Annotated in this window: 89 protein-coding genes and 1 pseudogene (2 of these 90 cut by a window edge); 22 read left to right on the top strand and 68 right to left on the bottom strand. The window is 45.6% G+C overall.

Translation table 11 applies throughout. From position 1 onward, the window contains the following. Positions 1-254, top strand: partial view of a LamG-like jellyroll fold domain-containing protein gene (locus DVG78_RS12275; protein WP_158550017.1) — the 3' portion only. Its footprint begins 2,110 nt before the window's first position; the window shows 254 of its 2,364 coding nt (coding positions 2,111-2,364); the start codon falls outside the window, past its left edge; the stop codon is at positions 252-254. 98 nt (positions 255-352) lie between these two features. Then, positions 353-757: a GxxExxY protein gene (locus DVG78_RS12270; protein WP_114461365.1), complete on the top strand. Its 405-nt coding sequence runs from the start codon at positions 353-355 to the stop codon at positions 755-757. A 307-nt stretch (positions 758-1,064) separates the two neighbouring features. On the opposite strand, the gene DVG78_RS12265 is transcribed toward DVG78_RS12270, so the two are convergent. Then, positions 1,065-1,286 (bottom strand): DUF433 domain-containing protein, encoded by a 222-nt coding sequence (locus tag DVG78_RS12265; protein ID WP_199563239.1) that lies wholly within the window; start codon positions 1,284-1,286, stop codon positions 1,065-1,067. Between the two features lie 379 nt (positions 1,287-1,665). Continuing rightward, the gene (locus DVG78_RS12260) at positions 1,666-5,070 is read right to left on the bottom strand and encodes a DUF7133 domain-containing protein (protein WP_114461363.1); all 3,405 of its coding nucleotides are present in this window, start codon (positions 5,068-5,070) and stop codon (positions 1,666-1,668) included. 303 nt (positions 5,071-5,373) lie between these two features. Here DVG78_RS12260 and DVG78_RS12255 point away from each other — a divergent pair, with 303 nt between their 5' ends. Together DVG78_RS12255 and DVG78_RS12250 are read left to right on the top strand one after the other, a co-directional pair. Beyond that, positions 5,374-7,308, top strand: coding sequence for a heparinase II/III domain-containing protein (locus tag DVG78_RS12255; RefSeq protein WP_114461362.1), 1,935 nt, complete (start codon positions 5,374-5,376; stop codon positions 7,306-7,308). A 220-nt stretch (positions 7,309-7,528) separates the two neighbouring features. Next, complete coding sequence (locus DVG78_RS12250; RefSeq protein ID WP_147277066.1) at positions 7,529-7,978, top strand: DMT family transporter; 450 nt, start codon at positions 7,529-7,531, stop codon at positions 7,976-7,978. Between the two features lie 52 nt (positions 7,979-8,030). Here the strand turns inward: DVG78_RS12250 and darG are convergent, their stop codons facing one another. The 5 genes and pseudogenes from darG to DVG78_RS12220 form a co-directional block, all read right to left on the bottom strand. Beyond that, the gene (darG, locus tag DVG78_RS12245; protein ID WP_114461360.1) at positions 8,031-9,077 is read right to left on the bottom strand and encodes a type II toxin-antitoxin system antitoxin DNA ADP-ribosyl glycohydrolase DarG; all 1,047 of its coding nucleotides are present in this window, start codon (positions 9,075-9,077) and stop codon (positions 8,031-8,033) included. A gap of 1 nt (position 9,078) precedes the next feature. After that, positions 9,079-9,684 (bottom strand): annotated as a pseudogene (darT, locus tag DVG78_RS12240) (type II toxin-antitoxin system toxin DNA ADP-ribosyl transferase DarT). Positions 9,685-9,740: 56 nt separating this feature from the next. Beyond that, positions 9,741-11,030 carry a glutamate-1-semialdehyde 2,1-aminomutase gene (hemL, locus tag DVG78_RS12230; protein ID WP_114461358.1) on the bottom strand — a complete coding sequence of 430 codons (1,290 nt, stop codon included), beginning with the start codon at positions 11,028-11,030 and terminating at the stop codon, positions 9,741-9,743. Positions 11,031-11,069: 39 nt separating this feature from the next. Beyond that, positions 11,070-12,755 (bottom strand): ABC transporter substrate-binding protein, encoded by a 1,686-nt coding sequence (locus tag DVG78_RS12225; protein WP_158550016.1) that lies wholly within the window; start codon positions 12,753-12,755, stop codon positions 11,070-11,072. Between the two features lie 261 nt (positions 12,756-13,016). Continuing rightward, positions 13,017-14,765 (bottom strand): phospho-sugar mutase, encoded by a 1,749-nt coding sequence (locus DVG78_RS12220; RefSeq protein ID WP_114461356.1) that lies wholly within the window; start codon positions 14,763-14,765, stop codon positions 13,017-13,019. 385 nt (positions 14,766-15,150) lie between these two features. Between DVG78_RS12220 and DVG78_RS12215 the strand changes: the two genes are divergently transcribed. Then, positions 15,151-15,990, top strand: coding sequence for a cupin-like domain-containing protein (locus tag DVG78_RS12215; protein ID WP_114461355.1), 840 nt, complete (start codon positions 15,151-15,153; stop codon positions 15,988-15,990). A 120-nt stretch (positions 15,991-16,110) separates the two neighbouring features. Here the strand turns inward: DVG78_RS12215 and DVG78_RS12210 are convergent, their stop codons facing one another. The 3 genes from DVG78_RS12210 to DVG78_RS12200 form a co-directional block, all read right to left on the bottom strand. Next, on the bottom strand, positions 16,111-16,563 hold the full coding sequence (locus tag DVG78_RS12210) for a GyrI-like domain-containing protein (RefSeq protein ID WP_114461354.1): 453 nt from the start codon (positions 16,561-16,563) through the stop codon (positions 16,111-16,113). Between the two features lie 18 nt (positions 16,564-16,581). Further along, the gene (locus DVG78_RS12205; protein ID WP_114461353.1) at positions 16,582-17,010 is read right to left on the bottom strand and encodes a VOC family protein; all 429 of its coding nucleotides are present in this window, start codon (positions 17,008-17,010) and stop codon (positions 16,582-16,584) included. A 93-nt stretch (positions 17,011-17,103) separates the two neighbouring features. After that, complete coding sequence (locus tag DVG78_RS12200; RefSeq protein WP_114461352.1) at positions 17,104-18,048, bottom strand: helix-turn-helix transcriptional regulator; 945 nt, start codon at positions 18,046-18,048, stop codon at positions 17,104-17,106. Positions 18,049-18,157: 109 nt separating this feature from the next. Here DVG78_RS12200 and DVG78_RS12195 point away from each other — a divergent pair, with 109 nt between their 5' ends. Then, a complete protein-coding gene (locus DVG78_RS12195; RefSeq protein ID WP_114461351.1) occupies positions 18,158-18,613 on the top strand; it encodes a hypothetical protein in 456 nt (151 codons plus the stop codon). A 76-nt stretch (positions 18,614-18,689) separates the two neighbouring features. Here DVG78_RS12195 and DVG78_RS12190 read toward each other — a convergent pair whose 3' ends face one another. From DVG78_RS12190 to DVG78_RS12170, 5 genes are all read right to left on the bottom strand, one after another. Continuing rightward, on the bottom strand, positions 18,690-20,441 hold the full coding sequence (locus DVG78_RS12190; protein ID WP_114461350.1) for an ATP-binding protein: 1,752 nt from the start codon (positions 20,439-20,441) through the stop codon (positions 18,690-18,692). A 4-nt stretch (positions 20,442-20,445) separates the two neighbouring features. Further along, the gene (locus DVG78_RS12185; RefSeq protein WP_114461349.1) at positions 20,446-21,735 is read right to left on the bottom strand and encodes an SIR2 family protein; all 1,290 of its coding nucleotides are present in this window, start codon (positions 21,733-21,735) and stop codon (positions 20,446-20,448) included. A 234-nt stretch (positions 21,736-21,969) separates the two neighbouring features. After that, complete coding sequence (locus DVG78_RS12180) at positions 21,970-23,922, bottom strand: adenylate/guanylate cyclase domain-containing protein (RefSeq protein WP_147277065.1); 1,953 nt, start codon at positions 23,920-23,922, stop codon at positions 21,970-21,972. Positions 23,923-24,085: 163 nt separating this feature from the next. Then, positions 24,086-27,166 carry a serine hydrolase domain-containing protein gene (locus DVG78_RS12175; RefSeq protein WP_114461347.1) on the bottom strand — a complete coding sequence of 1,027 codons (3,081 nt, stop codon included), beginning with the start codon at positions 27,164-27,166 and terminating at the stop codon, positions 24,086-24,088. 389 nt (positions 27,167-27,555) lie between these two features. After that, on the bottom strand, positions 27,556-30,597 hold the full coding sequence (locus DVG78_RS12170) for an ELWxxDGT repeat protein (RefSeq protein WP_114461346.1): 3,042 nt from the start codon (positions 30,595-30,597) through the stop codon (positions 27,556-27,558). A 450-nt stretch (positions 30,598-31,047) separates the two neighbouring features. On the opposite strand from DVG78_RS12170, the gene DVG78_RS30555 reads away from it, so the two are divergent. Next, positions 31,048-33,108 (top strand): serine hydrolase, encoded by a 2,061-nt coding sequence (locus DVG78_RS30555; protein ID WP_114461345.1) that lies wholly within the window; start codon positions 31,048-31,050, stop codon positions 33,106-33,108. A gap of 73 nt (positions 33,109-33,181) precedes the next feature. Here the strand turns inward: DVG78_RS30555 and DVG78_RS12160 are convergent, their stop codons facing one another. From DVG78_RS12160 to DVG78_RS12150, 3 genes are all read right to left on the bottom strand, one after another. Then, positions 33,182-33,874, bottom strand: a complete 693-nt coding sequence (locus tag DVG78_RS12160) for a hemerythrin (protein WP_114461426.1) — start codon at positions 33,872-33,874, stop codon at positions 33,182-33,184. A gap of 137 nt (positions 33,875-34,011) precedes the next feature. Continuing rightward, a complete protein-coding gene (locus tag DVG78_RS12155; RefSeq protein ID WP_114461344.1) occupies positions 34,012-35,079 on the bottom strand; it encodes an Ldh family oxidoreductase in 1,068 nt (355 codons plus the stop codon). 105 nt (positions 35,080-35,184) lie between these two features. Continuing rightward, positions 35,185-37,677, bottom strand: coding sequence for an alkaline phosphatase family protein (locus tag DVG78_RS12150; protein ID WP_114461343.1), 2,493 nt, complete (start codon positions 37,675-37,677; stop codon positions 35,185-35,187). Positions 37,678-37,949: 272 nt separating this feature from the next. Here DVG78_RS12150 and DVG78_RS12145 point away from each other — a divergent pair, with 272 nt between their 5' ends. Further along, positions 37,950-39,977 carry a TonB-dependent receptor plug domain-containing protein gene (locus tag DVG78_RS12145; protein WP_114461342.1) on the top strand — a complete coding sequence of 676 codons (2,028 nt, stop codon included), beginning with the start codon at positions 37,950-37,952 and terminating at the stop codon, positions 39,975-39,977. Positions 39,978-40,097: 120 nt separating this feature from the next. Further along, positions 40,098-42,851, top strand: coding sequence for a bifunctional YncE family protein/alkaline phosphatase family protein (locus tag DVG78_RS12140; RefSeq protein WP_114461341.1), 2,754 nt, complete (start codon positions 40,098-40,100; stop codon positions 42,849-42,851). Between the two features lie 99 nt (positions 42,852-42,950). On the opposite strand, the gene DVG78_RS12135 is transcribed toward DVG78_RS12140, so the two are convergent. Further along, positions 42,951-44,348 (bottom strand): pyridoxal phosphate-dependent decarboxylase family protein, encoded by a 1,398-nt coding sequence (locus tag DVG78_RS12135; RefSeq protein ID WP_114461340.1) that lies wholly within the window; start codon positions 44,346-44,348, stop codon positions 42,951-42,953. A 143-nt stretch (positions 44,349-44,491) separates the two neighbouring features. Here DVG78_RS12135 and DVG78_RS12130 point away from each other — a divergent pair, with 143 nt between their 5' ends. Further along, positions 44,492-45,478, top strand: a complete 987-nt coding sequence (locus tag DVG78_RS12130) for a phosphotransferase enzyme family protein (protein WP_114461339.1) — start codon at positions 44,492-44,494, stop codon at positions 45,476-45,478. Positions 45,479-45,558: 80 nt separating this feature from the next. On the opposite strand, the gene DVG78_RS12125 is transcribed toward DVG78_RS12130, so the two are convergent. From DVG78_RS12125 to DVG78_RS12040, 18 genes are all read right to left on the bottom strand, one after another. Continuing rightward, on the bottom strand, positions 45,559-46,179 hold the full coding sequence (locus DVG78_RS12125) for a hypothetical protein (protein ID WP_114461338.1): 621 nt from the start codon (positions 46,177-46,179) through the stop codon (positions 45,559-45,561). 109 nt (positions 46,180-46,288) lie between these two features. Further along, positions 46,289-46,678, bottom strand: coding sequence for a hypothetical protein (locus DVG78_RS12120; RefSeq protein ID WP_114461337.1), 390 nt, complete (start codon positions 46,676-46,678; stop codon positions 46,289-46,291). Between the two features lie 21 nt (positions 46,679-46,699). Then, positions 46,700-48,052 carry a vanadium-dependent haloperoxidase gene (locus tag DVG78_RS12115; protein WP_114461336.1) on the bottom strand — a complete coding sequence of 451 codons (1,353 nt, stop codon included), beginning with the start codon at positions 48,050-48,052 and terminating at the stop codon, positions 46,700-46,702. Positions 48,053-48,208: 156 nt separating this feature from the next. Next, entirely contained in the window at positions 48,209-50,392 is a 2,184-nt protein-coding gene (locus DVG78_RS12110; protein WP_229598208.1) for a TonB-dependent receptor family protein, read from the bottom strand. A gap of 66 nt (positions 50,393-50,458) precedes the next feature. Next, on the bottom strand, positions 50,459-51,616 hold the full coding sequence (locus tag DVG78_RS12105) for a DUF3179 domain-containing (seleno)protein (protein ID WP_114461334.1): 1,158 nt from the start codon (positions 51,614-51,616) through the stop codon (positions 50,459-50,461). 128 nt (positions 51,617-51,744) lie between these two features. Continuing rightward, complete coding sequence (locus tag DVG78_RS12100; protein WP_114461333.1) at positions 51,745-52,308, bottom strand: carboxymuconolactone decarboxylase family protein; 564 nt, start codon at positions 52,306-52,308, stop codon at positions 51,745-51,747. 33 nt (positions 52,309-52,341) lie between these two features. Beyond that, positions 52,342-52,887, bottom strand: coding sequence for a carboxymuconolactone decarboxylase family protein (locus DVG78_RS12095; protein ID WP_114461332.1), 546 nt, complete (start codon positions 52,885-52,887; stop codon positions 52,342-52,344). A 196-nt stretch (positions 52,888-53,083) separates the two neighbouring features. After that, on the bottom strand, positions 53,084-54,334 hold the full coding sequence (locus DVG78_RS12090) for an MFS transporter (RefSeq protein WP_229598207.1): 1,251 nt from the start codon (positions 54,332-54,334) through the stop codon (positions 53,084-53,086). After that, positions 54,331-57,063 (bottom strand): TonB-dependent receptor, encoded by a 2,733-nt coding sequence (locus DVG78_RS12085; protein ID WP_114461424.1) that lies wholly within the window; start codon positions 57,061-57,063, stop codon positions 54,331-54,333. Before DVG78_RS12085 ends, DVG78_RS12090 begins: the two co-directional genes overlap by 4 nt. 178 nt (positions 57,064-57,241) lie before the next feature. Next, positions 57,242-57,814: a carboxymuconolactone decarboxylase family protein gene (locus tag DVG78_RS12080; protein ID WP_114461423.1), complete on the bottom strand. Its 573-nt coding sequence runs from the start codon at positions 57,812-57,814 to the stop codon at positions 57,242-57,244. A 94-nt stretch (positions 57,815-57,908) separates the two neighbouring features. Continuing rightward, positions 57,909-58,454: a hypothetical protein gene (locus DVG78_RS12075; protein WP_147277064.1), complete on the bottom strand. Its 546-nt coding sequence runs from the start codon at positions 58,452-58,454 to the stop codon at positions 57,909-57,911. A gap of 60 nt (positions 58,455-58,514) precedes the next feature. Continuing rightward, positions 58,515-58,970 carry a DUF4440 domain-containing protein gene (locus DVG78_RS12070; RefSeq protein WP_114461330.1) on the bottom strand — a complete coding sequence of 152 codons (456 nt, stop codon included), beginning with the start codon at positions 58,968-58,970 and terminating at the stop codon, positions 58,515-58,517. 92 nt (positions 58,971-59,062) lie between these two features. Beyond that, entirely contained in the window at positions 59,063-60,610 is a 1,548-nt protein-coding gene (locus DVG78_RS12065) for a vanadium-dependent haloperoxidase (protein ID WP_114461329.1), read from the bottom strand. Between the two features lie 18 nt (positions 60,611-60,628). Then, positions 60,629-61,540 (bottom strand): hypothetical protein, encoded by a 912-nt coding sequence (locus tag DVG78_RS12060; RefSeq protein ID WP_374755718.1) that lies wholly within the window; start codon positions 61,538-61,540, stop codon positions 60,629-60,631. A 67-nt stretch (positions 61,541-61,607) separates the two neighbouring features. Further along, positions 61,608-62,711, bottom strand: a complete 1,104-nt coding sequence (locus DVG78_RS12055) for a hypothetical protein (RefSeq protein ID WP_114461328.1) — start codon at positions 62,709-62,711, stop codon at positions 61,608-61,610. A gap of 121 nt (positions 62,712-62,832) precedes the next feature. Next, positions 62,833-63,078: a hypothetical protein gene (locus DVG78_RS12050; protein WP_114461327.1), complete on the bottom strand. Its 246-nt coding sequence runs from the start codon at positions 63,076-63,078 to the stop codon at positions 62,833-62,835. 81 nt (positions 63,079-63,159) lie between these two features. Beyond that, the gene (locus DVG78_RS12045) at positions 63,160-63,708 is read right to left on the bottom strand and encodes a hypothetical protein (protein ID WP_114461326.1); all 549 of its coding nucleotides are present in this window, start codon (positions 63,706-63,708) and stop codon (positions 63,160-63,162) included. A 134-nt stretch (positions 63,709-63,842) separates the two neighbouring features. Next, a complete protein-coding gene (locus DVG78_RS12040) occupies positions 63,843-64,607 on the bottom strand; it encodes a DUF2490 domain-containing protein (RefSeq protein ID WP_114461325.1) in 765 nt (254 codons plus the stop codon). A gap of 86 nt (positions 64,608-64,693) precedes the next feature. Between DVG78_RS12040 and DVG78_RS12035 the strand changes: the two genes are divergently transcribed. Next, positions 64,694-65,842 (top strand): glycosyltransferase, encoded by a 1,149-nt coding sequence (locus DVG78_RS12035; protein WP_114461324.1) that lies wholly within the window; start codon positions 64,694-64,696, stop codon positions 65,840-65,842. Between the two features lie 30 nt (positions 65,843-65,872). Here DVG78_RS12035 and DVG78_RS12030 read toward each other — a convergent pair whose 3' ends face one another. The 3 genes from DVG78_RS12030 to DVG78_RS12020 all read right to left on the bottom strand — a co-directional run bounded on the left by DVG78_RS12030 (position 65,873) and on the right by DVG78_RS12020 (position 69,084). Continuing rightward, complete coding sequence (locus DVG78_RS12030; RefSeq protein ID WP_114461323.1) at positions 65,873-67,663, bottom strand: tail fiber domain-containing protein; 1,791 nt, start codon at positions 67,661-67,663, stop codon at positions 65,873-65,875. Positions 67,664-67,725: 62 nt separating this feature from the next. Further along, the gene (locus tag DVG78_RS12025) at positions 67,726-68,178 is read right to left on the bottom strand and encodes a hypothetical protein (protein ID WP_114461322.1); all 453 of its coding nucleotides are present in this window, start codon (positions 68,176-68,178) and stop codon (positions 67,726-67,728) included. A 27-nt stretch (positions 68,179-68,205) separates the two neighbouring features. Then, positions 68,206-69,084 (bottom strand): hypothetical protein, encoded by an 879-nt coding sequence (locus DVG78_RS12020; RefSeq protein ID WP_114461321.1) that lies wholly within the window; start codon positions 69,082-69,084, stop codon positions 68,206-68,208. A 294-nt stretch (positions 69,085-69,378) separates the two neighbouring features. Here DVG78_RS12020 and DVG78_RS12015 point away from each other — a divergent pair, with 294 nt between their 5' ends. Next, entirely contained in the window at positions 69,379-70,038 is a 660-nt protein-coding gene (locus DVG78_RS12015) for a response regulator (protein ID WP_114461320.1), read from the top strand. Next, the gene (locus tag DVG78_RS12010; protein ID WP_114461319.1) at positions 70,028-71,860 is read left to right on the top strand and encodes an ATP-binding protein; all 1,833 of its coding nucleotides are present in this window, start codon (positions 70,028-70,030) and stop codon (positions 71,858-71,860) included. Before DVG78_RS12015 ends, DVG78_RS12010 begins: the two co-directional genes overlap by 11 nt. A 50-nt stretch (positions 71,861-71,910) precedes the next feature. Here DVG78_RS12010 and DVG78_RS12005 read toward each other — a convergent pair whose 3' ends face one another. The 6 genes from DVG78_RS12005 to DVG78_RS11980 all read right to left on the bottom strand — a co-directional run bounded on the left by DVG78_RS12005 (position 71,911) and on the right by DVG78_RS11980 (position 76,081). Beyond that, positions 71,911-72,327, bottom strand: a complete 417-nt coding sequence (locus DVG78_RS12005) for a hypothetical protein (RefSeq protein ID WP_114461318.1) — start codon at positions 72,325-72,327, stop codon at positions 71,911-71,913. A gap of 134 nt (positions 72,328-72,461) precedes the next feature. Continuing rightward, complete coding sequence (locus DVG78_RS12000) at positions 72,462-72,941, bottom strand: hypothetical protein (RefSeq protein ID WP_114461317.1); 480 nt, start codon at positions 72,939-72,941, stop codon at positions 72,462-72,464. Positions 72,942-72,975: 34 nt separating this feature from the next. Next, a complete protein-coding gene (locus DVG78_RS11995; protein ID WP_147277063.1) occupies positions 72,976-73,650 on the bottom strand; it encodes a hypothetical protein in 675 nt (224 codons plus the stop codon). Between the two features lie 55 nt (positions 73,651-73,705). Further along, the gene (locus tag DVG78_RS11990) at positions 73,706-74,416 is read right to left on the bottom strand and encodes a hypothetical protein (RefSeq protein WP_147277062.1); all 711 of its coding nucleotides are present in this window, start codon (positions 74,414-74,416) and stop codon (positions 73,706-73,708) included. Positions 74,417-74,431: 15 nt separating this feature from the next. After that, complete coding sequence (locus DVG78_RS11985; RefSeq protein WP_114461314.1) at positions 74,432-74,695, bottom strand: hypothetical protein; 264 nt, start codon at positions 74,693-74,695, stop codon at positions 74,432-74,434. Positions 74,696-74,707: 12 nt separating this feature from the next. Next, positions 74,708-76,081 carry an OmpA family protein gene (locus tag DVG78_RS11980; RefSeq protein WP_114461421.1) on the bottom strand — a complete coding sequence of 458 codons (1,374 nt, stop codon included), beginning with the start codon at positions 76,079-76,081 and terminating at the stop codon, positions 74,708-74,710. Positions 76,082-76,326: 245 nt separating this feature from the next. Between DVG78_RS11980 and DVG78_RS11975 the strand changes: the two genes are divergently transcribed. Next, the gene (locus DVG78_RS11975; protein ID WP_158550015.1) at positions 76,327-78,348 is read left to right on the top strand and encodes a histidine kinase; all 2,022 of its coding nucleotides are present in this window, start codon (positions 76,327-76,329) and stop codon (positions 78,346-78,348) included. A gap of 3 nt (positions 78,349-78,351) precedes the next feature. Continuing rightward, entirely contained in the window at positions 78,352-79,113 is a 762-nt protein-coding gene (locus DVG78_RS11970) for a LytR/AlgR family response regulator transcription factor (protein WP_114461312.1), read from the top strand. Here DVG78_RS11970 and DVG78_RS11965 read toward each other — a convergent pair. Beyond that, positions 79,110-79,670 (bottom strand): Uma2 family endonuclease, encoded by a 561-nt coding sequence (locus DVG78_RS11965; RefSeq protein ID WP_158550014.1) that lies wholly within the window; start codon positions 79,668-79,670, stop codon positions 79,110-79,112. The two genes, DVG78_RS11970 and DVG78_RS11965, sit on opposite strands and share 4 nt — an antisense overlap. Before the next feature lie 93 nt (positions 79,671-79,763). On the opposite strand from DVG78_RS11965, the gene guaA reads away from it, so the two are divergent. Together guaA and DVG78_RS11955 are read left to right on the top strand one after the other, a co-directional pair. Next, a complete protein-coding gene (gene guaA, locus DVG78_RS11960) occupies positions 79,764-81,290 on the top strand; it encodes a glutamine-hydrolyzing GMP synthase (RefSeq protein ID WP_114461310.1) in 1,527 nt (508 codons plus the stop codon). Between the two features lie 105 nt (positions 81,291-81,395). Continuing rightward, entirely contained in the window at positions 81,396-82,814 is a 1,419-nt protein-coding gene (locus DVG78_RS11955) for a hypothetical protein (protein ID WP_114461309.1), read from the top strand. 116 nt (positions 82,815-82,930) lie between these two features. Here DVG78_RS11955 and DVG78_RS11950 read toward each other — a convergent pair whose 3' ends face one another. From DVG78_RS11950 to DVG78_RS11915, 8 genes are all read right to left on the bottom strand, one after another. Beyond that, complete coding sequence (locus DVG78_RS11950) at positions 82,931-84,313, bottom strand: L-serine ammonia-lyase (protein WP_114461308.1); 1,383 nt, start codon at positions 84,311-84,313, stop codon at positions 82,931-82,933. 121 nt (positions 84,314-84,434) lie between these two features. Beyond that, on the bottom strand, positions 84,435-84,872 hold the full coding sequence (locus tag DVG78_RS11945; RefSeq protein ID WP_158550013.1) for a helix-turn-helix domain-containing protein: 438 nt from the start codon (positions 84,870-84,872) through the stop codon (positions 84,435-84,437). A gap of 44 nt (positions 84,873-84,916) precedes the next feature. Continuing rightward, positions 84,917-85,879 (bottom strand): helix-turn-helix domain-containing protein, encoded by a 963-nt coding sequence (locus DVG78_RS11940; RefSeq protein ID WP_229598206.1) that lies wholly within the window; start codon positions 85,877-85,879, stop codon positions 84,917-84,919. A gap of 154 nt (positions 85,880-86,033) precedes the next feature. Then, entirely contained in the window at positions 86,034-87,140 is a 1,107-nt protein-coding gene (locus DVG78_RS11935; protein ID WP_158550012.1) for a helix-turn-helix domain-containing protein, read from the bottom strand. A 241-nt stretch (positions 87,141-87,381) separates the two neighbouring features. Next, on the bottom strand, positions 87,382-89,736 hold the full coding sequence (locus tag DVG78_RS11930) for a DUF11 domain-containing protein (RefSeq protein WP_114461304.1): 2,355 nt from the start codon (positions 89,734-89,736) through the stop codon (positions 87,382-87,384). A 412-nt stretch (positions 89,737-90,148) separates the two neighbouring features. Continuing rightward, positions 90,149-91,471: an ammonium transporter gene (locus DVG78_RS11925; protein WP_114461303.1), complete on the bottom strand. Its 1,323-nt coding sequence runs from the start codon at positions 91,469-91,471 to the stop codon at positions 90,149-90,151. Positions 91,472-91,585: 114 nt separating this feature from the next. After that, complete coding sequence (locus tag DVG78_RS11920) at positions 91,586-92,827, bottom strand: porin (protein WP_229598205.1); 1,242 nt, start codon at positions 92,825-92,827, stop codon at positions 91,586-91,588. A gap of 411 nt (positions 92,828-93,238) precedes the next feature. Then, positions 93,239-93,586, bottom strand: coding sequence for a 4Fe-4S binding protein (locus DVG78_RS11915; RefSeq protein ID WP_114461420.1), 348 nt, complete (start codon positions 93,584-93,586; stop codon positions 93,239-93,241). 133 nt (positions 93,587-93,719) lie between these two features. Here DVG78_RS11915 and DVG78_RS11910 point away from each other — a divergent pair, with 133 nt between their 5' ends. Next, complete coding sequence (locus tag DVG78_RS11910; RefSeq protein WP_114461301.1) at positions 93,720-94,742, top strand: acyl-CoA reductase; 1,023 nt, start codon at positions 93,720-93,722, stop codon at positions 94,740-94,742. 88 nt (positions 94,743-94,830) lie between these two features. On the opposite strand, the gene DVG78_RS11905 is transcribed toward DVG78_RS11910, so the two are convergent. The 4 genes from DVG78_RS11905 to DVG78_RS11890 all read right to left on the bottom strand — a co-directional run bounded on the left by DVG78_RS11905 (position 94,831) and on the right by DVG78_RS11890 (position 98,801). After that, complete coding sequence (locus DVG78_RS11905; RefSeq protein WP_114461300.1) at positions 94,831-95,928, bottom strand: carboxylate-amine ligase; 1,098 nt, start codon at positions 95,926-95,928, stop codon at positions 94,831-94,833. A 96-nt stretch (positions 95,929-96,024) separates the two neighbouring features. Then, positions 96,025-97,095 (bottom strand): ATP-grasp domain-containing protein, encoded by a 1,071-nt coding sequence (locus tag DVG78_RS11900; protein ID WP_114461299.1) that lies wholly within the window; start codon positions 97,093-97,095, stop codon positions 96,025-96,027. Between the two features lie 140 nt (positions 97,096-97,235). Next, entirely contained in the window at positions 97,236-97,964 is a 729-nt protein-coding gene (locus DVG78_RS11895) for a hypothetical protein (RefSeq protein ID WP_147277061.1), read from the bottom strand. 126 nt (positions 97,965-98,090) lie between these two features. Then, the gene (locus tag DVG78_RS11890) at positions 98,091-98,801 is read right to left on the bottom strand and encodes an esterase family protein (protein WP_114461297.1); all 711 of its coding nucleotides are present in this window, start codon (positions 98,799-98,801) and stop codon (positions 98,091-98,093) included. Positions 98,802-99,021: 220 nt separating this feature from the next. Between DVG78_RS11890 and DVG78_RS11885 the strand changes: the two genes are divergently transcribed. Together DVG78_RS11885 and DVG78_RS11880 are read left to right on the top strand one after the other, a co-directional pair. Further along, positions 99,022-99,741, top strand: a complete 720-nt coding sequence (locus DVG78_RS11885) for a pyridoxine 5'-phosphate synthase (protein WP_114461296.1) — start codon at positions 99,022-99,024, stop codon at positions 99,739-99,741. Between the two features lie 33 nt (positions 99,742-99,774). Further along, on the top strand, positions 99,775-100,158 hold the full coding sequence (locus tag DVG78_RS11880; RefSeq protein WP_114461419.1) for a RidA family protein: 384 nt from the start codon (positions 99,775-99,777) through the stop codon (positions 100,156-100,158). A 78-nt stretch (positions 100,159-100,236) separates the two neighbouring features. On the opposite strand, the gene DVG78_RS11875 is transcribed toward DVG78_RS11880, so the two are convergent. Then, entirely contained in the window at positions 100,237-101,415 is a 1,179-nt protein-coding gene (locus DVG78_RS11875) for an acetyl-CoA C-acyltransferase (protein ID WP_114461295.1), read from the bottom strand. A 262-nt stretch (positions 101,416-101,677) separates the two neighbouring features. On the opposite strand from DVG78_RS11875, the gene porU2 reads away from it, so the two are divergent. Beyond that, positions 101,678-106,615: a putative type IX secretion system sortase PorU2 gene (gene porU2 / locus DVG78_RS11870; RefSeq protein ID WP_114461294.1), complete on the top strand. Its 4,938-nt coding sequence runs from the start codon at positions 101,678-101,680 to the stop codon at positions 106,613-106,615. Positions 106,616-106,643: 28 nt separating this feature from the next. Here the strand turns inward: porU2 and DVG78_RS11865 are convergent, their stop codons facing one another. From DVG78_RS11865 to DVG78_RS11855, 3 genes are all read right to left on the bottom strand, one after another. Then, a complete protein-coding gene (locus DVG78_RS11865; protein WP_114461293.1) occupies positions 106,644-107,681 on the bottom strand; it encodes an acyltransferase family protein in 1,038 nt (345 codons plus the stop codon). After that, positions 107,678-109,420, bottom strand: coding sequence for a T9SS type B sorting domain-containing protein (locus tag DVG78_RS11860; protein ID WP_114461292.1), 1,743 nt, complete (start codon positions 109,418-109,420; stop codon positions 107,678-107,680). The genes DVG78_RS11865 and DVG78_RS11860 overlap by 4 nt, the downstream gene beginning before the upstream one ends. Before the next feature lie 111 nt (positions 109,421-109,531). After that, positions 109,532-110,263 carry an esterase family protein gene (locus DVG78_RS11855; protein ID WP_114461291.1) on the bottom strand — a complete coding sequence of 244 codons (732 nt, stop codon included), beginning with the start codon at positions 110,261-110,263 and terminating at the stop codon, positions 109,532-109,534. Positions 110,264-110,391: 128 nt separating this feature from the next. Between DVG78_RS11855 and DVG78_RS11850 the strand changes: the two genes are divergently transcribed. Further along, positions 110,392-111,771, top strand: coding sequence for a high affinity choline transporter 1 (locus tag DVG78_RS11850; protein ID WP_114461290.1), 1,380 nt, complete (start codon positions 110,392-110,394; stop codon positions 111,769-111,771). Here the strand turns inward: DVG78_RS11850 and DVG78_RS11845 are convergent. From DVG78_RS11845 to DVG78_RS11825, 5 genes are all read right to left on the bottom strand, one after another. After that, positions 111,753-112,178 (bottom strand): NUDIX domain-containing protein, encoded by a 426-nt coding sequence (locus DVG78_RS11845; protein ID WP_114461289.1) that lies wholly within the window; start codon positions 112,176-112,178, stop codon positions 111,753-111,755. The two genes, DVG78_RS11850 and DVG78_RS11845, sit on opposite strands and share 19 nt — an antisense overlap. Positions 112,179-112,318: 140 nt before the next feature. Continuing rightward, positions 112,319-113,077: a TPM domain-containing protein gene (locus tag DVG78_RS11840; RefSeq protein ID WP_114461418.1), complete on the bottom strand. Its 759-nt coding sequence runs from the start codon at positions 113,075-113,077 to the stop codon at positions 112,319-112,321. Between the two features lie 72 nt (positions 113,078-113,149). After that, a complete protein-coding gene (locus DVG78_RS11835; protein ID WP_114461288.1) occupies positions 113,150-113,584 on the bottom strand; it encodes a TPM domain-containing protein in 435 nt (144 codons plus the stop codon). A 73-nt stretch (positions 113,585-113,657) separates the two neighbouring features. Continuing rightward, positions 113,658-114,239, bottom strand: a complete 582-nt coding sequence (locus DVG78_RS11830) for a LemA family protein (protein ID WP_114069078.1) — start codon at positions 114,237-114,239, stop codon at positions 113,658-113,660. A gap of 211 nt (positions 114,240-114,450) precedes the next feature. Continuing rightward, positions 114,451-115,343, bottom strand: the 3' portion of a protein-coding gene (locus DVG78_RS11825; RefSeq protein ID WP_199563238.1) for a GH3 auxin-responsive promoter family protein. Its footprint extends 637 nt past the window's final position; only the last 893 of its 1,530 coding nucleotides appear in the window; its start codon lies beyond the right edge, outside the window; its stop codon occupies positions 114,451-114,453.

The following is a 115,343-nucleotide window of genomic DNA, read 5'->3' as shown; positions in this document are numbered from 1 at the left end:
TGGGGGCTTATGAGTTTTTGGGCAATACGCCCTCACAGGTCAATAACAGCAGCATCACGGGTACCATAGACTCACCCACCTACGCAGGCGGTGCCATTCAGACTATCACTTCCACTGCCAAAATCTTAGCTCCTGCCGGTGCCATAGATTTCAAAGCGCCCAATTCGATAACACTAAACCCGGGCTTTGAGGCAAGGGGCATGGATAAGTATTTTGAGGCAAAGATTGGGGCCAATGTGGCGTGCAGTAATTAAATCCGTCTAAATCCGTGTCATCCGTGTTCCATTATTGTCGTTAAATGGAACACGGATGGCACGGATGCAAGCAACACGGATTTTTAAAGTTTTATTTTATGCTGAAGGAAACAAAACATAACGAACTGACGGAGCAAATTATCAAAGTATTTTATGACGTTTACAACGAATTGGGCTTTGGATTTTTGGAGAAAGTATATCAAAACGCCCTGTATTTAGAACTCAAAAGTAGAGGCTTTAAAGTGGAAGCCCAGAAACAAATAAAAGTACATTTCAAAGGCTATGAAGTAGGCGAATATTACTCCGATTTGACCGTAAACGATGCCATTATTTTAGAGCTAAAAGCCGCCGAAGGTATTGTAGTTGCCTTTGAAAATCAATTAGTAAACTACCTACGAGCCACTAATATTGAAGTAGGACTCCTCCTAAACTTCGGCAAAAAGCCAGAACTCCGCCGCAAACTATTCGACAATGACAAAAAAAAACTGAAAAAATCCGTATAAATCCGTGCTTGAAAATGGCAGCGGCCAACCGTCCGTCTCATCCGTGTTCCATTATTGTCGTTAAATGGGACACGGATGACACGGATTCTGACGAAACACGGATAAGGCATTGCAATCATGAAGTCATAGCATCCAAACAAAAAACCGCCGCAAAGCCTTATCTCTGTGGCGGTTAGTTCAAAAAAGTCAATACTGATTAGTACCAGATTTTTATATAATTTCGACTTACCTCAATAACATTATGGGTACCCTTTCTCTGCTAACCAATCGGAAAGTAGGATAGGCAATTGCTCATCAATCAGAAACTTCATGCCGCGATTGGGTAGGTACGAAAATGCGCCAACAAGGCTGCATACTCCAAACAAGCCTGAATATCTTCAATCTCTAAATTTGGGTAATCTTCCAATATTTCACTTTGTGTCATCCCACTTGCCAACAGTTCCAAAACGGTGGCAACTAAAAGCCGTGAACGACGAATCGTTGGCTTTCCATGACATATTGAAGGGTCGATAGTGATGCGCTCAAGCATAATAATTGTCTATTTGTACACAAATATATTGAAATTTATCTGGTCAACTCCACTGAAACCTTATCCCAATTTCACCCCGCTTTAAAACCCTCTTCATAGCTTGCCATCAGGCGGCCCGCTGCGTTTACCCGATAAATCAACTCTACCTGCACCAATACACCGCAGCCTTCCTGTTCTTTAAGGATAGAGACAATTTGTGTCTTGGTGAATTTTACGGTCGGCCGCTGCCGTCTTTTTCATATCAGTCTAAAACTAATTAAATTTTTCTAATTTTGAACTGTCCTATTTTTAGAGATACTTACACTTACAAAACACAAAAAAACCGCCGCAAAGCCCAGGCCTGCGGCGGTTACAATTTTGAACGAATAACGTCTCCGTCCTACTTTTTCAAATTCGCTAAGTACTCGATTACATCCCGAATCTCTCTTTTGGAAAGCAATGAGCCCATCGGCGGCATACCTGAGGGCATGTTTTCACGTTTGGTGATGCGCGCCACGGGAATCACCAACGGCTCGGCGTCGGAGGTATTGATGGTTAGCTCCTCGGCGGTTTCTTTGGCCAACGTACCGTTGACCACCTGCCCGTCTTTGAGCGTGATCGAAACTGAACCGAAGCCCGGCGCAATGCGCGCACTTGGCTCCACGAGCGCCTGCAACAGCTGCTCACGGGTAAGCACATCGCCAATGTGCGTCAGCGAGGGGCCTACCGCACCGCCCGTACCACCCACCGCATGGCAGCGCACGCATTGAGCGGTGGAGTTGGTGTTGAAGATGTTGCGGCCCTGAAAACGGTTGCCACCGTACATCGTTTCAGCGTATTCATCCAAGGCCGAAGCATTGGGTTTGAGCGACGCCATTTTGGTTTTTAAGGTCGCTACACCCGAGGCATCTACGGCTTCTTTCAATTCCAGTGAGAGGTTGGGTGAGAGTTTTTTGGCGGCCAATTGGTCAATCAAATCGCCCAAAATCACCTGCGTTTTGTCGGCTTCCATTTTACCCAACACTTCCAGCATCTTTTGCTGCTCACGCACCGTGCCTTTGGTAAAGATAGAACTCACGATAGCGGGTAGGCTTTCTTTGGTTACGTTTTTATTGTCCAACAATCCCAACGCCACGGTACGCACGCTTTCGTCTTTGTCGTCCATGCCTTTCTTGATGAGGGCGTCCATTTGGGCGTAGCTTAGTTGATTCAGCGCGGGCAAAATCGCGGCTTTTACTTTGGGGTCAGTTGTGGCGTCGTAAAGTTCAGCCAATTGCGCGTTGGCGCTCGTAATTTTCAAATCAGCCAGCAAACCTGCGACGGCAATCAGCGATTCGGAATTTTTCTCTTTCAGAAAATTAGCGACATGCGGCGTAACTTTGGTCCGTACGCCATCGGGGTCGCGTTCGATTTTGCCACGGTAGCGACCATCCACGCGGTCGAGTACCGACGGATTCGCCCACGTACCCAAAGTGGCCAAGGCTTCCGCTTTTACATCATCTTTAATGTCGGTGCGGGTAGCAAAAGCCACCAACATATCCAATTCTTTGTCGGTACCCACGCGCAAGGCGGCGTTGATGGCACGGCGCAGAATCACGTCAGACGTAATGCTTTTATCCTGCAATTTCGCGGCCAACGCAGGCAGCGCTCCCGGAATCGAGAGGTCGTCGTTGATACCGCGCGCGGCTTCGGCCACAATGTATTCGTCTTTGTCGTTGAGAAACAACGCTATGTTATCATTTTTCATCCGTCTTAGCACCAATACCGCCGCCGTACGCAGGGCTTTGCTTGGGTTATTGGCCAAGGCGACCATCGGCTCTGCTTTCCCGATTCTCGACAACGCCAACACGCCCGCGTGACGGATGTACACGTCTTCGTCATTGTTGGCCGCAATCATCTCAATCAGCGGCGTTACGGCATCAGCGTAGGCAATGCGTCCCAAGGCCTCAGCGGCATAAAAACGAACGCGTGGGCTCGTGTTTTTGAGCAACGGAATCAGCTCACTACCCGCCGTAGCGATGCGAGCATCTCCGAGCATTTTGGCCGCCTGCGTAATGATTTCGGGGTCTTTGTCTTTCAACAAAGGTAACAATGTCAACGCATTGGCTTTGTTGACGCGGGCCAATTGCCCCACGCCCCAAATGCCATGTATCCGTGCCAACTGACTTTGGGTTTGGTCAATGGCTTTGGTCAACATCGGTGCCCCTTTTGCGCCCCGGCTCACCAATTCAAACTGCGCCTTTTGACGAATCCGCATATCCACATTCGACAATAGCGAATACAGCATATCCTCACTTTGCGAAGCGTAATCTAGCTGAATCAGGCGTTTGGTTTCCTGACGCACCGCCGCCAAATCATTCTTTTCTTTGGTTACGTCGAGTTTCCATACGCGACCGTAATTTTTGGTATCCCAGCCGTTAATCCAGTCGGCTACGTACAGCGCACCGTCGGGACCAAATTTAATACCCGTGGGCAAAATACCGCTGACAATGTCTTTTTCACCATCCAATTCAAACGACGCACCTTTGGGTTTGAGGCCAAATGACCAAATGTGCGAGCGCGTAGGTGTACCCACAAACTCCACCAAGAAAAACTTCTTTTTCCAATCTGAACCCAAAGCCGTACCGGGATTGTAAACCATGCCCGTGGGGCCGTTGTGGTAGTTCATTATGGGCGGAATGATGTAGGCCGCCTGCCCGTCCCAACGAGGCTTAAATAGCTTTTCGTCCATCCACACCTTGTATTTGTTGTTTTTGGGATCGGTGTATTTTCCGTACTGCCAGTTGGAACGCCAACCCGCATCGGAACCTTCCACGACGTGAACCAATCGCTCACTTTCGCCAGGGTGGTCGCCGTCGTTGTCGGAAGAAATCAGGTTTCCGTACTCGTCAAACACAAACTCGTGGGTGTTGCGCAGGCCGTGGGCAAAAATCTCAAAATCGCTGCCGTCGGGGTTGGAGCGCGCAATGATACCCGAGTTGGGATGCTCATGTTTCTTTCCATCGGGAGCGGTGATGTTGGCCCCAATGTCTCCGATATTCCAATAAATACGGCCGTCAGGTCCTTCAATAACGCCTGACATACCGTGTCCACCAAAACCGATGTGGACCCCGTAGCCGTGGCTAATCGAAGTTTTTTTGTCAATGATGCCGTCACCGTTGCGGTCTTCGAGTCGCCACAAATCGGGGGCTATCCCTACAAACATATCCTTGGCGCGCACCAACATTCCACCCGCTACGTCGGTAACTTCTTCGTAAAAGTCTTCCAATATACGGAGCGAAACATCCGCGATTCCGTCGTTGTTGGTATCTTCCAAGCGCCAGATTTCGTCTTTTTCCACGGCCAAATCACGCCAATCGTGCGAGCCATCTTCGTTGAGGTCGGCCAACCACGAATTTTCGGCGGAGCGCTCAGGAGCGAAGGTTTTTCGCAAAAACGCCCGACGGTCTTCCACGGTTTGCAGACCGATGGATTCAGTCATCCAGTCGCGGTGCCCACGAATATCGAACTCCGAGTTTTTTTGGCGATTGGTGCGGTTGAGGTACACGCGTCCCTTGTCGTCGATAGACATCGCTACGGGGTCGGGGGCGAGCGAATCAGACGCCCAAAGGCTCATTTGCAGCCCATCGGCCAGTTTTATGGCCGTTTTCTCGCGAATTTCCCGAGCGTTAGCCAACGCCTTTGCGGGGTCTTCCTTGATCATCACGGGTTGGCTGCTGCGCGGCATTTTCATACATGAAACCACCAGAAAGGCGACTCCAAGCGATGCCGAGAGTTGAATCTTAGCCTGTTTATTTAAATGCATGGGTTATTGAACGTTATATGTGTTAGAGAGAATCAAAAATAAACAGTTGTAGATTAAGTAAAACGGCTAATTACAGGTTTTTACTTATGGCGGACTCTTTTTTTAGATTAACCCCCAGAGGAACCCCACCACAAGGGCATTTTTGCAGACTTTTCAAATTTAAAAAACAAACGCCTAGTCGGGGACGCCCAGTCGGGGAAAGTCAATTCATTATTTCCCGCCAAATTCAAGTATCAGGGTCTCACCTTTGCCTTCTTTACATTGAATGAATGCATTAGATTATTCACAAACCTCTATCCCAACATGAAAAAACTTGTTATCCTCACGATTGTTTTATTTAGCCAATGGGGGCTGATGCAAGGCTACGCCCAAGTCACCCAGCGCAACATTTTAGGGAATAAATACGCCTTGGAAGTCGTCAAACAATCCTTGATTCCGCAAAATCAATTCAAGCCTTATCCCAAAACCGTTGGCGAGTGGAAAGCCGCCCTCCCCGACTCCGTCATTGTGCGCACCATCAAGACAGGAGAAGCCCTGTTGGATTATAAATTTGAACCCATATCGGCCACGCTTTCGCTCGACTTTGTACGCTCCGGCGACCGCGAGCGTCATAGTAAAATCTCTTTTAGCAAACGTAACGCTTTGATTGATTTGGTGTTGGCCGAAAGCATTGAAGACAAGGGTCGTTTTACAGAAGCCATTCTCAATGGTGTTTGGTCCATCTGTGAAGAAAGTTTTTGGGGTGTCCCCGCTCACATCAGCGGCACAGGTTTGCCCAATGTAGAAGATAACATCGTCGATCTTTTTGCCGCCGAAACCGCGTCCGTTTTGGCATTAACCGACTATTTTGTGGGTGATAAACTTGATAAAATCAACAAGCTCATCAGAAAGCGCATTTACCACGAAACCAACCAACGGCTCTTTATTCCGATGCTCAAAAATCCCGACCGTTATGGCTGGATGAGCAAAAAAAATGCCGTCAACAACTGGAATCCGTGGATTATGTCCAACTGGATGACGGCAGCGCTGCTGCTCGAAAAAGACGAAGCCCGTCGTGCGGAATCGCTGCATGGCGCCATGCTAGGATTGGATTTGTACCTAAACGGACTAGGCGAAGACGGTGGCTGCGACGAAGGGCCGAGTTATTGGTTTGCGGCGGGGGCTTGCGTGTTTGACTGCCTAGAATTGCTCGACGAAGCCACAAAAAACAAGGTGGCAATTTACAACGAACCATTGATTCAGAAAATGGCGTCGTACGTATACAAAACCCATATTTCCAATGATTACTTTGTCAACTTCGCCGACGCCGACCCAAAACTCAAACCCGACGGCATCATGTTGTATCGTTTTGGGCAAAAAATCAACGACCCGCAATTGAAACAATTCGGCAAGTGGGCCATTGAGAAATACCCAACGGCCATTTCCAACAACGGCTTTCATCGGATGCGTAAAATTCAAAACCTACTGACTTTCAAGAACATTGAACCCGCTAAAAACAGCTACGAGCCCGTAAGAAACGCATGGTTTAATGACATTCAAGTGCTGACCACTCGCGCTGACAACGGTTTTTATATGGCGACCCACGGCGGCCACAATGCCGAAAGCCACAACCACAACGACGTGGGTGATTTTCTGCTCTATGCCAACGGAGAGCCGGTCATCATCGACGCAGGGCGCGGAAATTACACAGCCCGCACCTTTTCGTCTAAGCGCTACGAGCTGTGGTTTACGCAATCGCAGTACCATAACTTGCCCATCATCAACGGCTTAGGACAAATCGCTGGCCGCAGCTACGAAGCCACCAATGTAAAAAGTACCGTCAACGACAAAGAATCATCGTTGAGCATGAACATTGCGCCGAGCTACGACAAAGCCGCTGGTATTGCGGCTTGGAACCGTACCGTCAAGCTGAACCGCGCCAAAAACACGGTAGAAATCAACGACGATTACGCGCTGAATCAAAAGCCCAATTCGTTGCAGCAGGTATTTATGACCGTTTGCGACATCGACACCGCTACGCCTGGAAAAGTCGTCTTCAAGACGTGGAAAAACCAAACCGTTACGCTGCAATATGATCCTAAACTTTGGAGCATTTCTACCGACTTACCGTCTACCGACGGCATGGAATACGTCAGTTTCAAAACCAAATGGGACAACCACCCCGTACAACGTATCATCTTGACCAACAAACCATTGGCCCAAAAAGGAAAGTACGGATTTACGATAGGAATGAATTAAGAAGCGATTTTTGAAGCGCGATACGTACACTTATTTTACAAGAACACCCCTGTTGGTTGGCAGCTAACAGGGGTGTTCTTGTAAATAGGCGTTTTAAATGGTTCTTATTAACCTAAAGACATACTTTTGATAAAATCTTTCAGGGACGCTATTGAGTTTTACCTTTGATTTATTACTACATTTAAGTTATCGCAAAAACGTTACTTTCAGACAAGTGAAAATGAACAACTCTATTCTCTACATTATGCTTGCCATTACGGCGGGCGTGTTGATTCCGTTCCAAAGTGCCATGAATTCGGCCTTGGGCAAAGGCCTCCAAAACCCCTATTTTTCAGCGCTTACCATCTTTATAGTAGCCGTCATTGGGCTATCTGCCTACATAATATTATCACGTCAAACCGTTCCCAACATGACGCATTTTGCCGCCCCTCCCAAGTGGAGCTATATCGGTGGTATTTTGGGCGGCACCTACGTTTTGCTCGTTGTTTGGCTGGCACCGAAGCTGGGCATCGGAAACGTAACCGTTTTGGTGTTGATGGGGCAGGTAATCGCCGCCATGGTGATTGACCAATTTGGGCTACTCGGCGCCCCGCTTCACCCCATCAGTTGGCAACGATTGATAGGGGTAGTGCTTTTGTGTACGGGAGTGTATGTGATTCGGAAATTTTAGAGACTGTTTTTTCTATTTTTTTCTATTTGGGCCAACCAGAAAAGTTATTTTACTAAAATATATCCATTTTGTACTGATTCAGGTAATCATAGGATGCCTTCACATACTCTCGCTTGAAAAGTTCTTTCTTACGCATATTCCATGAAGAAATGGCGGTCATTACCTCATCTAATGAATACTTAGGATTTTGAACAAGAATGTAATCAACCGTTGCCAAAATTTCCAGCGAAAGTTCCGAAGTATAGCCCGATAAAAAATGGATTAATTCTTTGACCCGCTGCGCTTCTTCAAACGTAAGTTGTTTATTCACATACTCGTTTACCTCCTGCCATTTTTCATAGTTTAGTTTCAGGGGTTCGAAGGGTTTGACCTGTCCCTGTTCCATTCCTTTCAGGTAAACTCCGTTGAGGTGGTACAGGACTTTTTCCACCCCAATGGCATAAGGGCCATAATGATAAGGCTTAAAGTCGAGATTTAATTTTTGTCCTTTTCGTTGTAGAAAATAAGCTAATTTATTGGCGGCAAACAAACTGCTGTACTCGCCCATACTCTCGAAAGCAAACAGTGTGTACAGGAGGGCCGCTCGTGCGGGAGTCAGATGAACTGATTTCTTGGCTTGCTGCTTTTGAAGAATTTCTTTAATGGCTTCGTTCGGCTCATAAATAATCACTTCAAGGTCCAGTTCGGCAAGTGAAGATATAATCATGGGCTTTACTTTGCTCCATTCCAAGCCACCATTACCACAACCCAACGGTGGAACAGCAATGCTCTTTATCTTTTCTTTTTGTAAAAGTTCTTTCAAAGCAGCTAGACCTCTCTCAATGTATTCATATTTTGACGGATACCGCCAATGCACTTTGGTAGGAAAATTAACAATAAGTTTCTTTCCCAAATGCAGGTTTTCCTCCCAAATTGCCAACAACCTACCCGGAACCAGTTCATTTTTTTTACAAGCCTCCATGTATTTCCTGTTGTTGTGGGGAAAGGCTTCCTTAAACTGCAACGCAATGCCTTTGCCCATTACCCCAACGGTATTGACAGTATTTACGAGGGCTTCCGCCCCTGATTGCATTAAATCACCAGTTTCGAATGTTATCATTTTAAAAGAAATAAATGGGCTGAATATGGACAAAGAGGTTGTCAAGATTATGTACTCTCAGGAGTGTGTTTACATACTCTGCGGCTTCTTCGTTATACACATGAAATGATTCTATACTACGGCACGGCACTTCATCGCGTACTAAAAATTCTGCCTGATACCTCCTAGGGCGGTCATAGTCGCCATCACTTTTACTAAAATTACTCTGTTGAATGCTCTCCCAATCTATTGAATTTAGGTTTATTAAATCATTATAGTGATTGGTAGCCATGTCATTTCCCTGTCCATCCGTAAAAAACCATTGTGGCAACTTTATCAACTCTTCAATTAAACACCTGATAACGAGAATTTCACTTTTACTTCGCTTAGGTACAAGTGGGGCTTGATAACCCGTAACAATATTAAATAACATCATGGATTTGGGGGTAAAATAAAAAGGCACATATTCGCCGATTTTACCGTATCCTTCGATTCGTACAGACGCTATACTTCGGACATCTATTATTTAAGGGTTGCCGATATTGATATACTCCCTATCGGCTTGAGCATGCTGCTTGTTTACCATGCCATTTTGCAGAATAAAAGGCAGGTTTTGAATATGTGTAATCCGGTAACAAAACTTTTATTTGCATTGACAATGCTCATACCTAATTTATTATCCAATTAAATCACCTCCCGTAAGGCCTCTTCGTTGGCCTCAATCAACTGCTGAATGTGCGCATCTTCCAAGGCATACGAGAAAAACAGACTTTCAAACTGCGACGGTGCCAAATAAATACCGCGCTTAAGCATGGCTTGAAAATAGCGACCGAACAGCGGCAAATCCGACGCTTTGGCAGAGGTAAAATCCGTGACGGGCTGGTCGGTCATAAACAGCGTAAACATCGACCCAATGTGATTGATGGTGAAGTTCAATCCCAGTTTTTGAAGGGATGCTTTAAACCCAGCGGCGATGGTGTTTCCCACTTCGTCGAGACGCGTATATACTTCGGGGTGCGCTTCCAAATAACGCAGCATCGCCAATCCCGCCGACATCGCAATCGGGTTTCCAGAAAGCGTACCCGCCTGATACACAGGCCCTGCTGGCGAAACGCAATCCATGATTTCGCGCTTACCACCGTAGGCCCCCACGGGCATACCGCCGCCGATGATTTTACCCATCGTGGTCATGTCGGGCACAATGCCGAAGCGCTCCTGTGCACCGCCTTTGGCCAACCGAAAACCCGTCATCACCTCGTCAAAAATCAACACGATTCCTTCTTTGGTACACAGCGTACGAATGGCTTCTAAGTAGCCCGTATTGGGCAATACACAACCCATATTTCCGACAACGGGCTCCAAAATCAAAGCGGCAATTTGGCCTTTGTTGGCATCCATAAGTTGTTGTAACGCGGGCAAATCATTGAACGGAGCCGTCAACGTATCGTTGGCTACGCCTTTGGTCACGCCCGGACTATCGGGCACGCCCATCGTCACCGCGCCACTGCCTGCCGAAATCAAAAAGCTATCGCCATGACCGTGGTAGCACCCTTCAAATTTGATGATTTTGTCGCGCCCAGTGTACCCGCGCGCCACCCGAATCGCCGACATCGTGGCTTCAGTACCCGAATTGACCATCCGGACTTTTTCCACCGACGGCACCATCCCGACAATCAGTTCGGCCATTTCAACTTCTTTGCGCGTAGGCGCACCAAAAGAAAATGAGTTCTGAATGGCGTCAGAAACCGCCTTTTCAATCAGTTCGTGGGCATGACCCAAAATCATGGGCCCCCATGAATTGATGAATTCTAAATATTGATTTCCGTCTTCGTCGTAAATATAGGGCCCTTTGGCCGATTTAATGAAAATCGGCGAGCCGCCCACGGCTCTAAAGGCTCTCACGGGGGAGTTTACACCTCCCGGAATGTATTGTTTTGCTTTTTCAAAAAGGTCCTGACTTTGTGTACGTTGCATTCGTTTTTGTTACTTAATAGATGTAGATGATATAATTTTCTATTGCCCGTTGGCCAACACCCACCGCATATCGTCCATTTTCACAATGGGCACAACTTGGTTGTCGTTTGAACTCTTATAATTAAATCCTGAAAGCAGGTAATCGTCCTCAAAAACCCGCGTATCCAGTCCGCTGCGCACTTGATTGCGGTACTTGTGCAACAAACGGCCAAAAAACAAAAGCGCATCGTACCCCTGCATGGCATATATCGACGGAATCGTATTTCGTTTGGTCAGATAGTTTGTCTGAAAATCTCTTACCTGCGCCTTAGAAGTATCAATAAACTCAGTATCAATAATATACACTTCACGTCCTGCTAAGTTCGAAGAAACAACGTTTTGCATGTTAAACGCCAATGAACTCGCCAAAAGCGGAACGTTGATTCGCCGTTTGTCAAGCATATTGAGCACCTTGTTTCCATCCGTTTCGGTACTGCTAAAAACCACCACGTGGCCTGGTTTGTTTACTTCCGTAATCGTAGCGCTTGAGTCGAGTCGCTCACGCGTTTTGCGAAAATCAATCGTTTGATAGCCTGCTTCCGTGGCCTTGGCCTTATAGGAGGCCGCCAAGGTAGAATCGCGCCGGGTAGCTCCGTAATAGATGGCCAATTTACGGTTGGTCGAAGGCTGCGAGCGCATAAAGTCAAAACTTTGTTGCGCCTGACGTTCAAAAGAGGGTTGCAACAATAAAGTATTGGCATGATTCACCAAAATATCAGTTGCAAGGCTGGTTGGATGTACATAAAATATGTTGTTACTTTCAGCATAGTCAGCGGCTAGCTTGGCAGGTTCATTGTAAACTGGGCCAATCAACAAGTCGGTTTGCGCAAAATTGGCGTTATTGACTACATTGACCATCTCTTCGGGGTCGTTGCTGACATCGTACGTAAATAGATTGACCAAAATGCCCTCCTGCTGTAATTTGGCCTTAGCCAACTTCATTCCTTCGTACATATCATACGCAAATTGATTACTGCGCACCCGCTGGTTGGGGCTGAATTCTTTAAGCCGAAACGGCAGCGCCACGGCCACATTATAATAGCCTTTCTGAAGGTTGTTATTACTTTGACGTACGGGAGTAACCGGCGAAGAGGGTTTGGAAGAAACAACGCCAAAGCGATTGGTCAATTGGTCAGACAGTTCCAAATCCGATTTTTCATTGGACGTTCGCTGAATCATATCAATCAGCGCCAACGCCACCGTCTTATCGGCAGGATGTTGGCGATTCAGGCTCTTGAGGTAGGCAATGTCCTGTAGTTTATTAACGTAAAAGCGCTTTAAATTTTCAGCCTCTTTTTTGACCGAAGGCGTTGAAATTTCCTCTAGGTAGTCCAATGCTTCTCCAAATTGTTTTTCCTGAAAAGACACATCAGCCAGCACGTAGCGTACATCATCCATTTTTTTCCAATCAGGAAAACGCTCCCGCAGTTGCATCAACATCTGACGGCTTTCCGACAACCGATTGGTTTTGAGGGCCGCCAAAGACCAATAATAATGCGCAAAAGGTGCCAGACCGTGGGTATATTTACGGGCCGTCAATGGGGTAAGTGCGCTCATGGCAGAGGCAAAATCACCCGATTTGTACAACACCACTCCGCGCTTGTATTCGCGCTCGTAGGTGGCATCAACACCCTGGGCATACATAAAAAAAGGAAAGAGGTAAATCAGAAAAAAGGATTTTCTCATTAGAAAAGCATTAGTGGGGTAAAACCGGAAGTCAAAGTTAAAAACAATTTTAACGTGTCTACTGCTGGGATGGCAAGTAGCTGTAAAAATAATGAAGAGGACGTAAAACAAAAAAGCCATCACGCTATATGCGAATGGCTTTTCTCACACTTAACCTATGATGAAAAGTTCTGAAGTATCTTCGGAACTTCAAACGTAACGTGAATATACGTCAATTTGTTTTATTTCTACAAACTTTTTTCAAAAAAATATCAAATTCCCCTATTTCAGGTGAAGTTCTTCGCCGATATTTTTCACTTTTTGTTTCAACGATTCGTACACCGCATCAAAGTCTTCGTTACGTTCTAGCTTGGCAACTACTCCCACGTAAAACTTGATTTTGGGCTCAGTACCCGAAGGACGGCACGTAAATTTGGTGCCATCGGCCGTAAAGAATTGCAGTACATTTGAAGACTCAATCCCCATACTTCCCGACGGAATGTCGACCGTGGTACCGTTTTCGGTACGTTTCAAAAACTTATAATCATCAATCCGAACAACGGGGGAGCCCGCAATCGACTGCGGCGGATTAGCCCGAAAATCGGCCATCATTTGCTGGATTTCTTCGGCGCCCGTTTTGCCTTTTTTCGTCAATGAAATCAGTCCTTCGTAGTAAAAACCAAACTGCTTATACACCTCCATCAACAAATCAAAAAGGCTCAGTCCTTTGTCTTTGGCGTAGGCCGTCAGCTCGGCAATCATGGCACAGCTTGCAATGGCATCTTTGTCGCGAACGGCATCACCGATGAGGTATCCGTAGCTTTCTTCACCGCCGCCGATAAACTGCTGCTGTCCTTCCAACTCCCTGATTACCTGCGCAATATACTTAAATCCAGTCAGGGTATTGTAGCAGTTAACATCGTATCCCGCCGCCATTTTGTCGATGAGGTCGGTCGTAACGATGGTTTTACAGACAAACTCTTTTCCTGTCAACTTACCCGCTTCTTTCCACGCCTGCAAGAGGTAATAGATGAGCAAAGTAGCCGTTTGGTTTCCGTTCAGCAATTGAATTTCTCCGTGGTGGTTCTTGACGGCAATTCCTACGCGGTCAGCATCGGGGTCGGTGCCCATTACGAGGTCAGCGTCGATTTCTTTGGCGCGATTTACGGCCATCGACATGGCTTCTGCTTCTTCAGGATTGGGGTACACCACCGTTGGGAAGTATCCATTTCCTTGCGGCTCGGCCTGCTCGGCAATCACCGTTACATTTTCAAAGCCCATTTTGGCGAGCAACTGCGGCACCAGCGTCACACCCGTTCCGTGAATCGGCGTAAAGACAATTTTAAGGTCTTTTTGACGCTTGATTGCTTCTTTTGAAATCGAAAGCGAAAGGATTTGATTGATGTATTTTTCATCCACTTCTTCACCGATAAGGTGAATTTTGGAAGCATCTCCCCCAAATTTAATATCATCAATGGACTGAATAGCGTTTACTTCATCAATGATATTTTTATCGTGCGGCGCCACCACCTGAGAGCCATCATCCCAATAAGCTTTGTAGCCGTTGTATTCTTTTGGATTGTGCGAAGCCGTAATCACCACTCCACTTTTACAGCCCAGCAGACGTGCCGCAAAACTCAATTCTGGCGTGGGGCGCAGTCCTTTGAAAAGATAAACATCGATGCCATTTGACGAAAAAACATTGGCCGTCACCTGCGCAAAAACATCCGATTTGATGCGGCAATCGTGAGCAATGGCTACGCTGATTTTTTGTCCCACAAAGGTTTTATTCAAATAATTGGCCAATCCCTGCGTCGCTGCTCCCACGGTGTATTGGTTCATGCGGTTTGAGCCAATGCCAATCAATCCGCGCAGACCGCCCGTGCCAAACTCCAAGTCTTTATAAAATGAGTCAGTAAGTTCAGTAAAATTTTGTTTATCAACCAGTTGCTGAATATCAGCCTTGGTATCGGCATCATAATTACCGCTAAGCCATAGGTCAACTTTGGTTTGTACAGCAGCTTCGAGCATAATGTTTTGAGTTTTGGAGTTACAGTTTTAGATAAAAAAGCAGAAACGTCCCCAAATTTAACGACTCATCCGAATCTTGCAACTTTATGTTTTATTTAACGCCAATTTTATATTGTTAGAATGACCTTTTACTACTTTTTACCCTACCAATAGCCTATAATTATTTTTTCTTTTTCGGATATAATTCTAACATTTCTCCCATTTTTTTTCTCAATTCTATCCCAATTAGCGGCACAAATTTGAAAAAAAAATCGTTTTCAGAAAGTGGATACACGGCCTAAACTGTTTATAAAAGCAGTAACGTTTAGTGATACCGTTGGTATGACTTGTTAGATACTCAATACGTTAGAAAATCGTTTTATTTACTTAATAGCCATCAATAACAATGCAGTTACAGCCGATTGACAAACGCTCGGGCCTTACGCCCGAGGAGTTCAGAAAACAATACCTTTTGCCCGCTCGTCCCGTCGTTTTTCGCGACCTTGCGGCCGATTGGCCCGCTACCCAAAAGTGGACATTTGAGTATTTGAAACAAAATTACGGGCACTTAAAAGTCCCACTTTTCGGCAATGACTTCCATGATGCTGGCAAAGGCTACATGAGTCCCAAAGTTCACATGCCTTTTGCCGAATACTTGGATTTGATTCAAGCGGGGCCGACCGAATTACGGATGTTTTTGTACAACATCTTTCAACACGTCCCCGAACTCGTCGACGATGTCAGAATGCCGACCATCATGCCCGGGTTCGTCAAAGAATACCCTTTTATGTTTTTTGGAGGACAGGGCGCAGTGGTAAAACTGCACTATGATATCGACTGCTCTTCGGTTTTTTTGACCCAGTTTCAGACCCGAAAACGGGTAACACTGTTTGCTCCCGACCAAAGTCGTTTTTTGTATCAACATCCTTTTACGGTGCAGAGCCACGTCGATGTTTTGCATCCTGATTATGAAAAATTCCCCGCCTTCAAAAAAGCGGTGGGCTGGGATACCGTGCTCGAACACGGCGAGACCATTTTTATCCCCTCTACTTTTTGGCATTTTATCCAGTACGTAGACGGTGGTTTTTCCATCGCTCTCCGCGCCAACGACAGCGTGTTTACCCGGCTACGCGGCGTGTCAAATATTGTCCGGCATTTTGTGGTCGACAAGGGGATGAATAAGTTGCTTGGCCCCCGCTGGAAACATTGGAAAGAACAAAAAGCCGCCGAACGAGCCATGGCGTAGTTTAAAAAACCACCTCCACTGCATTTTCGAAAAGTATGGGACGGGGTATCATTTACAAAAAAGTAAGCGTTAAGCAGATACTCTGCTTAACGCTTACCAAATAATGCTCCGCTTTCAATCTTACCTAATCCCCACCTGCACTTCGGTGATGTTGTTTTCAGGCGTTTCAAAATCCATATTGATGTACATCTCCCGGCACTCATCGGTCATGTGAAGCCCTTGGGCGTGGAGTTGACGAATGAGGTTTTCGTAGGTTTTGGGCAGTTGCTCCCACGGCCCTTCCAACACGGCAGAGACACACTTAAAACCCGCAATACGCCGCCACTCAAACTCCGACGAAACCACTTCTTTTTCTTGAATAGGAAGCGCTATTTCCAACAGAAATTTTGTATCTGGCTGTCCGTCAATACCATAATAATTCCAGTGAACGCCCCCCGTAACCATCAAATCGAGGCGCACCGCTTCGCGGTAGAGGCTTTTGGCCACGTGAGCCACGTGGTTTGATAATTCTGGAAGGGTGGTTTTGACGCGAAAAACCAGGGCATTGTAAGGTTTTGATTCTTTGATATTCATGGCTGTATGGGTAGTTGTTTAGTTTTGCGGATAGTCAAAGTTCACCATCCATTTGATGCCAAATTTATCGGCGGTCATTCCGAAGTAGGCTCCCCAGAAGGTATCTTGAAGCGGCATTTCAACTTCGCCACCTTCGGCCAATCCATGAAAGATTTTTTCGGCTTCCTCCTTGCTTTCAGCCCCGATGGCCAACGACAGATTGTTGCCCAGCGTAAGCGTATGCCCCATAGATTCGAGGGCGTCGGTTCCCATCAGAATCGTATTGCTGCCAATCGGCAAGGCCACATGCATGATTTTGTCCTGATCAGCGGCTGATAATTTATCCGCCTCTGGGGTATCTTTAAAACGCTGGAGTCCGACAAATTCTCCCCCAAAAACCGATTTGTAAAAGTTAAACGCCTCTTCTGTGTTTCCCAAAAAATTCAAATACGGATTGACTGTTGCCATGGTTGTGTTTTGTTTAAAGTTGTTTAAAATGACTGATTATTTAACTTCAACAAAGGTACAACCCGTTAGTGACAACCGTATGTCAGTAGGGTTTCAGGAAAGATAATGCTCCTGAATTTCGAGGGCCAAGGTGTGCATCATGTCTTTCATTTTTAGGGGGCTTTCTACGCTAACGTGCTTACCAAACGTCAGCAGCCAACGGCCCATTCCTTCAAAAAATTGCGTCATAAACGTCATCTTAACGTATTTGTCATGCACTTCTTCGGAAAGGAATCCCCATGTATAGCGTTGCTCCTGCATAAACATCGCCGCTCCTTTGTGCACCCAAATGGTCACTTCTTCGAGATGCTCCTCCACGCGCAGGCGGTCAAGGTAGGCTTGCAGGGTAAGTAAGTTTTGTTTCGGAAAAAACGCCTCTGTATTGGTCAGGTTCTGAATCCGGTCGACCCTAAAATCACGGTAATCGCCCCGCAGCCGACAATACGCAATCAAATGCCAGTGAGAACTATAATGCACCAAACCGATGGGTTCAATTTCGCGCTGCGTGCTGTGGCTGTGAAAATTGGTAAGGTAATCAATCCCCAGTACCTGCTGCCGCACAATGGCCTGTTGAATCACATTGAGGGAATTCACTGAAAAAGGCTCCGAGCGCTGCCGTGCCAGCACCTCCACCCGCGATTCTAGGTCTTCTAAGTGTTCTTTTTCGTTGCGTTTCAGCACAGATTTGATTTTGTAAAAGGCCGAATCAAACCCTTCACGCAGCGATTCGTCGGCCATTTTTCCAATCAATTTGGCCCCAAACAGCAGCGCACTGGCTTCTTCGTTGGTAAACATAACGGGCGGCAGGTGGTAGTCTTCCAAAAAATAACCCACGCCCGCCTCGGCCCCGATGGGTACGCCGGCTTCTTCCAAGGCTCGGATGTCGCGGTAGACGGTGCGTAAACTCATTCCGAAACGGTCGGCAATTTCTTGCGCTTTTACGACACGTTTGGATTGTAACTGAATCAAAATGGCGGTAAGTCGGTCGATACGGTTCATAAGAGGAAAGGCTGTTTGACGAAATGACGGGCAGAATTTGCGGTAACATTTTGCAAACTGCCGATTCCGTTATAGTATTGAGTATGATTTTCAAAATTCATAAAAAACCATGACTTCACGCCTTTTTTCGTTCCTTTTTCTGCTTTTATTCATGGCCTGCCATCGGCCCGCCGACAACGTACAGGAGGCCCAAACCCGCCTCACGAGCGTACCGAAATGGGAAATTCAGGAGATATTGATGGACGAAGCCCCCATCTTTAAGGACGGAAAAAGCGTACCCCACATCAGCGGGGTAGAATTTGATACCTACATGGATTGGGTACGGTTCTTGCCCGACGGCACTTTTGAGGGCCATTTTAAAGGAGCCACCGACACCAAAAAATTTCAGTGGGAAGCCTATACCAAGCAAAACGTCATTGCCCTACGAGATACGAGCACCAAAACAGGCGGCTGGAATATCTACCCGCGCAACGTATATGAAGATGGTTTTGAAATGGAAACCCGCAGCAGCGTGTATGACCCACCCCGGGTAACCAAGCTAACGCTGAAGTTTAAGCCCCTCTGAAAACAAGCCACAATTTAAGAACAACAGGTGCCATTGGTGGCGTAGGTTATGCCAATGGGAGTATACAACTTTCTTTTCATTGCACACTTTGGGGAGATTTGAATAATATAGGAGTGTCGGAGTTTGGCGTAATTTTAGGTGTTTTAATTTTTAACATAACGGGCATAGGAAAATCAACTCCAGCCAAAATAGCCTCCCCGGGAGCTAAAATAGGCAAGAAACTGAGGGCATTTTTAGTTGCCTCCGAACAAGCATATTCTATGGTTTCTCTATCACGTTGATTGATAAGGCGATGCACAATAAAAGTACCAAATTGGCTTAAAACACCAACTGGAATATCACGTGGCATTTGAGTTGCCAAGACCAAAAACAACCCCTGTTTACGACACTCTTTAGCTATTTTTTCAAATGCGTTTAGCTCAGTTTCGATTGAGTATTCATCTTTTACTTTTTTATTTAAAAACTGATGTGCTTCATCTACAAAAAGTAAAAGTGGTTTTTCTTTGAAGGGTTTATCCTTTGAGAGCGCTTTTTCGTAAAGAAGTCTTCCTATCGCATTGACTAAAATAGATTTTAGGTCATTATCAGTAGTGACATTTTCGACGGATAGAATGAGAATTTTAGAGCTACTTTTTATAAATTCTTCAATTTTTTTTGTAAAATCATTGCCACAAGGCTCATCTTTATCTATGCCAAATGCTTTAACAAACGATTGATTTTTGAGTGTAAAATTTATTCTGGAGATTAAGGAGGTACAGTAACCAAACTCAGTGTTATTTTTCCCTCCAAAAATGGTATCATTGTCTTTATCAGACGAAAAAATACATTCGTGAAGTATTTGATTCGCTAAGTTCCTTATATTGAAGTTGCAGTGTAATGATTCTGTATATTCTGAGTATTTACTTTCTATTTTTAAATACTCATTTATCTTGAAACCCTTCTTGATTATTACTTTCTTTTCGTGAACCAAGATAGATGGAAGTGGGTCTTTCTCAATTTTAATAGAATAGTGTAGAAGCCTTTGAGATTTGCAAGCTTCCTGTAGCTTAGGTAATTGAACTTGCCCTGATGGCCTAAAAAGTGCATATAAATCCGTCTCACGAAGCCCTGAATAGTGAAAATACACATCATCTACATCGTCACTATTAAACTTAAGATATGTTGCACTTGGTAAATTAGCCAATGGAGCGTATTCACCTGTGGCATCAATGACAATGGCTTTGCCACCGTTTCTATTAATTTCTTCAAGCAGCTTGGCAACAGTATAGCTTTTCCCGCCCCCCGTAGTACCTACAATGGCGCAATGTCGGCTAAACAACGCCTGAGGCGAGATTTTAACCGAAGAATTACTATCATTGGGTAGTTGAGCAATTTCAAAAGAAGGCTCTGTAGGGTTCTTAGAATTGTCTTTGCCAAATTCTTGTAAAAATCGATCTAAAATAGAAGTTTGGCATACATAGGCTTTTGAACCCACAGGGGGTAATTGATTCAATCCTTTTTGTGCTTTGAATGGCTCGTAATAATCAAATCCAAGTAAGATTTCAACTCGCGCTATTGGATGAAAATGCTCACTTTCAAAAGATGCTTGTGTCAATCCAAGTCGTTCTTTTTCAGGCAGTACAATTTCAATAACTTGGGCGAGAAAGCCATAGTTTTCTCCTTCAATAAGTAAATAACTTCCTACTAACCCTGCTTGTAGAGTTACACCATTGTAATAAAACTTAGTGAGTAAGTTTGACGCAGGAAAATGAATTCTTGTGTAAGTCGGAGACACATGGCTCACATATCCTACAAAATGGCTATCTTGAAATAAACTAACCTTTTCCATATTTCTAATGATTTAGCGCTTGTTTAACAATTCTGGCAAAGTTTGCGCCTAAATCTTCTTGCTCAAAAGAGTTATTATCAGGATACTCTTGAGCAAACTCTTGAAATGTTTCACCTACCAATAAAGTCCGATTATCTGCTTTGGTATATCTAAAAATTCTTTCCCAATTGTGTTTCTCTATAGAAATAGAAGGGTCAACAACAACCAAATTTAAACTACTGTTTTGTTTTAAAGATTCCTCAATAACTGAGCTAATATGCTTATCAAGGAAGCTAAATCCTATCGTAATCAATAGGGTATTTTCTAAACGGAGTGCTCGTTGAAAACGCGACATCATCTCAAAGTAAGGCTGTTCGTATGATTGCTCATATTTATTATCACTTGGAAAAACAATAAGTCTATCAGCGTCTATATCTCCAACATTTTTTCCATTATCCGTTAAATCAAAGTCTTTCTGGACAATTTCCCCGTTTTGGCGATACCAATTTAATGAGCCATGTACTTTGTATAAATGGAAGAGTTTTGGCACGAAACTGTTTTCTTCTTTGATACGATTACCTTCTCTGATAACTATATCATAATCAAACATCTGACCATCAAAATACCGAGGGCTTGCATAATTGAATCCGTCAATTATAGTAAATCGATCTTTATTTGCAGCCTGTTCCCAAAGGGAGTCATAATTTAAGGTAAACAACTTTACCCTACTATCCTTCATTTTTCTCTTTGTGATTTTACGAAGGAAAGTCTCATGGGTTTTACTTTCTCCAAGTTCAAGCGTACACTTCTTAATGAGAAACTTTTTGATTATTGTGATTTGTGCAGACAACTCTGGATGGACAACTTGGTTTCGATTTGCAGCATCAAGCAGCTTTTCTAAATCCCGAATAAGCTCTCCTTTAGAGTCTCTTGTGTCATAACCACTTTGAGTGGTGAAGTCATTGAAATTGAGCAATTTATCACCTTGATTTAATTCTTCCCAAAGTTTTCCCATTGTCAAACCACCATTGCCATCATTACTGCTACCTATCTTTACAGACGAACCTGCTCCTGATAGAATGACTAAATTGGAGAAAACATAGTTTTTCAGAGCATTTTGGTAGTAACTTCTTGCTTGCTCTTTGCCAGTATTTTCTAATTTTTCTTTTGACAAAACTTTAGGAGTTTTATTCTCTTCAAACTCTTGATATTCTTGTTCATCAATGAAAAGCTTTGTTTGCGTTCCATCTGTCTCTAAATAAATTTTCTTGGTTTTTGACCAGAGATAGATTTCTTTCTCTTTTTTGTTTTCCATAACGAACCGGTTCAGAATTTTAATTTAGCAAAATATACCTTTATTACGCACCTATTTTTGTAAATATGAAGTCGTTTGATTCTATTTCTCAAATTCAATCACATACTCCGACTTGTATTCGCTTTTTTAAGGCAAGAGGTACGGAGTTTTACCGAAAGTTGATTTGGTTTTATAACGTTGCTTTCAGGGCTTAAAATCATCCATTTAAGCCCCAAAAGCAACGTTAGATAGTTCCTACATTTGCATTGAAGCGTTCTTCTCCACAAAGTACATCTTGATTTCACCTTTTCCTTTTGCGCTGATGTTTCCTCGGTATTCAAAGGAGAAAAGTGGGTCGTCTTTTATCAATTCGTAGAATGCCTCGCTGATGTTTACTTTGCCAACGCTTCCGTTGCTTTCCATACGGCTGGCGGTATTGACGGTATCGCCCCAGATGTCGTACTGAAACTTTTTTACGCCCACAACCCCCGCCACGATGGGGCCAGCGTGGATACCCAACCGCATTTCAAAGTGAGGTTTTGGGGCTTTTTGGTTTTCGATGGCCCTTTGGGCGATAAACGCCTGCATTTCCAGCGCTGCCAATACCACATTTTTGGGGAAGTTTTCGTCGGCATTGGCCATGCCTCCTGCGGCCATGTAGGCATCGCCGATGGTCTTGATTTTTTCGATTTGGTATTTTTCTGAAATCCTGTCAAACGCCTCGAAGCAGACATTAATTTCTTCGACCAATCGCTGCGGTGACATGGTTTGGGCGGTTTGGGTGAAGGATTGAAAATCGGTAAATAGAATGGAGACCATTCCAAAATCTTTGGCTTTGACGCTGCCCGTTAGTTTGAGTTCTTCGGCGATTTCTTGGGGCAGGATATTTAAAAGTAAGGCGTCTGAACGATCTTTTTCGATTTTGAGGGTTTCTTTAGCCTTTCTCACAAAATTCAGTCGATACCACAAGCCACCTGCTATCAGCAGCACCATTCCCAACGAAGCGATGATGACATTTCGCTGCTTTTCTTTGGCCTGTATTTCGGCTTGGTGTTTTAGTTGGGCTGCGCTTTGTTTTTTGACGAAGGCGATGCTGTCCACCAACTGTTGCTTTTGAAACTCCATGTTCATCATTCGGCTGGAGGCTTCTTTTGTGTTCAAACTATCTTCAAAAGCATTTACTTTTTCATAATACAGCAACGCCAACGAGTTGTTATTCAAAGATTTATAAGAATGATAAAGACATTCGCAGGCATCTTTTTTGATAGAAATCGCACCCATCTTTTCGGCTATTGTTAGCCCCGCGCTGCATTTTCCAACGGCTTCTTTGTATTTTTTTAGTTGATAGAATATATTGCCAATGGCAATGCTACAGCTACTTCTATACTGTAATTTACCAATTTCTTCGGCTTTTTTTAGACAGTTGTTGTAGTAGTACAACGCTTTTTGAAAATCTGATTTTCGGTAAAACAACTCTCCCAAATTTGACAGGACTTCTATTTCTACCTCTTTTTCTTTCGCTTTTTGAGCAATGGTCAGTGATTCATCAAACTCTTTCAAGGCTTTGTCAAAATTGCCCTGCTCCATAGAGATATAACCCACCTCCATCAGTATTTTGGCAACTCCTCGTTTGTCGTTTAACTCTTTGAAAAGGGCATCTGCTTTGTTAAAGTATTTCAGGGCGTTGGGGTAATCTTTTATTTTTGAGTAAATACCTCCAATGTTTCCTGTAATGGTAGCAGTCGTATTTTTATTCCCAATTTTTTCTTGCATAAAAATGGTCTGTTTATACAGCTCTACCGCCTGTGGATAATTGCCCATGCTATAATAAATCACACCTACGTTGTTTAATAAAGCAGCCACCCCTTTTTTATATCCCGCCTTTTTATAAGCAGCTACACCTTTTTCAAAATAAGAAAGGGCTTTAGAAAGGTTGCCTTGGCGGTAATAATTTGCCCCGATATAGTTAAAACAATGACCAACTTCCCGTTGCTTTCCCAGTTTTTGGTAAATAGGTAAGCTGCTTTCAAACAATGGCAGGGCTCGTTTTGAGTCACCAACACTGTCATATTTTTCAGCAAGTTTGAAAAGGCTATCAGCGGTTGATGGATTTGGGGAATTGGCAATGGTCTGTGTGGTTTGTGCGTCTAGTTTTACTTCCACCAGAAAAAAGCAAAACAACAATAGATACATCCAAGGGTTTTTCACGCGTTTTGTGGGTTTCAATTTGTCTGGTGTCTTTGTTTTACTTCACTACCAACCCTTCATACACCACCTGCGACCGTGCGGACGTTGCGGGTGGAGATTTTGACAGGCCATGCCATTAGACTTTCCAAGACTCAAAGTCTTGGAAAGTCTGCATATAGAAACCTTATTTAAGCCCCAACCCCTCATACACCACCTGCATGATGGCCGTGCGGACGTTGAGGGTGGAAATTTTGTTATTGTCGCGTGTGGGGTACACGCGGTTAGACAAAAAGACGTAGTTGAGGTTATAGGCGGGGTCGTTCCAAATCATAATACCCGTATAACCCGTATGGCCGTAGCTCATCGACGTGGCGCTTTTGGGGGCGTTGCCACAATCTCTTCCCCGGCAGGGTTTATCAAAGCCGATACCGCGACGCGACTCGGGGAATTGATAACTTGTAAACTCATTCATGGTGTTTTCGGAAATAAACGACTCACCGCCGTAGCTGCCTTTTTGGAGGTACAGTTGCGTTACTTTCATGAGGTCATTGGCATTACCAAAAAGCCCCGCGTGACCGCTGAGTCCACCCAACATGCTGGCACCTTCGTCGTGTACGCGCCCGTGGATGAGCGTTTCGCGGTAGAAAGTATCCCGCTCACTGGGCACAATTTTGCTCAAATCATAAAAGCGTCTCGGATTGAAGGTCAGCGAGTTAGCACCTATTTTACGATACACGTTGGTTTTTAAATAATCTTCAAACGGCACCCCCGTGATGTTTTGCACCACCTGTGGATACAAGATAAAAGACAAGTCAGAATAAACGTATTCCTTTTCCGCAACGGCGGACCGCTCGTTAAGCGGTGATTCACGAATGGCATCAAAAATTTTCTTTTGGTATTTTTTGTGCAACCAAAGGCTATCCGTTACCTGCACCGTGTAAGGCCCATGGGCGGTTTTGCCCCAGCTAAAGGTCTTTTTCTTCCAAGTACCGTCGGCATTTTTGGTATCACGCCAAAACGGAATCCACGCTTTCAGGCGCGCCTGATGCGTCAGCACCTGTCGCCAAACCAAATCGGCTTTGTTTGATTTGTCATAACTGGGCAAATAATCCTTCATCGTTCCGTCCAGATTGAATTTGCCTTCGCTGTGCAATCGTGCCAAGGCCATGGTCGAGCCGGCAATCTTGGTCACCGACGCAAAATCGTACAAATCCGTCAACTGAACGGGGCGCGGCGGCACATTTACCATCTTCAACGGAGTTGGATACACATGCGTGCCGTAGGCTTTACGATAAAATACCTTTCCGTCTTTGGCCAGCTGAACCACGATACTCGGCGTTGCTTTTTGGGCAATGGCGTTGTTGGCCAATGAGTCAATCTTGAACGAAAGCCACTGGCTATTTAACCCCACTTCTTCGGGAATGGTGTATTTGAGGCGACCAATGGCAGGAATGTCCAAGCCCACGCCGTAGCCAAACTGCGCATTGACCGTCACGGGGAGTTTGCCTTTGGCAGGAATGGCTCCGAACAACAACTGCGCCGACAATTCTTCGGTAAATGGCGTCAATTGGTAAGCCATCACTAAGGCTTTGGCATTTGAAATACCCTCCAATTTATTGAGCGAATACACATTTCCAAAAACCGTTATGATTGAATTACCGTTGTTGGCCAACTCTTTTACCCACGTGGCCGTGGTGGGCGTAATCCCATAATTTGTTCCCGGACGAATATTGTTGAGGTGCGCTCCTACCAGCACCACATCGTAGCTTTTCAGCGCCGACCGAATACGCGATTGCACACTGTCGGGGGTTTGAGGATGAATGATAAAATGGTCTACGTTGGTATATAAAGAAAGTGTTTTTTGGAATGTAGTCAGGTCGCCCGTTGAGGCTGTTTCATTACGCGTACCCAAGGCCACTACACCGTCTTTGGTGGCCGCCGTGGCCGCTGGCGCGTCCGTTAGAGAAACGGAAGCAATCGTTATTTTATCTAAATGTTTAATAGGCAAAATGTAGCCTTCATTTTTCAGGACCGTCAGCGCATTTTCGGTGAGCAAACGATTGAGCAATTCAGATTCTTTGTCGTTAATATCGGCAATCAGATTTTTGGTTTCAATGGGTTTGAATTGAGCCAATCCAACCCAGGCTTTGGCGGCCAATACTTTCTTGACCCGCGCGTCTATTTCGGCCTGACTGATGCGTCCTTCGGCAATGGATTTTTTGATTTCGGCAATGGCAGCGGGTACATTGGGGCTAAATTCCAACACATCCATGCCTGCTTCCAATCCTTTGGCGTCGCCTGTTCCGTTAGGAAAATATTTGGTTAAGCCTTTCATATTCATCGCATCAGAATAAATGAGGCCGTTGAAGTGCAGTTGGTCTTTCAGCAAGCCCGTCACGATGGGTTTTGAAAGCGTAGAAGGCACATTTTTGGCGGTATCCAATACTGGAATCGCCAAATGCGCCATCATGATGCCGTCGGCACCTTTCTCGATGAGTTTACGAAAAGGGTACAATTCTACGGAGTCTAACCGGGCGCGATTGTGCGGAATAACGGGCAAATCATAATGCGAATCCACGCCCGTATCGCCGTGGCCGGGGAAGTGTTTCAGCGAACTCAAAATCCCCCCGTCCTGCATTCCTTTCATGTACGCGTACGATTTTTCGAATACTTTTTGGGGGTTCTCTCCAAAGGACCGAAAGTTAATGACAGGGTTATTGGCGTTGTTGTTGACGTCGACCGAAGGGGCAAAATTGATGTGAACGCCCAAGCGTTTCTTTTGCGCCGCCAGCGCTTTGCCCATTCTATAAATCAAATCGTCGTTGCCCTGAATCGCCCCCATCGTCATCTGGTACGGGAAGCGCACCGCACTGTCTAGGCGCATGGCCAAGCCCCATTCGGAGTCCATCGCTACCAAAAGCGGCACTTTGGAAATGGACTGATAATAATTGGTCAGTTGCGCCTGTTGCACGGGGCCACCCTGAAAGAAAATCACGCCTCCCACTTTGTAGTCACGGATGTACTGCGCCACCACGCGCGGGTTGGAGAAAGTCGTATCAATGATGACTCGTTTGGGGTTCATCGGATACCCGTGGGCCGCCACCATAATAAGCTGCGCAATGCGCTCGTCGGGCGTCAGGCTGTTAAAGACCGAATCTACCCAGCGTTGATTGGGGTTTTGCAAAAAAGGCGGTGTAGTTTGAGCAAAAGAGGAAGTTGCAAGGCAAAAAAAGGAAAAGAGAAATAGAAACAGAGGCTTTTTCATGTAAATCAGCGATAATGCCGGTGTTGATGGTTATTGATAGTCAAAGGTTGAAAAAAGGTAGGCATAAGTCAAATCTCCGTGCTAAAAAGATTGAGCCTTACCCACAAAAAGCCCCGCCAAAACCAACTTCGGCGGGGCTTTTATCTATTTATTTGCAATGCATTATTTATGGGTAAGTACTGAATCGTAAATAGTTTTTATTATTTTATATTTCCACTAGACCCACCCCGCCCCGTTGGGGGCACCCCTCCCAAGAGGGGATTAGAGTGTAAATCCCCTCTTGGGAGGGGTGTCGCGTAGCGACGGGGTGGGTTTGGAATAGAATAAATTATTTTTGACCACATACTTATCTGCTTCTTAGGTAGTTTCATTTACAAAAAAAGAAGCGTTTAATCGGTTCCACATCCCTCAATCTGAGCTTTGAATACCGCCCCCGCTTTGATTTCAAAGCCAGGTTTAAATTCCAAAAACTTACCCGCCTGATAGACGACATCGGTGTTGGTTTGCAGCAGATTTGATGCCTCAATTCTGTTCTTCACCTTAAAATGATGGATAGCTCCCGAAGCAGTTGTTTCACCGGGATTGCTAAAAAAATAATCCTGTGGACATTCGGGGCGCATCCTCCACAACTCCCGTCCAACATCGGCCCGGTAGGCAGAAAAATAAACCCGTCCGTTATGGGCAGAAACCAATTGTGGCGAAGAGTTACGGATTCCCGCGTCGATGTCCGTCAATCGTACCGTGCCTGAGATGGTACCGTCCGAACGGTACAATTCGTAGCTTTTATGTTGGAGGCCAGAAGCGGGAGAAGATTCATAAGCATTCAAATACAATGAACTGTCTCCTTTCGTCATTCGATAGTCTGAAAGCAACGTACTTTTCAGCCGTTGGGTCCCCTGAGCGGTACCATTCGATTTCCAGAGTTGTTGGTTGGCTAGGAAATAAAGCTCATTTTTAAAAGTCACCAACGAAAAAGGAGTAGAACTAGCCGTTCCTGAAGTAATATCTTTGACCAACCCTGTACCCGCTGCCGTACCATCCGACCGCCACAGTTCGGTACCGTTTGTTGCATCAGAAGCCCTAAAAAAGAGTTTGTCGTCGTAGATAATCAACGCCCCGTAGGACTCCTCAAAATAGGGGTTTCGTCCAAAACCGCTGTTAGGTCCAGCATAAATATCTTTAACAAGTTTTGTGCCCATGGCCGTACCATCCGACCGCCAAAGTTCATAGCCTAAACTGTCGGTGTTAGCAATAAAATACAGGGTATCATTATACACTACAAAGCCATAAGGCATTGAGCTCGCCATCCCAGTATTAATATCTTTGACCAGCGTAGTGGCCGAATCAGTACCATCGGTACGCCACAATTCAACACCCGCGCTGTCGGAGCCTTGGCCCGCGAAATACAAAAACCCTTTGTAAGTAATCATTTTTACGGAAGAATCTGGCTCCGAATAACTTCGGGCAGGCGCGCCAGTTATTTTATCGGTTATTTTCTGAAAACCGCTTTGACTGCTTTTATAAAGTCCGTTGGACAAAAAATAAAGTTCATTGTTAAGAGTGGCAAACAGCACTTTTTGGGTCGTGGGTGAAAAAGTATCAAAAACCTTCGTAGGAGCGGCCTCACCGTTGGTTTTCCATAAATATCGACCGTTGACCATCCAATAAAGTTCATTTTGAAAAACTGTAAAATTATTAAAGTAGGTAGAAAAACCCGTTGTCCCGACCGAATGCCCCTGACTTTCCGATGCATTTTTGGTAAAGTCACCGTACAATAACGCACTAGCGGCGGTGCTATCGGCCCGCCATAGCTCTGTGCCCGATTTGCCGTCGTTGGCTGTAAAAAACGTTGCGTTGTTAAAATGTACCACTCGGCCAAAAGGATTCGTGGCAGAATTGGCCATTTCGGTATTCATGTCCTTGACCAAGGTGGTATTGGCCTGCGTTCCGTCGGTGCGGTACAGTTCAAAGCCTGAAACAGGGCTATAAGCCGTAAACAAAACACCCGTCCCCAGTGCCATCGGCACCACACGAGCCTGTTCAAGACCTAAACTTAGATTCAGGCTTTTGACCAAAACTGTTCCCTCACTCGTGCCATCCGACACCCACATTTCATAGAAATCGTTGGGAGAAGACGCTGTCATAAACGCTATTTTATTGCCAAAGGCAAACGCAGTATTGGTTTCAAAGTAAGAACTGACGGTAGAATCAGCGATGTTTTTTACCAAGGCCGTACCCAGCGTGGTGCCGTTGGTTTTCCATAATTCTCGACCATTGATACTGTCATTGGCAAAAAAGAAAAGGTTGGTTCCTGCCACGGTAAAGCCTGGGTTTGAACCAAAAGTCCCATCATTATAAGCCCCAGAGCTCGGATTGATGTCTTTTAGCAAGGTGGTTCCAGCGGTGGTCCCGTCAGATTTCCACAACTCAAACCCTTTTAAACCTTCAGAAGCGACGAAGAATAATTGATTGTTAAACACCACGGGGTTTGTCACGTGTCGTAAAGAGTCTTTCACTACCTCCGTGCCCAAGGCCGTACCGTTGGATTTCCACAATCGGGTTGAAACGCTATCATAAGCCGTAAAATACACCTGATTATTAAGCACTTGCAAATCACTCGGCGTACTTCCAATCGTTCCCGCATGAATATCTTTCACCAAAACCGTCCCTGCTCCGTTGGATTTCCACAATTCGCAACCATTTACGCCATTGTTTGCCTGAAAAAACAAGGTGGTATCTACAACCGCAAAATGAGCTGGATAACTACCCAAAACCCCCGTATTGATATCTTTTACCATCACGGTTCCCGCCGACGTGCCGTCTGTTCGCCACAATTCCGGCCCGTTTATCCCGTTATTGGCCTGAAAATACGCCTTCGTTCCAATCACTTCAAACGACTTTGGATTACTATTTGCACTACCCGGATTGATATTTTTAACCATGTAGGTACCCGCCGCCGTGCCGTTTGTACGCCATAATTCAACCCCAGTACTATCTTGCAAAAAACTGAAATACAATACATTACTCAAAATCCCTAGTACTTTCATGTAAGCATTTCCTGAGGCGGTGTTAAACAATTCGGAGGTTCCGGTGATAGAACCATTGGTTTTAAACAAGCCGTAGCCACTGCCGCGTCTGTGCGCCAAAAAAATCAGCGACCCGTTAAAATTCGTCAGATTGCTGGGCGATTGTATATAATCCCCAATGGCCGTCATATCTAACAATACCGTCCCGCTGGGTGTGCCGTCCGTTTTGTATAGCATCGTCCCTTTTTCTGACGAAGCCGTATAATAAACCGCTCCACTGATGTTGACTGCATTGGCTACGTCCAACGTACTCGCGTTTGTGCTGTACACATCCTTGAGCAGCTGTTGTCCATAAGATTGAACGAATAAAAGAAGATAAAAAATGGTTGTACAAAATTGTTTCATAACGTTTAACTCAAAGCCCCTCCTGCCAAACTATCCCATCTTAAATAATAAACTTGCATTCTAATATACGATAAAAACAAGGAATTGAATAGCCATTTTTGCCACTACAATACAACGACGAATGGAATATATATCAAATAAAAAATATCCCAATAAGGCAAATTTAAAATATTCCATTTAAAAACAAACTAAAAACGTCATTGCGGGTCATCAACCGTGGCTATTTAAAGAAGAGAAAGAAGGCAAAACTATTTTTTGGATGTAGCTATTTTGGGTAAAAACAAAAGTAGAAACAGCATTTCTTTCTATAAAAATCGCAGTTACACATAATAGGTAGACGATGAAATAGCCCTAATTTTAGAGGACCGAAAGAAAATACCCCAGAGTGCTTATCTTTGCTCAAACCGACTTCAAAACACCCTAAAAACCATCCACCGTCCTTGTTTTCTTATGACGAATCTTTCCCGTTTCCGAACCCTGACAACGACATTTATCGTTATTCTTCTGGCGTCTGTTTTTGGTTATAAAAAAACATTTGCCCAACAAAAAACCACCCCCTATTTCCCACCCACTCACGAATGGACAAAAAAAACGCCCGCTGAAATGGGCTTGAATCCCGCCAAAATTCAGGAAGCGATTGCGTTTGCCCAAGCGAGTGAGTCCAAAAACCCGCGCAGCATGGAGCAATCGCATTATCAGAGTTTTGGTAAAGAACCCTACGGTTTTGCCATCGGGCCGTTTGCCGACCGGGGCGACCAAACGGGTATCATCGTCTACAAAGGCTACATCATAGCCCAATGGGGCGACCCGTCGCGCTGTGACATTACACACAGTGTTACCAAAAGTTTTCTTTCGAGCGTCGTGGGTTTAGCGGTCGACAAAGGACTGATTCGCAGCGTCAATGATACCGTAGCCCCCTACGTGCCGCCGATTGAGCTTTACGGCCAGCCCGTTCAACGTCCTGCCGACGAGTTTGGCAAACCCGAATTACTACGGCTTTTTGATACCCCCCACAATCGCCGCATCACGTGGGACCACCTCCTGCGCCAAACCTCCGATTGGGAAGGCACGCTCTGGGGCAAACCCGAGTGGGCCGACCGCCCCGACAAAGACGCAGCTATGTGGCTCACGCGGCCGCGCAACGCCCCTGGAAGCGTATATGAGTACAACGATGTGCGCGTCAATGCGCTGGCGCTCGCCGCCACGAGTGTGTGGCGCAGGCCGTTGCCGCAGGTACTAAAAGAAAACCTCATGGATCCCATCGGTGCGTCTAATACATGGCGCTGGACGGGCTACCGCAACGCTTGGATTGTCTTAGACGGTCAGCCCGTACAATCGGTCAGCGGTGGCGGGCACTGGGGCGGCGGCATGTTTATCAATGCTTTCGACATGGCTCGTTTTGGATTGCTGACCCTGAACCGAGGCAACTGGAACGGTAAACAATTGCTATCTGAACAATGGGTAAAACAGGCCACCACCCCCACCCCGGCCCAGCCTACTTACGGGTACATGAACTGGTTTTTGAACACAGGGCAAAAACCGTTGCCAAGCGCGCCCGCAAACGTATTTTACCACGTAGGCAACGGCACCAACATCGTCTACGTAGACCCCGACCATGAACTGGTGATGGTGGTACGTTGGATTGAAAATAGCGCTTTGGACGGCATCGTAAAAAGGGTCTTAGAGTCCTTTACACCCTCCATACCCAACACCGAGATTTATCTAACCGATTTGAAAGTCTCGGCAGGAAAAGTTACGGTTAGCAATCCCGTAAATATCACCAAACGATCGGGTTACGACAACCAACCTTCCTTTACACCCGATGGAAAAAAGCTGCTTTACACCCGACAAGCCAACGGCCAAACGGACATTTGGGCCTATGATTTGGCAAAGAAAAACCACAGTGCCGTAACCCAAACGCCTGAAAGTGAGTATTCGGCTACGGTCATGCCCGATGGCAAGCATTTTTCGGTGATTCGCGTGGAACCCGACCAAACGCAGCGGCTTTGGCAGTTTGAATTAGGAACAGGCAAAAATCCAAAGGTGATTTTGCCGAGTATCAAGCCCGTAGGTTATCATTGCTGGTTTGGCTCCGATTCGTTGGTGTTGTTTGTATTGGGGCAGCCCAATATGCTTCAATTGGCGCAGGTCTCGACCGATAAAGGCCAAACGATTACAACCAACGTTGGGCGTTCGTTGCTGCGCGTTCCTTCGCAAAAAGCGGTCAGTTTTGTGCATAAAATATCAGCTACGGAATGGCAGGTGAAGCAATTGGATATGAATACATTACAAACAAAAACACTTATTCAAACACCCGCTGGCAGTGAAGATTGTGCCTGGGCGGCGGATGGAACGTTGTTGATGGCGCAGGGCGCGAAGCTGTACAAATGGAATCCTCAATACGACAAAGAATGGCAGGAAGCTGCCGATTGGAGCAGCTTGGGCATCAAACAAATCACGCGTTTGGCCATTGACAGAAAAACCCAAAAACTGGCTTTCGTAGGGCAATAAAAAATACCCGTCTGACGGTTTTGTTATTTTGTTAACTAACCGTCGGACGGGTATAATTGATAGGCTATTAAAATTAAAGCGATGCCCTCAGTTGTGCTTCCAACTCCATCGCCATCGGCACCAATACGTGGTCTTCGATGATGGCGTGTTTGCGAAGCTCTAATTCAAAAAATTCCACCTGATTCAGAAACACCCGGTACGGCATAGGAGGGCGCTCAACGGGCGAATAACGGTGAATAATTTGACTTACTTCTTTCAATTCATCCTCAATAGAATCATGGTGTTCAGTGAATTGGCTGATGGAAGCCGAATTCAATAACTCCGCAATTTCTGCCTTGGTATATTCTCCCGCCGATGCTTTCATCAACTTTTTAATGTACGGAAAAAACTCGCGTTCTTCCATCTTGACGTGCTCGACGAGGTCGTTTTTGTATTCGTTAAAGAACAAGCAAAGTTCTGCCAACAACTCATGCGTTTGACCGTATTTGCTGAATATATGCAAAAGCGATTGCTCGATTTCGGGTAATTTTTTGGTCAGATAGTAGCGGTGTGTTGCCTGTAAATACGCCAAAATATCCCCCATTGAAAACTTTCTAATTTTCTGGTACGGAAAATCCTGATCGTCGTTGTACAAATCCAGAATCAGACTGATCAATTCATTGTCTAACTCAATGCGGTTTTTGCCGCCAAAATCTTCGAGGCGTTCGGTAACTGACTGGTGAACGAGGGAATCGTTAATGAGTTCGTTGTAGGTACTTTTTGTCATGACTTGCGTTTTTTCAGGTTGAAAGACGGCATTCGCCGCCATTAAATTCAAACAGCAAGTTTATGCATCTGCTCATAAAGAAACCATGATTAATGTCAGCAATGGTCAACGAGCTGTTTATACAGCAATTTAGAATTTTATAACGTAATCCCAAATCTTTTTCCCAGTTCTTCCAACGACTGAACCACGGGGTCGAGCAAATCAAGTCCGTCGCGCAGGCGCTCGGCTTCGATTTCGCGCTCGGGGTCGCCCGGCACCAATACCTGCTTACCTTCCACGGCCTGCGCACTGCGAAAACGACGAATCCAGTTGTCCATGTGTCCTTTAAATTCATCGGCGGGCCGGAAGCCGTCAATGCGCATCGCTCCGAAAAAATGCCCGGTGCCTCTGCCTACGCCTTCTGCCGCCGCCATAAAGCCCGCCGTGGCAAACGGAGGCACCCACGGGCCGTAATTGGCTCCCGACAGTACGCCCGAAAAAATATCCACAATGGAGCCCAATCCGTAGCCTTTGTGACTGCCGTGTTCACGGTCTGAGCCAAGCGGCAACAATGCCCCACCGTTTTTGATAGGATTGGCATCCGTCGTGATTTCTCCATTGGCATCCTGCGCCCATCCCAACGGCGCGGGCAGGTTCTTGCGTTGCAGAATCTCAAATTTGCCGTAGGCCGCCGCCGTACTGGCAAAGTCGGCCACAAACGCGGGTTCTTCATGGGCAGGGACGGCCACCGCAATGGGATTGGTACCGAGCATTTTTTCCAACGAAAACGTGGGCGCTACCAGCGGCGCAGCATTGGTCATGGCCATGCCGATCATGTCGTGCTCTAAGGCCATCATGGCATGATAGCCCGCAATGCCAAAGTGATTGGAGTTTTGGACCGAGATCCAGCCCGAACCCACATTTTTGGCCTTTTCGATGACAATTTCCATCGTTTTCGGTCCCACCACCAGCCCAACACCTGCATCGCCGTCAACCACACCCGTACTTGGGGTTTCGTGAACGATGCGGATATTAGGCTTAGGGTTCAGGCGACCGTGGTCGAAGAGACGCACATAGCCCGCCAAGCGGGCAATGCCGTGCGAATCTACCCCGCGCAAATCGGCTGAAATAAGGGTTTTAGCGGCCAATTGAGCATCGGCCTCCGAGAAGCCGATGCTTTGAAATATATGTTGCGTAAAGGTTTTGAGCTGCTCAGCGGTAAACATAATTGATGCGTTAAACGTGTGATGTTGGAGAAAATAATAACGCCGCAAATGTCGTACTATTTTTGAGAAAAGCGGTTGAACAGCCGCTGAGAAACCCCGTGATTTTTAATCATCATCCCCCTCTTCTTCTTCCTCTTTTTCTTTTAATTTCACAAACGCTCCCCGCACGGGCGCGGGCATTTTTGACTTCTCTCCTCTCACCGTTTGCCACACGATTTCGCTAAAAATCAGGTCATCGATGGCGTCGGGTTTTGACAAATCAAACTGGAGCGTGCGGCGATGATTGTAGTTGGCCGCTACGTTTTTTTCGTTCAAATCAACGCCCGGTTCTTTGGCCTGAAAAGGCGCTGTATTGGGCGTTTTTTGGAAACAACGCCACATCGGCACCGCCGCGGCATCGTACTGACTCATGGGTTTGAGGCCCAAAATCAATTCTATGGTACGCAACATCCCAGAAGTAGAATACATGGTATGGTCCACAAAACCACGCTTGACGTAGCCACCCGCCACGAAGGCAATCGAACGGTGCGCGTCCACGTGGTCGGGGCCGTTTTGGGCATCATCCTCCAAAATAAATACGACAGATTCTTTCCAAATCGGGCTTTTGGAAAGGTGCTCCACAAAGCGCCCCACCGCCAAATCATTGTCGGCCACGGCAGCGTCGGGCGTAGGATAGCCCACGCGAGCGCCAGACGTGTGGTCATTGCCCATCCGAACGGTATTGAGGCGTGGTACAGCGTTATTTTTTACCAATTCATCAAAATCTTTTTCCCAGGCTTTTTCACGGTCAATGTCCATATAACCCAAATTATAACCTTTGAAATTAGGGGCAAAATGACCTTCAAGAACGGGAATGGTGGGCTTGTCATCCACAAACCAGCCGTAACTGCGGTAGCTGACGTTGGCACGTTTGCAGTGGTCCCAAATAAAACCGTCGCGGGGGTAAGCAATTTCTTTTTGGCCTTCATAATCGTAGGTGCCGCCGCGCCCGCCGTAGCTCGTCACCCAGTTCTTTTCTACGTAATCATTCGCATACGCCGCCGATGACCAATTGTGCCCGTCGGCGCTCACTTCGGCATCAACATAAAAATTATCCAACAGCACAAACTCACGCGCCAAGGCGTGTTGGTTGGGCGTTACTTTTTCGGGAAACAAGCACAGGGCCGCGTCGCCGTTGCCTTCTTTCATATCCCCCAAAATCTGGTCGTAGGTACGGTTTTCTTTGATGATGTAAAAAACGTACTTAATCGGTGACACTTCTCCTACCTTCATCGGAATCGGATTGCCCGCTTCGCCCTCGGCCAATGTTTCTTTGTTTTTGGTGTAAGGCGTGTTTTCGTAAACCAGCTTGGAATAAACGCCCAAAATTTCTTCGTCAGGAAAATCAATAATAGATAACGTTCCTTTAAATAAGCCACCGATGTACTGCGTTTCGTCGCGATTAGCCTCCGCATTAGCCCCTTTGTACTGAGGAGATTTGGAACGATTTGGATTCGGGCCTTTGGGGTTGGCCGACGACGAATAGCCTTTGCCGTTGGTCACCCAAATTTGGTTATTGATGACCTTCAACGACGTCGGATACCAGCCCGTCGGTACGAAGCCTAACGAACGGCTTTTACCTTTTTCGGCCACGTTAAACACGGCAATGCAGTTATTGTCAGCGTTGGCAATCAACAACTTAGATTCGTCGGGCGTGAGCGCCAAGGCGTTGGGGGTACTTCCCACGGGCGCGTTGGGATACAACGACGCATTGAGGGTTTCAACCACTTGTTGCTTGGCCAAGTCAATCATCATCACGGTGTTGTCGTTGCCACAGGCCACGTACAGGAATTTTCCGTCGCGAGTTTGGAGCAAATCATTGGGGTTTTTGGCCGTCGGAATATCCACAACCGTTTGCAATGTTTCGGCGTTCAAAATCCTAACCCCGCTTCCTTCCCACAGACTGACAAACAATTGTTTTTTGTCTTGCGACAACTGACACGCGTAACCTTTGAAACCCAAGCTAATGTTTTTCAAGACTTTACGCGTTTTCAAATCGCATACGTACAGGGAGTTATTTTCTTTGGTTACCACAAACAATTTCTGTTGTGCTTCGTCGATGCAAAGCCCAACGGGGCCGATTTTCTCGGGCCACGGTTTGCCCAACACGATTTCGCCGTCGGTTTTGAGTTTGTTGTTCTGAAGTTGAAAAATCAAAATTTTGTTGTCGTTCCCGCCCGAAGCGTACAACGTTTTTTCGTCGGCACTGAAGGTGAGTCCGTAATACGCTTTGGGCACGACAACATCATCCAAAATCTGCTGCGTGGCGGCATCAATGAGCGTAATGCTATGCGTCTTTTGGCCGTTGTTGGTTACCGCCGCGTATTTTCCCGACGAAGAAATGACCAAGTTTAGCGGTAAATCATTCAAGGAGAGGCTTTTATTACCAGCGGGGGTCAACGACCATCCATTGGGCAATTTAATCCGTTTGGAGGTCAGCATTTGGTAAAACTGAGCGCTTTCGGAAGTGGCGCGACTTTGCCGCTGACAGGAATTTTCGAGTAAAAGAAACGCCCCGACGAGGCACAGAAAAAGGCTAGATTTGGTGGAAGGTTTCATCTGATCTGAATTTTTACAAAAGTGTCAATTGATTGGAGCATTTCACAGTAAAGTGAGTAAAGGAATTATTAAGCTACAAAAGCAGATGGTTAACAATTACTACACAAATGTTTATAAATATTTCTTATATTTAGCAGTGAATTGTTGAAATTGAAGCGCCAATGCGTTTGTTCTGAGCAAATTCAGTGGCTAGTCCGAAACATAACTTTCGCGTAATTTATCAAGAAGTAAAAGTCAGTAATTTTGTCACCATACCGTTTCTTTATCAAAATATGTATAAACTCTCCTTTTCCGCTTTTTCTTTTTTCATCGCGTTTGGCGTGCGCTCGTCATTCGCCCAGTCGCCTGACTCACTCAAAACCAAGCAATTAAATGAGGTTGTGGTCACCTCCACCCGGGGCGAAAAAACCGTATTTCAAACTCCCGCCCTGATTTATGCCATTGGTCAGGAGGAAATCAAGACGTCGCAGTCGCGCAGCACCCCAGAGCTTTTGATGAACCAAATGGGCGTGTTCGTACAAAAAACCACCCACGGCGCGGGTTCGCCTTTTGTACGCGGCCTGACGGGCAACCAAACCCTGCTACTCATTGACGATATTCGCCTCAACAACAGCACTTTCCGTTACGGACCCAATCAATACCTCAACACCATCGACGCCTTTACTTTGGGTCGGGCAGAAGTGCTTTTAGGGAGCGGCTCGGTACAATACGGCTCCGATGCATTGGGTGGAACGATTCAACTTTTTACCACTGCCCCTGAATTTAACACGGGATTCAGTGGCCGGGTATTGGGCCGCTTGGTAAGCGCGGGCATGGAGCAAAGCGGACGGGTAGAGGCCCGCTACGGCGGAGCCAACGCGGCGTTTCAGGCGGGTTTTACCCATCGTCGTTTCGGAGATGTTTTGGGCGGCAAAAGCACGGGTTTCCAGTCTCCATCAGGTTACAAAGAGCAGGATTTTGACCTTAAAGCAAAGTTGAATTTAGGTCGTGGCTGGATGGCCACTTTGGCGCATCAGTCGGTCAGCCAACGCAATGTGGAGGTGTTTTTTCGGTATCAATTGGAAAACTTCAAAATCAACCAATTTGACCCACAACGCCGGCAGTTGACGTATATCAAATTGGAGAACCAAAGTGAATCCAACTGGTTTAATCATCAGACTTTTACGGTTTCGCGGCAGGCAACGCAGGAAGGCCGCTTGAGCCAAAAAAACGGAACCACCGCGCTCCGCTCGGAAACAGACAAAGTACAAACTTGGGGCTTGACATACAACAATCAGTCGCGTTTTTGGAGGGGAATGTTAACCCTTAATTCGGGCGTAGAGCTCTACCGCGACCACGTCAACAGCGAGCGTTATGACGAAAATAACACCACCCTTCAACGCACCTACAGTCGCGGTTTGTACCCCGACAATTCTACCTTTCTGAATTATGCCGCTTATTCCATCGTAAGCACAAACTTAGCCCGGCTCAACTCGACATTTGGTATTCGCTACAACGGATTTGTGATTGACATTCCCGACGCCACTATCGGCGACAGTCGCCTGACCCCCGCCGCATTTGTGTACAATTACAATCTGTCCTACAACCTTGGAAAATCCATTGCACCTTACCTCAATATCAGCACGGGTTTCCGCGCTCCCAACATCGACGATTTGGGCACGCTGGGCATCGTAGATTTTCGTTACGAAGTTCCCACAAACAACTTAAAACCCGAAAAGTCAACCACTTATGAACTAGGACTAAAAATAGCAACCAAAACCATTGGCCTCCAAATGGGCTATTATTCTACCCAACTCCAAAACCTCATCACGCGGGTAAGGGTGCCTAATGAGCAGGTCAACGGCATCAATGTTTACCGCAAAGAGAACGTCGAAAAAGCTTACATCAACGGTTTTGACGCCAAACTCCAAGCCAGTTTGCTTACGTCGCTTCAACTGTACGGCAACGTTTCTTATTGCTTCGGACAAAGTGAAACCAAGAACGAGCCCATGCGTCGTATTCCGCCCGTCAATGGCCGAGTAGGGTTGAATTTCTCAAAAAACAACGCTTGGATTCGTCCCGAATTTTGGTTTGCAGGCGCGCAAGAACGCCTCGCTCAAGGCGACAAAGACGACAATCGAATCGCAAAAGGCGGGACGCCAGCTTGGAATGTATTCAATCTAAATGCGGGCTATACGCTGAAAAAAATCAGCTTTACCGCCGCCGTTCAGAATCTTTTTGACGCAGATTACCGCACTCACGGCTCAGGCATCAACGGCTACGGCCGCAGTCTGTGGCTCACGGCTGAATTTAAATGGTAATATCAAAGGGCTATTATTCTTTATTCCATGCCATAAATGGCATGGCAATTCAAAACTGATTTTCTTATCCATGCCATTTATGGCATGGCAATTTGATGGCAATTTAAAAATCAATTTCTTATGCTACGCATTTTCTTCCTTTCCTTTTTGTGCCTTGCCGTCAGCCAACTCAGTTGGTCACAGGCTTGGCAAATTTCTGCTCCAGCGGGCAGTGAATACGCCAAAGTTGACAAAAACGGCGTGAGCATTTTACCCAATGGACGCCTCATCACGCCCTTGGGCAAACAAATCATGACCGCCCCTCACCCCTACGGATTGGTGTTGAGCAAGGATGGAAACATCGCCGTCACGGCCAACTCAGGCACTAACCCTTTTTCCGTTTCAATCATCAAAAACGTACGCAGCGCCAATCCGACCGTCTTACAAGTACCCGAAGGGTTCAAAACGGACGACGGTATTTTGGAAGCCTGCTTCATGGGTTTGGCCATCAGCCCCGATAACCAAACGCTCTACGTAGCGGGTGGGCAAACCAACAAAATCTTTTTGTTTGACCTGAACACGGGCAAAGGCAAGGGTTCCATCAACTGCGCCGCCAAAAACTACGAGCATGGCTACCTCGGCGACCTCGTTCTTTCCAACGACGGCAAACGTCTCTATGTGGTTGACCAAATCGGGTTTAGAATGGTGGTGGTCAACACCGAAACCCAGCGCGTAGCCGACAATATTCCCACGGGACGCTATCCCTTCGGCATCAGTTTTTCGCCCGACGAGCAACGCATCTACGTGGCCAACGTGGGCGTTTTTGAATACAAACCTTTTACCGATTTAGACCCCAAAAACCTTAAAAAAACCGCGCATCCGTGGCCTGCTACCAAATATGGCAGCAAGGAAATGGAAGAAGGCAACGCCGCCAAAGGCATCCCCGCGCTGGGGAGTCCCAACGCACCCGAGGCCTTTTCGGTATGGAGTTATTCGCCCAACGGCACGAGCTGGAAAGTAAAAAACAAGACCAAAACGGGCTTTCTGGTGGGTCAAATGATTGAAGATTTTCCCGCCGTGGGCGGCAGCAGCCCCAACTCAGTGGCCGCTACTGACAAATATGTGTTTGTCAGCAATGGTAACAACGACTGCGTATCGGTCATTGATATTCAGAAAGATACCGTGGTGTATACCATTCCGTTGCAACCCGACCCGCGTTTGGGCAAGCTGCGGGGATTGATTCCGTTTGGCGTGGCTACCTCGCCCGACCAAAAGCGCCTCTACGTGGCCGAAGCGGGTATCAACGCCGTGGCCGTGATTGATATTCCAAGCCTGAAAGTATTGGGGCATATCCCCACGGGTTGGTTTCCGTCCAAGCTGAAAGTATCGCCCGACGGACGGCAGTTGATTGTCACCAATGCCAAAGGATTCGGCAGCGGGCCAAACGGCGGGCCGAATTTTAAACCCGGCCCCGAAGGTAGCTACGTGGGTAGCTTAATGAAAGGAACGGTATCGGTCATTGATATTCCCGCCGACGCTCAACTCGCCGCACTGACCCAAAAAGTGATTTCCAATAATTTTAAGTTTGAACAAAAACCCGTCACCAAAAATGCGCTTTCCAACATTGAGCATATCGTGTTTATTTCTAAGGAAAACCGCACCTACGACGAAGTATTTGGACAACATACCAACGGCAAAGGAGAGGCTTCATTAGCGCGTTATGGTCTGAAAGCGACGTTTTCTAACCGCAACAAAACCCAAACGTTGGAAAATGTAGACGTGATGCCCAATCATGCGGCATTGGCGAAGCGTTTTGCGATGTCTGACAATTTTTACTGCGACGCCGACGTCTCAGCCGACGGCCACCGCTGGATGGTGGGCGTATATCCCAACGAATGGGTAGAAACGGGTACCTCTGCCGCTTACGGCGGAAAACGCGACTTGATTGATACCTCCAAGGCACCCGGAAATTGGTCTTTTTACGGCTCGGCAGGGAGCATTTACCCCGAAGATTATACCGAGGCTGGCTCAATTTGGGACCACCTCGAACGCAACAAAAAGGAGTTTTTTAACTTCGGTTTCGGCGTCGAAATGGCCGCTGCTTATTCTGACAGTACCATGAAGTACATCGGCGAGCTGTACACCATCAATTACCCCTTGCCCGCGCCGCTTTACGACCGCTCTTCTAAGATATATCCGACCTACAATATGGCCATTCCAGACCAGTTCCGGGCCGATGTATTCATGAAGGAATTTAACGAAAAATGGGGCGGCACCAACGGAAAACTACCTTCGGTGCTCACGCTTATGCTGCCCAACGACCACGGCACCCGCGAACGCGCCAAAGCAGGTTATCCGTTTACACAAAGCTACATGGCCGACAACGACCTGGCCCTCGGACGCGTGGTAGAGTTTTTGAGCAAAACCCCTTATTGGAAAAAAATGCTCATCGTGGTGCTGGAAGATGACCCGCAGGGCGGCGTGGACCACATCGACGCCCACCGCAGTTTGTTGCTGACGATTTCGCCTTGGGTCAAGAAAAACTACGTTGGACACGAGCACTATAGCTTTGGCAGCGTGTTCAAAACCTTCTGGAATATCCTCAAAATGCCGTACCTCAACCAATACGATGCAAGTGCGACGAACCTCATCGACCTATTTACCAATACGCCCGATTACACGCCTTTCAATGCTGTGGCGATTGATAAACGCCTGTTTGACCCGCAAAAAGCGCTAGATCCATTTGATGAAAAATTTGACTGGAAAGCCTTTGCTGAATCGGAAGAATTGGACCGCACCGAAACCATGCAAAAACGCCGGGCCGAAGATGATGAAGAGCTTAAAAAGGCAAAACAGAAAAATGTAAAACAGAAAAGTACAAAACCGAAAAAGTAAATACCCATGTGGTTCGGGTTGCTCACAACCCGAACCATTTTTTTTCATACGTCAGGTTGTGAGCAACCTGACGCACAGTCATTCAACCCGACGCACCATCTACACCGAGGTAGCTAATACCGCGTTCATTTCGGCAATCGCAATTTGAATATCTTTTTCAGTTGTACGCCAATTGACAAACGCCGCCCGGATGCCTTTTTTGCCGTTATAGACTGTTGGGGTCATAAATACTCGGCCGCGTTGGTTGAGTTGAGTTAGAAACGAATCTACTTTATCCTGATTTTCTCCACCCTTTAGGGTAAAACACACGTTGTTCAGGCGCGTTGGTGCAAGCAATTCAAAATCAGTGCTTTGCTGAACAAAACGGCCCAACAACTGCGCCATCTGAATGCTATTTTCGACAATCTCCTGATAACCTTTTTTGCCGTACGCCTTCAATGTAAACCACGCGGGCAAGGCGCGCAGTCGGCGCGAGTTTTCGGGCAAAAAATTAAGAAAACTGAAATTTTCGAGCGGGTTGCCGAGGTAAGGTGCATTGGAGTTTTGGAAAGTTTCTACCTGCAAAATACTGTGTTCTTTTTTCACCAAAAAGAAGGCACTTTCGTAAGGTACATTCAGCCACTTGTGGCAATCAACGGTAATGCTATCGGTACCTTCCCAGCCATTGAGTAAGTGCTTGTATTGGGGCGAGCAAGCCGCAAAACCACCAAAGGCCGCGTCGATGTGCCACCAAAAATTATGTTTTTCTTTTAATCGAGCAATGGCTTCAAAATCGTCAAAATCAACGGTATTGACCGTGCCGCCACTCGAAATCAGGATAAAAGGCTCGCCTGAAAGCGCTTCTATTTTTGTTTCCAAATCCGCAACATCCATCGCTTCCCGATTGCCCACCAACGTATTGATTTTGATAAAATTCTGACTTCCTAACCCTAACATCGCCAACGACTTAACGGCCGAAGAATGCGGCGTGGCACTCATTATTTTTACGCCTTTTCCAACGCCTTCTTTGGCAATATCGCGCCCCTGCTGCTTGCCTGCCCACTGACGCGCCACGGCCAACGCGGTAAAATTGGACATGGTCGCCCCCGTCACAAAGCCACCGGTGAAAGTCTCCGGTAAGTCAAAAAGCGACAGCAACAACTGAATGGTTTCCACTTCAATCAGCGCCGACAAGTCACCTTGCCCCTGAATAGCCTGTGGATTTTGGTCGTACACCCCTGCCAACCAGTCGCCTGCCACGGCGGCGGGCGTAGCGCCACCCGTCACAAATCCCCACGAGCGCGGCCCCGAAGAAGCCACGATGAGCGGGTCAAAACGTTGGTTAAATTCGGCCAAAACTGCCGACGTCCCCTTTCCGTCTTCTTCCAAATCGGCTACCAACGGCACAGTGTGGGGCGCAGAAGTGGGGCGTTGGTCAATGGTTTTCAGGAAATCAATACCCTGTTCGAGGACCTGTTGGAGAATAGCGTCAAATGAGGATAAATCGTTTTGTAACATAGCTGTAACGGATTGTTTTAGGCTGCAAAGAAACAGGAAATCAATTAGTCATTGACCGAAATAAAAGAAAAATAGTGCATCTTTGGCCCCCAATTTTCCTCTAATTGGCATTTTCTTCTCTTTTTACTCCAAATTTCAATTTCATGAATTCTCTCCCCGTCTATGACTCAAGGCTCTCTGCCTCGCATTTAGGTGTGTTTTTGCAGACACGCTACCTGTTCAATGATGCTGTTCAATGCCGGATTCTGAAAACGGGCATCAATCATTCGTACCTGTTGAAAGATGGCAGTAACAAGCAGATTTTCAGGCTTTACAGCTACAATTGGCGCACAAAAACCGAGATTGAAGAAGAAATCCGTCTGCTCAAACTGCTGAACGAAAACGGCGTGCCCGTCTCCTACCCCATTTCCGATGCAACGGGCAGTTTTATACAGGAAATAATGGCACCTGAAGGTCTGCGGTTTGGGGTCTTGTTCTCTTTTGCCGAAGGTGAAAAAATACGAAACTTCACTGCCGACATGAGTTATAATATTGGTGTTGCGATGGCTCGCTTTCACCAAGTTACGCAAAATTTAGCTTTGGAGCGAGTCACTTACAACGTTGAAACCCTACTCGTAGCGCCACTCCAACACGCTCAAACTTTTTTTGGCGCAGGTTCTGAAACCATGTTTTTTTTGGAAAAATCCACCCATGAATTGGTGGAAAAATTGAAGGAGATTAATTTGAAAGAAGTCAGAGAAGGTGCTGTTCATCTGGACATTTGGTTTGACAATATGCACGTTACGCCCAACGGCGAGGTTACCTTTTTTGACTTTGATTTTTGCGGAAACGGTTGGCAAGTCCTTGATTTGGCGTATTTCAATGTGCAATTGTTCAATACTGAATTTGATGCCGACGAATACCAAAGAAAACTCCAACGGTTTTTGGAAGGCTACGAAACCATTGTAAAGATTTCTGACGAAGAAAAACGCCTGATTCCCTATTTGGCGGTGAGCCTCTGGTTTTTCTATTTAGGCGTTCAGTGTCAAAGGTTTGATGATTGGGGCAACTTGTTTATTAGTGAAGATTATTTCAAACGTTTTATCGGACTGATTCAAAAATGGTGTACCAAACATGAGTTATTTGCGTAAAACAACAACGGCGCAAAGAAAAAGCTTACTTTCTTTGCGCCGATGCGCGGTCTGCCGAGCGGTCATTTAATATTCAGCCGTTACTCTCCTGCGAGCATTTTGGCCGTTACTTCTTTTTCAATCGTAATGTAGCCCGGATAATTGATTTGTGAATTACCGATGCCAAGCGTTGGCCGGAGTTTGATGGTCAGCTTGGAGGGCTGTGAACCCGCCTTGCCAGATAAGTTTTCGACCATGTTCACAAACGCATCACGCGCTTTGGCGTCGGTCAAGAGGCGGTAGGCGTTGGTGCTGAGCTGCATGGGAACACGGGTGGTGCCGCCGTTGGGCTGCACATCAATGCGCTGGTCCCAGAAACCAGTAAACACCTCATTTTCAGAAAGAAACACTTTGTATTCAAATTGATTGATGCCCGCCTGCTGTTTGGTCGGATTGGTCACATCCAAATTCAACCGAAGATTGAGCGGCACATCCTGACTCAACAACGCTAAGGCCAGCCTTGGCGACTTGGCCAAATCAAAATCCTGCATATTTCTGAATTGACGAACGTCGATGCCCGCCAACGTGATGTTGTCGGCCGATGCAATGGCGTATTTACAGTCGCCCAGGGTTTTGGCTTCCGATATTTGTCGACTAACGGCGCATTGTTGAAAAAGCCCCGTCAATGCAATTCCGAGGATAAAAAGACTAATTTTTTTCATCTGTAACTTGTTCATAAAATCTTTCTAAAAATGACCTATTAACGCGTTACTCGGCACAAAATTGCTATCGACAACAAGTTTCCTATCCGTTGTTTCCTTCTCAAAACACCTATTTACACACTTCTTGGAGTTTTTTTTCGGTGGCAGCATCAAAGGCCTGCCGCTGCTCAATTGTTTTATAACTTACGGCAAACAGGCTATCCATTGTTTTCGTAATCTTTTCGGCCAATTGACCCGTCCGCAGCGTGTAGGCCGTCTTGACCGAATCAATGCGCTGGCTTTGTGCGGGCGAAAGCGGCAGGTGATGCTTGGCCAATGAATCTTCCATGAGCCGAATATCGTTGGCGGCATTGAAGCGTTCTTCCTTCAATTGGCGAGCTTCGCACTCCAAATTCGCCATTAATTGTACGTCCTTTTCGAATTGACCACCATCCTTTTTTTCACAACTCAAGAGGCCTATACAACCGATTATTACCCAATAAAAAAGTTTAATTTTCATAGAGACAGGTAGAATTGCGCGTTACTTAGTTACTGAAGGCCATTGGATGGATTTAACGACATTATCGCCAATTCCCCGACCCATTTTCAAGCCGTTTATGTTGTCCATATCATAGTGAATACCTCCATAAAGGCGCGAGTTGGCGCATTCTTCGGCCATTTCGGCAAAGTTTGAGAATTTACGGGGGGCAAAACCGTGTTGTACTTGTGAGCGGTCTGTCAGGGCGTAAGTACCATCACCACTGGTAAAAAGTTTCGTAAAAATGCGCTCTCCCACACCAATTTCGGTGGCGTGCCCAGAGGTATAAGCAGGAAAAGCAGGCGTTCCGATCACGGTCTTAAAATTGGGGTCAATGTACCGCTGAATATACGTAACGGGGCGTATCAGTGAATAGTCGTATTTGGCTTTCCAACAGGCAATAAAGGCGTCGATTTCACCAATGCCCAGCATGGCATAGCCCACTACGGCTCGTTCAAGGGTTGAGTTGGTTTCTTCCAACAACTGCGTCATGATATTGAACGTATGCCCAGTAGGTGTACAAGTCGCAAAAGGATCATCGGCCCAAAATTTGGCGATTTCGATTTGGTCGGGCGTATTCTTTGTTACCTGCGTATAAACGTGAAATGCCTGTTTGAAAAAATCCGATTGGGTATCAAACGAAAACGGAATCGGCTTGGGCGGAGTGCCATACGTCATATTTGAAGCCAAAACGGGGCGACATTTGTACCAATAAGGACTCAACGGGGTAAGGTTTTTGGCGTCGGTTGGTTCCCATTTATCAATGCCTTTCACGGGGGTAAAAGGCCTCGAAAAAGGATTAAGATACGAATCATGGCCACCATCCGATTTGGAATATTCGTAAATGGCCTGAGCCACGGCTTTCCCATGTTTCACCGACTCGTCGCTCAGGATTTTAGAGGTAGTTCCCGCATATTGGGCCAAATATTTGGCTTCCATTTCGTCGATTTTGGCGAGATTGGCGGGGCTTAGGTTTTTGTCAAACATAAACCGCATCATGTCGGCTACGGCGGCATTGACCACAATTCCCCAGTGGTAGCGTACATTGAGTGGTATCGCTACGGGCATATCTGCGGGAATCAACCGGTTGAGTTGACCCGCCAATGGCTTGGCATTCGGGATGCCACTGTAAGCCGCTTCGTAGGCCGTAATGCCCACGTAACCGAAAGCTCGTGAGGCTTGTGGAGGCAGAAAACCAGGCGTTTCTTTCACGATTCGGCATTCCAACTTAAACCACTCGCGCAGAAAATCTGCTGAATAATTGGACACCTCATTGGGTTTAGACGGCTCTATTTCCGTACCCGTACACCCCGCAAAAAAAACGAGGCTGACAATAAAATATAAAAGCTTTTTCATAGAAATTTAGAATTAAACGACCTGTACGCAGATGAGTTTTTAAGCCCTTTTAACATAGTGTTCCTCTTCAATTACTATGCCAAAATAAAATTCCAGCTCAATTTATATGCCAAAATAACCAGAGGACTGAGCGATATTTTTTAAGTTTATGCTGTCTTAAATATTGACCCCAACCGTTGCGACAATACTCCTTCCATCCGATGGCCAGATCCCAGGGCCAGGGTAAAATGTGGGGCGTTTTGTAAAATAACTTTTGTTCATTAAGTTATTGACCGACAGCCGAAAAGTATATCTGTTTGTTAAATGGAAAGTAGTATTTAGATCGACCAAACGGTAACTTGGCACCACGCCTTTGGCGCCGTTGGCCGTGGCGGCCACGGTGTTGAAGGCATCGGCAAAGCTTTTACTTACGTTGCTGTACAGCAGCGTTGCACTTAGCCAATGGCACGTAAATTCTATCCCATTTCGGCTCGTCCATTCAGGAACCGATTCCACCTTATTGCCCTTTATGGATTGATTCTCTTTGCCATTGGTCACGCTGCCCGATACATAACGAGCATCCATATAGGCCGTAGATGTAAAAGCCGAAAGCCGGGTTTTGTTGCGGCGAATAAATTCATATTCTACATACACCTCGACGCCTTTGGTGCGACTATCTCCGATATTCGTACGAAAAACATAGGCAGTTCCGTCGGGGTCATTCAGAATCAGGCTGCCCAAGCGATTGTTGTATTGGACAAAAAAAGCACTCAAATCGTAGTGAATTTTTCCTTTGCGGCCACTCAAACCGATTTCAGCATTGTAGCCCTCGGCATCTTTTAGGTTTTTATCGGCCCGTTCGAGGACTGAAGCGGGAATAATATCCTTCAAAATCACGGGACGATAGGCTTGCGACCACCCACCATAAAAGCGGTTGTCTTTGTCGATACGGAACTGAGCACTTATGCCAAACAGCGGAAACTGGTGCGGAATACGGTTGGGAACAACTTCGGGCTTTAAATAACGGATGTACCCCGTAAAATCTGTTTGACCGTTTTCTAACCGAAAACCTGGTGAAATGGACAATTTAGGAGTAATATACAGTACATTTTCCACAAACAGTGCTACATTTTTGGTACGAAAGTGCATGTCACGCCCCCAATCGTTTGGTACAATTAGGGTCAAATCATAGTCGCTGCCAGTGCTTCCTTTGCCCATCTGTTTTCGATTCAAATCATTGTTCATCAACTGAATACCGCCCACGAGCACGCCCCTTATTCTCCCCGTTTGGTACTGGTGCGAAAGCCGCAACTCCGACGTAAAACTGTTGAATTTGTCAATATCCACCTGACGGTTTTTGTACTGACCCGTTGATGGCTCAATGGCATCTTTAACCGTCGCAAAAGCGTCAATCATGGCGCTGTTTCTAAAACCCAAGACCATCGAATTGGTCCATTTCAGCAGTGTGCGAGGCCCCATTTGCCAATGAAGCGTAACAGAAGGCAGGTAAATATCGGGCTCGTAATAATTTCGGGCCCGCGTCGACATCCGAGGGTTGTCGTAAAACATGCTGTCGGTGAGCGGACCAGGAATTTGATACACATAATCGGTATGCCCAAATTCAGCTTTCAGCGACAGTTTAGACGAAAAGTCATATTGCAGCTTCACAAATTGCGACGCTGCTTCCGAGCGGCTGTTTTGACGATAGCCATTTGAATTACGACGGTGATAATACGCATAATACGTCAACTTACCCACTCGACCCCCAACTGCATTGTACGAACTCAACAACCCAAACGACCCCACCGAATTGACACTTTCAAAGCTAAACCGTTTGGTAGTATCGGCCTGTTTGTTAACGTAATTAATCATCCCCCCAAACTGGGCGCCGTACTGCAACGAACCCGTACCACGCACAATCTCCACGCGCTCAAACGACTCAGCGGGCGGGTTGTAATGGCTGGCTGGATAACCGTACATGTCGGTATTGCCCAACACACCGTTGTAACGTATGTTAAATTCCCAACTGCGATGCGGGTCAAGGCCCCGAGTTGATACGTTGATTTGATTGCCAGATCCGTCCATGTCGTAAACGAAAATACCCGGAATTTTGGCAAAAATCTGCCTTGCATTTCGCTCGGCAATGTTGGCATTGACTCCGCCTAGTTGAACGACTTCATTCTTTTTTCCCGCCGTCAGATACGTCCCGTGGACATCGGGCAGGCGTTCGATTTGAATCCGCTCCCGCACCCCAATGACTTCCACTTCATTGAGGTGTTGAGTTGTATCAGATTTTAATTTTTGGGCAATTAATAATTCACTGTATAAGATTAAAAAGAGGAAGGTATAAATTTTTCTCATGGTTAAAATTTCAATAAAATACTGATAAATAGTGTGTGATTGCATAAATCAAATTACCGCAGAAGTTTATTTAAACTGCTTGGTATCAGGATGAAAAGTCTGCCAACTGTGCCAATATTCCTGATAAGCGTTAACTTTCAATAAATCGGGTTTATTTGGGGTATAAGATTTACCGAGCAAGTTGTAAGCACTGCCTCCATCATCAAACAAAGAATCATTTTTGACCGTCAGCACCTGCCCTGGGGTAGCGCGGCGGAAAGCCGTAAAACTCTTATTATCAGAGGCCAACACAACGGTAATGGGCAAAAAACCGACCATGTCGTTGATGATCCGTTTCTTTTGCAACTGATTCCAATCGTAGGCTTTTACACCACTGCTCACCTCTACGCCCACCACCCAAGATTTTTCCTGCCAAGAGGCCGAATCTCGCTTCGTAAGTTTTCCTTTCCGCTTACCCGATTCATAGTTGCTCAATGAATCATATTCTTCTTGAAACTTCGTATCTGGCTGCATGACCAAACTGTTGGGGTACAACGCCAGCCATTGGGCAAGCGAAATTTGCGTAATCTCCAACTCCGGCAACGTTTGCCCTTTCAATGTCCCCGCAATGGCTTCGCCGTTGGCCTGCCGCCACCAACTCCCCGTGGTTTTGTCCTCAAACATGGCATTAAAATGGTCCATCCCTACGAGTCGAAACGTCTCGGGCTGACCATTTACCACAGACTCAAACACCCGCCCCGTGCGGCAAACCGTGCAATACGTAACAATGATGGATTTACCGCCTAATGTATCCCGCACCTGATGATGGTAGCCAATGTACTGAATCGGATAGGCCCGCGTCTGACCGTTGATTTCAACGCCAATTACTATACGTTCCTTATCAACCTTGTTTTCGGCGGCATTTTTAAAAGTCAAAACGGATGGTTGATAAAACATGGAATCGGCGGCCATTTCAAAATTGGCGGCATAGGTCACGACTGAAACAGCCAATAAGGCCAACCCCGCCCAAAACAGTCCCCATCGTCCCGCCCGAAAGGCTGGCAGCCCCCCAAGGAGTATCAAGCAACCCAATACACCCCGAAAAACCCACCGCCAAGAATGCAAAAAATAGGCCACATCAATGCTATTCAAACGTTGACTGCCCGGCATGGGCATGATGAAATACACGTTTGCAATTTCAAACAAAAGGAGACTCGCAATGCCGATATAAAATAAATTTTTCATGTGTTAGATAAAGTGTATTTTACAGATAATCAACTTATTAACATGTCATCACTTTATGGTTTTTGTAATTTTGTAAAATCCTCCGACAAAGTTGTCGGAGGATTCATATTCACTTCAACCTATGCTTACTAAGTGGCTTGGGGGGTATACTCCCCTTCTGCCGAGTATCCTTTTTGCGTAATTCTAGCGGCACGATAGCGGTAAATGTTAGGGTCAGACGGGGCAACCGTCGCCAAACCATCTACGTAGCGATTGAACATGCAAAAAGCCGCCGCAATCAGCACCGTATCGTGAATATCTTTATCGGTAGCGCCCTCGTGACGGGCTGCTTCCACCTGCTCAGTCGTTACATTTTTTCCGCCCTTCTGCACACTCCCCGCAATGGCCAAAAGCGCTTTCATTTTATCGGTCAACGGCGTTTGTTCATAATCCTCCTTTACGGCTTTTACAAACGACCAATCTTCATCACCGAGGTAAGCGCTCGCCACCGCACCGTGTATTGTTTGGCAAAATACACATTCATTTTGCGACGATACATAAGTCGCAATCAATTCGCGCTCCCCCCGACTCAGACCCTCGTCGGTTTGCAGAAGGGCATTAGCCAGTGCATTCATTGGCTCCGCCGTTTGGGGGCTGAATTTCATCGGGCCAAGGATTCCTGGCGCATTTTCGGGCAATTGAATATGTGGCATAATTGGTTTATGATTATCGTTTTAGTTAAAGGACTAGGGATGTTTAGGAGGGACATAACCCAACGTAGCCATGCGCTCGCCCATAGGTTCATACGCGCTTGGGTCGGTGGGTGTCAGTGTTGCCAAACCATCCACGTAGCGATTGAACATGCAAAAAGTAGCCGCAATCAGCACGGCATCGTGAATTTCGCGGTCGGTTGCTCCTGCCAAACGGGCATTGGCTACAATTTCATCCGATACCGTTCGCGCATCCTGCTGCACACACTGAGCAATGGCCAAGAGCATCTTCATTTTTTCAGAAACCGGAGCCGTTTGATAGTCTGCAATGACCGCATCCACGATTTCTTTATCGGTACCCAACAAATAACGGGCCGCCGCCGCGTGGCTACATGTACAAAAAGTGCAGTCATTTTGCGAAGATGTAAAGGCCGCAATTAATTCGGCATCCGCTTGACTCAGCGACGAATCGCCGCGCAAAAGTGCCTCGGCCAATGCGTACAGCGCGACCCCAGTATCGGGACGATAGGCCGCCAAACTGCGGATGCCCGGAAAACCTTCAGGTAATGAAATATGTGGCATGATTATACAAGTTTTATAGCTTAGGTTGAAGAAAAACAGGCCCATTAAGCAACAAGCCTGTTTGTACAATCATCAACCTATTATTTATGAATTCATTATCAATAATTTATAATCAACAAACAATATCATAACATTCAATCCCGCCCTTCCCCAATCATTTCCCTCTCTCATGGTATATTTGGAATGCATGGCCTATTCATTGATTATTTGTTTCTCTACTGAAAAAAGCCCCCGCCAACGACACCAAAAAAGCGACTGAAAAGGTCAGTAGCGCGTTGCTGAGTCCGCCGAAAAAAGCCACCATAGCCCCCACAAAAAACACCGAAGTAGCCGTAAAAAAACGCCCGATATTGAAGCAGAAACCTGCGGCCGTTGCCCGGATGACCGTCGGAAACAATTGGGGAATGTAGCCAGAAAGTGCCCCTTGACTAATGCCGAAAAACAACGACAGACACGCCATTTCGACATAGACAATCGGACTGAAACTCCTGTTGGTCAAAAACAATATAAACGAAACCGAAGCACAGCCCAAAAACGTAATAATGAGCGTTTTGCGAACACCAAGACTCTTTATCAAAAACCCCGAAAGTACGCCACCCACAATTCCACCCGAGCCAAGGAGCATCATCGTAATACCACGTTCTTGTTGGCCGTTTTGACCCGCTGGAAGTAGCGATTGCACCCACGTAGGTATCCACGAAAAAATCCCCCACAACCCAATGAGTACCGAACCAAATATGAGGGTTCCGATGATGAGATTGGGTCGATTGTGGGCGTCCCACAATTCGGAGGTTTGTTTATGATAGGTTTGGCGACTGCTCGCCCACGCAGCAGACTCTGGCAACCATTGTGTCATGGCCAAAGCGGTTCCGATGGGTATAATTCCCAACCAAAAAGCATCTCGCCAATTCGCAAAAAACACATTTAATCCGCCCGTGGTCACGATACCGATCGGAAATGCAACGGCCAAAATTCCCAGCGCAATAGGACGTGTACGGACGGGCCAGATTTCGGACAAATACACCGTCGAAATCAGCAACACCCCACCAATGCCCATCCCAGCGGCAAATCGGCAGGCAATGAGCGCATACCAATTTGGAACAAACACCGTGAGCAGAGTAGCTATTCCGTACAATCCCGTGACTAGCGCTAATGATTTTACCCGCCCGATGCGGTCACTAACCACCCCAAACGTAAGCCCGCCCCCCCCCCAGCCGTACAGAAAGGCGGCACCAATGTAAGCGCCCACTTCGCCCAAGCGCGCTTCAGATACAGTACCGCCGAGCAATTCGGGCACGGCCACGGGCAAATACACTGACATGAGCGTCGCTACCGTTCCGCCAAATAAATAGCTAATCATGCACAACGCAAACGCTAAATTTTGCGGAACCGAAGGTCTGTCTGTTAAGTGACCTACCAACGGATTTATTTTATCGACTTTCATCATCTCAGCAACTCGTCAAATGTCAAACTTACATAATATAATCCGCCCACCGCTGGCGAACCAAACGCCTGTACTACGTAGTTGTTGCCCAGATTCGACGCTCCCACTTTCACGATTGATTTCAGTTTGGGGAGTTTGTACGACACCTGAGCATCAATCAAACTATAAGCAGGCACCAATCCTGGGCGGTTTTCGGTAAATGTTCCGTACCACAAAAAGGCGTCCTGCCAATGCCACGCAATGCTGAAACCCACTTTATCGGTCAAACGGGCGTTGCTAAATGTCACGTTGGTTTTCCATTTCGGCGTGTTGAACGCTGGTACGTTGTTGGGGTTGGCGTCCAAAATATTGAACTGCGCCCACGTAGCGTTGGCCCCCAAACGATAGCCCTTGGCTAGCAAAGCCGTTATGCCACCACTTGCTCCGTTGGTCGAAACCTTGTCGGCGGCGTTGGTATAAAGCTGAAATGTTTGGCGCGTTGTGGTGCTCAAAATCTCCTGCGCAGCCGCAGGATTGACCGTACCATCGGCCAAAAGGACGTTGGCGGTATTGGGACGAATCACCACTTGGTTAATTAAAAAATTAGTGTATTTGCCGTGGTAATAACTTACATCAAACAACAATTGGTTGTTCAATACGCCTTTATACCCAATTTCAAACGCCTGCAATTGCTCAGGACGAATGTAAGGCACATTCGATTTGACTAACTTGTCTTTGTGCTTCGCAACCGCCTGAGGGAAAGGTGTTCCAGTGGCAGTCTCCTGACCAAACGCCGCGCCGAATGCACCTACCGAAGCCGCCGTGAATGAGTTTTCATAAGCGTTGAGTCCTACGGAATTAGAAGGTGCGCCACCCAATAAAATCAACGGCCCAACATTCAACTTGATGTATTGATCCACAACGGTCGGGTTGCGAAAACCCGTTTGGTAGCTTACCCGAATATGGTGATTCTTGGTCGGGGAATACACCGCTGAGGCCCGGGGGGTGAAATTGCCCGCAAAATTTTGGTTTTTGTCAAAACGACCAGATACCATCAGTTTCAACTTCTCCTCAAACAACGTTTTGGACGCTTGTACAAAAGCACCGTATTCTTTTACCCGTACTTTATTGATTTTGTCGTCAAATAAAGTACCGTTCGTATTCATATCATAATAGCGAATATTACCACCCGCCTGCACACTTAACCACGAAAAATGAGGTGTAAAATCATAGAGACCTTCGACGTGGTACATTTTGCACAAACTCAACACACCAGCCCCTTCCAATCCGTACAAATGACTGTATTTGTCTTTGGCGGTTTCAAAAGCAGCTGTACCCGGCAACACCCTACCATCGTCGGCAAACGTCCGCGCTATGTCATGGTTTTGGGGTGCTATTCCGTTTATTTTTCCGTTGTAAGCTGCGCCGTAGCGCTCAAACCAAGTGGCATCCGCTTTACCAGTAGGCACTACATTCCCGCTCAAATCCTTCACCCAAGTACGGTTGATAAATTGTCCCAAAGAACGCGTATTATAGGCATTTTGCGAGTTTTCAGCGACCGCGTAGGCCCGTACAAAAAAGTTAGCGCCTTTCAGTTCCACGCGCTGCTGCGTAAAACGAAAATCCCGCAACATATTGCGGCTGCTGCTAGTGTAGTTGGCCGTTCCTTGATTAAAATTGATTTGATAAATAGCCTCCAATTTGTCAGAAATGCGGTAATGTACCGCTGAATTAGCCTTAAAACTATATACATCATAAGTGGTTACGTCTTTTTCGTAATAGCCTGTACGCGATACCCGGCCGATGCCCGGCAATGTGGAAGCGACTTCATCGCCATAGATATTCAGGCTATTTTTACCCGGGTTGGCTGCGCCTCGTTTTTCCGAAGGAGTATTAGGGTCAATGTCAGTATAATCCGTGGCGTACCAATCCGTTCCTTTGATATAAGATGCATTTAATTTAAACGCAAAACGATTATTGAAGGCTTTTGCGTACCGAACGGCGGTTTCTGAAAAAGGCTTGGCTCCGCCACCATTGGGATCGTTGACGTGATTAATGCCTATTTTTTGTTGCACAATCAATCCCTGATAATCAAACGGGCTTTTGGTTTTGGTCATGAGCAACCCATTAAAAGCGGCAGGTCCGTACAATGCAGATGCCGCCCCTGGAATCAATTCAATAGACTCAACATCTAAATCCGACACGCCAAAAAAGCTACCCGCTGGAAACCCTAATCCCGCCGATTGGTTATCGACACCATCCGTCAGTTGTAAAAAACGACTGTTGCCAATGCTGTTAAATCCTCGCGTATTCACTTGTCGTAGCGTCAGTCCGCTCGTTACCATGTCTACTCCTTTGAGGCTGTTGAGTGATTCAAACATGGTGGCCGCTGGAGCTTGTTGAATGGCACGAGCATCCATTTTTTCAATGGTAACGGGCGTGCGTAGGCTACTCTCCTCAATCCGTGAGGCCGAAACCACTACCTGATTCAGGTCAGCCGTGCTTTCTTTCAACCCAATGGTGAGCGGTTCCGCAGACTGCACGTTTATTTCTTGGCGTTCGTAGCCAATCATTGAAATCACCAGCGTGGATGGAACGCTCGTGTTAAGCTCAAATTTCCCGTTTCCGTTGGTTACCGTACCCGTAATTTTCCCTTTCACCGCCACCGAAGCACCCACCAAAGGTTGGTGGGTTTCGGGGTCTGTAATGGTTCCCATCAAGCGCGTTTGCTGTGCCAGAACGGGGGAATTCATGGCTAAAATATAGGTAAAGAATATAAAAAGGTAGAGTTGTTTTTTCATTTCAGGAATGGGTACCCTTTTACCAAAAAGGGATTAATTCGTTCATGTACAGGGTATTCTCTGATACACAAACTGGTTGTGTAAAATTTAAAATAAGTAATCTTGGAAATTGTATTGGCTGGCTCTTTTCCTAAATCTCTTCGGAGGGTTTAGGTGTCTGATGCCCCCCTGGCGGTCGCATATACCCTCGCCCCACGATTCGCTCGCCCAAAGTTTCATAATAAGCGGGGTCGGTCGGGGCTACGGTCGCGAGTCCATCCACGTACTTGTTGTACAGACAAAACAAGGCTGCAATCAGCACGGTATCATGGATTTCGAGGTCAGTTGCTCCAGCTTGGTGAGCGCGTTCGATGGCCTCAGGCGTAACGGATTTTCCGCTTTTTTGGGTAAGGGCGGCAATATTGAGCAACGCCTTCATTTTGTCGCTAACGGGGGCCGTTTCAAAATCCAATTTGACCAATCGGGCTGTTTCTGGCTCGCCCAAAAGCATATCGGCGGCTTTGGTGTGAGCCGCTTCGCAAAAGTTGGTGCAGTTGCGCGACGACACAATCGTCGCAATCAGTTCGCGTTCTCCCTGGGTCAGCGTAGATTCGCCACGCAGTAAAATCTGCGTCAAATCACGAATCGGCAACGCAGTGTCTAGGCGGTATTCGAGCAAGCCAGTAATACCAGGCAAATGCTCGGGAAGTGGAATATGTGGCATGATTAAAGCATTGATTTTTAAGACAATAAAAAATACACGATTCACACTCCCACCGTTAAGCAGGAATAAATCATTGTTTTTTTAACCGTAAAAATCAAGCTAATTCGGGAGGCGGTGAAACCACACAATGGGCCCGAAAAAGAAGGGATAATTTATTTTTCTGCAATGGTGCGGCATCGGTTAGCCATTCTACTACATAAAAGACGTGCAACTGTTGAAACGAAACATACTCTTTCAACACCTGATTTGCCATGCTTTTGGAAGGTTTGGGACCATCAGTGGCATGGTCGTGAATGTGCTTGTTGATGTGTTCGGCCAGCGCGAAAAAATTGGCGCGGGCGTCGCGGTCGGGCTTGCAGGTGATATAGAGCGTATCGTTGAGCATGATTTGCTCGACCATTTCATAAAATTCATTGCCTACCTGCAATTTCCCCTGTACTGGTTGCGGAGCCGTCCAGTTGGTTTGATACGGCAACGAAACGGGCACTTTTACGGTAATATATTCCTGAGGTAACGGCATTTTTGACTCATTCTGCGGCGCATCCAATGCCACATTGCCCCCTAACCAATAGACGACGGAATAGCCGACCATGTTGTAGAGCAAAAGGCTGGCAAGCAGTATGGAAAGGAGTCTTTTCAATTGAATTAATTTTTAACCTGACAGGCCTTTCAAGGTCATTTCCAGACCCGTCAGGTGTAATTATGCTTTGCTTTTTTCGGGAAATGCGGATACGTGTTGCTCAATGATAAGCCATTTTCCTCCGCGTTTTTCAAAAACGAACAAGTAACGGACAGGCTTTTTTTCGTGTTGTCCTTCGGCATTATTTACGTCAAAAACCCATGAACCAGAACACGTCGCCACATCACCGAAAATTCGGACACGCTGGTCATTGTTAAGTACGGCCACGGGCTTTTTGGCAATCAATGTTTGTAAAAATGCTTTCCGTTCATCGGCCGTGCGGGCAACATTGATAAACGTTGGAAAAAACACTGCATCGCTGGCGTATTGGGCCATCACTCCCTCCAAATCGGCTTTTACTAATCCATTGTGCCAGTTGGTAATCTGCTGGGCCACTTCCTGTTTAGGACCTTCCTGCGCAAAACTGGTAGCACAAGAGAGAATAAGTACAAAAAATAATGCGCTAAATCGTTTCATTGACAAATAGTAAATGCCTTGCGAATCTTACAAAGCCGTTTTTAATGAATGCTAAGACAGTCCAAGACTGAAAACCTTGGAAAATCTAGAAGCTACAAGCCCGACCCATCGGCCTTGCCGCGTGCGATGGCGTAAGTTCCAATGACATTCCCGTGTTTTAAGCCCATTTCACAATCTACTCGGAAGTGAATCAAGCCATAAATCCGCGACACAGAGGCTTCGTCGGCCTGCGCTTTGAATTTCTCGGCCTGCTCAGGAAAGATATACCCCAAGACCGTAGCGGCTGCCGCCGAAAACGTAGAGTGACCAGAGGTATACGATGGAAAATTGGGCAAGCCTACCGAAGTCTTCAAACCAAACTGCTGAGGGCGAGGCGTATAGTAATAAAACTTCGCATCCCAACAGGCAATGCCAGCGTCCATTTCGGCGGTTCCCAACAGCGCCAGCGTGCGCGCCATCCGCACTTCACTAAACCGTGCTTCGTGGGCAGCGTTGGCGGCAGCGCGGTGCCAGTGGCCCGGAGGCGTATAGCTTCCCGCGCCGTCGGCCCAGTAGTTGGCAATGCGGGCCTGTTCACGGGTTTGGCTTTTGTTGATTTTACTCAATTCATCAAAATCTTTCTGCCACTCCGCCGAGCCCACCACATAAGGAATGGCGGGGCGAATTTGAGCCAACGTTGCTTTATCAAAATTCCAAGTTTGTACGGCCCCGTAGTTGGGCAACATCGGCGGACGAATCGGAACTTCTTGGCTCAGCCACGGTTCTTTGATACCGCGACTTTTGGCCGCCTCAATCATCCCTGCCGTAAGCGCTTGGTTGTTGGCAGCGCTCATTCCGTCGGTTCGGGCGCGGCCCATTACCTTTGCGGCTACGGCACCACCCAAAGCCGTACCTGCTGTCAGGTCACTTTGTACGTTCATCCCCGCCCATTGGCGGGCGTCCAAATGCTCTTTCATTTTTGCTTCCAAATAAGGCACTTCACCCGGAAACATCGCTTTCAGTATCGTCACCGAAGCCGCTGCAACCACCGCATCTTCTGAAGGATACGAAGGCAACGCCGAAACTGGCAACGCCACCCGAAGCGTGGCATCTACTTTTGACGGAGCGGCCCGTTTGTACTTGTATTTGTAATTCCAAGCCGAAACCAGCGCATCGTATTGGGCCACCGACAGATAAGCCAATGCCCGCGCCGTATAAGGCGGGGTAGCAAACGGAAACTTAGGATCCGCCAAGGGATTGGCCGCATCTGGAACGGGGTATTTCCCATCGGCGTTGGAAGCTGGTGGAATGTTGTAGCGCGCGGCCAATTCCCGCGCAATTTCATTCCAACGATACACCGCACCCGCACCCCAGTAGACCACGGCCTCTTGTTGCTCTTTGGTGAGGGTGTTCGATAGTCCTTTCAACGCCGCCAATTCTGCCACGTACTCTGGAGAGGTAACGGAAGTAGGAGTTGGAACATTGATTTCCTCCGACGAGGTAAGGAGATAGGTTTTCCACGAACCCGCTTTATCATCCACGTTTGCGGGCGAATACCCCACGCGTTGCGGCTCTTCAAGTGTTTTATCACACGCGGCCATTCCTACGACCATGGCAAAAGCTAAACCGCTGTATTTTAGAATATTTAAAAACTTTTTCATTCTCTTGATTAAATTCAATTATGATTTCTTTACCCCAAACTGATAAAGTACTCCTACCATGTAGCTTGTGCTTTGACCCATATTGAGGCCATTGGTTACGTACCCTACGCGGGCATTAACTCCCAGCGCTTTCGGTTGAAATTTACCGTACCAGCCCACCATCGTTGCCTGCATGTTATTGGTCGGAAAAGGCATGTCATTGCGGCGAATATTATCCCCGTTGACGCAAGAATTTCGCTCAGCCCAGATTTCTGTCTGCCATTTTTGTTTTAATATCCCAATCCTCGCGCCCATGTCGTATGCGTTGGGCACTTTTACTTCGTTGGTATTATACACCCGGTCGTCGGCCTGATAGGCATCGCGGTCTACGTTGATATTGCTACGCCACATGTAAGTTCCGTGGGCAGTAACGTAAATCCCCGTTTTAGGATGGGTATAATTAGCCAAAATTCGGCCCGATACCACCCGGCATTGCAAGCCAATCGACATCGGCAGAAAGTCAGGAACATAGTTACCTAAAGGAATCATCAGACCCGCTAATCCATTGATAGAGAAACCTTTTACATCCACTGCTTTCACTTTCAGCCATGCGCCCAAATCTTGAATCCCTTTCTGCCCCATCAAGTTGCCCGCGCTCGTTTTGGTCCATACGTAAGGCAGGCTCAAAATAACATTAAAGCGGTCGGTGATGCCAATGGCTGGCATTACCATTACGCTCTGGGTGGTGTGCGTACCGATGTTGAGGTTTTCACGTTTGAGGGTATTTTCCCAGTATTGATTCCAACTGCTGTGGGTATACATTGTCCCGATGCAGACAGTTCCTTTCGGCATATAAATGGCATCGTTCGGCATTTGAGCGCGCAACTCTCCGCTCCACAGAGTAGTGAGAGTTGCGGCCAAAAGAACGTTAAGTAAAGTTCTTTTTTTCATCTTGTGTTACAAGTTAGTTTTATTAAAATCCCGCCCTTAACGAGCGACCCGTCGATAGATTATTTATTTAAAACCAACGGCTTATGTTCACTGATACCGAATAATCTGCGAAGGCGGCATCACCATGACGTACACCCAGCGGGTCAAGTTTGTCGGAATAGCTTTTGATACGATTACGATAAAGAGCGTAAGGGACGGTCACCGCCGCCGAAAACTTGCCTTTCATGTACGCTACACCCGGCTCTACAGAAACAATATACCCGGGACGGCGGAAGCCTTTACTTCCTCCAAACACATCCGAAGAAGGCACTCCTTCTACGCGTCCGCCGAGCATCACCGAAAGCCCTCTTCCGAGGCTTTGGCTCAGGCCGATACGTCCCGCAAACTGGTCAGCAACGGAAAAATACCCCGTTACTAAATCAATGGTGGTTGCCTCTGGGCTGCGCAGTACGTTGTTGGTTTCTTTGGGATTGAACAGATAATAACCATTAAAATACGCCGTCAGTGATTTAGTAATCTGGCCATAACCCTGTAATTCAAGACTGTAGCCCACACCGCCATCTCCCAACTGAATCGACTGGTCGACAGGTTTATTGATTACATAATCCTGCTTTTCTTTGTTAAGCTTATGAAAATCACCCGTTACGCCCGAATTGCCCGTTGGAAGTTTAACTCCCGCGCCTAATGCAAAATTGAATTTGGGTAATTTATACGGGTTTCTCATCCAATACGTAGCCGATATGCGCATGTCTCCAATACCTTTTGAATAGGTATGAAAGCGTTTTTGGTCAGGATTGGCACTAACGGAATTGCCATAATGCTCATACAAAGACGAGCGGTCGTTGTATTGAATGGGTAAATTTACGGCAAATGACAGCCGCGCGTTGGGTTGGTAGCTAATACCCAAATCGAGGGCGTGCGAAAGGTTGATTACTTCGGTATTTTGTTCCAAACGCTCATGCTGTTCCACATCTCCTTTATAGTGACGGAATGAACGAAAATAACGATAGCCCGTGCTGATTTGCCATTGGCCATTCTTTTGTTTGAAATATTCAGCCGACGACAGTGAGTTGGCAGCAGTACAGCTCATATGCCTTACAGCGACACAGCCCTGCGAAAAACTTTCGGTAACAAACAACAAAGAAGCTAACGTGTAGAATATACGTTTCATAATTTTAATGCGATAATAGGTTATTAATAGATTCATTTGTCTACGGAGAGATTCCGTAATTAACCCATTTCGAGAAGTGACGACTGGTGTTTGTATGATTACAAAAATGTAATCTGTCTGCTTACTTCGCTGCCGTTTGGTTAGCTTCAATCAGTTTTGCCAATTGCCCAAGCGGAATGGCACAGCCTACCGAAGGAAGGTCTTTGACCGACACCTTGGTTGGACGTTTGGCACAATTCACGGTTTCTGACACACGACATTCGTTGAAATAACGAAGTGCGGCGGGTCTTTCTGATTGAGCAGAGGTATCACTGCAAGTAAGTATCGCGGTGGTTGATAACAACACCGCAAAGAACACCGTTTTCATTGGTTTCTCTCCATTGGATTAATAATTCATTTTTGGCAAGATGTAGTTTTCCCAGAGGGCAACACACTACCAATACGATAACTAACCTCGCTCGGGTGGCGGCGAATGGAGCAATTGAACCGATTGCAGAAGCGCTTGGTTGGGAGTGGCGTACAAAGAGCGTGGGAGCAAATTTGCCATCAGCGCGTCTGGCCATTCCGTGGATGTATTAGGAAGATATACTTTTACTAAATCACTCAATAATTTAACAGCTTTGCTTAGCGGACTTTCGGGCGAGTCGGCGGTTTGATCCGTAATTTCCTGAATCATCTCCGCTAGTTCAAAAAAGCGATCACGGGCGTGTTGGTTTGATTTTAAGGTTACGTACAGCGTATCGTTTTCATGGCGCTGATGGGTTACGTTATAAAAATCATCCCCTTTACGAATCAAGCCTTCCTGACCTTCTGAGTTCTCCCATGAATTATTATAAGGAAGGGTTGGCAAATGCATTTTAACCGTTTGCCATTGGTCATTTTTCATCACTGGCGACGCCGTCTGGTAGTCGTCCTCAAAAACCAATACCGCAACCGTCAGCCCAAACATGTTGTAGAGCAGCAGTAAAAGCAAGCCGATGGCGGTTAGTTTTTTCAATCAGAAAAATTATATTGTATCCAAAGATACTGCAAATGTAAAAAAATATACGAAATATAGGGCAAGTTTCGTACCGAAAATCCAAATATCAATCATAAATACTCTCAAAAATACATGAATATGCCGCAATTAAGTTACAGATACCACCAATACTGTACGTCGTCCCAGTTGATAGTATGGTAGATATTGATTTGTAATAAATTAAAAAGTCGATAGTCCTGTACTTTGTTACGAACCAGCGCCTGAAAGCAATACCCCAATTCTGCGCGGGTTTTGCCAGCATTATATCCGCCCCCGAGGTGCATCCAGTTTTCAGAAAGTAACGAACCGTTACGCGAACTTACGGGACCATTAGTCGCTCCTTTAAAGTATAAAAAGGCTTCATTGGAGGCCGTTAGGTAAAAGCCTTTTTTGGTTCTGCTGGCATCATAAAGTGGATATGTTACCCAAAATTGGTAACGTCCAATATCCGCCTGAGACCTGATATGTATCTGTAAATTAACAGGTTGCCTCCACTCATAACGCCCACGATGGGTAATTATAAAATTACCTAATTTGTGTTGGTAAGAAACCTGAGCAATGAGTCGATTTTCATTTTCCCGTAGCCCAAAAATATTATGACGTCCAAACGCATACCCACCACCCAACGACCATTTCTTGTTAAGTTGATAAACCGACATTGCCTGAAGGATAAAGTGAGTGTGCCCAGCGGGGAAGTTTTTATTTTCAACGGTCTGACTAATCATGTTGATTGCCGACGTTGCATTCAGATTATAACTCCACTTACCTGAAATTCTTCCCATTTGGGAATAGCTTGGCGCCACGCCATAAAGCGTTACGTTTTGGGCAATACAAGAAAACGTAAGCAAAGCCGAGAAAAATAAAAAAATATGTCTCATTGCGGGAAATCAAATATAAATGCGGGTTCGTTAATTGGTTGGTCAAAGATTATGCCATAAAATCATTGGTTTTGTATCTTTGCGCCATGAGAATTTTAAATATTTGCGCTTACACGTGGGCAATCGGCGGTCCGGCCCGCATTATTTATGACCATACCTCCGTCGTTTTGAAGCAAGGACACCAAGTAGATATTCTGAGTCCCGCCTCACCTGGCGACAAAATTTACCCTGCTCCCGAAGGCGCTCGGGTTATTGTGTGTAAGCGCACGCAGCCCATCAGTCGTTTTTTTCCTGAATTTTCATTAGAGCTATGGGATTTTCTCAAAACCCACATTCATGAGTACGACGTGGTGCATTGCCACGGAATTTGGCATTTTGGGAGTGTGGCGCCTTTTCTGTTTAAAAACAATACCCCTAAAGCCATTACGATTCACGGTTTGCTCGACAAATGGGCACTCAATCATGGTTTTTGGAAAAAGAAAATTTTCTCCTTCCTCTTCCAAAAACGCTTTCTGAAAAGGGCCAACCTCATTCAAATCAACAACCACGACGAACTCAACGACCTAAAACAATATTTGGGATTTCAACACCCCAACGTGGCCATCATTCCCAACGGGATGCAGTTGGCAGAGCTGGCTAATTTACCCCCGAAAGGCACATTTCGAACAAAATACAACCTTCCAGCCGACAAGAAGCTTGTATTGTTTATGGGGCGGCTCAACATCAAAAAAGGCCTGGATTTATTGCTCCCTGCCTTTCAAAAATACACCCAAAACTACGACGACACCTTGCTCATTTTAGCTGGTCCAGACGATGGCTACCAAGCCGAAACCGAGCGGTTTATTCAAGAAAACCAACTACAAAACAAAATGGTCATGGTGGGAATGCTGACGGGCGAAACTAAAAAAGCGGCTTTGGCCGATGCCACCATTTTTGCGCTTCCCTCTTATTCTGAGGGCTTTTCGATTGCCGCTTTGGAAGCCATGACGGCGGGGGTTCCGGCCTTAGTTTCTGACCGGATTGGTTTTGACGGCACCGTGGCGCAGTACCAAGCCGCCCACGAAGTGCCGCTGACCGTTGAGGGCGTTTATGAAGGGTTAATAAAATTGCTGCAACAGCCCCAATACGCAGATACGCTTTGCCAAAATGCCCGAAAAATGGTGGAAACTTTATACGATATAGAGATAGTAGCCACCAATTTGTCGAAAGAATTTGATAAAATTGCGCGAAATTAGGCCATGCTAGGCACAACCGTTTCAAGCTGATTATTTTCGACTTTTTTCGTCAGCAGTGACTATTTCTATGTTTTTTTTGAGAGAACTAAGCTCCTGCTCCAATCGCCGTATCTGTTGGCTTTGCTGTTCTGCTAGTTCTTTTTGCACATCAATGAGTTGTTTTAGAGCTTTAATAGATTCTACCAACATAGGGTCATAACTACCGTACGACGCCGACAAATAACCAGCGTTGTCGGTTTTTACATTGCTCGGAAAGACCGTTTGAAGTTCTTGCGCAATAAAACCGTACACCTCTTCTTGTCCTTTGCTTTTATCTTTCCAATAAAAAGTAACACCTTTCATTTTCAACACTTTATCCAATATTTCCTGACTGTCAAGATAACTAATATTCTCTTTAAGTCGTCTGTCGGAAGGGATAATCCAGTTGCCCGTTCCCAACGTTTTGAAGGCTTCGCCGGTTACCTGAAAGACTTCCCCTCGACCGATCAAGTCCGAATAAGTACGATTGATACCTAATTTATCATTGGTAAAATCTCCTATTATGAGGGGTTGATCAGAATTAGAGTTTTCGATGACAAGCTTATTACTACTATTGGTAGAATTTGCCCGGTAGCCAATGTATATATTGTTATTGCCCGATGTATTGGTCAACCCCGCTTCGAAGCCGATGATGGTATTATTACTTCCTCCTGTATTATTTTTCAATGCATCTTTCCCTACGACCACATTGCCAGAGCCACTCGTATTGTCAGATAAGGCCAAATCCCCTACGGCGGTGTTGTTGATACCCGTGTTGTTGGCAGTGGTGCCGCTTCCGCGCAGTGCAAACACGCCCACGGCGGTATTGTAGGTATCGCGGCCCGTGCTACGGTTGTCAGCCCGTTCCATAGCTCCATAGCCTACGGCTGTGCTGCGACTGTTGGCGACGTTATTCAATAAGGTATTGTTGCCGAGGGCCGAATTAAAATTGCCTGCCGTAGTATTGGTCAGGGCATTGTATCCCAATGCAGCATTGTTCGACCCAGATGTAAAATCTTCTAAAGTTAAGTCGCCAATCGCCGTGTTGAATTTACCCGTATTATTGACGGGAGCATTGCTGCCATACATGGCTCTGTATCCCACGGCCACATTGTCATTATCAGCCGGCAGAACGTTATTGTGGGCAAAGTAAAGTGCTCCCGAACCCACCGCCGTAGATCTTGAACCTGCTCTGTTGTGGTACAGGGCTTTATCGCCAATAGCTACGTTATCATTTCCCAAAAAATGGTTTCTCATGGCTTCGTTTCCTACGGCTACATTAGATTGGCCTGTAGAATTAGAATTTAAAGCGGCAAAACCAATAGCTGTATTTGCAGAACCATTACTGTTGCCACTCAATGCTTCCCAACCCATGGCTGTATTATTAGATCCACCGGTATTAGCGAACAAACTACCGGTGCCAAAAGCAGAATTATACCCTCCTGAAATATTATTTCTCATAGTAAAACTGCCAAATGCGGAATTCTGAAATCCGGTAGTATTATTCATTAAAGCGTCAGTTCCGAAAGCCGAATTGCCAACACTATAAAAAGATTGATCAGACCCTACCGAATTGTTTTTCAGCGTATTCGCGCCAAACGCCGTATTGTTTGACTTGCTCACGTTTAGCTTGAGCGCATCTAACCCCAATGCTGTGTTGGTGGGGTCATTGCTGGGCGGGTGGTTGGTGCGTACCCCATCAGGAGTGATTGAGATGCTTGTGGTATTGTTTTGAATGACCGATTGGGCAAAGGAGCTCACCGACAATACGCTCAATAGCAGAATTTTGTATAGTGTTTTCATGCCTTTAATCAATTAAAAAAGTGATTTTTGGTTACCAACAAAAAGTATTCTACCACCCAAGTTTAGTCTTTCTTTCCGTAAATGGTCAGTACCTCGGCAGGGTCAGCATCGCCAAAGGTGAGCGTCAGTTGGTTGTTTTGCCAAGAAATACCATCCATGCCAATACTCCCTTCAATGGCTCCGTTGCTGCCTTTTTTTAAAGAAACATCATTGAGTTTGCTATTTGAGCTCGACGCTATGCCCGATTTGGTTTGGGTAAAAATAAACGTAAAGGAAGCCACATCATCACTCACTTTGGTGCTGGTTATTTTGGCCGTAACCGTGATACCTGTGGTAGTGGTAGCAGGTAAATTAACAGATGCATTTCCTGACTTATACGAAGTTACGGTATAACTCCCCAGTATCTGATCTGCTAAAGGTGGCTCAGGTTCATTTTTTTGACAAGCCACCGACAGCAACGCGAGGATAGCAAACATCAATAGTTGGATTCGGCAATTGTTTGTGCGATTTATCATGTTTATAAGATGTTAAAAAGTAAATGATTATTCTTCAAAAGTAACCAAGATGCTAAACGGCTTTTGCTTAATTTGCCCCCCTAAATCTGAGAAAAAGATAAAAGGCGTTGGATTAGTGCCAAGGTTAGTCAATCTTAAAACCGCTCGATAATTGTAGCCTGCGGGGTGGTCATTGCTGGGTTTGTACTTAAATTTAAGTGGGATAGTTCCTGCCAAATCGTCGGCTTCTACCAGTACTTCATACGAAAGGATTTTGCTGAAGTCTATGCCGTCCAAAGCAATTGTGTGCGTGTTGGCGTCGGGGGTCGTACCCGTAAACTTTTTCATCTTGATTTTTGGGGCCTCAATACCCAATTTTGTGAATCCATTGAGTTCGGTATTGCCATTATTTTTAAATTCTGCCACGTTACCAAAATCAGAATGAAAGATGTTGAAAGTAGGCGTGTTGGCATTAGAGCCGTACAAAGTCCAGCGGGCAGTAAGACCAAAATTGGCAAATTGTATTCTTGCCCCGTCGGTATTGCTATTCTCTTGCAGTGTGAGGTGCGGTATTTCAGCGGTGCTGTTGGTTAAGACGTGAAGTTTTCCATCTGGGCTAAAAGTACCAATACCCGCCCTACTGCTTGTTCGGTTCCAAATAATCCCTGCTATGTTGCTATTGTTTGAAAGATTGAACACGTTATAATCATCGCTAAAAAACAGTCCACCTTGCTGCATTTGATTTTGAGAAAACCGCAAACCCGACAGGCTATTACTACCCGTTTTGTCAATATCAAAATAGTTGCTATTTCTCGTAGATTTCACCGTGCTCGTACTGGTTGGGTCGAGGGTGATGGATTGGGCATTTGCAATGTGCATCATTCCAAATACCAAGGGAATCAACCAAAATTGAGCTATTGTTTTCATAGATTGCTTATTTTAGGTTTACTAATATTTTTATTTTGATGGCTGGGCCCTAAAGTGCTCTAACGCCTTGCCTACACTTGTTTTTATACAGTCAAATCAGCGGGCATTGGGTAGCCTGGCCATCACTAAAGCAATCATGACACCTTAAAAATGCCTTTTTTAGGGTTTTGAGAGGTTATAGACCAAGGGTTTTATGGAGGCAAAGTTCCGCTGCTTTTTTTTGCTAAAACATACTGTAAATGAGTATTTTTTGCCTATGTTTAGCCTAAAATCGCATTTAAACAAGAAAACTTGATGGACATTCAGGCACAACCTATCCGCGTTGTATTGCTCGACGACCACGAGATATTTCTGAAAGGCTTAGAAAAGCTCCTCGGTCAACAGCCTATTCTGCGGTTAGAAGCCTCGTTTTCAACGGGCAAAATGCTGATAGAAACGCTACCACAATTACAAGCCGATGTACTGCTGCTCGACCTCCAAGTGCCCGACATTACTGCGGAAGAACTACTGGCTCAAATCAAAAAAATATACCCAAAAGTACCCGTACTGTATCTGACCATGATGCGTGGGAGCCGCATCATGCACCGTATTGAAAAATTAGGGGCCAGTGGTTATATACTCAAAGATGCCTCGGTGGCGCAATTGCTCACGGCCATCAAATGCGTGGCGGCGGGCGACACGTATTTCTTGGAAGAAAGTCTCCCAAAAGACGAAGAAAAAAACACCGTTACGCAGCCTTCCGTCCGGGTAGTTGAGCTATTGAGCAAACGAGAAATTGAAATTTTAACCTTGATATGCCACGAATACAGCAGCGCCGAAATCGGCGAAAAACTGTTTCTCAGTACCGGCACCGTCGATACACATCGCCGAAACATCCTTGTCAAACTGGGCGTCAATAATACCGTAGGTTTGGTAAAATTTGCAATTCAAAACGGACTATTGAATGAAATATAACTACCTCATTATCATTTTTTTAGGACTAATTTATTTTGAGGCTTCGGCTCAATTGACCACGTCGCGAGTAGATGAGTGGATTCTGAGCTGGCCCTACACGGATGCTGAGAAAAAAGACTCCATGTTGGTATGGTCTAATCAACTTCTGGAAGCCTCAAAGGCACTTAACTATCCAAGAGCCGAAGCTTATGCCCTAAGATTCAAAGGCTTGTACCATGATTATGACAACAACCCTAGCGAAGCCATCAAGTACTATTTTGAATTTTTAAAAAAAACAAAAGTGTATGAAAACGTTTCGGATCAAATGTCGGCGACGTCTGATCTGGTCTATATTTATATGCTTACCAATCAATTGGACAAAGCCAAACCATTGCTACTGAGTTTTACGACTCTGGCTGACAAAAGCGCGCTCGACCAAAAAAAACTGAGCTCTTTCTATAATAATTTAGGGATTATCTACCGAAAAGAAGATAAAAAAGACAGTGCTATTTTGGCGTATCAGGCATCGCTCACCATCAAAGAAAAACTCAAAGACGAAAAAGGACTGATAAATTTGAGAATCAACCTGAGTTCGTTGCTGGTCAATCAACAAAAATACACCGAAGCTCTGAAGCTGACCGAACAAAACCTACGATACCTCCAAAAGAAAGAAAACAAAACAGATTTGTGGTACAATTTGGTGAATAAGGCTGGCTCCCTCGACGGGCTGAAACGCTACGATGAATGTATTTTTTATTTGAATGAGGCATTGGCACTGGCCCAAAGCTTAAAATCAGAAACTTTTGAACAACAAACCATCGAGCAGATTTCAGGTACGTATGCCAATCAAAAACAATTTGTAAAAGCCTATGAGTACCTCCGCAAAAGCAACGACCTGAAAGCCCAACTGATTAATAAACAGACCAATGAAAAAATAGCTGAACTGCAAGAACAACATAATGCCGAAGAAAGAGAAAGACAAAATCAGCTACTCAATTCACAATTGGAAGCCCAGAAAAATAAACAAGCTGCGTACGGAATCGGCTTGGCCGCCTTATTGATTGTAGCCGGAGTATCACTGACTGCTTACCTAAAAAATCTCCGCAAAAACAAACTGATTATTGCTCAGAATCAAAAACTTAACGAGCTGAATACCAAAAAAAATCAGTTGATGGCCATCGTTTCGCACGATTTGAGCAGCCCTTTCACTGCCATCAGGATGTGGGCAAACACCCTCAACGAAAACTCTAAAAATACAGATTTGACCGAAGTCAAAGAAATGATTCTGAAAATATCAACGTTTGGTCTAAGCACGATTCAAAAGATTCTAACCATCGACAAAGGGGAAATCGACGTTTTAAATCTTCAGGATGTTGACATCGCCGACCTCCTAAAAAACCTTCACGAACGATTTAAGGCCGAAGCAGAACAAAAAAACATTACCCTAAAAATCAGAGCTTTACAAGAAAAAGAGACAATTTTATCGGACAAAAATCTGCTAGAAAGAGCTTTACAAAATCTCGTATCAAATGCCATTAAATTCTCACACGCTGATTCTGAGGTCTACATCAGCACCTACCAGCACCATCAAGAACTGATCTTTGAAGTCAAAGATTTTGGGGTTGGAATTTCTGAACATGACCAAAGCAGATTATTTGAACGTTATAACGAATTAAGCACAAAACCAACGGGCGTAGAAACCTCAAACGGCTTAGGGTTGAGTATTGTGAAACGCATCGCTGAAGAATTGGGGGGAACCATCAGCGTTCAATCGTCCCTCGGTGCGGGGAGCACGTTTTATCTGAAATTGAAAGACTCAGCGCCTTGGTTGGGCAATGGTTAGTTTGACAATGCCGCCGCCGACAGGATGTCGGGGCGGCAGAAAATATTTTATTACTCGTGCAATACTCCGTCTAAACCTAACTCTTCAATGGGTACTAAATTTTCTTCCACAATGCTCTCAGGAACGAAAATAAATTTTTTATCAAAAATCTGATTATCAACGTAATAACTCACCCAGTACTCATTGTTGAGGTGAAATACATCGGGCATAATCGGCTCAACGACCACGGATTGACCCGCTTCAATTTCGGTAAAATAATGCCTTAGGGTGGAGGTCTTCTGCTGCTCTTCTTTCTTTTTTACATCATCTCCAGAATAGCCCCGAGAAGTGACAAACACGTTGGTTATCAGCGTTGGATTCCGATTGATGAGGTACACATTCCACTCTGGCTGATCAAGCTCATTGATGCGGCGAGCAATGGTCACATAAATGCCCGTTACGGGCGTAAAAGAAATATCCTTTTTCATGATTTAAGATCCTTAAAACCCCAAAATTAACAGGTTTTACAGAGATAGGACGTATAAAACATGATAAATACGTACTTTAAACAGGAAAAAAGTAATCATTATCAGCAACATGAACACTTTTTCATAGACTTAGACTACAAATTGATAGTGAACGTCCCGGATTGTATCTCTGCGGTTGCATTAATAAAATCGCTTACTTGGGCCTCAAATTGTCCTTCAATTTTCTTATTCGTAAAGGTCGTAAAACGTATTTTTCCACTTTTGGCTAACAGCGGGCTATTCTGCCGTTTATAAATCAAATTGGCATTTTTATTAGTTTCGTTTGCGGGAATCTCAAATTGATAATCTACCCCCGTTTGAATATCCTTCCCAATCATCTGAATGGAAATTTCGGTGGCATCGTCTATTTTTCCAACGATGGTCAGCAGCCCCCCAACCACGGCCACGCCTCCGCTCGTTTTTGTCGCTTTCCAACTTTTACCATCGACGGTCGCCGTAAAAGAATTCGTACCTGACGGCGTCGGCTCATCTTCACTTGAAGAGCCTGATTTACAAGCACTAAACAAGTATACAATTGCCAACAGCAAAAGAATAAATTTGGGATTCGTTTTCATTATGTATGGGTTTTGGATAACGTTTTAAGGAAATTCACTTGCATTTTGCCAATACTTCGGCGGCCAATTTTTTGGCTAGTTCAAGGTTGGTGTCTTTGTCTTTGCTCACATCTGCAATGACTTGAAACGTGTAACCTTTGAAAAGTACAATCAACTCATTGTCGCCCAATTCCCAAACGGCTGCCTCTCCCACGCCCGCTACGTTTTCAAACTTGGTGGCGGCGGCCATGTCTTTGGCTATGCCCATACCGGCGGCTTTTTGTTCTTTAGTGGCGTTGGTTTTGTTTTGCACCTGTTTTTCCGCTTGGCCAAATGCCTCGTCGAGTTCCTTTTGGGTAAGATTGCGGTAGAAATGGCGAAAACTTTCGAGTTCAGATTTCTTTTTTGCAATCTTAAACATATCATCACCCACCCACGTCAGGCCGATGCGGTTGCTGACGGGCACGGTCATGTCTTTTCCCATGAGTTTCATGGTGCGGGTGCGGTCGCTGGACCAGCTGTACGCATAGGTGTCGTGGTTGCGGTATTTTGGGGTTTTATTGACCCTGTATTCTTTTTTGGCTTTGCTCATATCGCCTTTGTAGTGCTTTTGAATCGTGGCCAAAGGCAGCAATTGGTCGTATTTGTCTTGATGGGTCAACAAGCAGTTTTGAGCTTGTATATGGGCAGAAAAAAACATCAATAAGCTGATAATTGAGTAAAATCTCATTTTTTTTTTGATTTACAATAACAATTTTTACCTCTTCAACCCTATCAATATCAACCTATTGCCGGGTATAAGTAAAGTCTATTTTAACAATACATGTAGGCTGGCTAGGGATAGCAATCGAATAATTTAATTCCGCTTCCATGAAGTTCGGATTTTTGACTTTAACCTCATAAATGGTTTTAAAAGTCGGCTGGTTTTCTACAAGAATCAATCCACGGTACGCATTTGGCTCCGTATTTAGTCCAACCGAGCCCGGCGGAAGCAATTCTTGCATTTGAAAAGGCCTTTTGAATACCTTTTTTCCGCTTTTGACAAGGTTTAACTTGCTCGCTTGTTCGTCTAGGCCTGCAGGGCAATTCTTCACAACAGGAGGCTTGGCACTCACCTTCCAATCCCCATCGTTGGGTTGAATGGTTGCGTCTCCAAACGGAGACCTGACCGCGTCTTTCGCAACAACTGGCTCTCCTTTCCCGCCAAAATAAGTGTCCAACTCCCTCACGGAGCGCTTATTATCAGCGTAGTATATATTTTCACCCGATTTATTTTTAAAAAACACAACGATTCCTTTTTTTTCTTCAAAGACCCCGAGATAGTTCATCATGAGATCTACTTGCTTATAACTCAACGGCGTCTGATAAAACTTACAGCCTCCGTTGAGCGTACAATAGGCCAACGTCACTTGGGCGATGCACACCTTCGAAAAAAAGGCAAAAAACAACACGAGCGTCATTTTTGGGTTAAAAACAGTCCCTTGGTTTTTCATCATTATTCTTGAAAAGCATTAATCGCAGGTAGTGTCTTTGAGCTGATCTTCATAAATTTTTCGTTGGGCAGCCGTATAAATACTGCAAGAGTTAATGATACCAGTCAGCGTTTTTTTTACCGCTTCGCACTTGGCTTTGTTGGTAGGGTCTTTTGAAAATTCTTCAAGGGCCGTTGTGTATTGCTCCAATTCTTTGCCGCAATTCTGGGCGGGGTCCAATACGTTGCTTTTTCGGCAGGAGAGCGCGGCAAGAAGGCAAACGAAAACGATTATTTTTTTCATAACATTCAATGTTTAAAGTTTGATAAATTCTACACGGCGGTTATTGGCTTTTCCTTCTGATGTTGTGTTGGGCGCGGCGGGTTGGGTTTCGCCCTTGCCGTCGGTTTCCATACGGGTAGCTTCAACGCCAAATTCTGATTGAAGCGCATTTTTAACGGAGGCCGCGCGACGTTTCGACAAATCAAGGTTCTTGGCATCATCGCCGTCGGAATCTGTATGACCGATGATGCGCACTTTTACCGTCGCGTTTTCTTTCAATACCGTCCCCAGTTCCTTCAAAACGCCGTACGATTCGGGCTTTATTTTATCAGAATTGACATCAAACAAAATACCTGTGGTACTGAATTTGCCTTCGGTGATGAGCTTGGAGCGGGTATCGGGCGCACCGACGGCCACGCGGAGGTTGGCTAAGTAGGCCGTACCTTCAAAAATATGGGTAGCAAAAAGCATTGAGTATTTGAGCGTATTATCAAACGCTTTCGGAATATCCCAAATCTTGTTTTCGTTGACGTAAATCCGCAAGCGCGTCTTTTGTTTCCAAATAGAAACTCGGTTGATGTCATTGGCTTTCCACGCAAGCGGATTGGTATTTTCTAAAATTTTCTCGTTGGTTTTGTCAAACACCCATACGCTGGTGCTGCCTCCTTCCTGACTTGATGTAGGGTGAATATCAACGCCGGCCTGAGGTGCAGTACCAAAATCTTGGTCGAAGGTCAACTTGCGTTCTTTTATTTCGGGAAAAACCACTTTCAGCCCCGTCATGTTGTTGCTCATATCTTCTGATACCACCATATCAAACTCCATTGTGAAGTTTTCCGGAAGTTCTTTGACGAATTCGGGATAGAAAAGGCCATTATTGGCAAATTGTAAAAATTTGGCGCTTTGACCGTCCAGCGTCACCACTTCTCCGCTGGCGTTGGTATTCCACTTGGCGGGAAAATCACCCACGGCATCCTGACTAAAATCTTCGATAGCGACGACTTTTTCGCCCGATACAAAATCAAATTTAGAATAGGCTTTTAGGTTTTTGGGTTCGGTCGTCTTTGAGATTGGCGTATTTGGTTTTGAGCTGTTTGTTGAAGTTTGATTTCCCTCCGAGGCCTCCTGCTGGTTTTCGTTGTTATCCCGCTCCTCATTTCCAGCTTCTGATTTCTGTTTCTTGTCTTTCTTTTTAAAAATATTGCCAATTCCCTCTTCCACCTTATCCAATCCTTTGTTGATACCTTGGTCAATGCGGCTATTGACGCGGCCTTCTACGCTGCGTTCGGTGGTACGTTTGGGATTTTCGACCCGTATTTGGGCAAAAATAGAAGCGTCAAAAAAAATCGCAACCATGATAGTAAAGCAAATACGCCTGAAATAGAAGTGGTGGAATACTTTTATCATCTTTATTTTAACCGTTGAATAAGTAAAAATGACTTGATTTATGCGCCCAAATTTGCCACTTTTAACCAAAACGTCGGAACGCCATTTCACCCATCAAGGATTTGGGTCAATGAAGCGGTAATTTGAGTCAATAACCCACCGCTGAAACCGCAAAGACGAGCCTATAAAGTCAGATTCCTTTTTGATACACTCAAATGCCCAACCCGTCAGATGAAGCGCCCGAATTGACAAAAAATTTGTTTTCTTTGAAAAAACTAAAATACCGCCTGCTAATGGTTGGCCGCCTTTTATTTCTGGTTGGCATTTTGATTGTGTTTCACGCCAAAGCCCAGCCTGACACCCTACGTTTGAGTGAATTCAAAGAGCATCGAATGCTCTTTGAAAAGGCCGTGTTTACCACTACTCCCTTGCGCGAAAAACGACAGATTTCACCACAGTTTTTTACCAATCAGTTTTCCAACTGGCAACCCCTAACGCCCCAGTCTCCCACCTACACCGACCGAACCCATTGGCTGCATTTTCGGGTCCATAACGATACCGATACGGCCCAAACCATCTATATCAATGTACATTCAGCCAACCAAATCGTTGTTTTTTACGTAGCCTACAATGGCCAAATAAGCGCACTCAGGAGTGGCTACATGACGCCTTCCTCCCAATGGGCGCTCCCCGCAGATGACCGCTACATTCCTTTGATTTTCCCCAAAGGCGCGACCTTTGACCTACTGGCCCAACTTTCCAACTACGCGGGGATTTTGCCTTTTTGGACGGGCATCCAATCACCGAAACCATCGTTTCGCTTACAGCTCGAAAAAGAATCCTTTTACCTGAAAAAGACCTTGAATGAATACCGCCGCAACCTGCCCGAATTTCAATACCGAAGCTGGATTCAGGGCGCGTTGGCACTTGCTGTGTTGTTTGTAGGATTGTTGTATCTCAAATATCGCCAACGAATTTACGCCTACTATTGGGCCTATAACCTGTGCGGCTTTTTGTTTTCACTGCTCAAAACCCGCGCCTATACGCCTATTGGTCAAAGCCTCGGCGAATGGCCCCTGCTCAAAAGCCATCTGATGGAATCGCTGCTTTGGTGGGGCATCGGGGCGTATTTGTTGTTTATGACCGAACTACTCGACCTCGCCAAAACCCATCCGCTCATGCGGCGGTGGTTCCGCCGCTTGGCGATTTTACTGGGGGGCTATGGGTTTGTCTACATCACGGTTATGTTATTGACCAACGACGGCGGTTTTCAGCAATTTTCGTTTTGGGTTGGTCGATTCATTGCCCTGCCAATTTATATATTCACGCTCATTTGGATGAGTCGGAGTGTGCGCTCGCCGATGGTTCCGTTCGTGATTTGGGCCAACTCTATGTTGGGCTTGTTTGGAATTTTGGCGTGGCTCAGGGCGGGCGAAGTGATTCTGAAGGGCGTCAAACTTCCTGCCAATGTGGATGATTTATTAACGTTGTCGTTTGCCGTGGTAGCCGAAATCATCGTGCTTTCGTTGGCCCTCGCTCACCGTTACCGTTTGCTGGAAAAAGAAAAAACCGAGAGTCAACTCGCTTATTATGAAGAGCTTCAAAATAAGTCATTTTACGAAAAACGCATGGCTGAAACCGAAATGCTGGCCCTACGCAGCCAAATGAATCCGCATTTTTTGTTCAATAGCCTCAATTCATTGGAATATTTGATTTTATCCAACGACGAACATAAAGCGACGGGGTATTTAGCCAAATTTTCCAAACTGCTGCGGATGATTCTCAACCACTCGCGCGAAGAGTCGATTCTGCTTGAAGAAGAACTGACCGCACTGCGGTATTATCTGGACATTGAAGCCACACGTTTGGGCGAGGGTTTTACGTATTCAATCGAGGTAGCCGACAGCGTGGATACCCAACGTCTCATCATTCCGCCGTTGTTGTTGCAGCCGTTTGTGGAGAATGCCATTTGGCACGGCCTGATGCCTTCCGATAAACTCCCTAAAAATCTCCGTATACGCGTCCGACTAGCAGACGCACACCGTGTGGAGTTTGAAATCGAAGACAACGGAATTGGCCGAAAAAAATCGGCGGAGATGCGGAGCCGCTCGTCGGTAAAACGAAAATCGTACGGCATGGACATTACGCAGCAGCGCATTGCGCTCTTTAACCGAAATTATCCGAATCAACTTTCCATCGAAGTCAATGATTTACAGCGCGAAAAAGAAACTGGAACGTTGGTTCGAATTGTATACAATTTATTGGATGAACCTACTAACGAAACCTAAAGCATGATACGCGCCATTTTGATTGACGACGAAAAACCCGCCACCGAAGTGCTGGAAATGAAACTCAAACGCCTCAACATGGGCGTGCAAATTTTGGCGAAGTTTAACCAACCCGAAGCGGCAGTGGAGTTTATGCGCGTTACGTCGTTTGATATTTTGTTTTTGGATATTGAAATGCCACGCCTCAATGGTTTTGACTTGCTGCAACAGTTTGATGAATTTCACTTTGACGTTATTTTCACCACGGCTTACGACCAATACGCCCTGCGGGCGTTTCGAGTCAGCGCGTTGAATTACCTACTCAAACCCATCGAAGAAAGCGAACTGAAAGATGCACTTGTCAGCTGGCAACAGAAGAAAATCAAGCAGCTACAACTCCCTCAGATACAGACACTACACGAACATCTGGCCCCAAAAACACCGCCACAACGCATGGCGCTTCCGACCAACGAAGGCCACGAAATCATCGAAATAAGTCAGATTGTTCGGTGCATGGCCGACACGAGTTACACGCATTTTCACCTGACCGACGGTCGAAAACTCGTTATTTGTCGTACGCTCAAAGAAATAGAACAGGCATTGGAGCCCAACGGGTTTGTGCGGGTGCATCATTCACACCTCATCAATCCGCATTTTTTACGAAAAATCGTGAAACAGGAAGGCGGCTATTTATTGATGTCAGACGGGGCTCAAGTGCCCGTTACGAAGCAAAAGCGCGATTGGCTGGTGGAGCAGTTTAATGTGCCGGGCAGGGGCGGAGTTTAAAATACTTTTTCAAAAACATCTTTCAGTAAAACTGATACATCAACCGACTGAAAGTGAGCCGTTTTGTCTAATCCATGTACGGTTTCTACACTCCATTCGCCTTTGTCATTTTTGCGAAATACTTCCATTTGAGGCAGTTCTGTAGAGACCAGTACATATTCTTTCAGCGTTTCAATGCTGCGATACGCAATGAATTTGTCGGTTTTGTCAAACACCGCCGTGGAAGGCGAAGCCACTTCAATCACCAAAATCGGATTCATCAAGTTATCATTTTCTATTGTTTTTGCTTCGCCGTCGCTTATCACAATATCTGGGTAAAAATAGCTACCGTTCTGAGGATTAAAAACGCGCATATCACTGCCTAAGACTTCAAAATCAGTTCCTCTCAGTAGATTCCAAAGCAAACCTACTAAGGCTGTAGTAATATAATTGTGAATTTTGGTAGCTCCAGCCATTTCAATGAGGGTATTGTAAATAAATTCATGCCGATGCTGACTTGACCGTTCGAAGGCGAGGTATTCCTCAGCGGTAAAAGAAGATGAGATTGCAGGCACCATAACGGGTCTATTTTTAGCGAAAATACAAAGAAATTTCAACCCATAAGGCATTGTACATCCTTTTTTTTACCTTTGCACCTTAGAAACACGTCTATGTCCGAACAAATTCTGATTCTTGATTTCGGTTCGCAATTTACCCAACTCATCGCTCGACGCGTCCGCGAACTTAATATTTACTGCGAAATCCATCCCTTCAATAAAATCCCCGAAATTACGCCTGATATCAAGGGAGTTATCCTTTCGGGAAGCCCCTATTCTGTGCGAGACGAAGGCTCGCCACGGGTAGATATGAGCTTATTCAGGGGCAAAGTACCTTTATTGGGGGTGTGCTACGGAGCGCAACTGCTCGCCCACACGCTGGGCGGCGAAGTCAAAGCCTCCAAACACCGCGAGTATGGCCGGGCCATGCTCACGCACCATTCACATTCAGCGCTGTTGGATACGGTCTCCCCGATTACCCAAGTGTGGATGTCACATGGTGATACCATCGTTTCGGTTCCCGAATCGTTCAAAATCATCGGCGAAACCGATTCCGTCAAGGTGGCGGCTTTTCATATCGAGGGCGAGCAAACCTACGGAATTCAGTTCCACCCCGAAGTGACGCACTCCGTAGAAGGAAAAAATATTCTCAAAAACTTTGTGGTAGACATTTGCGGCTGTGCGCAAGATTGGACAGCGGCCTCGTTTGTGGAAAGCACCATCGCCGACCTCAAAGCCCGGCTTGGCAATGACAAAGTGGTGATGGCCCTTTCAGGCGGTGTTGACTCGACGGTGGCGGCGTCGTTGGTCCACCACGCAATTGGCAAAAATCTGTACTGTATTTTTGTAGATAACGGTCTGTTACGCAAAGACGAATACGAAAGCGTACTGCACTCTTACTTAGATATGGGCCTGAATATCAAAGGAGTAGATGCCAAAGCGCATTTTTATGGCGTACTAGCGGGCCTCACCGATCCCGAAGCCAAACGCAAGGCCATCGGTAAGGCCTTCATTGATATTTTTGACCAAGAAGCCCATTTGATTGAAGATGTAAAATGGCTCGGTCAAGGCACGATTTATCCCGATGTGATTGAGTCGGTTTCGGTCAAAGGACCGTCGGCAACCATCAAATCGCACCACAATGTAGGCGGGTTGCCCGATTATATGAAGCTAAAAATCGTGGAGCCACTCAATACGCTTTTTAAAGACGAAGTAAGGGCCGTAGGCCGTACTTTGGAGCTTCCAGAAGCTATTTTGAAGCGCCATCCTTTTCCTGGCCCAGGGCTTGCTATTCGGATTTTGGGTGATATTACCGCCGAAAAAGTGGCCATTTTACAGGATGTTGACGCCATTTTCATCAACGGTCTCAAAACCCGTGGCTTATACGATCAAGTATGGCAAGCGGGCGCCATGTTGCTTCCTATCCAAAGTGTAGGAGTAATGGGGGATGAGCGCACCTATGAGCGCGTAGTGGCACTACGGGCCGTGACATCGGTCGATGGGATGACTGCCGACTGGGCACATTTACCTTACGATTTTTTGGCAGATGTTTCCAACGAAATCATTAACCGAGTTAAAGGTGTCAACCGCGTGGTGTATGATATTTCGTCAAAACCTCCCGCTACGATTGAATGGGAATAAAAGTAAGCAGTTCACAGTAGGCAGTCTGCAACCACTCACTTAGATATTGAGTGTATTGTAGTAGACTGCAAACTGCCTACTGTAGACTGTAAACTGCCTACTGCGATGCTAAGTTTTTTCAGAGTTAATGCTCCTTATCAGATTTTGAGCCTCATCATCGTTTTGGTGATGTTTCAATTTCCGTTTTATATAAATGCTCCTGATCTGTTGGTTTCTGAACTTCAATGGATGCTGGTTGGGGAAAAAATGGGTCAAGGATTCATGCTTTACCGCGACGTATGGGACAATCTCAGTCCTCTCTCGGCGGCAGCCTATTGGGGCATCGATGAGCTTTTTGGTCGCTCTCCCGCTGCGCACCGCAGCATTGCCAATATTCTGATTCTTTTGCAGGCCATTTATTTCAATTATATCTCCAATCAACGTCAGCTTTTCACGGAGCGTAATTACGTTCCTGGCGTATTGTACCTGCTATTTATCAACGTCTCGTTTGATTGCAGTATATTGTCACCCGTTTTGATGGCCACTACGTTTATTTTATTGGCCTTTGGCACGCTTATCCGTCAAATGCAGCGCGAAGGTGTCACTGACGAAGTATTTGAACTGGGTTTTTACCTGAGCGTAGCCACCCTGTTTTATTTGCCCATGGGCCTATTTTTATTGTGGGCTTTTTTCTCAATGCTTCTCTACACAGGGGCTAATTTTAGGCAACATACGTTGGCGCTCTTCGGGTATATTTTCCCAGTTGCACTTTCGGCACTTTTCTTCTTCTTTCGCGGTGCGCTCGACGATTTAAGTCAAAACCTCCTCACGTCGGCTTTTGAAGCGCGGCGGTATAATTTACAGGATTTTTTGGGAGTTATCGGCACCATGGGAGGCACTTTTTTGGTGGGCGGACTTGGTTTTTTTCAAACCATAAGCTATCCCCGCTTTATCAATTATCAGGGTCGGTGCCAACAAATAATGGGTTTGTGGGTAATTGCCGCTTTACTTTCTATCGGGTTGATGCCGTTCATTGCGCCCATGCAATTCATTACTTTCCTCCCGCCGTTGGCGTTTTTTTCCGTCAATTTCTTTATACTGATGAAACGCCGCTGGTTGGCGGAGGTTCTTTTTATGGTTGTGTTTCTGACTATTTTGTTTTTTCGGTATCAGGCCTCTTTTCTCACTCATCCCATTACCCTCAACAGTTCGGCGCGCTTAGACAACCTGAAAATTAAAAGTGCGCTGCTACCCGCTCCTATTCGTCAGCAGAAAGTGCTTGTCATCGGGGAAGACGAAGGCGAATACCGCGACAATTACCCCGCTACAGCCTATATTAATTGGGAATTGGCCCGCAATGACTTTGAAAATTTGGACAGCTACGAAAGTGTCATCAGTATTTTTGACAATTTTACCGCCGACCCTCCTACCTACGTCATCGACAAAGAGAATCTAATGCCACGCCTCTTCAAGCGTCTTCCTGAACTCGGCAAGCGATACCATTCTACCCAGTGGAAGGGTATTTATCAACGTAATGTTCAGTAGGCAGTGGGCAGTTCACAGTAGGCAGTAGCAAATTAGTTCTCTCAAACTCAAGATTATTCAACTGTAGATTAACATTGCTCCCCATTCATTGACAACAACTGCAACTGCCCCCTGCATCAGCACTCGGTCACGCTCAAGGCCAAACCCGCTTCTGAGGTTTCTTTGTATTTCTTAGACATATCACGGCCCGTGGCTCTCATTACTTTTATGACGCTGTCGAAGGAGATTTTTTGCATTCCAGGGTCGATGGTCATGGCCAAAAGGTACGCATTGTAAGCCTTGGCCGCGCCCATGGCATTGCGCTCAATGCACGGAATCTGAACATAGCCACCGATGGGATCACAGGTCATACCGAGGTGGTGCTCAATCCCAATTTCAGCCGCCGCTTCTACATGCTCAATGCTCCCACCAGCAGCGTAAGTGAGCATGGCCGCACCCATGGCCGAGGCCGTTCCGATTTCGCCCATACAGCCCATTTCAGCCCCTGAAATACTGGCGTTGTGTTTTACCAAAAAACCAATGGCTCCCGCCGCCAGCATTCCATCGCGCATTTTTTGGGGTGAGTAGTGAAAGTGGTATTTCATCAAGTAGGTAAGGCCCGGAAAAACCCCCGACGCCCCCGATGTGGGTGCCGTAACGACAATACTACCAGCCGCATTTTCTTCGGAGGCTGCCAAACAATAGGAATTCAGAAAAATCAAAAAACTATCGGTGGTCGAAGCGTGTTGTTTTGCCCGTTCATAAAGCAACGGCGCTTTTCGCTGGAGACGAATCGACCCGGGCAAAATACCCTTAGCCCGCACTCCACGCTTGACGGCTTTGTGCATAAAATCCAGAATTTGGTCGATTTTTCGAACAATTTCTTTCTCAGAAAGGCACGTCAATGACTTTTCATTTTCAATCATCAGCTGCGAAAGGGTGAGATTCCCCGCGCGTAAATGCGCCTGCAACTCCTCCATGGTCGAATACGGATACGCTGGCAAACGATGCGTTGTTCCTTCGGGTTCATAGCCTTTCTGTTGGATAAACCCTCCGCCTACCGAATAAAACTCCCCTTCTATGACCGTTTGCCCAGCCTCATCCAAAAGTCTCAGAATCATGGTATTGGGGTGTGGAAATGAGGTTTTCCCTTTGTGATAAACAATACTACTTTCCGACACCGGCACATTCGTTCCCTGAAACTGAATTTCGTACGTGTCTTCTTTCTTTTTCATGAGTCCACTCAGCTGTTTTGGGTCGCAAGTATGAGGTTGCCAGCCCAATAAGCCTCCCACAATGGCGCGGTCGGTGCCGTGGCCTTTGCCCGTAGCACTCAATGAGCCATAGAGGTTGATTTGGAGCAGTTTGCCGCGTTGCGCCTGTTCGGTAGGTAGTTGTATCAGTTGTTGTAAAAAAAGATACGCTGCCTTCATAGGTCCTATCGTATGCGAACTCGACGGCCCAGGCCCCACTTTAAACAGGTCAAATAATGAAGTAGTAATTGCGTTTTTGGAAGACATAAACGGTTTATTTTAGCACAAAAAGCGCGATAGTGTTCAAAAATAGCTATTCTTGAACACTATCGCGCAACAAAGTTCGGCGTTTATTAAATAATCTTAAATCAGACGAGCGCTATCTCAATCAGTAGGCAGGCTCGGCTACCTGGTTGTTCATTCTGGCCGCAATTGCCTCCCACAATTTCTTTTGCTTGCGTCGAGAAATGATGCTCGGATTTTTTTCAATCGCCTTGAGCAATATCCGTTGAGTAAGCGAAAGATATTTGCTGACCTTGGGTTGGTCCATGCCAAAACTGGCCGCCAATTGTTCCTGAGGAACACCACCTCTTAGATAAATCAGCACAAAAAGCAATGCATCTTGTGTATCGCTAAAAAGGCTGTTTTTTCGGGTAGAAATTTGACGCCGCAAACGCGGGCTACCGTCAAACGTATACTCCGAAAAATAAGACTGCCACACTTCATGGAAAGGATTGTAGAGCGTCTTAAACTCATTTTTTCTCAATCCTGTAAGCCTGCGAAGATTTTTTTCATCAGCTTGAAGGTCTTCGAACCTTTGAATCATTACCCAAACCATATTATATTAGTTAATGTAGAAAGAAGTGGATATTAAATTGAATTATTTTTTTTTAACATTTTTGTTGGACTCACCATGAACTTTTTCTTAAATGCTTTGTCAAAGTTGGCCGCGCTGGTATATCCCAAATTGGATGCAATCTCCGAAATCGTCCATTTATTTTGTAAAAGTTGGTTTTTAGCTAATTCCAATTTTTGATTAAGATGGTACTCATACGGAGGCAAACCATACACCTGCTTAAAACATTTTTTAAATTTTGATAAACTCATGTTTGCCTGACTCGCTAAAAACTCCAGACTTGGCAGCGACTGGTTAACGGTAAAGTAGCGGCTTTCGATTTCTTCAATTTGCTTCAAATCATGTTGGTTGATTCTATTTTGCTGAAAATTAGACTCATTACGGCCTACCTGAGCAATAAAATCGGCAATTAATTTGTAGCATTGAGCCTGAGCTACGAGTCTTCTGGTAAATGAAGCTGTGTCATCAAAAAGTTTGTCCAGCGTAACCGTCTGGTCAAAAAAAGAAGCCCCCTGCAAATAAACTCCTGCTTCAGAAGTCAACAGCTTGATAAAAGGCGAGTAGCTTTCCTGACCTACAGCATTAATCCCAAGTTTATCGTACAGCCAATCGCGATGAAAACTGATTGCCACAAACCGGGAGTGTTTCCCCACAGGCCAATGCGTATCTACCGTCATTTTAGAACTGTACAATACCATTGATTTTTGCATCTGCGTTTTCTGCCTCATTTTGTCATCCAACAAATAATGCGTGTGCGCATCCTCCGATTGTACAAACGTAAGGGTCCAATAATCATTTGTACCAAGCGACTCCTTTAGTGTATTAAGCGGTTTATACCAGCATAACTCTCCAAGTAACACCGACACCTCTCTATCAAAGAGCATGGCGTCTAATTTAAAAAACGAATTGCCGTCTTTATGGTAAAATTCAGTGGGAGATTCTGCCTCTACGCCAAACTGCTCGGCAACTTGTGCCATCCACTGTTTAGATGGTTTAAGACTTAATTTGATCTCCATAAAATTGGAATACGAATTTAATAAATCAATTTTATCGTATAACCTATCTATTGTTCAAGTCAGATAAATTATGTCGAACAAATAAAGGCTCTTTTTTCACTAAAACACTCCTGAATTATAATTCTGAAGTCAATTTTAATGCTTCTCTGTATCGTTTTGGAGAATGTCCCGTCGCTTTTTTGAATGCTGTATAGAAGGATGATTCAGAATTAAACCCAGAGTCTATTCCAATGGCAAAGATGGTAGCACTTTGATAGTCTATATCTTTTAAGAGCGTTTGCGCTTTGTTTATTCTATATGAATTAACAAATTCATTGAAATTCATCTTCCACTCACTGTTGATGATATAAGAAAGTTGATGAGGACTAATGTTTATTTTCTTCGCTAAACTGCCAAGAGTCAGCTTAGAATCAAGAAACAACTCGTTTAGCTCCAGCTCTTCCCGAATTTTTTCAACATATTTTATTCTTATATCCGCCGGCATTTCCTTTTTAGAGGAAATTTGCTCGTTATGGTTCTGGTTTTCTATTCTCGTTTCAGGGCTAACCGTATGCTCCTCCCAATAAGATACGTGCACTTTGGGTACAAACTCTTCAAGCACAAAAGGTGATTTTATCATCAAAAAAATCATGCCTAAACACCAAATAAGAAGGCTAATTTGCCCAAACAATTCATAAATCTTAAACTGCGCTGATGTCTCTCCCCAAAAATACCGAATTCCCACCCCTGAAAGTACCATTACGGATTGAAATAATAAGAACCCTACAACACTTTTCAACCATATTGAAGTGGTTGGGTTCACGGAATGAGACAAACGGGCATATTTTTTCGACAAAAATTGAAAAAGAAATAACCCAAGAAAGGCGCTAAAAAGTCCCACTGCCACCGAAGCACTCATCTGAAATGCCCCATCGCTAAAATCGGAAACCGATACCTCACCCGCTGCGTATAAATAAGAAAACACCTTTAAATGTAAAAACGCAGGAATCAAAAGCCACTTAGAATAAAGATGGTTCTGGAATCCGAGCGACGCCCGAACATACCCAACCACCGCCACCGGAATGACTAACCGCATGGTGTCAGGAACAACCAATAAAAATGACGACGCCTCAAGTTGTCTTGGAACAACAAACTGTAAAAATTCAGTGATTGAAACAAGTAAAAACAAGCCGCCCAAATAACGCAAATGAACACCCGTGTTTGCCCTGATACACAGGCACATACAAATTAGGCTAATAAAAATGGCAAAAAAATGTAGACTGTAAATCATCAGTAGGGATGATTATGTTAGAAACAAAACAATGCTCGACATTATATACGAGTGAACACTGACTTATGGATTATATTACAAATAAAATAATTTTATTGGTATAAAAAAAATAGCCTTCTTGGGATAGAAGGCTATTTCGTACTTAGAAAGTAAATAGTGCTGTTCTTGTTGTATCAAACAGCTTTTTTTTAAGCTATTGAAGCTTTTTCACCGTTACAGGTACGCAGACTGGCGTTGGAGGACAGTTTGAACAGCCACCTACTGGCGCTACCACCGTTACTGTTGTCGAGCATGTATTTGCATCGGTAACGGTAATTACTTTGTTACCTGAGCTAGCAAGGAAAGGTCCGAAAACTTGAGGCGTGCCGTAGTTGAACGGACCAGCTGACACAGCTCCGCTAACAGTATACGTTGTATTGCTACCACCTTCGGGGTTAATCGTAAAGGTGAAGGTATCGTCAGTAGGATTGTCAGTTGTACCTGCGTTGTTACACAATGCGATTACTGAACCAAGCAAAGGTTTTGGATTTACAGTCACCACTACGGTATCGGTATCCACGCATCCATCAACCGAAGTAACGGTCAGGTAGTAAGTGGTGGTAGTCGTTGGGGTTACTGAGATAGTAGCCGTAGTTGCTCCTGTGCTCCAAAGGTAAGTACCTCCTACACCCGCACCTGTACCAGTCAACTCTACAGCAGTGCCTTCGCAAACTGGAGCGGGATCTGCCCCTGCATTGGCCACCAATGTTCTGTAAATAACAACCACTGGGCAACAGTTACCCGAAACACATACTCCAACCGATGAGCTGGTGAAAGTATAGCTACCAGACTCTGTAACAACATAAGTAGAATCAGTAGCTCCGCCAATCAAAGTACCATTACGATACCACTGATAAGCAGTAGAACCTGATGGTGCCGACAATGAAATGGACGAACCAGGGCACAAAAAGACAGGTACAGATACGCAGGCACTCGCGATGTCGTCGTCTCCAGCACCAGCAGTGCCGTTGCCTGGGGTTGAATCTGGGTCACCTTCATTGACCGAAAGTACTTCTGCAATATTAGATAATACACCGCTTGAATCCGCACTCGCCGTAATGCTCAACACAAGGCTCGTTGTAGCTCCGCTCAATGCACTACCCACATTCCAAATTCCAGTGATTGGGTCATAAAAAGTTCCCGTTGGAGCCGTATGGCTTACGTAGGTAAGGCCCACCGGAAGTAAATCTTTGATTTTTAAGCCAGTAGGTGCTTCAAATCCCGTTGCATCCGCTTGGCGATTTACCGTTACGCTAAATGTAACATCAGTACCTGCGGCTACACTGTCGTTGTTTACGGTTTTTAACACGTTCAAATCAGCCATGTTTTCGTCGCAGAAGTTAGGAATACCGTCGCCGTCGGTGTCTAGCAAGTCATTTCCTGCGCATTTGTCCATACAATCCAACATACCATCAGCATCGCTGTCTGTTTTTGTAAAGGCATAGTAAACATTCAGGTCATAGGCTACCGATGCTAAGCCGCCAGCGGTAATTCTGATTCTGTCAAATGGCTGCGTTACTTTAAAGCCAAGTTGTACACGCGTACCACCCAATAAAGAAGCCGTAAGTAAAGACCCACCTGAAATAGTCTGAAGTGGACCCGAACCACCCAAATACGTGGTGATGGTAATAGCACCCAATACATTGGCATCCAAAAGGCCTGCCCCTTGTTGTACCACAAAACCAGCATACACATCTCCAGGGCCAGCGGCGATAGTACTAGCTAATGCTACTTGCAAATAACGTGAACAAGCCACACCAATAATAGTACTAATCTGGGCGGCATTTGTGGTATCAGCATCAATGGCGTTGCCAGGACTTGATACACCTCCGCCAAGACATACTCCCGAAGAACCAGTAGTTGTGCCAGAAGCGTCAGCGCCTACCAATGCATTGACACAGTCTAGGGGACAAGAAGCTGGACCTTCAAATGCGTAGTATACATCCAAAGAAGAAAGTAAACCTAAAAGGCCGCTCGCTGCAAAAAGTTGAACTTCATCAAAGTCCCCAGTTGTTGTAAAGCTCAAGATTTGTCTCCCCGTGGTTCCTCCTAAGGCCGTTGCCCTTAAAAGTCCAGAACCGCTGTTGAACGTAGCCGTTTCTACGAGGGTTCCGTTGCGGTAGGTTCTGATTTGGATGTTGTTGAGGAGATTTACGCCCAAAAGGGTACTGCCACTTCCCACCACAAAACCAACCGTATTACCTGCAGGATAATACTGGAGAGAATCTTTGACCGAAACTGCCGAACCAGAGCCTAGCAAGCTAATGCCTGTGGTTAACGTAGCAAAGTTGGTTAAGTTGCCATCAATGATGTTGGCTCCATCTGCTGCAGTACAACCAACGCACAAGCCTGTGTTGCCAGCATTGATAAACGCCCCACTACCAACAATGGGGTCCATACAAATTTGGTTGTTTTCGAGGGTTTGCTGTTGAGCAAACAACGTTGAGACAGCAAGCAGCAATCCTGCCAGCATGACTACAAAGCGCGAGTTTTTGTAAAACGTGACCATAGATAATTGAATTTGTTTGAGAGATTATTTAAGAACGACGCCAAAATTTCAGTTCGTTGTTGTTTTCTCAGAAATCAATATTTAGGCCAATTCAGAAAAGAATGTAGGAAGATGAACCTTTTGGAATGCCAAACGAACCAATGGGAAAAATACCACCCAAAAAGCCCATTTTTTTTCACCCGATAAGGATAAAAAAAATGTTATACCAAAAAAGAAAAGAAGAGTGCCAGAAAGCTTTTAAGAACAAAATTTCAGCTTTTAAGCAAAAAAAATGAAGCTACCAGCAGAGCCGATAGCTTCAACGAGTACAACAAAACCACAGTCAATAGGGCTAACCCTCTGTGGTCTTGTTGGTATATTTATTCATCTCCAGTTCGGTATCATTTTTAAATGATATGAACCGCGAGAATTACTAAGCTTCAACTAAAAACTCATCGTGCTGGCTGATATCCAAACCAACTTTTTCGTCTTCTTCAGATACGCGAAGCGGCTCAATAAGGTCAGTAACTTTCAGGATGATGTACGACATCACGAACGCAAAGACGGAAACCAATACCAAAGCGATCAAGTGATTTTTGAACAACGTAAACGTGCCATACGCCAAACCTTCATCAACAACGGCCGAGTTTACACCCTTAGAAGCAAAAATACCCGTCATCAACATACCCATCATACCGCCTACACCGTGGCATGGGAATACGTCAAGCGTGTCATCCAAGGTAGTTTTGGTACGAAGGTGTGCCAAATAGTTTGATACCATTGAAGAAATAGCACCGATAAAGATAGACTGAGGAATGGTTACGAAACCGCAAGCAGGTGTAATAGCCACCAGACCTACTACCGCACCAATTGAAAATCCTAACGCAGAAGGTTTTTTGCCTTTGGCAGTATCAAAAAGAACCCAAGCCAAACCAGCAGCAGCAGCAGCAGTATTGGTAGCAGCCAATGCTGAAACGGCCAATGGACCCGACCCTACCGCTGAACCAGCGTTGAAACCAAACCATCCGAACCAAAGCAAACCTGTACCTAACAATACATAAGGAATATTGGCTGGAGGTAAGAAATTAGCTTCTACGTGTGAACGACGACGCTTCAAGTACAAAGCACCCGCCAAAGCAGCCCAACCAGCCGACATGTGAACAACCGTACCACCCGCAAAATCTAATACGCCTAATTTGAAAAGGAAACCATCAGGGTGCCAAGTCCAGTGCGCCAAAGGTGCATAAACGAAAATACTAAAAAGCACCATGAAAAGGATGTAAGAACGAAACTTGATACGCTCAGCCAATGAACCCGTAACGAGCGCAGGAGTAATAACGGCGAATTTCAACTGGAAAAATGCAAACAATGCCAATGGAATGGTAGGAGCCAATGACCAAGGCTTGCCATCCAATACACCTTTGAACATAAAGAATGTCAGCGGATTTCCAACCCAACCTCCGATTGAATCACCGAATGCAAGGCTAAAACCAACAACTACCCAAACAATACTGATTACGCCCATGGCAATAAAGCTCTGCAACATGGTCGAAATCACGTTTTTGTGGTTTACCATACCTCCGTAGAAATACGCTAAGCCGGGAGTCATTAGGAGAACGAACGCCGTGGCAACGAGCATCCAGGCGATGTCACCTGAGTTGAGACCTTCGGTCACAATTTGGGTAGGGATGGCAGGCATCAGAATCCCCAAAAGGCTCACGCCCAACAAAATTACGAGTGGGATGTACTTTTTCATAAAGTTACTTGACTGGTTTTGGTTGTACGTTTTATTAAGTAGGAATTGGTAGCGGGTAGTCAGCAGATTGACGGACAATCTATACTGACTACCTGTTACGGTTTACCGAGTGTACTAAAACTTATAGATGAAAGCCAATCCAAGGGTTGATTGTGAACTCTTGGTAAAATCACCGTTTTCATCTTCAAACTGCTGATTTTTTGTTTCGCTAGTGCCGCTTACTTTCTTGTAAGCATCCAAACGGAACTCAGGTTTGATGAGCAAGTGACCATCGGCCAAAGTGAAGTTGCCGGTCAAAGTCAATGAATTTACGGAAGTACCTTCTCCTTTTTTGTTAAGCAGGGCACGAACACCGCTGCTGTTGTCAAAATATTCGTAACGCGCTCCGATGCTGAATACATCACTGGCCGCAACGTTGAAGTAACCAGCCGCACCACCCCAAGTTTGGGCTGTGGTTGGGCCACCTGCGCCTTGATAATCACCTTTTTGTGAACCGTAAGCAGCATTCAATCCAACCAAAAGTTTATCAGTAGCCTGATAAGAAGTGGTCAAATCCAACACTCTGTAGTGCGCATCAGGGGTGTTTCCGTTGGCATCAGGGCTGGCTTCGTTGCTGTTGATAAAGTTAAGATATACGTTCCAGCCTTTGGCAGGGTTGATAAACAATTGAGAGATAAGGCCTTTTTTGCGGTTATTATCATTCAAGTTATCAACGTTGTTGACAAGACCCAACATCAACGATACTTTATCAGAAAAAGCATAGTTGGCTTTTACTCCAATGTGGTAGAATGGACCGTTATTGAAAAGGTTTGACAATGAATAGTTGAAGTTAACGGGCGCATCAATTACTTCATAACCGATGTGGGTACCAAACTGACCCGCCGTGAGCGTAAACTTGCTTGAAGCTTTCCAGTTAAAGTAAGCTTGCTTAATGGCTAAAGCCGTGTTTGTGTTGCTACCCAACGCGCCCAGTACGTTACCGTAGTTTCCGAGGTCAGCGTTTGGTCCAAATGCCAAATCTACCACCACATCCGACTTGTCGTTGCTGTATTGCATTTTGGTTTGCACCAAACCCAAAGAGAACTGCCCTGATTTTTGATCAAATGCCCGGGCATAATACGCACCCAAGTTTGAACGTGAAGCTGGCTTGTTGAAATTGCCGATGTAGTAAGAATCAATATAACCCGAAAAAGTAAAAGTGCCTTTCTTCTCTTCTTCTCCTTCTGTTTTGGTTTCTACTTTAGCTTCTGATTTACTTTCTTCTTTTTTACCATCTGTTTTTCCACCTGCATTTCCCTTAGGAAAAGCCAAAAAGGTTGCAAACAAACATAAAACAAGTAAATTAAATTTTTTCATAATATTATTTTGTTTAAGGTGGGTATTGAGTGGTTTTGTTTTCCGATACAAACTTTGACTTATTTTTATAAAAATCCAAATTTTTGGTTCGTTTTTTAAGTAATTTTTCATAAAAATTTAATATTTCCATAGTTTTATACTTAATATTATTGATAAATTTAATTTAATATTAAAAAAATACAACTTTTAGTTTTATTCTGCATTATTAAATAATCTCAAAATATTATTTGCTCACTACTTCAACAATATGTAAACAAAACATTTGAATAATTATATTTTATTTCAACTTGGCCATACAAAATACACTTAAAACATTAAATCAAAATCGGCATAAAGCGCACAAAAAAAGCCCCTGAGATTTCTCAGGGGCTTAGATTGAAGGAACTTTCCTCTTATTTAAAAGACATTGGGTTATTCACCGTGCATCCACGCTTTCTTGGCAAGCAATGTTTCTTCATCTTCTACATTTTCTGGATCGGCCACACAACAATCTACGGGACAAACAGCGGCGCATTGCGGCTCCTCATGAAAACCCATACATTCAGTACACTTATCAGTAACAATGTAATAAAATTCGTTTGAAACGGGCGCTTGTTTTACTTTGGCGTCCACAACGGTACCATCACCATAGTCAACTTCTTCCAAATGAGTACCACCTGCGTATGTCCATTCTACGCCACCTTCGTATATTGCAGTATTCGGACATTCCGGCTCGCATGCACCGCAGTTGATGCATTCGTCAGTAATCATGATTGCCATAATTGCACTGTATCGTTTAGTTTTGGGATATTTGCACTTGTAATCAAAAAACAAATTTAATTATTTAAAGTTTCGGTTGGGTCATAAAAATCATAATTCTTTGATTTTTTGTACTTTTCCCATAAATATTTCAATGAATAATAGCACCGAACACATAGCACCCTTTGTTGAGCTGGGCAAAATCCTCACCTCCAACGCCATAGAAGACGTAGTCTTTAAGGCATATTCGCAAAATCATTGGTTTATTCCTGACTTTGTCACCCATGCACTGAAGGCCATCGGAGAGGAATACCTCAACGAAGAAAAATTACGGACTTGGCTCAGCACCTATCAATTACAGTCTGGGCAGCCTGATTTTATCCCTAAAAAAATCGGGGTGGTCATGGCTGGAAATATTCCTGCCGTTGGTTTTCATGATTTACTGAGCGTACTCCTCAGCGGCCATCACCTTATGGCCAAACTCAGCACCGACGACCGCGTCTTGATGATGTTTTTGATTGAAAAATTGACTAAAATCGAACCCACCTTTGCTCAACGCATCACCCTTGCCGAACGTTTAAATGCCGCCGATGCCTACATTGCCACGGGCAGCGACAACACCGCCCGCTATTTTGAATACTATTTTTCTAAGAAACCGCACCTTATTCGCCGCAACCGCACATCGGTCGGAATTTTGACGGGCGAAGAAACAAACGAAGAATTGATGGGATTGGGACGGGATGTTTACTCCTATTTTGGACTCGGCTGCCGCAACGTCTCCAAAATCTTTGTTCCAGCAGGCTATGATTTTTCTAAATTTTATGAAGCCATCGAGCCACAGCTCGACTTTTTCAGAAACCATCATAAGTATTTCAATAATTACGAATACAACAAATCGGTGTATCTCGTCAACCGGGAGCCGCATCTCGACAATGGTTTTTTGATGCTACGTGAAACCGACTCGTTGGTCTCTCCTATCTCGGTGCTGTTTTTTGAATACTACACCGATGCCAACGACCTAAAATCAAAGTTGGAAGCTCATTCCGAAAAAATCCAGTGCATTGTATCCAAAGAAGGCCACTTTCCGTCAAGTCTTCCGTTGGGGGAAGCCCAAAAACCGTCTTTGTATGACTACGCCGACGGAGTAGACACAATGGCTTTTTTGACCAGCTTATAAAGTTTTCGGCCCTTCGGATTCTTTTTTAAAAAAGAACCCAAAGGGCCGAAAACTTTTTATTCTCTCATTCTGAAGGCCAATTCCTGCCTTATAATCCATACGCAGTTTCTTGCACAATATAATCCACCACCTTGGTAAAATCTTGCGTGGCTTCCCATACCGCCAACTGACGGTCGGCTCCAGTGCCCATTTCCAGAATTTTGTGAATATATTCTACTTCTTTGCGACTACCGAGGTCGTCGACTACGTCATCCACAAATTCAAGCAACTCTTGCGCTAAGTTATAATAAGGAACTTCTTCTTTGCGGCCAAAATCAATGAGTTTGCCGTGAATCCCGTACCGAGCTGCGCGCCACTTGTTTTCGTTAATGAGGATTTTGCGGTAATGCTGAAAGTTGAGGTTTTTGCTCATCAACTTATAAATCTTCACCACCAACGCCTGCATAAGCGCCGCCAAACAGATGGTTTCATCGGCCCGCATCGGAATATCGCAGACGCGGTATTCGATGGTATTATAGAAAGGATGTAGACGCAGGTCCCACCAAATCTTTTTGCCGTTGTCGATGCATCCCGTTTTAACGAGCAGGTTTACATAATCATCGTAATCGTGCGCAGTTTCAAAATATTCGGGAATACCCGTGCGGGGAAACTTGTCAAATACTTTTGAACGATACGATTTAAAACCCGTATTTCGTCCGCACCAAAAAGGTGAATTGGTAGAAAGCGCGTAAATATGCGGCAAAAAGTACGTCAGTGAATTGATAAGTTTGACGCCTGTATCCCGGTCAGGAATGCCGATGTGAACGTGCAACCCAAAAATTAAGTTGCCGCGAGCCACGTCACGCATTTCTTCGATGAGCTTATCGTAGCGCGGATTGGGCGTAATCAGCTCGTCCTGCCAATCGGAAAAAGGGTGCGTACCCGCCGCCGCAATCTTGAGATTTTGCTGCGCGGCCAAGTCAATAATCATCTTCCGCAAGTACGTCACCTCCTGACGCGCTTCCTGAATATTGGTACAAATATTGGTCCCAACTTCAACGACCGACTGGTGCATTTCGGCCGTAACGCGCTCTTTAAGAATGATTTTACCATCCTCTACAATCTTCGACATGTGGGAGCGCAGCCCACGGGTTTCAGGGTCTATTGTCTGAAATTCTTCCTCAATTCCGAGTGTAAAAAGGGGCATGTGTTCTGGGTAGTTTATAGTGCGCAGTAGGCTGTAAGCAGTAGGCGATAAGTCAGTGAAGTGCCTACCGCCTGCTGTAAACTGCCTACTGTGGCCTTATTTCTTTTTCGGCGCTTTTTTAGTTGGTTCTTCGTCTTTTGCCTTTTTAGGGGCAGCTTTTTTGGGAGCCTCCTCGGTGGGTTCTACGTCGCCCTTGGCCAAATTTGTAATCGGCAAGTTCATGGCCGAAGTACGCACAAAACTCCCCCAAGTAAGGTTGGTTTTACCTTCTTTGTGGGCTTTTGCTTTTTCGATGGCCATTTTAGCGGCGTTTTCTACAATCCAATCAAAGTTTTCTTGTCCTACGGAATGAATATCGGCATCGGGCGCAGGATTACAAAAATCAATGGCGTACGGAATGCCATCATGTACGGCAAATTCTACGGTATTAAAATCATACCCGAGGGCTTTGTTGAGACGCAATACATAATCCGTAATCGTTGCAATGAGTTTTTTATGCGCCTCACCCGTGGTTTTGGGCTGTGTAGCGTAGCGAAGGTGGTGCGGATTGCGAGGCTCATACGGCATGATGTGGACGTATTTACCACCCAAACAATAACAACGATAATAATCTTCAAAGGTTACTTCACTTTGCAACAGCATGACCAACTGTTCGGTTTCGGCGTGTTTGTTCCACAAATCATCCATATCATGGATTTTATAGACGCTTTTCCACCCTCCGCCCGCGTGGGGTTTCATGTAGGCTGGAAAACCCACGTATTCAAACATTTCTCCCCAGGCCATCGGCATTTTCAGGTTACGAAATGAAGTTTCTGATGTATCGGTCGGACGTTCTTTGGAAGGCATCAATACCGTATTTGGCACAGGTACACCCAGTTTTACGGCCAGCGCATTGTTGAAAAACTTCTCATCGGCGCTCCACCAAAACGGATTGTTGATGACTGCGGTGCCGCAAAGCGCGGCATTTTTAAGAAACGCCCGATAAAAAGGCACATCCTGCGAAATACGGTCGATAATGACGGCGTAGTCGGTGGCTTCACCCTGCACGACTCGGTCGATAAGTACTGGCTCTGCTACAATATTTTTACCATCCAATTGGTTGACCCGTTCAACAAAAGCTTGGGGGAATGTATTTTCCATTCCATGAAGTATTCCTATTTTTTTCATAAATGAATCACCGGATGCCCCGGCGCGGTTAGTGTGATTTTTAGATGACGACTTGTGTTTTTATTCGTTTTGGGTTTTATCTATTTCTAAAACTTGATGCTCAAGATGAAGCCCAATTAATGTTAAGTGTTAGGTTGCCCTCACCCACTAATCAGCGGGTGATAAATGATGCTAAGTTCTCTAATACGTGCCTCTTTAGCGGGAATTTCCCCTCCCAAAGTATCCAAAATCTCTTTGATTTGAACTTGGTGGTCAATGGACCTGTTTTGCAAAAGTGTCAGGTATTCTTTCATTGTCGCAACGTTATAACTCTCTCCTTCCAGAAAGGCAATAACGCCATCTGCTTCTATGTTTGCATTTCTAAGTCCTATTTTCAGCCGTGATAAAAAATGAACATATCGTGAATCAATATTTCGTAAGGTATCGGTTTGAAAAAGCAGCGTTGATGTTTCTATTACCTTGAGTTTTTGAATGTGAATCGGCGATAGTTTACCATTGACGGTCTCAATCGTTTGGATTATTTTAGTTATGACCTCGCTGTTACGATCAAAATGTCGGTAAATATCTCTTAATTCATCAATTATCCTCTTTTTTTCATAAAACTTATCAAAATACCGCTTAGTTAAATAACTGAGAGGAAGTAAAATCAATGCTGCAATACCTGACCAAACAGCTTTTACTAAATCATTGAGATCCCCGCCTCCTCCGTTTTGTTGGTTTAAAGGAAGTAATTTAGAGTTCGATTCGTCGACGGCTGCTCTATTTTGTTCCTTAATTTTGTGTTTTACAACCTTATTTTTAGCCGAATCACCTTTGTCGATAAGCTTATTTTGCGAAATCAAAGGGGTGCAAAATAGCAACATAGACATAAGTATACTCACACAACCCAAGGATTTCATATGCATATTGTATACTTAACTTTTGTAAAAAACAACTAAAACTCTTTCATGTTTCTTTGTACATAGACCCATTTTCACCGTTACTAGTCTCCCTATTTACAGCCCCATTTGAGACACGTATTCGGGAAACATCCTGTTCCAAAGTGGCCAATCGTGTTTGTCCCAGCCTCGAATATCCAACCAGTGCGGAATCCCTTTGTTTTTCAGCAGATTAGACATCTGGATGTTGGCATCAAGGCAAATATCCCATTCTGAAGTACCCAGCACAATTTTCATGTGATTGAATTTCCATGCTTCTTCGTTGTGGATAAAATCGACAGGATTATTGAAGTAAACGGTATCATCGTGGTGGCCGTCCACAAAACTGCGGATGTCAAAAGCTCCGCTCATGCTAATCATATAAGCCACTTTATCGGGGTGTTTGAAAGCAAAATTGAGCGCATGATAGCCCCCAAAGCTGCATCCTGCTACCGCGATTTTGTCCACGTTGGCTTCACGACGAATGGAAGGCACTAGCTCGTCGTTCAGAAAACGGTCATAGACGGCATGATTATGCGCCCGTACCGCTGGCGGTAAATGCTTGGCGTACCAACTATCTTCGTCGATTCCGTCGATTAGGTACAGTTTTATTTTCCCTGCGTCAACAAACCCTCGTACCGAATCAGTTAGCCCAAACTCCTTGTTTTGGTAGTACCTGCCCATCGACGTCGGGAACAGGAGAATGGGATACCCCCAATGCCCTATCACGAGCATTTCAATATCCCGGCCCAACGTGGGCGAATACCATTTTTGATAGGTTTCTTTCAAGATTGATAAAGTGTTTAACGTGGTAATAATTTGTCGAAATATAGACAAAAAGTGAGAATAACAAGATTCTGTCCCAAAAATTGTGTAAAAGACTATTTCCGAATACTTTTGAAACCATTATGATGCGTTGAAAGTTAGAATAACGGGCGTAAGCATACTTTAAAATACGACTTTATTCCCTCATTTCAACGCCCAACGGCACTAAACTATTCGATCAAAAATGACTCGCCTCAGCGTAAATATCAACAAAATAGCCACTCTGCGCAACTCACGCGGAGGCAACAATCCCAACGTTGTCAAAACCGCCCTCGATTGCGAAGCATTTGGTGCCCAAGGCATTACAGTACACCCACGTCCCGACGAACGCCACATTCGTTATCAAGACGTACTGGATTTGAAACAAGTGGTAACGACCGAGTTCAACATTGAAGGGAATCCTACCGAGCTTAAATTTATAGAACTCGTACTCGCCACTCGCCCCGCCCAAGTAACGCTCGTCCCTGACGCGCTAGGGGCCATTACCTCCAACGCAGGTTGGGACACCATCACGCACCGCGACCGCCTTACTGACTTGGTACAGATTTTTAAAGGTGCTGGCATTCGGGTTTCTGTGTTTGTAGACCCTATTGAGGTAATGGTAGAAGGTGCCAAAATTTGCGGCGCTGACCGCGTAGAACTATACACCGAGCCATACGCCACGGAGTACCCAGAAAATAGCGAAAAAGCCGTATTTCCTTACGTAAAAGCCGCCAAAGTAGCACAGGAAGTGGGACTGGGATTGAATGCAGGCCACGATTTGAGCCTCGAAAATTTACGTTATTTAAAAGAACAAATTCCGCATTTGGACGAAGTCTCCATCGGCCACGCGCTCATCTGCGACGCCCTTTATTATGGGCTAGAAAATACCATTCAGATGTATTTGCGTGAATTGGACGTCTAACATCTATTGTCTTTCATTTCAAACCCAAAAGTCATGTCCAAAAAAATAATCTTTACCAACGCTGCTCCCGCGCCGATTGGCCCTTATTCTCAGGCTGTAATGGTTGGAGACACGCTGTATGTTTCTGGTCAAATCCCCATTGACCCTGCCACGGGCGCATTGGTCAACGGAACGATTGAAGACGAAGCTCGTCAGGTAATGCTCAACATCAAAGCGATTTTGAATGAAGCGGGACTCGACTTCCCAAATGTCGTTAAGACGGGTATTTTTTTGAAGGATATGAACAACTTCGCTAAAGTCAACGAAGTATACGGGCAGTTTTTTACGGACCAATACCCCGCCCGTGAAACCGTCGAAGTGGCACGTTTACCAAAAGACGTCAACGTAGAAATCTCCGTGATTGCGGTAAAGGACTAATAAATCACAAGGTTAGCCTTGGAAAGTTTTAGGCCGAGAAATTAATAATCCCTCTAAAACTTTCCAAGGCTGAACACATTAATTCAGGAATTCATATATTCCTGCTACGCCTTGCCCACCGCCCACGCAGGCCGTGACCATGCCGTATTTTTGATTGCGGAGGCGCATTTCATTGAACAACTGCACCGACAACCGCGCACCCGTTGAACCCAACGCGTGCCCCAACGCAATGGCGCCGCCATTTGGATTTAACTTGGTTGGGTCAATGCCCAACTCCCGAATGACCGCCAATGATTGTGCCGCAAAGGCTTCGTTTAATTCAATTTGATCAATATCTGCCAACTGCAATCCAGCCTGTTTGAGCGCAATAGGAATCGCCGCTACCGGCCCAATGCCCATAATACGCGGCTCCACGCCTGCCGATGCGTACGACATCATACGGGCCACTGGTTTGAGATTCAGTTCATTGACCATCTTTTCTGACATCACGACCACAAAAGCCGCTCCGTCGGAGGTTTGGGACGAATTCCCTGCCGTAACGCTTCCCCCCGCCGCAAAAACGGGCTTCAAGCGAGCCAGTGCTTCCAAGGTAGTATCTGCACGAGGCCCTTCATCTTGGGTGACCACGTATTCTTTATTTTTCTTTTTGCCGGTGTTGGCGTCAAAATAAGTCTCTTTGACGGTAATTGGCACAATCTGACTATCAAATTTGCCTGTGGCCTGCGCGGCAAGTGCTTTTTGGTGCGATGCCAACGCAAAAGCATCTTGATCCTCTCGACTGATTTTAAATTGATTGGCCACCTGCTCCGCCGTCAGTCCCATGCCAATGTAGTAATCGGCGTGTTCTTTGGCGATTTCGTAGTTAAGCGCCATTTTCCAACCCGTTGTAGGCACCATCGACATAGACTCTACCCCACCCGCCACGATACAATCGGCAAAACCAGCGTGAATTTTAGCCGCCGCAAGGGCGATGGCTTCTACTCCAGAGCCACAATAACGGTTGATGGTAAAACCTGGCACGCTTTTGGGCAAGGCCAATAACGAAATATACCGGGCAATCTGCATTCCCTGCTCCGCTTCTGGCACGGCATTGCCCACGATGAGGTCGTCCACGCGGGCTGGGTCCAATGCTGGCAATTGTGCCATCATGTGTTTGATTACTTCGGCTCCGAGGTCATCGGGGCGTGTAAAACGGAAAGTACCTTTGGGGGCTTTGCCCACCGCCGAGCGGTATCCGGCTACAATATATGCGTTCATGGTTTAAGGTTGTTTCTCAATTTGGAATTATTCACTACAAAACAAACATTTTTTTTGCAAAAAATACTCTGCAAGCATAACAAATTATTTTTATGGCTTAGCTAGACTTCTCCAGAGTCAGAATATGTATCTTCACTCCTGTCCTCTTTACCTTTCGTTAACATCTCCAAAATCCACCTCTTCTCTTTCAGGATTTTTACTATTTCCGGAGTAAATTGCATCCGTTTCTACCGGCAGAGGTAAATCCGTAACATACAATCAGATGCGAGTTAGGTTAGCGGCTGTTATCAGCGTATTCTTTTTCACCCATTTCGTTTTATCCACCCACGCCCAAACCACCTACGGCAACGAATGGATCAATTATCAGCAAACATATTTTAAGATTCCGATTGCGCAAAAAGGGGTTTATAAAATTTCAACGGCCGAATTACGCCAAGCGGGATTCCCCGTAGGAACGACAAACCCAGCAGCACTCCAATTGTTTTTCCGGGGTGAAGAGCAGGCCATTTTGGTACAGGGAGAGGCCGATGGAAAATGGGATGAAACTGATTATGTGGAGTTTTACGGAGAAACAAACGACGGAACCCAAGACTCGTTGCTGTACATTCCGCACAGTGCCCAACCCCACAAAATCTACAATCTGTACACCGACACCACGGCTTATTTTATTACTTGGCGTTTGGATGAGCAACCTGGAAAGCGTATGGCTTCGTACCAGGAACAAAATACCTCTAGCCTGACGCCAGAGGCATTTCACCGCGAAGATTTGTTGATTTCTAACATTGCAAGCTACAACTACGTAGGTATGTCGGAAGGGCTGATGTATCCGTTGGGGACATCGCAGGGCGCTCAACATTCCTATTATGATTTTGGCGAAGGCTGGTCAGGGCCTGAACTTTACAGAAACGCGGTCGTATCCAAACGAATTCAACTAGAAAATCCCGTTCGTACCAGTTTTAAACCCCAGCTCGAACTTCATTTGATGGGGCGCGACCATCGCCTGCATTTTGTGGAAATTAAGGTGGGGAGCAGCCCCGTAGCCAATCGGTTGGTGGATACCGTCCGGTTCAACCACCAAAATGCACTCTTGGTGCAAAGAGAAATTGCGTTTTCGGATGTATCGCTCGACAGTAACCGAATTTCTATTTCCACCACTTCACGCGGGACTTTCCCTGAGCAAGCAGAAGATGTATACAGCATCACGTATTATCGCTTACGCTATCCACAACGCTTTGATTTACAGAATAAAACCCAGAAATATTTTTACCTTAACCCAAGTACCGTTGGCAAATCTTATCTTGAAATCCCCAACACTGCCAACGACGTTCGGTTGTTTGACATTACGGATAAAAAGAACATCGCTCGCATCGGCACCACACTTGAAAATGCTACCCTAAAGGCCGTTGTTCGCGGGACAAACACCGCCAAAACGCTTTTTGCCACGCGCACGGTTCTCACCGTACCAAGTATTCAACGCGTTGGTTTTCGGAACATAGACGCTACCAAAGCCAATTATCTCATCGTCACGCATCGCAATCTGGCAAGTGCGGCCAAGCAATTTGGCGGCTATCGGGCCTCCACCGCGGGCGGGCGTTATGACACCCTGACCGTGGATATGGATTTCTTAGTGAATCAATTCAACTACGGCGAATTCAGCCCGTTGGCTATCCGCCGATTTGTCCAGTTCATGACCGACAAAGGCAGCCCTCACTTTTTATTCATTATTGGCCGCACCGAACAGGTCGATTTTAACCGAACACGATCTACCCGCCACCAAACAGATATGGTGCCGACTTTTGGGTGGCCGGGTTCCGATAATCTTTTTTCGCACGGACTCAAGGGGCACCCCCAACTACTTGCCGCAGTTCCCACGGGACGACTTTGGACTGACAGCCCACAAACCGTACTGAATTATCTGGAAAAAGTACGGGAACATGAAGCTACGCCCATGAACGCTCTTTGGCGTAAAAATGTACTTCACCTCAGCGGCGGCACTTCGTTGTTTGAGCAAGGGCAATTTTTGCAAATCATGAATGGCTTTAAGCAAAAAGCGCAACGCCAATACTTGGGGGCCCGCGTCACGACCATCACCAAAAAAACAGACGAAGCGGTTGAGTACGTCGGTATTGCCAATGAAGTCAACGAAGGGGCAGGCATCATTACACTTTTCGGCCATTCTAGCCTATCGGTAACCGATATCAACATTGGCCATGTATCGGATGATGTATTAGGTTTCAGGAACAAAGGCCGCTATCCTCTGGTCTATGCCAACGGCTGTGTATTGGGTAATTTCACCTTCGGTTCCAATACTTTTCCCATTGATTGGGTAGGTACCAAAGACCGGGGCGCCATTCTATTTCTGGCCCATTCCAACTATGCATTTGTGCATTCACTCCGTGACTTTGCCAGCACTTTTTACGAAATCCTTCTCGGCGACAGCACCAATCTGAGTCGTCCGTTTGGGGAAGTTCAGCAACAAATCATGCGCAAAACATTAGCCAAACTCCCCAATGACCCCATTTATCAGGCAGATGCGCAACAAATGACCTTGCAAGGCGACCCCGCCGTAGTATTGTTTCCAACAACACTACCTGATTATGCCGTAATAAGTCAGGGAATCAGCGTTAAAAGTAAAAATGGCACGGCAATAGGGCCTTTGAGCGATTCATTGGAAGTACGGGTGGTGGTTTCAAATTTGGGACTTTACCGCAACGAAAAGCTCCCCGTGCGCCTCACCCGTACCGCACGCGACGGAGCCGTGCAAATATTTGAAGCCACTTTTCCCTCCGTAGCCTATCAGGACACCTTGCTGTTTTTCATCCCGACAGACCGTAACCAAAATGGACTCAATCGTTTTGAAGTGACGTTGGACCCTACCAATACACTTGTCGAAATGAACAAGCCGAATAATACGGCAGCCGTCGAAATCGCCCTGCCCGTGGCGGGCGCGTACCCACTGATGCCCGCAGAATATGCCATTGTTTCTTCGACAGAAAACGGAATACCGACGGTACAGTTGTTGGCACAACACATCGACAATACCAACCGAAATTATACCATTGAACTTGATACCACCGCTCGTTTTGATAGCCCTTTTAAACGCTCACAAAATGTCACGGCAACCCTCCTGCCTAGTTGGAAAGTGACGTTACTTACCCGCGACAGCCTCACTTATTTTTGGCGCATCCGCTACGCCGACCGCCCCGCTGGAACCAACAACGTATGGAGTGAAAGTTCTTTCACTTATATCCAAAACGCAGGCGAAGGCTGGACCCAACGACAGGCAGCGCAATTTACCAAAGCCACCCCACTCGACATCAACCTTTCCCTGACCACACAACCCACTTGGAACTACGCTCCTATTGCAGTGCCCATAAAGGCGGTGGTGGCAGGGAGTTCGGTAGGTGCGTTTAATCAAGGGCATCAGGTGAATCAGTTGACTATCAGCAATATTTTATTTGTGGCCCAAAGTAATTGTAGCACATTTCAAGGAGCTAATGCCGAAGCAAACATTGTCGTAACAGCCCTGCACCGCGACAATCTTCAGGCGTATTCGGTCATGCCAACCCGAAATTGCGGCAACCCGCCTTACGTTATGAACACGCTTCGTCAGCCCGAAATCATTAATAATCAACTGTTCAGCAAATGGATAGATGCCGTTCCCAACGGTGATTGGATTGTTTTTATGTCCGTCGGTGCTGTACAATTTGATAAATGGCCTGCCACCGAAATTGCTAAATTGAAAGCCTTGGGTGTCAACGAAACTATTTTGCGTAGCCCCAATCTGCTCATCTTTCAAAAGGGAGCCAACAAACCCGTTCTGGAATTGGCCACCGATCCCAACGAAATAGCGCCAAGCATTAAGACACTGACCTTGGATGCCTTTACGTTAAAAAGCACCAAATCAACGGGACAAATCACGTCCTCGCTCATTGGTCCAGCCAGTAGTTGGGCCTCACTTACCAACCAACAATCCATTCTCAATACCCAACAATCAACCCTAACGGTGCTGGGTGTGGATTTGAACGGAAAAGAAACACCTTTACTTGTCAATCAATCGGCCAATAAGTCATTGGACTTAACAACCATCGACGCTCACCGTTATCCTTTCCTACGGTTAAGGTTGCGTTTAACAAATCCCGACGTTGGCATTACTACTCCTGCCCAACTTCGCCATTGGCTCGTCACGTATACGCCCGTGGCGGAAGGAAGCGCTACTTCTAATCTTAGCGGTGTAATTGAGCGACAAGAAGGAGAAATATTGACGGTGAATGTAGCTTTCAAAAACGTCTCCAACGTGGCTTTTCAAGATTCCGTGGTGGTACAGCAAACGATTTTCGGCCCCAGCGGAACACCGCAAATCACCGAAAAAAAACTGGCTAAACTCGCCCCTAATCAAGAAACCTCTTTTACGTTATCGCTCCCGACCTTGGGCCGTGGCGGTGATAACCGTTTACTGGTCAATTTTAACCCGCGCCGGCAGCCGGAACAAAGTTATGCCAACAACGTCGTTAATCTTCCTTACACTGTAATTGCAGACCGATTGGCGCCTGTACTCGATGTGGCCTTCGACGACCAGCGCATCAAGGACGGAGAAGTGGTGTCGGCCAACCCTGTAATTATGGTACAGCTCAAAGACGAAAATAGGTTTTTGTTTAAGCGCGACACGGTCGGCATTGATTTGTTTCTCCAGCGCCCGGGTCAAAGTACGTTTCAGCGCATCAGTTTTACAAATCCCTCCCTCAAATTCACCCCTGCCGACAACCAAAATGTGGTACGTATCGAATACCGCCCCGGCTCACTTCCCGACGGGTTGTATACGTTGCAAGTACAGGGCGCTGATGCGACCAACAACCGTACGGGACTGTATCAAATTACGTTTAGGGTCATCAATGAACAACGGATTATAAGTGTTGAGGCCAACCCCAACCCTTTTCAAGATTTTCTACGTTTTGCATTTACGATTTCAGGAAAAGAAGCTCCTACCGAAGCCAGCATTGTCGTTGCTGATATATCGGGCCGCATTGTCAAAGAAGTAAGTCTTACGCCCCGTGTGGGAGTCAACGAATGGATTTGGAACACCACCACAGGATTGGCGATGGGCACTTATGTTTACCGAGTTACGGTCAAAAAAGACGGTCAAGAACTTACTTTGGGCGAAGGCGTGAAAACGTCGGGTAAGTTGGTGTTGGTGCGGTAATGCTTTTATTCAGGCAAAGGCGCAAAGTTTAGCGTCTCAGCACCTTTGCCTGAATAATCAAGGAGTACAGAGGCCTTTCTACCCATCGGTACAGTCCATACGCCACAATCCACAACAAAATGAACAGCACCAAGGCGTTATTGGAAACATAGCGTTGTAGGACTACTGCGACCGGCCCGAGATGAATCAAATAAAATGCGTAGGAAGATTTGCCCAAAGTCTGAGCCAATGAATGGGATAATACGCGGTTAATGAAAGTTTTTTCGGTAGAAATCCCCGCTAATCCAAAGCCAATAGCAACCGGTAGCAAGAGATTATACAGAAGCCATTCGGTATAAATAACCGAGAATTGCCCATAGTAAACCGCTAAAACGTAACCGATTATCACCCCAATTGCTCCCCCAACTGCCACGATGGTTTTGAACCGAAAGGCCAGTGGGTTCTGATTTTTTCGTAGCCACAGCGCCGCATAAATCCCAACGCCAAATTCAAAGAAACGACCAAAAATCGTATAGAAACTCCCAAACAATAGGTGATTTTTGTATAACACAAACAACCCCAAAATAAAGGAAGAATACAACAAAGCCAACACCCACCACCGACGCCTAGCCACTAGAGAAATCCACCACGGCGCAAGGAGGTAAAAACATAGTTCAACCGTCAACGACCAACTTTGGGGAATACCGCTAAAAATCAACGATGGCATCAGCCCTTTGAAGAGTAAAAAATTAGAAAATAGCGCAAAAAAAGAAGCCGTTTCATTTCCTTTTGTAAACCACTGAATCCCATAAAGCCCCGTCAACAACAGCCAATATAAAGGCATAATTCGCGCAAAGCGCAGCAGATAAAAGCGTTTTCGTTCGGCAGTATAACTTAACTTGTCGGCGTAATTCCACGTAATTAGAAAACCACTTAGCACAAAAAATACCGTCACGCCCACGTAGCCTTCACGCGCCAACTGATATAAAAAAGAGGATTCAGGAAACGGATTATAGTGATGAATATAAACCAACAAAGCCGCAAAAGCGCGTAACCCCATCAGAGAAGGAAGGTGAGAAGAGGTCATCGCACCAACAAAACTGAGCCTGTATAGTGGCTGGTTTCACCGTTTATGAAGGCAACGGCGATTTTATAAACGTAAACTCCCCCTTCCGCAATTTCACCCAAATAACGTCCATCCCACCCCTGCTTGGGGTCGGCGAAGGTAAAATTTTCATTTCGAAAAACGATTTCGCCCCAACGGTTATAAATCGCCATTTCTTTTATTTGTTTAACACAGGAGTTACCGTACACGTAAAAAACGTCGTTTTGTTGGTCATTGTTAGGAGAAAAAATATCAGGAATGTAAATATTACAGGGCAACACAAATACATTGACTTTTTCGGATTGCTGACACGCCTGACTTGCATTCTTGACCGCCACCGTATATTGAGTAGATTTCAAAGGATGTACCCATGTAGCGGGGCAACTAGCACACGCCAGCCCCAACGGTGGACTCCATTGGACACTGAATGCGCCTGCCGGCTCTACCTGTACTTCCAGCCGTGTACTATCTCCTTGGGTAATAGACTGATTTCCTACAATTTGAAATTGCATTTCTTCAACATTCAAGCGGGTAGTCACCATGCTGTCGCAGCCCGAAGGCCGCGCCACCGCCGTCAGATACGTACCCGGTTTTGTGTATACAGAATCCCCTACTTTTAGGCTTTGCCCAAGACAAATGGTCACGGTTTGGGTATGATTAGCCGCAGGAATCACCGTCAGATTCAGCCGCACAGTACTGTCACATACATTGGTCCGTAGAATTTTTTTTACGTGAAGGCCAGTCGTTCTAAAGCTTTCACCATCTACCTTGACTTCTTCACCCTCACAAATCGTTCGGGAGATGGTGGTATCGGCTTGGTAGTATTTTATCTTGTAATCCAGTTGCAATTGGCAGCTTTCGTCGAGTTTATCCAACGGGGAAATTTTGACGGTATACACTTCTCCCAAATTGGCTTTTACCCGCGCATTCGCCGTCTTTTCGCCATTACTCCAGAGATAGCTCCCAAATCCATCGGGTGCATTCAACGTCATGTATCCCTGTGCATCAGGGCAAAGCGTGTTTACTTTTACCTCTGATTTTACACATTGAGCATCAAAATAGGCATATCCAAAATGCTCCCTACCTGTGCAGCCGTGGGCGGTTACTTCAATCTTAATGATTCGCCCTATATAATTGCGCAAATCAATGGCCCCCGTTGTCCAGTTTTTATATTCAATGTCGCCTTGGGTTTTGAATCCTTCGCTTGTACCTGCGTTTTGCAACTGAACCCCAAAAGAATTACAAGACAGAGGCTCTCCGTTACTGTCAGTGATATTAATGTCGAATCCTGATTTTTGGGCGTCAACGTGTCGATTATCATTTTGCAGCACAAGGGCAAACTGATATTGAAAAAGTGTATTTTCGGGGGTGACGAGAAACGACGTTTTGATGCGGTCAAACGAGCCGCCACCCATAGAATAGTTGGTGCCGATACGGATGGAATGCGTGCTTCCCGGGGCCACCATCGGAATTTTTTCGTTGGTAATCTTAGGGTCAAATCCGTCGCTGATGCTCGTAACGTAGTGTCTTGCACTTATCGAACCCGTCATTTCGTTTTGGTAAGCAAGTTTTGCGTTAGCAATTCGTACAACGCCGTTGGTCAATTCCCACCCCAAAGTAGTCCCTGATTCAAAACCGATGTTGCCACAGTCCACTTGCTGCCCCAGCACCCGGGCTTTGATAAAAACCAAAAGACCAATCAATACCAATGCCCTTTTCATTAGATGCTATAGAGTTTATCAGAGTAGAATAAATTACGCACGATGAAATCGGGATGTTGCATTTATTTTAAGGAACGCAGCGATTGAGTGTTTTCACTCCCTAAAGTTAGCTCAAAATCTTGTCTCTAAATAGTATGGCAGCATTTTTTGCCACGAAGGCCAATCGTGCGGAATATCCTGTCCCCACACATCCAATTCATGATTGATGCCTTTTGAATGAAGAATGTCTGATAAATAACGCGACGAATCTGGATCCTCATAACTCCCCGAGCCCGTTACGATATGAATGTGCCCGTCAGAGCGGTATTTTGACAAATACGCCTCGTCTTTGAGATTGCGTAAATAATGCACGGGTGAATTAAAATACACATTGTCGTCGTAATGCCCTTTGGTATAGGCGGTCAGGTCATAACAACCACTCATCGCAATCACCCCATTGAGGAGGTCGGGCCGACGAAAATAAAGATTGGCCGAATGAAGAGCTCCAAAAGATGCCCCCGCCGCAATAATCGGAGTATCAGGCCCAACTTTACTTTTGATGTGCGGAATTACTTCGTCGTAAATGTATTCATTGAACTGCTGGTGACGAATACCTTTATCACGGCCATTCATGTGCGGGTTCATCCAGCTTTCGGTATTGATGCTATTGACCGAAAACACCTTCACTTTTCCTTCATTGATGGATTTGCTGATGCTGTCGATGAGCCGACAGCGCTCGTATTCAAGGTAATCTGATGCTGCCGTAGGAATCATCAAAAGAGCAAACCCATAATGCCCATACGTGGCAATTTCCATGTGTTTATTAAGTGCTGGACTGTGCCAACCGTCTAATTCGCGATGCATATTGATTTTTTGATTAATTGAAGAACTAATTACGAGAAAGGGTTTATCAAAAAGCGTAATCTACAAATGAACTTTGCCAAAGTTCGTAAAACCCTTTATTTTTGGCAACTTCCAAACCCATTCTTTACATGCTCGTTTTTGCTATTTGTCTTTATCTCTCCCTCAATATAGCAGTAGGCGTATGGGCTTCTCGCCGTATTCATACCACCGAAGACTTTGTACTTGCAGGCCGTAAGCTCCCCTTAGTGATGGCAACGATGGTCACATTTGCCACGTGGTTTGGTTCCGAAACCATGATGGGTGCTCCTTCTGAGTTTTTGGAAGGAGGTTTTCTGGCTGTTATGGAAGAGCCGTTTGGGGCGGCTTTGTGTTTGGTGCTGGTCGGGGTTTTCTTTGCCCGAACATTTTATCGCTGGAACATCATCACCTTTTGCGATTTCTTTCTGGTGCGTTTTGGGCGCACTTCCGAGATTGTATCGGCCGTTATGATTATTCCTTCTTATTTTGGTTGGATTGCCGCCCAGTTTGTGGCAATGGGCATCGTAGGTCAGGTGATTTTTGGTTTGCCTTTGAGCACTGGTATTTGGGTGGGAGCACTCTTGGTCATGGTTTATACCTTCATGGGCGGAATGTGGTCGGTATCAATCACGGATTTTTTACACAACATCATTCTCATTTTAGGGCTTATTATTTTGGCCGTTATATTATTTACCAAAACGGGGGGAATTGCGCCCGTAACGAGCCAACAACCAGCCGATTTTTTTCGGTTTACACCCAAACAAGTAACATTTCAAAGCTACGCCGAATATTTGGCCGCTTGGATTACCATCGGCCTTGGCTCTATTCCGCAGCAAGATATTTTTCAACGCGTGATGGCCTCTAAAGATGCCGATACGGCCGTAAAATCCTCAATATTGGCGGGATGTATGTACCTGACGGTAGCCTTGTTACCGCTATTTATTGCCTTGGCGGCCAAAACCTTATATCCTGAATTGATGCAGGAAAATACCGCCTTGATTATTCCTAATATGGTACTAAAACACACTCCGCTTTGGATACAGATTTTATTCTTCGGGGCGTTGATTTCAGCCTTGTTGAGCACAAGCAGCGGGGCCATTCTAGCCCCAGCGGCGGTATTGGGAGAAAATATTGTTAAACCCTATTTCCCCAAACTTAACGACCGGCAGCTCCTAACCACGATGCGAATCGGCGTAGTTTTGGTGACACTTGCCTGTATTTGGATGGCCCAATCAAGGCAGGATATTTTCGAATTGGTGAGTGAATCCTCCGCTTTCAGCTTGGTTTCGCTCTTTGTACCGCTAACGTTTGGATTGCACTGGAAACGAGCCAGCGCCGCTGGAAGTTTGGCCTCGATGATTCTGGGATTGAGCGTTTGGATTGTGTGTGAGTTTGTGTGGCACACTACTTTTCCTGCCCTGCTCTACGGAGCATCGGCCAGTTTGGTCGGGATGATTGCAGGTTCTTACGCTTATCCGAAAAAAGACTGATCTATTTTTCCAACGTACCCACCCGTCATGGAAGCGATGGAAGAACCAACATTAGGATAAAGATTAAGCTGCGCCAAAGCAGCAACGGGTTGCCACACCACTTCAAGGGCCGTTGTTTGGGCAGGATTAAGAGTGGGAATTCCTCCTACGATTTGCGCCTGAAAAATACAATGAAGCACATCTTCTTTGGCGGGTGATAGCAACACTTCTCCAGCCATGAGCATTTCTCCGATTTCGGTTTCAATGCCAAGCTCTTCACTCAGCTCTCTTTCAACGGCTTGCGTTAAAGTTTCGCCTGGGTCGGGATTTCCGCCTGGTAACGCAAAAACATCGTTGCCACTGTAATTGTAGCGCAATAATAAAACGTGGTTGTTCTCAATAATCAAAGCAGAAGGACGTACTTTCATATAGTTTGGCACCGAAAAAGAAAAAAGGAAGTTAAGAAAAACAGCTTTGGGGCGGTAAAATTAATTTTTACACGACTGGTCAATTTTACTGTTTTTCTAAATATGTATCAAATTTCGCGCCTATTTTTCCATTCAACGGATTAATAATCTCCGCCAGCACCACCGCCGCCGAAATCACCGCCGCCAAATCCGCCAAAGCTGCTACCGCCGCCACTGCTACCACCACCCCAATTTCCTGAGGAGCTTCCCCAGCCTGAGTAAGTAGTATACGGAATCCAGCCGCCGCCACGGTTACCCATTCCACCACCACCGCGATTGGAACGAGAGAAGATAATGATGATAATGACAAAAACAATAATCAAGAAGATAATCACCCCCAACGGAAATCCATCTTCGCCGTCAGAGGGGTCGGCTTTGAACTCACCAGTAGCGTATTTAATAATTTCGTCGGTGCCACGGTCGAGGCCGCGATAGTACATTTCAGCCTTAAATTCAGGCGTAATTACTTCCCGAATGATTCGTTTGGCAATCACGTCTGGAATAGCCCCTTCCATGCCACGCCCCGTAGCAATAAAAATCTTGCGGTCCTGCGTAGCCCATAGCAACACCAAGCCGTTATCTTTATCTTTTTGTCCTACCCCCCAACGGCGGCCCAATTCAAAGGCATAATCGCCAGCGGGATAATCGCCCGTAGTTTTCACCACCACCACCGTAATTTGGGTAGAAGTTGAGTCATTATAAGTCCGAAGTTTTTGTTCAAGGGTATTAAGCTCGGTCCCGTTGAGCATACCGACATAATCATTGACCAATCGCTTTGGAGACATGGGTTCAGGAATATCCTGTGCCCAAAGTCCGACGGCTAAAAACGAAAAATATAGAATAAAAAGGAGTTGACGCATTGGGGTAATTAACGTTAGGGAGCTAAGGGTTAGGGATTTAATCATTTCTTAATTCAAGAAATGCCCTGAAGTTTATCCAAAAGAAATATCATCTGAAAGCTCATTGGTGTCGTTATCCTGGCGGGGAAAGTACTTTTTAAGCTGTTGTCCCGCTTGTTCTATTCCCGTACTGAGCCCTTCCGAAAAAGCCTCTTTTACAAAATGGGCACGCATTTGGTCACGGATAGCATCCCAAAATCCCGCAGGAACGCGTTCGTCGATTTCTTTGTCTCCCAATACGGCAAATTTGCGATCACCAAAAGCTAGATAGAATAAAACCCCGTTTTTCAACGCCGTTTGGTGCATTCCCAATTGCGCAAAAACCTGCTTAGCCCGTTCCATCACGTCGGTTTCGGGACAAGTTTGCTCAATATGAACACGCACTTCTCCCGAAGTTGCCATTTCAGCATTACGGATAGCCGCGACAATTCGCTCTTGGTCAGTTTTGGAAAAAGGGAGGTTTTGCATGATTAAGTATTGAGTAAATAGTAATGAGTATTAAGTAGAAAAAATATACTTAATACTCATTACTGCCTACCAGTTAGAATTTTACCGTTGGGGCTGTTTGCGAGGACTGAGATGCCTCAAAATAGCCTTTTTGCTGGAATCCAAACATGCCCGCAAACAGCGCAGCGGGGAAAGTACGCACCGATTGGTTGTATTCTTTCACTACATCATTAAAATCATTACGGGCGATGCTGATGCGGTTTTCTGTGCCTTCCAACTGCGCCTGCAAATCCAAAAAGTTTTGATTTGCTTTCAGGTTAGGATAATTTTCTGAAACGGCCAAAAGGCGCGACAGCGTTCCACTCAATTGGTCTTGTGCAGCCTGAAATTTCTGAATATTTTCGGGCGTAAGCTGATCAGCAGTCAAGTTGATGGAAGTAGCCTTTGAGCGGGCTTCCATCACGGCCGAAAGGGTGCTTTTTTCAAAATCTGCGGCTCCTTTTACGGTATTGACCAAGTTAGGAATCAAATCAGCACGACGTTGATATTGCGTCTGAACTTTAGCCCAGGCGCTGTTGACGGTTTCATCCTTACCCACGAGGCCATTGTAGGTACTACAACCGTATGCACCAAAAAGAAGAATAACAACGACGACAATTATTGTGGTTTTTGACATGGTAATGTTTACATTTTAGTTAACGGATGCAAAGTTTGTCCAAATCTAAGCGTTTTGTTGAAACATTTACATAAGCGGTTATTTTTCGTTTCAGCTATGCCTTTTTTTGTTTCTGTACTGGGCGGCAAACGCCCCCCTACCCCTTATTTTAATTTTACATTTTTCGGTATCTCGCGGTTTTACATTTTTCGGTTGAAATGCGGCCCCGCCCCTACGGGGTTTCATAAATCATTTCCAGAATCCCTTCGAGATATTCGCGGGAATTGCTCAGGCGCGGCACTTTGTTTTGCCCCCCTAATTTACCGCGTTTTCCCATCCATTGATAGAACGTCCCCGACGGTACACTGTGAACCAAAGGTGTCAATAACGCCAAATCCATGTAGCGTTTGGCATCATAATCTGAATTTGATTCACGAAGACGAGAATCCAGCAATGCACAAAAACCCTCCCAGTCGGAAGGCATCCGACTGAATTCGATAATCCACTCATGACGCCCTTTCGTTCCGTCGTTCATATACACAGGTCCAGCGGTGTAATCATTGATGACCGCTCCTGTTTGCTCACAAGCGTACGTGATGGCCGAATCCGCATTTTCGATGATGAGTTCCTCCCCAAAGGCATTGATAAAATGCTTGGTACGACCGCTTATTTTGATTCTGAACGGGCTTTTAGAGGTAAATTTAATGGTGTCTCCAATCTGATACCGCCATAATCCGCTGTTGGTAGAGATAATCAAAGCGTAATTTTTATCCAATTCTACCTCTTCGAGTGTCAAAGCACGCGGATGCGGTTTGTCCCATTCTTCTACGGGTACAAATTCATAAAAAATCCCGTAATCAAGCATCAGCAGCATTTCGCCCGGGTGGGCCAAATCATCTTGAAGCGCAAAAAAACCTTCCGACGCGTTGTAGGTTTCCATATACGTCACCTTGTCGCTCGGGAAATATTTCTTCATAAACAACTCCCGATACGGCTGAAAGGCCACTGCTCCGTGGATAAAAACCTCAAAATTGGGCCAAACCTCCAACATGTTTTTTGCGCCCCGCTCTTCCATAATCCGATCCAGCAACACAATCGTCCAAGTAGGAACGCCCAATATACTGG

This window comes from Runella aurantiaca (assembly GCF_003339505.1).
GTDB lineage: Bacteria > Bacteroidota > Bacteroidia > Cytophagales > Spirosomataceae > Runella > Runella aurantiaca.
Note: the sequence above shows the minus strand (reverse complement) of the source record. Positions and strands in the feature narration are given on the sequence as shown.

Bases quoted from the DNA above. Each gene is read 5' to 3' on its own strand.
- DVG78_RS12270 (WP_114461365.1), top strand. From the start codon at position 353: ATGCTGAAGGAAACAAAACATAACGAACTGACGGAGCAAATTATCAAA.
- DVG78_RS12265 (WP_199563239.1), bottom strand. From the start codon at position 1,286: ATGCTTGAGCGCATCACTATCGACCCTTCAATATGTCATGGAAAGCCA.
- DVG78_RS12260 (WP_114461363.1), bottom strand. From the start codon at position 5,070: ATGCATTTAAATAAACAGGCTAAGATTCAACTCTCGGCATCGCTTGGA.
- DVG78_RS12255 (WP_114461362.1), top strand. From the start codon at position 5,374: ATGAAAAAACTTGTTATCCTCACGATTGTTTTATTTAGCCAATGGGGG.
- DVG78_RS12250 (WP_147277066.1), top strand. From the start codon at position 7,529: ATGAACAACTCTATTCTCTACATTATGCTTGCCATTACGGCGGGCGTG.
- darG (WP_114461360.1), bottom strand. From the start codon at position 9,077: ATGATAACATTCGAAACTGGTGATTTAATGCAATCAGGGGCGGAAGCC.
- hemL (WP_114461358.1), bottom strand. From the start codon at position 11,030: ATGCAACGTACACAAAGTCAGGACCTTTTTGAAAAAGCAAAACAATAC.
- DVG78_RS12225 (WP_158550016.1), bottom strand. From the start codon at position 12,755: ATGAGAAAATCCTTTTTTCTGATTTACCTCTTTCCTTTTTTTATGTAT.
- DVG78_RS12220 (WP_114461356.1), bottom strand. From the start codon at position 14,765: ATGCTCGAAGCTGCTGTACAAACCAAAGTTGACCTATGGCTTAGCGGT.
- DVG78_RS12215 (WP_114461355.1), top strand. From the start codon at position 15,151: ATGCAGTTACAGCCGATTGACAAACGCTCGGGCCTTACGCCCGAGGAG.
- DVG78_RS12210 (WP_114461354.1), bottom strand. From the start codon at position 16,563: ATGAATATCAAAGAATCAAAACCTTACAATGCCCTGGTTTTTCGCGTC.
- DVG78_RS12205 (WP_114461353.1), bottom strand. From the start codon at position 17,010: ATGGCAACAGTCAATCCGTATTTGAATTTTTTGGGAAACACAGAAGAG.
- DVG78_RS12200 (WP_114461352.1), bottom strand. From the start codon at position 18,048: ATGAACCGTATCGACCGACTTACCGCCATTTTGATTCAGTTACAATCC.
- DVG78_RS12195 (WP_114461351.1), top strand. From the start codon at position 18,158: ATGACTTCACGCCTTTTTTCGTTCCTTTTTCTGCTTTTATTCATGGCC.
- DVG78_RS12190 (WP_114461350.1), bottom strand. From the start codon at position 20,441: ATGGAAAAGGTTAGTTTATTTCAAGATAGCCATTTTGTAGGATATGTG.
- DVG78_RS12185 (WP_114461349.1), bottom strand. From the start codon at position 21,735: ATGGAAAACAAAAAAGAGAAAGAAATCTATCTCTGGTCAAAAACCAAG.
- DVG78_RS12175 (WP_114461347.1), bottom strand. From the start codon at position 27,166: ATGAAAAAGCCTCTGTTTCTATTTCTCTTTTCCTTTTTTTGCCTTGCA.
- DVG78_RS12170 (WP_114461346.1), bottom strand. From the start codon at position 30,597: ATGAAACAATTTTGTACAACCATTTTTTATCTTCTTTTATTCGTTCAA.
- DVG78_RS30555 (WP_114461345.1), top strand. From the start codon at position 31,048: ATGACGAATCTTTCCCGTTTCCGAACCCTGACAACGACATTTATCGTT.
- DVG78_RS12160 (WP_114461426.1), bottom strand. From the start codon at position 33,874: ATGACAAAAAGTACCTACAACGAACTCATTAACGATTCCCTCGTTCAC.
- DVG78_RS12155 (WP_114461344.1), bottom strand. From the start codon at position 35,079: ATGTTTACCGCTGAGCAGCTCAAAACCTTTACGCAACATATATTTCAA.
- DVG78_RS12150 (WP_114461343.1), bottom strand. From the start codon at position 37,677: ATGAAACCTTCCACCAAATCTAGCCTTTTTCTGTGCCTCGTCGGGGCG.
- DVG78_RS12145 (WP_114461342.1), top strand. From the start codon at position 37,950: ATGTATAAACTCTCCTTTTCCGCTTTTTCTTTTTTCATCGCGTTTGGC.
- DVG78_RS12140 (WP_114461341.1), top strand. From the start codon at position 40,098: ATGCTACGCATTTTCTTCCTTTCCTTTTTGTGCCTTGCCGTCAGCCAA.
- DVG78_RS12135 (WP_114461340.1), bottom strand. From the start codon at position 44,348: ATGTTACAAAACGATTTATCCTCATTTGACGCTATTCTCCAACAGGTC.
- DVG78_RS12130 (WP_114461339.1), top strand. From the start codon at position 44,492: ATGAATTCTCTCCCCGTCTATGACTCAAGGCTCTCTGCCTCGCATTTA.
- DVG78_RS12125 (WP_114461338.1), bottom strand. From the start codon at position 46,179: ATGAAAAAAATTAGTCTTTTTATCCTCGGAATTGCATTGACGGGGCTT.
- DVG78_RS12120 (WP_114461337.1), bottom strand. From the start codon at position 46,678: ATGAAAATTAAACTTTTTTATTGGGTAATAATCGGTTGTATAGGCCTC.
- DVG78_RS12115 (WP_114461336.1), bottom strand. From the start codon at position 48,052: ATGAAAAAGCTTTTATATTTTATTGTCAGCCTCGTTTTTTTTGCGGGG.
- DVG78_RS12110 (WP_229598208.1), bottom strand. From the start codon at position 50,392: ATGAGAAAAATTTATACCTTCCTCTTTTTAATCTTATACAGTGAATTA.
- DVG78_RS12105 (WP_114461334.1), bottom strand. From the start codon at position 51,616: ATGAAAAATTTATTTTATATCGGCATTGCGAGTCTCCTTTTGTTTGAA.
- DVG78_RS12100 (WP_114461333.1), bottom strand. From the start codon at position 52,308: ATGCCACATATTCAATTGCCCGAAAATGCGCCAGGAATCCTTGGCCCG.
- DVG78_RS12095 (WP_114461332.1), bottom strand. From the start codon at position 52,887: ATGCCACATATTTCATTACCTGAAGGTTTTCCGGGCATCCGCAGTTTG.
- DVG78_RS12090 (WP_229598207.1), bottom strand. From the start codon at position 54,334: ATGATGAAAGTCGATAAAATAAATCCGTTGGTAGGTCACTTAACAGAC.
- DVG78_RS12085 (WP_114461424.1), bottom strand. From the start codon at position 57,063: ATGAATTCCCCCGTTCTGGCACAGCAAACGCGCTTGATGGGAACCATT.
- DVG78_RS12080 (WP_114461423.1), bottom strand. From the start codon at position 57,814: ATGCCACATATTCCACTTCCCGAGCATTTGCCTGGTATTACTGGCTTG.
- DVG78_RS12070 (WP_114461330.1), bottom strand. From the start codon at position 58,970: ATGAAACGATTTAGCGCATTATTTTTTGTACTTATTCTCTCTTGTGCT.
- DVG78_RS12065 (WP_114461329.1), bottom strand. From the start codon at position 60,610: ATGAAAAAGTTTTTAAATATTCTAAAATACAGCGGTTTAGCTTTTGCC.
- DVG78_RS12060 (WP_374755718.1), bottom strand. From the start codon at position 61,540: ATGAAAAAAAGAACTTTACTTAACGTTCTTTTGGCCGCAACTCTCACT.
- DVG78_RS12055 (WP_114461328.1), bottom strand. From the start codon at position 62,711: ATGAAACGTATATTCTACACGTTAGCTTCTTTGTTGTTTGTTACCGAA.
- DVG78_RS12050 (WP_114461327.1), bottom strand. From the start codon at position 63,078: ATGAAAACGGTGTTCTTTGCGGTGTTGTTATCAACCACCGCGATACTT.
- DVG78_RS12040 (WP_114461325.1), bottom strand. From the start codon at position 64,607: ATGAGACATATTTTTTTATTTTTCTCGGCTTTGCTTACGTTTTCTTGT.
- DVG78_RS12035 (WP_114461324.1), top strand. From the start codon at position 64,694: ATGAGAATTTTAAATATTTGCGCTTACACGTGGGCAATCGGCGGTCCG.
- DVG78_RS12030 (WP_114461323.1), bottom strand. From the start codon at position 67,663: ATGAAAACACTATACAAAATTCTGCTATTGAGCGTATTGTCGGTGAGC.
- DVG78_RS12025 (WP_114461322.1), bottom strand. From the start codon at position 68,178: ATGATAAATCGCACAAACAATTGCCGAATCCAACTATTGATGTTTGCT.
- DVG78_RS12020 (WP_114461321.1), bottom strand. From the start codon at position 69,084: ATGAAAACAATAGCTCAATTTTGGTTGATTCCCTTGGTATTTGGAATG.
- DVG78_RS12015 (WP_114461320.1), top strand. From the start codon at position 69,379: ATGGACATTCAGGCACAACCTATCCGCGTTGTATTGCTCGACGACCAC.
- DVG78_RS12010 (WP_114461319.1), top strand. From the start codon at position 70,028: ATGAAATATAACTACCTCATTATCATTTTTTTAGGACTAATTTATTTT.
- DVG78_RS12005 (WP_114461318.1), bottom strand. From the start codon at position 72,327: ATGAAAAAGGATATTTCTTTTACGCCCGTAACGGGCATTTATGTGACC.
- DVG78_RS12000 (WP_114461317.1), bottom strand. From the start codon at position 72,941: ATGAAAACGAATCCCAAATTTATTCTTTTGCTGTTGGCAATTGTATAC.
- DVG78_RS11995 (WP_147277063.1), bottom strand. From the start codon at position 73,650: ATGAGATTTTACTCAATTATCAGCTTATTGATGTTTTTTTCTGCCCAT.
- DVG78_RS11990 (WP_147277062.1), bottom strand. From the start codon at position 74,416: ATGATGAAAAACCAAGGGACTGTTTTTAACCCAAAAATGACGCTCGTG.
- DVG78_RS11985 (WP_114461314.1), bottom strand. From the start codon at position 74,695: ATGAAAAAAATAATCGTTTTCGTTTGCCTTCTTGCCGCGCTCTCCTGC.
- DVG78_RS11980 (WP_114461421.1), bottom strand. From the start codon at position 76,081: ATGATAAAAGTATTCCACCACTTCTATTTCAGGCGTATTTGCTTTACT.
- DVG78_RS11970 (WP_114461312.1), top strand. From the start codon at position 78,352: ATGATACGCGCCATTTTGATTGACGACGAAAAACCCGCCACCGAAGTG.
- DVG78_RS11965 (WP_158550014.1), bottom strand. From the start codon at position 79,670: ATGGTGCCTGCAATCTCATCTTCTTTTACCGCTGAGGAATACCTCGCC.
- guaA (WP_114461310.1), top strand. From the start codon at position 79,764: ATGTCCGAACAAATTCTGATTCTTGATTTCGGTTCGCAATTTACCCAA.
- DVG78_RS11955 (WP_114461309.1), top strand. From the start codon at position 81,396: ATGCTAAGTTTTTTCAGAGTTAATGCTCCTTATCAGATTTTGAGCCTC.
- DVG78_RS11950 (WP_114461308.1), bottom strand. From the start codon at position 84,313: ATGTCTTCCAAAAACGCAATTACTACTTCATTATTTGACCTGTTTAAA.
- DVG78_RS11945 (WP_158550013.1), bottom strand. From the start codon at position 84,872: ATGATTCAAAGGTTCGAAGACCTTCAAGCTGATGAAAAAAATCTTCGC.
- DVG78_RS11940 (WP_229598206.1), bottom strand. From the start codon at position 85,879: ATGGCACAAGTTGCCGAGCAGTTTGGCGTAGAGGCAGAATCTCCCACT.
- DVG78_RS11935 (WP_158550012.1), bottom strand. From the start codon at position 87,140: ATGTGCCTGTGTATCAGGGCAAACACGGGTGTTCATTTGCGTTATTTG.
- DVG78_RS11930 (WP_114461304.1), bottom strand. From the start codon at position 89,736: ATGGTCACGTTTTACAAAAACTCGCGCTTTGTAGTCATGCTGGCAGGA.
- DVG78_RS11925 (WP_114461303.1), bottom strand. From the start codon at position 91,471: ATGAAAAAGTACATCCCACTCGTAATTTTGTTGGGCGTGAGCCTTTTG.
- DVG78_RS11920 (WP_229598205.1), bottom strand. From the start codon at position 92,827: ATGAAAAAATTTAATTTACTTGTTTTATGTTTGTTTGCAACCTTTTTG.
- DVG78_RS11915 (WP_114461420.1), bottom strand. From the start codon at position 93,586: ATGGCAATCATGATTACTGACGAATGCATCAACTGCGGTGCATGCGAG.
- DVG78_RS11910 (WP_114461301.1), top strand. From the start codon at position 93,720: ATGAATAATAGCACCGAACACATAGCACCCTTTGTTGAGCTGGGCAAA.
- DVG78_RS11905 (WP_114461300.1), bottom strand. From the start codon at position 95,928: ATGCCCCTTTTTACACTCGGAATTGAGGAAGAATTTCAGACAATAGAC.
- DVG78_RS11900 (WP_114461299.1), bottom strand. From the start codon at position 97,095: ATGAAAAAAATAGGAATACTTCATGGAATGGAAAATACATTCCCCCAA.
- DVG78_RS11895 (WP_147277061.1), bottom strand. From the start codon at position 97,964: ATGTCTATGTTGCTATTTTGCACCCCTTTGATTTCGCAAAATAAGCTT.
- DVG78_RS11885 (WP_114461296.1), top strand. From the start codon at position 99,022: ATGACTCGCCTCAGCGTAAATATCAACAAAATAGCCACTCTGCGCAAC.
- DVG78_RS11880 (WP_114461419.1), top strand. From the start codon at position 99,775: ATGTCCAAAAAAATAATCTTTACCAACGCTGCTCCCGCGCCGATTGGC.
- DVG78_RS11875 (WP_114461295.1), bottom strand. From the start codon at position 101,415: ATGAACGCATATATTGTAGCCGGATACCGCTCGGCGGTGGGCAAAGCC.
- porU2 (WP_114461294.1), top strand. From the start codon at position 101,678: ATGCGAGTTAGGTTAGCGGCTGTTATCAGCGTATTCTTTTTCACCCAT.
- DVG78_RS11865 (WP_114461293.1), bottom strand. From the start codon at position 107,681: ATGACCTCTTCTCACCTTCCTTCTCTGATGGGGTTACGCGCTTTTGCG.
- DVG78_RS11860 (WP_114461292.1), bottom strand. From the start codon at position 109,420: ATGAAAAGGGCATTGGTATTGATTGGTCTTTTGGTTTTTATCAAAGCC.
- DVG78_RS11855 (WP_114461291.1), bottom strand. From the start codon at position 110,263: ATGCATCGCGAATTAGACGGTTGGCACAGTCCAGCACTTAATAAACAC.
- DVG78_RS11850 (WP_114461290.1), top strand. From the start codon at position 110,392: ATGCTCGTTTTTGCTATTTGTCTTTATCTCTCCCTCAATATAGCAGTA.
- DVG78_RS11845 (WP_114461289.1), bottom strand. From the start codon at position 112,178: ATGAAAGTACGTCCTTCTGCTTTGATTATTGAGAACAACCACGTTTTA.
- DVG78_RS11840 (WP_114461418.1), bottom strand. From the start codon at position 113,077: ATGCGTCAACTCCTTTTTATTCTATATTTTTCGTTTTTAGCCGTCGGA.
- DVG78_RS11835 (WP_114461288.1), bottom strand. From the start codon at position 113,584: ATGCAAAACCTCCCTTTTTCCAAAACTGACCAAGAGCGAATTGTCGCG.
- DVG78_RS11830 (WP_114069078.1), bottom strand. From the start codon at position 114,239: ATGTCAAAAACCACAATAATTGTCGTCGTTGTTATTCTTCTTTTTGGT.